103 protein-coding genes and 1 tRNA gene (2 of these 104 only partly in view) are annotated in these 110,202 nt (G+C 73.3%); 47 read left to right on the top strand and 57 right to left on the bottom strand.

Going from position 1 to position 110,202, the window contains the following annotated elements:
• Positions 1 to 403: the 5' portion of an anthrone oxygenase family protein gene (locus tag ACRB68_RS19285; RefSeq protein ID WP_328594418.1), read on the bottom strand. It extends 98 nt beyond the left edge of the window; only the first 403 of its 501 coding nucleotides appear in the window; the start codon lies at positions 401 to 403; the stop codon falls past the left edge of the window.
• Positions 404 to 414: 11 nt separating this feature from the next.
• Positions 415 to 1,053 carry an SDR family oxidoreductase gene (locus tag ACRB68_RS19290; RefSeq protein ID WP_153534061.1) on the bottom strand — a complete coding sequence of 213 codons (639 nt, stop codon included), beginning with the start codon at positions 1,051 to 1,053 and terminating at the stop codon, positions 415 to 417.
• A gap of 124 nt (positions 1,054 to 1,177) precedes the next feature.
• On the opposite strand from ACRB68_RS19290, the gene ACRB68_RS19295 reads away from it, so the two are divergent.
• A complete protein-coding gene (locus tag ACRB68_RS19295; protein ID WP_153535142.1) occupies positions 1,178 to 2,053 on the top strand; it encodes a LysR family transcriptional regulator in 876 nt (291 codons plus the stop codon).
• 100 nt (positions 2,054 to 2,153) lie between these two features.
• Positions 2,154 to 2,561: a hypothetical protein gene (locus tag ACRB68_RS19300; RefSeq protein WP_153534063.1), complete on the top strand. Its 408-nt coding sequence runs from the start codon at positions 2,154 to 2,156 to the stop codon at positions 2,559 to 2,561.
• Here the strand turns inward: ACRB68_RS19300 and ACRB68_RS19305 are convergent.
• The 3 genes from ACRB68_RS19305 to ACRB68_RS19315 are packed head-to-tail and all read right to left on the bottom strand — an operon-like array spanning position 2,548 to position 5,253.
• Positions 2,548 to 3,690, bottom strand: coding sequence for an XRE family transcriptional regulator (locus tag ACRB68_RS19305; RefSeq protein WP_328594419.1), 1,143 nt, complete (start codon positions 3,688 to 3,690; stop codon positions 2,548 to 2,550). The two genes, ACRB68_RS19300 and ACRB68_RS19305, sit on opposite strands and share 14 nt — an antisense overlap.
• Entirely contained in the window at positions 3,690 to 4,367 is a 678-nt protein-coding gene (locus ACRB68_RS19310; protein WP_153534065.1) for a hypothetical protein, read from the bottom strand. The genes ACRB68_RS19305 and ACRB68_RS19310 overlap by 1 nt, the downstream gene beginning before the upstream one ends.
• Before the next feature lie 10 nt (positions 4,368 to 4,377).
• The gene (locus ACRB68_RS19315; RefSeq protein WP_194293368.1) at positions 4,378 to 5,253 is read right to left on the bottom strand and encodes an alpha/beta hydrolase family esterase; all 876 of its coding nucleotides are present in this window, start codon (positions 5,251 to 5,253) and stop codon (positions 4,378 to 4,380) included.
• A gap of 176 nt (positions 5,254 to 5,429) precedes the next feature.
• Here ACRB68_RS19315 and ACRB68_RS19320 point away from each other — a divergent pair, with 176 nt between their 5' ends.
• From ACRB68_RS19320 to ACRB68_RS19345, 6 genes are all read left to right on the top strand, one after another.
• On the top strand, positions 5,430 to 7,706 hold the full coding sequence (locus ACRB68_RS19320; protein ID WP_153534069.1) for an SCO7613 C-terminal domain-containing membrane protein: 2,277 nt from the start codon (positions 5,430 to 5,432) through the stop codon (positions 7,704 to 7,706).
• 85 nt (positions 7,707 to 7,791) lie between these two features.
• Positions 7,792 to 8,985 (top strand): DUF6745 domain-containing protein, encoded by a 1,194-nt coding sequence (locus tag ACRB68_RS19325; protein ID WP_153534071.1) that lies wholly within the window; start codon positions 7,792 to 7,794, stop codon positions 8,983 to 8,985.
• Positions 8,986 to 8,999: 14 nt separating this feature from the next.
• On the top strand, positions 9,000 to 9,452 hold the full coding sequence (locus tag ACRB68_RS19330) for a hypothetical protein (protein ID WP_194293369.1): 453 nt from the start codon (positions 9,000 to 9,002) through the stop codon (positions 9,450 to 9,452).
• Between the two features lie 53 nt (positions 9,453 to 9,505).
• A complete protein-coding gene (locus tag ACRB68_RS19335; protein WP_235959444.1) occupies positions 9,506 to 9,883 on the top strand; it encodes an ArsR/SmtB family transcription factor in 378 nt (125 codons plus the stop codon).
• A gap of 532 nt (positions 9,884 to 10,415) precedes the next feature.
• Positions 10,416 to 11,009 carry a dihydrofolate reductase family protein gene (locus ACRB68_RS19340; protein ID WP_153534075.1) on the top strand — a complete coding sequence of 198 codons (594 nt, stop codon included), beginning with the start codon at positions 10,416 to 10,418 and terminating at the stop codon, positions 11,007 to 11,009.
• A gap of 251 nt (positions 11,010 to 11,260) precedes the next feature.
• Complete coding sequence (locus ACRB68_RS19345) at positions 11,261 to 11,536, top strand: hypothetical protein (protein WP_153534077.1); 276 nt, start codon at positions 11,261 to 11,263, stop codon at positions 11,534 to 11,536.
• A 311-nt stretch (positions 11,537 to 11,847) separates the two neighbouring features.
• Here ACRB68_RS19345 and ACRB68_RS19350 read toward each other — a convergent pair whose 3' ends face one another.
• The gene (locus tag ACRB68_RS19350) at positions 11,848 to 12,513 is read right to left on the bottom strand and encodes a TetR/AcrR family transcriptional regulator C-terminal domain-containing protein (protein WP_207709735.1); all 666 of its coding nucleotides are present in this window, start codon (positions 12,511 to 12,513) and stop codon (positions 11,848 to 11,850) included.
• A 59-nt stretch (positions 12,514 to 12,572) separates the two neighbouring features.
• Here ACRB68_RS19350 and ACRB68_RS19355 point away from each other — a divergent pair, with 59 nt between their 5' ends.
• Positions 12,573 to 14,150 (top strand): CocE/NonD family hydrolase, encoded by a 1,578-nt coding sequence (locus tag ACRB68_RS19355; RefSeq protein ID WP_153534079.1) that lies wholly within the window; start codon positions 12,573 to 12,575, stop codon positions 14,148 to 14,150.
• Between the two features lie 723 nt (positions 14,151 to 14,873).
• On the opposite strand, the gene ACRB68_RS19360 is transcribed toward ACRB68_RS19355, so the two are convergent.
• Together ACRB68_RS19360 and ACRB68_RS41375 are read right to left on the bottom strand one after the other, a co-directional pair.
• Complete coding sequence (locus ACRB68_RS19360; RefSeq protein WP_153534081.1) at positions 14,874 to 16,304, bottom strand: DEAD/DEAH box helicase; 1,431 nt, start codon at positions 16,302 to 16,304, stop codon at positions 14,874 to 14,876.
• Between the two features lie 278 nt (positions 16,305 to 16,582).
• Positions 16,583 to 16,786 (bottom strand): cold-shock protein, encoded by a 204-nt coding sequence (locus ACRB68_RS41375; protein ID WP_328594532.1) that lies wholly within the window; start codon positions 16,784 to 16,786, stop codon positions 16,583 to 16,585.
• A 283-nt stretch (positions 16,787 to 17,069) separates the two neighbouring features.
• Between ACRB68_RS41375 and ACRB68_RS19370 the strand changes: the two genes are divergently transcribed.
• Entirely contained in the window at positions 17,070 to 17,294 is a 225-nt protein-coding gene (locus ACRB68_RS19370; protein ID WP_153534083.1) for a hypothetical protein, read from the top strand.
• Between the two features lie 131 nt (positions 17,295 to 17,425).
• Here ACRB68_RS19370 and ACRB68_RS19375 read toward each other — a convergent pair whose 3' ends face one another.
• From ACRB68_RS19375 to ACRB68_RS19385, 3 genes are all read right to left on the bottom strand, one after another.
• A complete protein-coding gene (locus ACRB68_RS19375) occupies positions 17,426 to 19,765 on the bottom strand; it encodes an ABC transporter permease (protein WP_153534085.1) in 2,340 nt (779 codons plus the stop codon).
• Entirely contained in the window at positions 19,762 to 20,496 is a 735-nt protein-coding gene (locus ACRB68_RS19380) for an ABC transporter ATP-binding protein (RefSeq protein ID WP_153534087.1), read from the bottom strand. Before ACRB68_RS19380 ends, ACRB68_RS19375 begins: the two co-directional genes overlap by 4 nt.
• A 67-nt stretch (positions 20,497 to 20,563) precedes the next feature.
• Entirely contained in the window at positions 20,564 to 21,457 is an 894-nt protein-coding gene (locus tag ACRB68_RS19385) for a LysR family transcriptional regulator (protein ID WP_153534089.1), read from the bottom strand.
• Positions 21,458 to 21,577: 120 nt separating this feature from the next.
• Between ACRB68_RS19385 and ACRB68_RS19390 the strand changes: the two genes are divergently transcribed.
• Positions 21,578 to 22,087, top strand: a complete 510-nt coding sequence (locus ACRB68_RS19390; RefSeq protein WP_153534091.1) for a nuclear transport factor 2 family protein — start codon at positions 21,578 to 21,580, stop codon at positions 22,085 to 22,087.
• Between the two features lie 34 nt (positions 22,088 to 22,121).
• Positions 22,122 to 22,727: a response regulator transcription factor gene (locus tag ACRB68_RS19395; protein WP_328594421.1), complete on the top strand. Its 606-nt coding sequence runs from the start codon at positions 22,122 to 22,124 to the stop codon at positions 22,725 to 22,727.
• On the opposite strand, the gene ACRB68_RS19400 is transcribed toward ACRB68_RS19395, so the two are convergent.
• Complete coding sequence (locus tag ACRB68_RS19400) at positions 22,647 to 24,737, bottom strand: sensor histidine kinase (RefSeq protein ID WP_153534095.1); 2,091 nt, start codon at positions 24,735 to 24,737, stop codon at positions 22,647 to 22,649. The genes ACRB68_RS19395 and ACRB68_RS19400 overlap by 81 nt on opposite strands.
• A gap of 61 nt (positions 24,738 to 24,798) precedes the next feature.
• Between ACRB68_RS19400 and ACRB68_RS19405 the strand changes: the two genes are divergently transcribed.
• The gene (locus ACRB68_RS19405) at positions 24,799 to 25,644 is read left to right on the top strand and encodes a 3-methyladenine DNA glycosylase (RefSeq protein WP_328594422.1); all 846 of its coding nucleotides are present in this window, start codon (positions 24,799 to 24,801) and stop codon (positions 25,642 to 25,644) included.
• A 7-nt stretch (positions 25,645 to 25,651) separates the two neighbouring features.
• Here ACRB68_RS19405 and ACRB68_RS19410 read toward each other — a convergent pair whose 3' ends face one another.
• Entirely contained in the window at positions 25,652 to 26,050 is a 399-nt protein-coding gene (locus ACRB68_RS19410) for a winged helix-turn-helix transcriptional regulator (protein WP_153534097.1), read from the bottom strand.
• A gap of 113 nt (positions 26,051 to 26,163) precedes the next feature.
• Here ACRB68_RS19410 and ACRB68_RS19415 point away from each other — a divergent pair, with 113 nt between their 5' ends.
• Complete coding sequence (locus ACRB68_RS19415) at positions 26,164 to 27,108, top strand: NADP-dependent oxidoreductase (protein WP_153535152.1); 945 nt, start codon at positions 26,164 to 26,166, stop codon at positions 27,106 to 27,108.
• Here the strand turns inward: ACRB68_RS19415 and ACRB68_RS19420 are convergent.
• A complete protein-coding gene (locus tag ACRB68_RS19420) occupies positions 27,092 to 27,946 on the bottom strand; it encodes a poly(ethylene terephthalate) hydrolase family protein (protein ID WP_153534099.1) in 855 nt (284 codons plus the stop codon). The genes ACRB68_RS19415 and ACRB68_RS19420 overlap by 17 nt on opposite strands.
• 271 nt (positions 27,947 to 28,217) lie before the next feature.
• Here ACRB68_RS19420 and ACRB68_RS19425 point away from each other — a divergent pair, with 271 nt between their 5' ends.
• Positions 28,218 to 29,438: a lipase family protein gene (locus tag ACRB68_RS19425; protein WP_153534100.1), complete on the top strand. Its 1,221-nt coding sequence runs from the start codon at positions 28,218 to 28,220 to the stop codon at positions 29,436 to 29,438.
• A 13-nt stretch (positions 29,439 to 29,451) separates the two neighbouring features.
• Here the strand turns inward: ACRB68_RS19425 and ACRB68_RS19430 are convergent, their stop codons facing one another.
• The 5 genes from ACRB68_RS19430 to ACRB68_RS19450 all read right to left on the bottom strand — a co-directional run bounded on the left by ACRB68_RS19430 (position 29,452) and on the right by ACRB68_RS19450 (position 33,792).
• On the bottom strand, positions 29,452 to 30,093 hold the full coding sequence (locus ACRB68_RS19430) for a class I SAM-dependent DNA methyltransferase (protein WP_153534102.1): 642 nt from the start codon (positions 30,091 to 30,093) through the stop codon (positions 29,452 to 29,454).
• On the bottom strand, positions 30,090 to 32,024 hold the full coding sequence (locus tag ACRB68_RS19435; protein ID WP_207709737.1) for an FtsX-like permease family protein: 1,935 nt from the start codon (positions 32,022 to 32,024) through the stop codon (positions 30,090 to 30,092). The genes ACRB68_RS19430 and ACRB68_RS19435 overlap by 4 nt, the downstream gene beginning before the upstream one ends.
• 3 nt (positions 32,025 to 32,027) lie before the next feature.
• On the bottom strand, positions 32,028 to 32,756 hold the full coding sequence (locus ACRB68_RS19440; RefSeq protein WP_153534104.1) for an ABC transporter ATP-binding protein: 729 nt from the start codon (positions 32,754 to 32,756) through the stop codon (positions 32,028 to 32,030).
• 90 nt (positions 32,757 to 32,846) lie between these two features.
• Positions 32,847 to 33,284: an iron chaperone gene (locus ACRB68_RS19445; protein WP_153534106.1), complete on the bottom strand. Its 438-nt coding sequence runs from the start codon at positions 33,282 to 33,284 to the stop codon at positions 32,847 to 32,849.
• A gap of 52 nt (positions 33,285 to 33,336) precedes the next feature.
• Positions 33,337 to 33,792 carry a carboxymuconolactone decarboxylase family protein gene (locus tag ACRB68_RS19450; RefSeq protein WP_153534108.1) on the bottom strand — a complete coding sequence of 152 codons (456 nt, stop codon included), beginning with the start codon at positions 33,790 to 33,792 and terminating at the stop codon, positions 33,337 to 33,339.
• Between the two features lie 175 nt (positions 33,793 to 33,967).
• On the opposite strand from ACRB68_RS19450, the gene ACRB68_RS19455 reads away from it, so the two are divergent.
• A complete protein-coding gene (locus ACRB68_RS19455; protein ID WP_328594424.1) occupies positions 33,968 to 36,424 on the top strand; it encodes a tetratricopeptide repeat protein in 2,457 nt (818 codons plus the stop codon).
• Positions 36,425 to 36,620: 196 nt separating this feature from the next.
• On the opposite strand, the gene ACRB68_RS41380 is transcribed toward ACRB68_RS19455, so the two are convergent.
• Positions 36,621 to 37,460 carry a LysR family transcriptional regulator gene (locus ACRB68_RS41380; protein WP_328594425.1) on the bottom strand — a complete coding sequence of 280 codons (840 nt, stop codon included), beginning with the start codon at positions 37,458 to 37,460 and terminating at the stop codon, positions 36,621 to 36,623.
• A gap of 406 nt (positions 37,461 to 37,866) precedes the next feature.
• On the opposite strand from ACRB68_RS41380, the gene ACRB68_RS19465 reads away from it, so the two are divergent.
• Together ACRB68_RS19465 and ACRB68_RS19470 are read left to right on the top strand one after the other, a co-directional pair.
• On the top strand, positions 37,867 to 38,604 hold the full coding sequence (locus ACRB68_RS19465) for an alpha/beta fold hydrolase (protein ID WP_207709739.1): 738 nt from the start codon (positions 37,867 to 37,869) through the stop codon (positions 38,602 to 38,604).
• 154 nt (positions 38,605 to 38,758) lie between these two features.
• Positions 38,759 to 39,373 carry a dihydrofolate reductase family protein gene (locus ACRB68_RS19470; protein WP_153534112.1) on the top strand — a complete coding sequence of 205 codons (615 nt, stop codon included), beginning with the start codon at positions 38,759 to 38,761 and terminating at the stop codon, positions 39,371 to 39,373.
• Positions 39,374 to 39,434: 61 nt separating this feature from the next.
• Here the strand turns inward: ACRB68_RS19470 and ACRB68_RS19475 are convergent, their stop codons facing one another.
• On the bottom strand, positions 39,435 to 39,695 hold the full coding sequence (locus tag ACRB68_RS19475; protein WP_153534114.1) for a GntR family transcriptional regulator: 261 nt from the start codon (positions 39,693 to 39,695) through the stop codon (positions 39,435 to 39,437).
• Positions 39,696 to 39,881: 186 nt separating this feature from the next.
• Here ACRB68_RS19475 and ACRB68_RS19480 point away from each other — a divergent pair, with 186 nt between their 5' ends.
• The 3 genes from ACRB68_RS19480 (at position 39,882) to ACRB68_RS19485 (ending at position 41,502) form a co-directional block, all read left to right on the top strand.
• Positions 39,882 to 40,172, top strand: a complete 291-nt coding sequence (locus tag ACRB68_RS19480) for a hypothetical protein (RefSeq protein ID WP_153534115.1) — start codon at positions 39,882 to 39,884, stop codon at positions 40,170 to 40,172.
• The gene (locus ACRB68_RS42085) at positions 40,169 to 40,300 is read left to right on the top strand and encodes a hypothetical protein (RefSeq protein WP_268890384.1); all 132 of its coding nucleotides are present in this window, start codon (positions 40,169 to 40,171) and stop codon (positions 40,298 to 40,300) included. The genes ACRB68_RS19480 and ACRB68_RS42085 overlap by 4 nt, the downstream gene beginning before the upstream one ends.
• A 101-nt stretch (positions 40,301 to 40,401) precedes the next feature.
• On the top strand, positions 40,402 to 41,502 hold the full coding sequence (locus ACRB68_RS19485) for a hypothetical protein (protein WP_153534117.1): 1,101 nt from the start codon (positions 40,402 to 40,404) through the stop codon (positions 41,500 to 41,502).
• On the opposite strand, the gene ACRB68_RS19490 is transcribed toward ACRB68_RS19485, so the two are convergent.
• From ACRB68_RS19490 to ACRB68_RS19505, 4 genes are all read right to left on the bottom strand, one after another.
• Positions 41,472 to 42,644 (bottom strand): Cmx/CmrA family chloramphenicol efflux MFS transporter, encoded by a 1,173-nt coding sequence (locus tag ACRB68_RS19490; protein WP_153534119.1) that lies wholly within the window; start codon positions 42,642 to 42,644, stop codon positions 41,472 to 41,474. The two genes, ACRB68_RS19485 and ACRB68_RS19490, sit on opposite strands and share 31 nt — an antisense overlap.
• A 146-nt stretch (positions 42,645 to 42,790) precedes the next feature.
• Complete coding sequence (locus ACRB68_RS19495; RefSeq protein ID WP_153534121.1) at positions 42,791 to 43,276, bottom strand: hemerythrin domain-containing protein; 486 nt, start codon at positions 43,274 to 43,276, stop codon at positions 42,791 to 42,793.
• Positions 43,277 to 43,424: 148 nt separating this feature from the next.
• A complete protein-coding gene (locus tag ACRB68_RS19500) occupies positions 43,425 to 45,017 on the bottom strand; it encodes a tannase/feruloyl esterase family alpha/beta hydrolase (protein ID WP_153534122.1) in 1,593 nt (530 codons plus the stop codon).
• Between the two features lie 133 nt (positions 45,018 to 45,150).
• Positions 45,151 to 48,552: an indolepyruvate ferredoxin oxidoreductase family protein gene (locus ACRB68_RS19505; protein WP_153534124.1), complete on the bottom strand. Its 3,402-nt coding sequence runs from the start codon at positions 48,550 to 48,552 to the stop codon at positions 45,151 to 45,153.
• A 137-nt stretch (positions 48,553 to 48,689) separates the two neighbouring features.
• On the opposite strand from ACRB68_RS19505, the gene ACRB68_RS19510 reads away from it, so the two are divergent.
• Entirely contained in the window at positions 48,690 to 49,172 is a 483-nt protein-coding gene (locus ACRB68_RS19510; protein ID WP_153534126.1) for an Lrp/AsnC family transcriptional regulator, read from the top strand.
• On the opposite strand, the gene ACRB68_RS19515 is transcribed toward ACRB68_RS19510, so the two are convergent.
• A complete protein-coding gene (locus ACRB68_RS19515) occupies positions 49,169 to 49,726 on the bottom strand; it encodes a TetR/AcrR family transcriptional regulator (RefSeq protein WP_153534128.1) in 558 nt (185 codons plus the stop codon). The two genes, ACRB68_RS19510 and ACRB68_RS19515, sit on opposite strands and share 4 nt — an antisense overlap.
• Positions 49,727 to 49,812: 86 nt before the next feature.
• On the opposite strand from ACRB68_RS19515, the gene ACRB68_RS19520 reads away from it, so the two are divergent.
• From ACRB68_RS19520 to ACRB68_RS19535, 4 genes are read left to right on the top strand one after another with little or no spacing between them, the layout of a single operon-like run.
• Positions 49,813 to 50,205 carry a nuclear transport factor 2 family protein gene (locus ACRB68_RS19520; protein WP_153534130.1) on the top strand — a complete coding sequence of 131 codons (393 nt, stop codon included), beginning with the start codon at positions 49,813 to 49,815 and terminating at the stop codon, positions 50,203 to 50,205.
• 2 nt (positions 50,206 to 50,207) lie between these two features.
• Complete coding sequence (locus ACRB68_RS19525) at positions 50,208 to 51,203, top strand: zinc-dependent alcohol dehydrogenase family protein (protein ID WP_153534132.1); 996 nt, start codon at positions 50,208 to 50,210, stop codon at positions 51,201 to 51,203.
• A 51-nt stretch (positions 51,204 to 51,254) separates the two neighbouring features.
• On the top strand, positions 51,255 to 51,473 hold the full coding sequence (locus ACRB68_RS19530; RefSeq protein ID WP_153534134.1) for a hypothetical protein: 219 nt from the start codon (positions 51,255 to 51,257) through the stop codon (positions 51,471 to 51,473).
• Between the two features lie 19 nt (positions 51,474 to 51,492).
• Positions 51,493 to 52,050 (top strand): SUKH-4 family immunity protein, encoded by a 558-nt coding sequence (locus ACRB68_RS19535; protein WP_153534136.1) that lies wholly within the window; start codon positions 51,493 to 51,495, stop codon positions 52,048 to 52,050.
• A 9-nt stretch (positions 52,051 to 52,059) separates the two neighbouring features.
• Here the strand turns inward: ACRB68_RS19535 and ACRB68_RS19540 are convergent, their stop codons facing one another.
• Together ACRB68_RS19540 and ACRB68_RS19545 are read right to left on the bottom strand one after the other, a co-directional pair.
• Positions 52,060 to 52,698, bottom strand: a complete 639-nt coding sequence (locus ACRB68_RS19540) for a hypothetical protein (protein WP_153534138.1) — start codon at positions 52,696 to 52,698, stop codon at positions 52,060 to 52,062.
• Complete coding sequence (locus tag ACRB68_RS19545) at positions 52,688 to 53,245, bottom strand: hypothetical protein (RefSeq protein ID WP_153534140.1); 558 nt, start codon at positions 53,243 to 53,245, stop codon at positions 52,688 to 52,690. Before ACRB68_RS19545 ends, ACRB68_RS19540 begins: the two co-directional genes overlap by 11 nt.
• Before the next feature lie 633 nt (positions 53,246 to 53,878).
• On the opposite strand from ACRB68_RS19545, the gene ACRB68_RS19550 reads away from it, so the two are divergent.
• A complete protein-coding gene (locus ACRB68_RS19550; protein ID WP_153534142.1) occupies positions 53,879 to 54,418 on the top strand; it encodes a hypothetical protein in 540 nt (179 codons plus the stop codon).
• 695 nt (positions 54,419 to 55,113) lie between these two features.
• On the opposite strand, the gene ACRB68_RS19555 is transcribed toward ACRB68_RS19550, so the two are convergent.
• From ACRB68_RS19555 to ACRB68_RS19565, 3 genes are all read right to left on the bottom strand, one after another.
• Positions 55,114 to 55,548, bottom strand: a complete 435-nt coding sequence (locus tag ACRB68_RS19555) for an SRPBCC family protein (protein WP_153534144.1) — start codon at positions 55,546 to 55,548, stop codon at positions 55,114 to 55,116.
• A 15-nt stretch (positions 55,549 to 55,563) separates the two neighbouring features.
• Complete coding sequence (locus tag ACRB68_RS19560; protein ID WP_153534146.1) at positions 55,564 to 55,980, bottom strand: MarR family winged helix-turn-helix transcriptional regulator; 417 nt, start codon at positions 55,978 to 55,980, stop codon at positions 55,564 to 55,566.
• 333 nt (positions 55,981 to 56,313) lie between these two features.
• The gene (locus ACRB68_RS19565; protein WP_153534148.1) at positions 56,314 to 57,144 is read right to left on the bottom strand and encodes an NAD(P)H-binding protein; all 831 of its coding nucleotides are present in this window, start codon (positions 57,142 to 57,144) and stop codon (positions 56,314 to 56,316) included.
• 101 nt (positions 57,145 to 57,245) lie between these two features.
• Between ACRB68_RS19565 and ACRB68_RS19570 the strand changes: the two genes are divergently transcribed.
• Positions 57,246 to 57,722 carry a MarR family winged helix-turn-helix transcriptional regulator gene (locus ACRB68_RS19570; protein ID WP_153534150.1) on the top strand — a complete coding sequence of 159 codons (477 nt, stop codon included), beginning with the start codon at positions 57,246 to 57,248 and terminating at the stop codon, positions 57,720 to 57,722.
• A 560-nt stretch (positions 57,723 to 58,282) separates the two neighbouring features.
• Positions 58,283 to 59,341: a hypothetical protein gene (locus tag ACRB68_RS19575; protein WP_153534152.1), complete on the top strand. Its 1,059-nt coding sequence runs from the start codon at positions 58,283 to 58,285 to the stop codon at positions 59,339 to 59,341.
• Positions 59,342 to 59,487: 146 nt separating this feature from the next.
• On the opposite strand, the gene ACRB68_RS19580 is transcribed toward ACRB68_RS19575, so the two are convergent.
• The 8 genes from ACRB68_RS19580 to ACRB68_RS19615 form a co-directional block, all read right to left on the bottom strand.
• Positions 59,488 to 59,895: a hypothetical protein gene (locus tag ACRB68_RS19580; RefSeq protein WP_153534153.1), complete on the bottom strand. Its 408-nt coding sequence runs from the start codon at positions 59,893 to 59,895 to the stop codon at positions 59,488 to 59,490.
• A gap of 351 nt (positions 59,896 to 60,246) precedes the next feature.
• Complete coding sequence (locus tag ACRB68_RS19585; protein WP_153534155.1) at positions 60,247 to 60,918, bottom strand: hypothetical protein; 672 nt, start codon at positions 60,916 to 60,918, stop codon at positions 60,247 to 60,249.
• A gap of 1 nt (position 60,919) precedes the next feature.
• On the bottom strand, positions 60,920 to 61,651 hold the full coding sequence (locus ACRB68_RS19590) for a vWA domain-containing protein (protein WP_153534157.1): 732 nt from the start codon (positions 61,649 to 61,651) through the stop codon (positions 60,920 to 60,922).
• A gap of 19 nt (positions 61,652 to 61,670) precedes the next feature.
• Positions 61,671 to 62,774 (bottom strand): protein kinase domain-containing protein, encoded by a 1,104-nt coding sequence (locus ACRB68_RS19595; protein ID WP_153534159.1) that lies wholly within the window; start codon positions 62,772 to 62,774, stop codon positions 61,671 to 61,673.
• Positions 62,771 to 63,811, bottom strand: coding sequence for a protein phosphatase 2C domain-containing protein (locus ACRB68_RS19600; RefSeq protein ID WP_153534161.1), 1,041 nt, complete (start codon positions 63,809 to 63,811; stop codon positions 62,771 to 62,773). The genes ACRB68_RS19595 and ACRB68_RS19600 overlap by 4 nt, the downstream gene beginning before the upstream one ends.
• Complete coding sequence (locus ACRB68_RS19605; protein WP_153534163.1) at positions 63,808 to 64,932, bottom strand: hypothetical protein; 1,125 nt, start codon at positions 64,930 to 64,932, stop codon at positions 63,808 to 63,810. The genes ACRB68_RS19600 and ACRB68_RS19605 overlap by 4 nt, the downstream gene beginning before the upstream one ends.
• Before the next feature lies 1 nt (position 64,933).
• Positions 64,934 to 67,297, bottom strand: coding sequence for a hypothetical protein (locus tag ACRB68_RS19610; protein WP_153534165.1), 2,364 nt, complete (start codon positions 67,295 to 67,297; stop codon positions 64,934 to 64,936).
• Between the two features lie 101 nt (positions 67,298 to 67,398).
• Complete coding sequence (locus tag ACRB68_RS19615) at positions 67,399 to 68,673, bottom strand: AfsR/SARP family transcriptional regulator (RefSeq protein WP_153534167.1); 1,275 nt, start codon at positions 68,671 to 68,673, stop codon at positions 67,399 to 67,401.
• A gap of 181 nt (positions 68,674 to 68,854) precedes the next feature.
• Between ACRB68_RS19615 and ACRB68_RS19620 the strand changes: the two genes are divergently transcribed.
• A complete protein-coding gene (locus tag ACRB68_RS19620) occupies positions 68,855 to 69,064 on the top strand; it encodes a DUF397 domain-containing protein (RefSeq protein ID WP_153534169.1) in 210 nt (69 codons plus the stop codon).
• A 74-nt stretch (positions 69,065 to 69,138) separates the two neighbouring features.
• On the opposite strand, the gene ACRB68_RS19625 is transcribed toward ACRB68_RS19620, so the two are convergent.
• Entirely contained in the window at positions 69,139 to 70,023 is an 885-nt protein-coding gene (locus tag ACRB68_RS19625) for a helix-turn-helix domain-containing protein (protein WP_153534171.1), read from the bottom strand.
• Between the two features lie 395 nt (positions 70,024 to 70,418).
• Here ACRB68_RS19625 and ACRB68_RS19630 point away from each other — a divergent pair, with 395 nt between their 5' ends.
• Positions 70,419 to 71,000 carry a hypothetical protein gene (locus ACRB68_RS19630; protein ID WP_153534173.1) on the top strand — a complete coding sequence of 194 codons (582 nt, stop codon included), beginning with the start codon at positions 70,419 to 70,421 and terminating at the stop codon, positions 70,998 to 71,000.
• A gap of 12 nt (positions 71,001 to 71,012) precedes the next feature.
• Entirely contained in the window at positions 71,013 to 72,152 is a 1,140-nt protein-coding gene (locus tag ACRB68_RS19635; protein WP_153534175.1) for a methyltransferase, read from the top strand.
• Here ACRB68_RS19635 and ACRB68_RS19640 read toward each other — a convergent pair.
• Both ACRB68_RS19640 and ACRB68_RS19645 read right to left on the bottom strand, forming a co-directional pair.
• The gene (locus tag ACRB68_RS19640) at positions 72,149 to 73,507 is read right to left on the bottom strand and encodes a sugar porter family MFS transporter (RefSeq protein ID WP_153535160.1); all 1,359 of its coding nucleotides are present in this window, start codon (positions 73,505 to 73,507) and stop codon (positions 72,149 to 72,151) included. The genes ACRB68_RS19635 and ACRB68_RS19640 overlap by 4 nt on opposite strands.
• A 159-nt stretch (positions 73,508 to 73,666) precedes the next feature.
• Complete coding sequence (locus ACRB68_RS19645; protein WP_153534177.1) at positions 73,667 to 74,539, bottom strand: 3-hydroxyacyl-CoA dehydrogenase family protein; 873 nt, start codon at positions 74,537 to 74,539, stop codon at positions 73,667 to 73,669.
• Between the two features lie 156 nt (positions 74,540 to 74,695).
• Here ACRB68_RS19645 and ACRB68_RS19650 point away from each other — a divergent pair, with 156 nt between their 5' ends.
• The gene (locus ACRB68_RS19650; protein WP_153534179.1) at positions 74,696 to 75,427 is read left to right on the top strand and encodes an acetoacetate decarboxylase; all 732 of its coding nucleotides are present in this window, start codon (positions 74,696 to 74,698) and stop codon (positions 75,425 to 75,427) included.
• Between the two features lie 45 nt (positions 75,428 to 75,472).
• Here ACRB68_RS19650 and ACRB68_RS19655 read toward each other — a convergent pair whose 3' ends face one another.
• From ACRB68_RS19655 to ACRB68_RS19670, 4 genes are all read right to left on the bottom strand, one after another.
• On the bottom strand, positions 75,473 to 77,137 hold the full coding sequence (locus ACRB68_RS19655) for a substrate-binding domain-containing protein (protein WP_194293370.1): 1,665 nt from the start codon (positions 77,135 to 77,137) through the stop codon (positions 75,473 to 75,475).
• Between the two features lie 266 nt (positions 77,138 to 77,403).
• A complete protein-coding gene (locus tag ACRB68_RS19660; protein ID WP_153534183.1) occupies positions 77,404 to 78,270 on the bottom strand; it encodes a poly(ethylene terephthalate) hydrolase family protein in 867 nt (288 codons plus the stop codon).
• Positions 78,271 to 78,398: 128 nt separating this feature from the next.
• Positions 78,399 to 79,562, bottom strand: a complete 1,164-nt coding sequence (locus tag ACRB68_RS19665) for a PucR family transcriptional regulator (protein WP_153534185.1) — start codon at positions 79,560 to 79,562, stop codon at positions 78,399 to 78,401.
• Between the two features lie 66 nt (positions 79,563 to 79,628).
• Complete coding sequence (locus tag ACRB68_RS19670; RefSeq protein ID WP_153534186.1) at positions 79,629 to 80,510, bottom strand: NAD(P)H-binding protein; 882 nt, start codon at positions 80,508 to 80,510, stop codon at positions 79,629 to 79,631.
• A 93-nt stretch (positions 80,511 to 80,603) separates the two neighbouring features.
• Here ACRB68_RS19670 and ACRB68_RS41390 point away from each other — a divergent pair, with 93 nt between their 5' ends.
• Positions 80,604 to 81,503, top strand: a complete 900-nt coding sequence (locus ACRB68_RS41390) for a LysR family transcriptional regulator (protein ID WP_153534188.1) — start codon at positions 80,604 to 80,606, stop codon at positions 81,501 to 81,503.
• 43 nt (positions 81,504 to 81,546) lie between these two features.
• Complete coding sequence (locus ACRB68_RS19680; RefSeq protein ID WP_153534190.1) at positions 81,547 to 82,473, top strand: ADP-ribosylation family protein; 927 nt, start codon at positions 81,547 to 81,549, stop codon at positions 82,471 to 82,473.
• A gap of 4 nt (positions 82,474 to 82,477) precedes the next feature.
• Here ACRB68_RS19680 and ACRB68_RS19685 read toward each other — a convergent pair whose 3' ends face one another.
• Complete coding sequence (locus ACRB68_RS19685) at positions 82,478 to 83,230, bottom strand: TetR/AcrR family transcriptional regulator (RefSeq protein WP_153534192.1); 753 nt, start codon at positions 83,228 to 83,230, stop codon at positions 82,478 to 82,480.
• A gap of 96 nt (positions 83,231 to 83,326) precedes the next feature.
• Between ACRB68_RS19685 and ACRB68_RS19690 the strand changes: the two genes are divergently transcribed.
• The 3 genes from ACRB68_RS19690 to ACRB68_RS19700 all read left to right on the top strand — a co-directional run bounded on the left by ACRB68_RS19690 (position 83,327) and on the right by ACRB68_RS19700 (position 86,106).
• The gene (locus ACRB68_RS19690; RefSeq protein ID WP_153534193.1) at positions 83,327 to 84,523 is read left to right on the top strand and encodes a DUF418 domain-containing protein; all 1,197 of its coding nucleotides are present in this window, start codon (positions 83,327 to 83,329) and stop codon (positions 84,521 to 84,523) included.
• Positions 84,524 to 84,712: 189 nt separating this feature from the next.
• Positions 84,713 to 85,549, top strand: coding sequence for a peptidoglycan-binding protein (locus tag ACRB68_RS19695; protein ID WP_153534195.1), 837 nt, complete (start codon positions 84,713 to 84,715; stop codon positions 85,547 to 85,549).
• Entirely contained in the window at positions 85,546 to 86,106 is a 561-nt protein-coding gene (locus ACRB68_RS19700) for a M23 family metallopeptidase (protein ID WP_153534197.1), read from the top strand. Before ACRB68_RS19695 ends, ACRB68_RS19700 begins: the two co-directional genes overlap by 4 nt.
• Positions 86,107 to 86,117: 11 nt before the next feature.
• Here ACRB68_RS19700 and ACRB68_RS19705 read toward each other — a convergent pair whose 3' ends face one another.
• The 6 genes from ACRB68_RS19705 to ACRB68_RS19730 all read right to left on the bottom strand — a co-directional run bounded on the left by ACRB68_RS19705 (position 86,118) and on the right by ACRB68_RS19730 (position 92,287).
• Positions 86,118 to 87,056, bottom strand: coding sequence for an NBR1-Ig-like domain-containing protein (locus tag ACRB68_RS19705; RefSeq protein WP_153534200.1), 939 nt, complete (start codon positions 87,054 to 87,056; stop codon positions 86,118 to 86,120).
• A 537-nt stretch (positions 87,057 to 87,593) separates the two neighbouring features.
• Positions 87,594 to 88,511 carry a DUF5996 family protein gene (locus ACRB68_RS19710; RefSeq protein WP_207709740.1) on the bottom strand — a complete coding sequence of 306 codons (918 nt, stop codon included), beginning with the start codon at positions 88,509 to 88,511 and terminating at the stop codon, positions 87,594 to 87,596.
• A 111-nt stretch (positions 88,512 to 88,622) separates the two neighbouring features.
• Positions 88,623 to 89,204, bottom strand: coding sequence for a GTP-binding protein (locus tag ACRB68_RS19715; protein ID WP_328594434.1), 582 nt, complete (start codon positions 89,202 to 89,204; stop codon positions 88,623 to 88,625).
• Positions 89,188 to 89,565, bottom strand: coding sequence for a DUF742 domain-containing protein (locus ACRB68_RS19720; RefSeq protein WP_153534204.1), 378 nt, complete (start codon positions 89,563 to 89,565; stop codon positions 89,188 to 89,190). The genes ACRB68_RS19715 and ACRB68_RS19720 overlap by 17 nt, the downstream gene beginning before the upstream one ends.
• Positions 89,562 to 89,993: a roadblock/LC7 domain-containing protein gene (locus ACRB68_RS19725; RefSeq protein WP_153534206.1), complete on the bottom strand. Its 432-nt coding sequence runs from the start codon at positions 89,991 to 89,993 to the stop codon at positions 89,562 to 89,564. The genes ACRB68_RS19720 and ACRB68_RS19725 overlap by 4 nt, the downstream gene beginning before the upstream one ends.
• Positions 89,990 to 92,287, bottom strand: coding sequence for a sensor histidine kinase (locus ACRB68_RS19730; RefSeq protein WP_153534208.1), 2,298 nt, complete (start codon positions 92,285 to 92,287; stop codon positions 89,990 to 89,992). The genes ACRB68_RS19725 and ACRB68_RS19730 overlap by 4 nt, the downstream gene beginning before the upstream one ends.
• 475 nt (positions 92,288 to 92,762) lie before the next feature.
• Here ACRB68_RS19730 and ACRB68_RS19735 point away from each other — a divergent pair, with 475 nt between their 5' ends.
• Positions 92,763 to 96,200: a phosphatidylinositol-specific phospholipase C domain-containing protein gene (locus ACRB68_RS19735; RefSeq protein WP_194293371.1), complete on the top strand. Its 3,438-nt coding sequence runs from the start codon at positions 92,763 to 92,765 to the stop codon at positions 96,198 to 96,200.
• 73 nt (positions 96,201 to 96,273) lie between these two features.
• Here the strand turns inward: ACRB68_RS19735 and ACRB68_RS19740 are convergent, their stop codons facing one another.
• On the bottom strand, positions 96,274 to 97,128 hold the full coding sequence (locus ACRB68_RS19740; RefSeq protein WP_153534211.1) for a hypothetical protein: 855 nt from the start codon (positions 97,126 to 97,128) through the stop codon (positions 96,274 to 96,276).
• Positions 97,129 to 97,279: 151 nt separating this feature from the next.
• Here ACRB68_RS19740 and ACRB68_RS19745 point away from each other — a divergent pair, with 151 nt between their 5' ends.
• The gene (locus ACRB68_RS19745) at positions 97,280 to 98,902 is read left to right on the top strand and encodes a CehA/McbA family metallohydrolase domain-containing protein (RefSeq protein ID WP_235959447.1); all 1,623 of its coding nucleotides are present in this window, start codon (positions 97,280 to 97,282) and stop codon (positions 98,900 to 98,902) included.
• Between the two features lie 11 nt (positions 98,903 to 98,913).
• Positions 98,914 to 99,426 (top strand): hypothetical protein, encoded by a 513-nt coding sequence (locus tag ACRB68_RS19750; protein WP_153534213.1) that lies wholly within the window; start codon positions 98,914 to 98,916, stop codon positions 99,424 to 99,426.
• Positions 99,427 to 99,480: 54 nt separating this feature from the next.
• Here ACRB68_RS19750 and ACRB68_RS19755 read toward each other — a convergent pair.
• Positions 99,481 to 99,569, bottom strand: a tRNA-Leu gene (locus ACRB68_RS19755).
• Positions 99,570 to 99,688: 119 nt separating this feature from the next.
• On the opposite strand from ACRB68_RS19755, the gene ACRB68_RS19760 reads away from it, so the two are divergent.
• From ACRB68_RS19760 to ACRB68_RS41395, 3 genes are all read left to right on the top strand, one after another.
• Positions 99,689 to 101,005, top strand: a complete 1,317-nt coding sequence (locus ACRB68_RS19760) for a M20/M25/M40 family metallo-hydrolase (protein ID WP_153534216.1) — start codon at positions 99,689 to 99,691, stop codon at positions 101,003 to 101,005.
• 112 nt (positions 101,006 to 101,117) lie between these two features.
• A complete protein-coding gene (locus tag ACRB68_RS19765; RefSeq protein WP_153534218.1) occupies positions 101,118 to 101,852 on the top strand; it encodes a hypothetical protein in 735 nt (244 codons plus the stop codon).
• Between the two features lie 126 nt (positions 101,853 to 101,978).
• The gene (locus tag ACRB68_RS41395) at positions 101,979 to 103,094 is read left to right on the top strand and encodes a chaplin family protein (RefSeq protein ID WP_194293372.1); all 1,116 of its coding nucleotides are present in this window, start codon (positions 101,979 to 101,981) and stop codon (positions 103,092 to 103,094) included.
• A 142-nt stretch (positions 103,095 to 103,236) separates the two neighbouring features.
• On the opposite strand, the gene ACRB68_RS19775 is transcribed toward ACRB68_RS41395, so the two are convergent.
• Positions 103,237 to 103,443: a DUF5703 family protein gene (locus ACRB68_RS19775; protein ID WP_153534222.1), complete on the bottom strand. Its 207-nt coding sequence runs from the start codon at positions 103,441 to 103,443 to the stop codon at positions 103,237 to 103,239.
• A 256-nt stretch (positions 103,444 to 103,699) separates the two neighbouring features.
• On the opposite strand from ACRB68_RS19775, the gene topA reads away from it, so the two are divergent.
• The 3 genes from topA to ACRB68_RS19790 are packed head-to-tail and all read left to right on the top strand — an operon-like array spanning position 103,700 to position 109,580.
• Positions 103,700 to 106,396 carry a type I DNA topoisomerase gene (gene topA, locus ACRB68_RS19780; RefSeq protein ID WP_328594437.1) on the top strand — a complete coding sequence of 899 codons (2,697 nt, stop codon included), beginning with the start codon at positions 103,700 to 103,702 and terminating at the stop codon, positions 106,394 to 106,396.
• Between the two features lie 28 nt (positions 106,397 to 106,424).
• A complete protein-coding gene (tmk, locus tag ACRB68_RS19785) occupies positions 106,425 to 108,401 on the top strand; it encodes a dTMP kinase (RefSeq protein WP_153534224.1) in 1,977 nt (658 codons plus the stop codon).
• Between the two features lie 33 nt (positions 108,402 to 108,434).
• On the top strand, positions 108,435 to 109,580 hold the full coding sequence (locus tag ACRB68_RS19790; protein WP_153534226.1) for a DNA polymerase III subunit delta': 1,146 nt from the start codon (positions 108,435 to 108,437) through the stop codon (positions 109,578 to 109,580).
• Here ACRB68_RS19790 and ACRB68_RS19795 read toward each other — a convergent pair.
• Positions 109,558 to 110,202 carry the 3' portion of an inorganic phosphate transporter gene (locus tag ACRB68_RS19795; protein ID WP_153534228.1) on the bottom strand. It continues 564 nt past the right edge of the window, so 645 of the gene's 1,209 nt are visible here — the last part of the coding sequence; the start codon falls outside the window, past its right edge — the gene reads right to left on this strand; its stop codon occupies positions 109,558 to 109,560. The genes ACRB68_RS19790 and ACRB68_RS19795 overlap by 23 nt on opposite strands.

The following is a 110,202-nucleotide window of genomic DNA, read 5'->3' on the forward strand; positions in this document are numbered from 1 at the left end:
GCGCCTCGAACCGCGCGCGCACGGCGGCCAGGTCCTTGATGTGCGCGGAGTCCCCGGCGGCGGCCAGCTTGTCGTTCATCGGCACGTTGACGCCGCTGGTGATGGCGAACATGACCAGGTAGAGCACGAATCCGGCGATGATCCAGGGCAGCGCGGGCCGCAGTTCGGCCTTCCAGTGCAGCACGGCCGCGCCGAGGGTGAGCAGCAGCCCGCCCATGAAGATCGACATGAAGAACGGGTTCAGGATCGCCACGTTGATGCGCTGCATCGCCTCCACGAACGTGCGGTCGCTCGCGCCGCGCAGGCCCGGCATCACCGAGTAGGCGAAGGCGGTGAACAGGCCGGCGACGAGGCCGACGGTGACGGTGGACAGGATCAGGACGACGGTGCTGAGGGTTTTCACAGGGTTCCTTGTCAGAAGGGGAGGATCACGCGGTTGCGGACGAGTTCGCCGTTCGGGACCGCGTTGCCCGGGGCGGCGAGCCACAGCACGTCGGCCGTGCCGGGGCAGGCGGCGTTGGCGGCCACGCCCCGGCCCGGCGGCAGGTCCCGCGCCATGATCTTGACGGCGGCGACCTGGCCGACCCGGCACGCCACCTCGATCCAGGCGGGCCAGCCCGCGGCGGCGGCGCGGCCGGCCTCCACGGCGGCCACGTAGTCGTCCAGGACGGCGGCGAGGCCGGGCAGCGTCAGCCGGGAGACGTCGAAGCGGGGCCGCAGCCGGGCCGGCAGGTGCCGCAGCCGGCCGGCCGGCCCGGCGACGACCACGAACCGGCCGCCGTCGTTCAGCAGCGGCCCGAACGCGGTGATCATCCGGTGCGTGCCGTGGTTGTTGGCCGCGACGAACCCGCGCACCTGGGCGGCGGGCGGCGCGGCCGGGTCGGCCTCGGCGCCGGCGACGACCACGGCGTCCACGCCGCCGCCGAGGCGGCCGGCGAGCGCCTCGACCGCGGCGCCGTCGCACGCGTCGACCGGGTGGACCTCCGCCATGGCCCCGCGCAGGTCGCGGGCGAGGGCGGCGCTCCCGCCCGCCACGATGGCGATCCCGTTCATCCCCGGCCTTTCGTCGTTCGGCGCTGACGTAACAAAGATCGTTCACCGGGCACTCCCGAACAACGGCCGGAACTGCAACACTCGTTAACCCAGGTATTACCGATCGGGGGCGCGGGCCGTGGAGATGCGCGACATCGAGATCTTCCTGACGCTCGCCGAGGAGCTGCACTTCGGCCGCACCGCCGACCGGCTGCTGGTCTCGCGCGCCCGCGTCAGCCAGGCGATCAAGCTGCAGGAGCGGCGGATCGGCGCGCCGCTGTTCGAGCGGACCAGCCGCCGGGTGCGGCTCACCCCGATCGGCGCCCGGCTGCGCGACGACCTGGCCGCCGGGCACCGGCTGATCGAGGAGGGCCTGGAGCGCGCCGCGTCCGCCGCGCGCGGCCGCACCGGCGCGCTCGCCCTCGGCATCATGGGCGTGGCCGCCAACGAGATCCACGACATCGTCGAGGCGTTCCGCGACGCGCACCCCGGCTGCGAGCTGAACCTGCGCGAGGCGCACGTCGCCGACCCGTTCGGGCCGCTGCGCGCGGGGGCGGTGGACCTGCAGCTGCTCTGGCTGCCCGTCGAGGAGCCCGACCTCACCGTCGGCCCCGTCGTCATCACCGAGCGGCTGGTGCTGGCGGTGTCGTCCCGGCACCCGCTCGCCGGCCGCGCGGCGGCGTCGATGGAGGACCTGGCCGACGGCCGGGTGTTCGGCACCGGCGACGACGTCCCGGCCTACTTCGAGGAGGCGGTGATCCCGCGCGTGACGCCGCAGGGCCGGCCGGTGCCGCGCGGGCCCGCCGCCGGGACCGTCCAGGAGATCCTGGCGCGGGTCGCCGCCGGCCAGGGCGTCCAGCCGGTGCCCGCGCACGCCGTCCGCTACCTGGCCCGGCCCGACATCGCCTACGTCCCGCTGCACGACTCGCCGCCGCTCCGCTGGGGCCTGGTGTGGCGGACGGGCGCCGCGACACCGCTCGCCCACGCGTTCGTCCAGATCGCCCGGGACATGCGGGAATGAGTGCCTGCCCGACGTGGCACGGAAGTCCCGGTCCCCCTCCGGAACAGAACGGGACTTTGCTCCGTGTCGCCCGGGACGGCCCGCTTCCTAGGTTGAAGGCATGAAATCGATCGTCTGGCTCATGATGGGTTCCACCGGAAGCGTCCCCGGGTCGCTGCACCTGGCCGACGGCCGGCTGGTCTTCGAGGCGTACGGGCGCGGCGCCCTCACCGGCGGGCAGCTGCGCGAGCTGGAGGCCCGCTCGGGCCGCCCCGGCCTCGGCGCCCACCTGGACGCCGACCGCCCCGGCGTCGTGTTCGACGTGCCGGTGAGCGCGGTCGGCGGCCTCACCTTCCCCTGGTACTACTTCGGCGGTGGCATGAAGCTGAAGGTCGGCGACGCCCCCTACCGGTTCTCCTTCCTGCAGCCGCAGAACACCCGGATGCCCGGCGACATCCGCGGCCTCGGCGACATCCCGGGCGGTCGCGCCGCCGGCAAGGGCTGGAAGAACGCGCTCAGGAACCTGTGACGCCCACGCCGGCGCGCGGCCGGGCCGGGACCAGCAGGTCCAGGTCGGCGCGGGTGACGCGGGCCAGGCCGGCCAGCCGGTCGCGGTCCACGCCCGCCGCCCCGGCCAGCTCGACGGCCCGCACCAGCATCGACGGACTCTCCAGCGGCAGCGCCGGACCCGGCTCCTGGCGCCGCCAGCCCTGCTTGGCCAGGCCGCCCATCGCGCTCCGGTACACCGCCTCCGGCATGATCCCCAGGGTGCGGGCGCGGTAGAGCAGCGCCGCCATGCTGACGCCCCAGGCCTCCTTCAGCTCCGCCAGCCGCGCCCAGTCGGCGGTCGCGGGCAGCTCGCCCGCGATGTCGCCGGCGGGCATCAGGAACTCGGCGGCGAACCGGTGCGCCTGGTCCTCCACGACCTTGCTGCCGGGCTCGGCGTCGGCGTGCATGACCAGGTGGCCGAGCTCGTGCGCGCCGTCGAACCGGTTGCGCCAGTAGTCGCCCTTGGCCGGGTTGAACAGCACCATCGGGCGCGGGTGCGCGCCGATGCTGAACGCGTCGACCCGCTCGGTCGACGGCGGCAGCACCAGCACGATCACGCCGTGCCGCTCCAGCGCTCGCACCAGGTGCGGGACCGGGCCCGGCGCGCAGCCGAGCGCCTCGCGCGCCAGCCGGGCCGCCTGCACCGGCCCCGGCCCGGCGATCTCGTCGGGGGAGACCGGGTGCTCGGGCAGCTCGGCCGCCGGGAACTCCACCAGGTCCTCCAGCGCGCGGGCGATGTCGGTGGCGATGCGCCCGTAGGCGAGGGCCTGGTCGCGTTCGATCTGGGTGGTCGAGCGCAGCGACCGGAAGTGCGCCGCGTCCAGCGCCACCGGCGCGCGGCCCGGCCCGAAGAACTCCACCGGGACGCCGAGCGCGAACGCCAGCCGCGACAGGACCCGCTCGGGCGGCGGCTGCACGCCCGCCTCGTAGCGGCCGATCGCCGCCGGGGTCGTGCCGACCGCCTGCGCGAGCTGGTTCTTGCGCAGGCCGCGCAGCCGCCGCGCCAGCGTCAGCCGCTCGCAGTCGAACAGCAGGCGCGCCTCGGCGACCCGCCTGCCGGTCCGGTCCTCGCCTGCATGTTCGCTCAGACTGCCTGTGCGCTCGTTCACTACGCCGTTTCGGTGCCGGTCCTCGCGTCGTGTGCTCCCCGTGCGCGCAGCCGCACGGGCACGTCCGCCTCGTCGTCGGTCCACAGGGGCAACGTGGACTCGACGAGCTTACGGCGTGGATCGGGTCCGAGCGCCTCGTCGGCGAGGCGCTCGATCCACCACCAGGCCGGGCCGCCGTCGGCGTTCAGCCTGGGCAGGCCGAGGAACAGCTCCAGTTCCAGCGGGTCCTCGCTGGCGCTGTGCGCGAGGACGAGCGTGGTCATGCCGGGCGTGTCGGCCGCCGAAGGCAGGCCGACGTCCAGCGTCAGCTGCGGGTCGGCGGCGTAGGACTGGCGCGCCACCGCCTGCTTGGTCGGGCTGTCGCGGTCCCAGCGGACGGCGTGCACCGCGCCGAACTCGTGCCGTTTCAGCAGTACCCGGTACCGGCCGTACCGCCAGCCCGGCGACCCGTTCAGGTCGTCGCGCGTGACGCGGCCGGCGAGCCGGTCGCCCGCCGCGAACACCCGGTCCAGCTGCGAGGCCAGCACGTCGTACGCGGCGAATCCGAACGAGCGGTCGGTGAACCCGTCGCCCCGGCTGAGGCCGCCGAACACCGCGAGCGTCGCTTTGGTGTGCGCCTCGCGGGCCGCGTGCAGGAACCCCGCCGCGCGCAACTCCTCCCACGCTTCATCAGGCATGCCCTGGACTTTAGGCGCCGGTACCGACAGTCGAGAAGAAGTCCCACAGCATCGGGCTGGCCTCGACGCCCTTGCCGTGCGGCCACTCGTGCCCGCCGTTGAAGATCGTGCACAGCCGCACCTCCAGCGCGCGGCCCTTCTCGCTCGCCCGGCACTGCGCGGCGGTGCTGTCCAGCACGATGGTGTTCAGCGGCGGCAGCCTGTCGGTCCTGCGCCAGAAGTCCAGCACCTCGACGACCGGCAGGAAGGGCGTCTTGTTGTTCCAGTCCTGGTCGCCGCCGCCGAGGAACGGCACGGTGAAGTCGGCCGTCCCGTGGAAGGCGATCACCGACACCGGCCGGGCCGGCTCGCAGGGGACGGCCAGCGACCCCGACACCACCCCGATCGCGGCGACCTTGCGGGACCGCTCGCAGGCGTACCGGTAGGCCATCCCGCCGCCGTTGGAGAAGCCGGTGACGTAGATCCGGCGCGGGTCGGCGAGGCCGTCGCGGACGAGCGAGCCGATCAGCTTGTCCAGGAACCCGACGTCGTCGATCCCGGCCATCCGGGCGAACACGCAGCAGCCGCCGGCGTTCCAGGTGCCGAGGAACCCGTTGGGGTAGGCGACCAGGAACCTCTTGCGGTCGGCGACGGCGTCCCAGCCGGTGACCTTCTCCATCGCCTGCATGTTGTCCAGGCCGCCGTGCAGCGCGATCACCAGCGGCCGCCGCGCGGCGGCCCGGCCGGGTGGCACGTGCAGCAGGTAGTCGCGCTTCCAGCCGCCGGGCATGGTGACCGAGCGCTCGTGGGTGCCGGGCCCGGGCGCGGGGACGGCGGCCGCTGCCGGCGCGGCGAAGGCCACGACCAGCAGGAAGCACGCCGCTATGGCGCGCGTCACATTCCTCATGGCCAGTGATCTTCGGGCCTGGAGGGGCGGCCGGGCTATGCGCCGGACGCTGGGTTTCCGGCGTGTCATGTGCGTTCGGCGACGGACATCACCAAGCGTCATGGATCGACGGCACTCAGGCGATTTGAGTACTTTCGCGGATGGGCCGGGCACCTCCGCGCGGACATGCTCGGACCATGCTGACCCCCTGTCCCGGCTGCCGGACGCCGCTGCCCGCCCTGGCACGGCCGTCGTGCCCGCTGTGCGGACTGGCCGTCGACGGACCCGCCGCGTACGAGCTGTGGACGGTCGACCAGCAACTCGACCGGCTCGCCCGCCGCCGCCGCGACCTGCTGGCGTATCTGTATGGGGCGCGGGAGAACACGGGGCAGGCTGCCGCCGCTCCTGTGTGGAGCGTCCCCGAGCTGACCTGGTTCGGCGTCCGCAACGTGCTGCTCGGCGTCGGCGCGTCCCTGCTCGGCATCGCCGCGATCGTGTTCACGCTGCTCAGCTGGGGTTCGCTCGGCCTCCTCGGCCGGGCGCTGGTGCTGCTGGCCTGCACCGCCGTCGCGCTCGGCGCGGCGTGGCCGCTGGTGCGGCGCGGCCTGTCCGCGACGGCCGAGGCGGTCGCGCTCGTCGGCCTGCTGCTGATCATCCTGCAGTGCGTCGCGGTCCGCACCCTGCTGGAGGTGGACGGCGCCTGGTTCGCCACCGGGGCGTCGCTGCTGGTCACGGCCTTGTGGGCGGGATACGGGCGGGTCGCGCCGCTGCGGCTGCCGGCCCCGGTGACGCTGCTGCTCGCGCAGACCCCGCCGCTGTTCGCGATGATCGCGCTGGACGTGCCGCCGGCCGGGACGGCGCTGACGCTCGTCGCGATGTCCTTGGCGAACCTGCTCGTCCGGCGGGCCTCGACCGGCGCCGTCCGGGGCCTGGCGACCGCCGCCGGGCTGCTCGCCGGCCTCGTCGGGACGGGCGGCGCGCTCGGCATGGCCTACCTGGCGTCGCCGTTCGCGCCGCGTTTCGCCGGGGTGCTGCTGGCGGCGGCCGCCGTCGCGCTCGCCTGGGCCTACCTGCTGGACCGGGCGACCGCCGTCCTCGCGGGCTTCGCACTGACGGCGGCGTTGGCCGAACTGCTGCCGCTGCCGAACTCTTGGCTGGTCGCCGGGTTCGCCGGATCTGCGCTCGTGACCGCCGCCGCCGCACGGCTACTGCCGGGACGGCCCCGGACCACGGCGACGATCGGCGCGGGCCTCGCCCTCGCCCTCGCCGTTCTGTGGGTCGTGCCGGATGTGCTGAGGGTCGTGTTCCAGGCGGCCCTGATCGCCGTGTCCCCCTGGACTGGATCGGCCGTTTCGCACACGCCGGTCATCGTCTTCGCCGTCCTCGCCATCGCCTCGGCGCCGCTGCTGGCCGCGCGGCCGGGCGCGACCGCGCCGCCGATCGCGCTGCTGCTGGCCGTGCACGCACCGGGACTGCCGTATGCGGTGCGCCTCGGCCTCGTCCTCACGGTCGCGGGCGTCCTCGCGGCCTTCGCCGGAAAGCACCGGGCCGCCGCCGTCGGCGCCGTCGTAGCCGGAGCCTGGGCTGCGGCGTACGCGCTGGCCACCGAGCCCGCGACGCTCGCGGCACTCGGCGCACTGACCCTGATCGCCGCCGCCTGTGCGGTCCGAACCCCCGCCCTGCGGGACGCCGCGACGGCGTTCGCCGTGCTCGCCTTCGCCGGGTTCGTCACCGCCTGCGGATACGCCACCGGGCTGCCCCGGCACTGGTCGGCATTCGGCGTCCTGGCGGCGGCCGCCCTCGCCGCCGCGCTCTCCCGCCGGACCCGCCGGTGGACCGAGGCCGCCGCGCTCCTGCTGATGGCCGGCGGCATCGCGATGACGCTCGGGCATCCGGCCTACCTCAGCACCGCCTTCGCGGCCGCCGGCGTGATCGCCTTCGGTGTCGCGCTCCGCCCGGGCCACCGCGAGGCCGGCCGGCTCGGCTCGCTGCTGCTCGCCGCGGCGTGGTGGACGCGCCTCGCCGCCACCGGGATCACCGACCCCGAGGCGTACACCGCACCGATCACGGCGGCGCTGCTGGTCATCGGGGCCGTCCGCCGCCGCCGCGACCCGCGGGTCTCCTCCTGGAAGGCCCACGGGCCCGGCCTCACCGCCACGCTCGTGCCGAGCCTGATCGCGGCCTGGGCCGCTCCGGACGGCGACCGCCCGCTGCTGCTCGCCGCCGCCGCGTTCGCGCTCACCCTGCTCGGCGGCCGGACCCGCCTTCAGGCCCCGCTGCTGATCGGCGCCGCCGTGCTCGTCCTGGACGCCGCGCGGCAGCTCGCGCCGCTCGTCGCGGACGTCGTCCGGGAGCTGCCCGGCTGGTTCCCGTTCGCGGTGATCGGCCTGCTCGCGCTGGCCGCCGGCGCCACCTACGAGCAGCGGCTGCGCGACCTGCGCCGGCTCCGCACCGCCGTCACCCGGATGGGCTGACCCGGAAACGCCCTTGCGCCCGGCGCCGTGGACCTGCCACCCTCCCTCACATGATCGAAAGAAAGGCGGATTCCGCCGCCCTCGCATGACCCGGTCCCGCGACGGGCGCGAGGCACAGACCCGCGCCCTGCGACAGGCCCTCCAGATCCGGGACGAATGGCTCGCCGTCGGGCTGAGCACCCGCCCCGCCGACCGGCCGGCCGCCGAGGCCGCCATCACCGGGCTGTACCGGCTCGCCGGGCACGACCCGCCCGGGTTCGTCTGGGTCGACTCACCCTTCGCCGCGCGGGCCGTCCTGCCCGACACCCCGCCGCTGCGCTCACGCGACCTGCGGTCCTCGGCCGACGATCCGGTGTACCTCAAACTGGCGCCGCTGGCTTTCCAGCTGCGCGAGGGCCTCACCCCGGCCCTGCCGGGACCGCAGTGGTGGCGGTGGGACCGGGCCGAGCGGGACCTGATCACCGACGACCCGGTCGAGGCCGTGCGCGCCGGCGTCCCGCTGGACATCGTGCTCCGCTCCGCCGTCGACGACGTCCTGCGCGACCTGATGGAGGAGTCCTTCCGGGCGCCCCTCCGCGCCGAGCTGGGCGAGACGCCCGGCTTCGCCTGGTACGGCCAGCACGACGCGTCCTGGCTCGCCTACCTCGACGTCCGCCACCGCCTCGGCCTGAACGAGCACACCCCCGAGGAAGACCACCGGTTCGGCCTGTGGACGGCGATCGCCCGATCCTGCGGCTGGTGGTGGCCGCAGGACGACGTCTGCGTCATCTCCGAACGGCCCACCGCCGTCCACACCGAGGAGACGCCAACCCGCTCCGGCGGGCTGCGCCTGCACTCCCCGGACGGCCCGGCGGTCCGGTTCGCCGACGGCTGGAGCGTGCACGCCTGGCACGGCACCCGCGTCCCCGGATGGGTCGTCACCGAGCCGGACGTCGAGCGCATCGCGGCCGAGAACAACATCGAGGTCCGCCGCTGCGCGATCGAGCGCATCGGCTGGGACGTCTACATCGACCGAGCCGGCCTCGACCTCGTCGCGACCGCGCCCGACCCGGGCAACCCCGGCTGCGAGCTGCGCCTGTACGACCTGCGGCGCAGCCCCGGCATCTGGGGTCCCCGCGACCGGGTGCTGCTCGCCGTCAACGGCTCCGTCGAACGCGACGGCACCCGCCGCCGCTACGGCCTCGGCGTGCCGGGCTATTTCAACGACCCGATCGAGGCGGCCGGCTGGTCCTACGGGCTGACCGGCGCCCAGTACTCCCAGCTGCTCCGCCGCACATGAAAGGAGAGACCGCCATGACCATGACCCTCGCCGACCTGACCGCCCGCACCGGCCTGAACGTGCTCGACCACCTGGAGCGCGCCGCCGCCCTGCCGATCGTCGACGGCCTGCAGGCCCAGGGCGACCTGATCGTCGTCCCGCTCGCGTTCGTCGAGCAGGCCGTCACCCCCCCGGCCCTCGGGGGCTGGCGGCCCGTCCCGGCCGCCGGGGTGGAGCTGCTGCGCGGCGCCGCCGGCGGTAACCCGCACACCCTGGTCGCCGACGCCGGCGTCTGCCACTGGACGACCGGGGTCCGCGACGCCGAGGGGCTCGCCCTCGGCGCGCTCCAGGCCACCGCGCCCGTCTACCTCCTTCATCCCGAGCACGGCGGCACCGGCGTGGCCGCCGGGACCTACGTGATCCGCCGCCAGCGCGAGAGCCGCCCCGGCGACCGCCGGCGCGGCGGCGGCAGTCTGATCGCCGACTAGAAAGCTCAACCACTCGGTTGACAAACTCGCCGCACCCTGCGATCCTCAACCACATGGTTGAGGATCGCAGAGACGCGGACATCGGCTTCCATGCCGACGTGGTGTTCCGGCCGGACGCGGCCGCCCGGATGGACGCGGTGTTCCACGCGCTGGCCAGCGACCCGCGGCGGCGGATGCTGCACCGGCTCGCCGCCGGTGCGCTCACCGTGAGCGAGCTGGCCGAACCGCTGGACATGTCGCTGGCGGCGGCGTCCAAGCACGTCAAGGTGCTGGAGCGGGCGGGCCTGCTGCACCGCACCGTCGACGGCCGGCGGCACGTATGCCGCCTGGAGGCGGGCCCCCTCGCCGCCGCAGACGAGTGGCTGCGCCTCTACGAACCGTTATGGGAGGCGCGCCTCGAAGAACCCACCCCGATCGGGGAGAGAACATGACCAAGCCCGCCGCCCAACCCTCGCGATGCCGAAGCCCCGCCACGACCAGCATCACCTGACCAGTGGGCCGTGCACGCAGAATGCCGACCGGCCGAAACGCTGGCCCTGAAGCACGACCAAGCCCGCCGCCCGGCCACTGAGGTGCCGCCGCTCCGCCCGAGCAAGTCATCCCGCCGCGACCAGCGTCACCTGACCAGCGGAGCCGTGCACACCAACCCGATCGAAGCGCCGGAGCAAGACCGAAGCTGAAGCAGTTCGCCTTGACCTGACCGCCGACGCTGGCCAACGCCAGGCCGCCGGGCTGCCCGTTGGCCAAGGCGAACTGAAACGCACGGCACCGGCCGAACTCCGACACGCTGCCGGACCCACACCTCACCGAAGCGCCAGGGCCGCACCATGCCCGTCGAGGCGCCCAAGGACCGCAGAACACTGAGGGCCGCGCACCGCGCTCCTCTCGCTCACGCATGGCCGGCTGGAAAGACGTCCTGCCGAAATTGTCCGAACTCGTTCCTTACGGGGAAGGAATCCGCAGATGAGCAAGGTGATCGTGTACGAGTGGATGAGCCTCGACGGCGTCGCGCAGGGGCCCACCGCCCCTGACGAGGACACCAGCGGGGACTTCGAGCACGGCGGCTGGCACGTCCGCTACTTCGACGACATGGCCCGCGGTGACGCCGTCCGCGCCATCACCGGCGCGAGCGGCTTCCTGTTCGGGCGCCGCACCTTCGAGCAGTTCGCCAGGTACTGGCCGGACGCCTCGCCGGAGGAGCAGGTGATCGCCGAGCCGCTGAACACCAAGCCGAAGCACGTCGCCTCGGCCACTCTCCAAGACCCGCTCCCCTGGCAGAACAGCGAACTGCTCAAGGGCGGCGTCGCCCAGGCGGTGCAGGCCCTCAAGGACCAGGAGGACGGCTACCTCCTCGTGATCGGCAGCGCCGGGCTGGTGCACACCCTGCTCTCCCACGACCTGGTCGACGAGATCCGCCTGATGATCGACCCGGTCATCCTGGGAAGCGGCAAGCGCCTCTTCGGCGACGCCGCCGCACCCCGCCTGCTCGAACTCGTCAGCACCAAACAGACGACCACGGGCGCAATCCTGGCCACCTACGCCCGCACCGAAAAGTAACCCCACACCCACCGGCCAACCCGCACGCCAAAGGAGCAGTCCGCAAGCCCCGCCACGCGCCCTACCGGCCACCAGCCCCAACCCGACGCCCCACACCCGCACCCGCACCCGCACCAGGAGCAACTACCAAGCCACCTCACACGGCCCACCCCGCACAGGGAGCAGCCACTGAGCAGAGGGGCAAGCCGCGCCGAACGTCCAGACGGCGGGCGCAGCCGTGGCGCGCGCAGCTCGGTGAAACGATCGGTCCCATGGGCGGCGACGCATCGCGGTACTCCGATGGCCAGAACACCGGCTGGCACCTGATCTGGTTCGGCCCCTACGAACGGGTCGCAGGAACCTTCCCGGTGACCCGCGAACAACTCCTGCAGATCCGCCATCTGTTCGACTGTGGCGACGATGAGTGGTTCGCCTTCTCCTACCGCGTCGAGCCTCACCACTGGCCCACGCTGCATCGCGTGCTGTCCTGTCCACAGCCGGCGCCGCAGTACGACTACTTCATCGAGGGCTATGCGGCAGACCGGTAAAGCCGACCTTCGGAAGATGCAGCCGGGTTCACCGTCCTGCGAGCTCCGGTTAAAACCGCACACCCTCCGCAGGCATGGAGTCGCTCGATTCGCGTGCGCGCGACTAGGCAAGCCGTCCTCATGCAAACGCATCCCATGTCTGCGCGAGGAGTGCCTTGGGGGAGGCGGTTCGGAGGCAAGCCGCTGATCGTTCGAATGGCGGGGTGATCTTGGTGGCTTGAGCCGTGCAGGGATCGACCGTCGGGCCGTCCTTGGCGGGCGGTGATCCGGGGCCTCGTGGGGAGGCAAGCCGGGCAGGGGAGCGGAGCGGGTCAGGGGACCAGGCCGTCGATCATTCGGGCGAGGAGGCGGTCGAAGGTGTCTCCGGGGGGAGCGGCGTCCGGGGAGGCCAGTGCGGCGGCGAGGTGCGGCAGGGAGCCGTCCTCGACGGCCCGATGCAGGTAGCGGGCCTGCGCCTGTGCGTCGCCCGCCACGTCCCGCTGCGCGATCTCGTACGCGGTGTGGCTCGCCACGAAGCCGGTGAGCAGCGAGAACACCTCCAGCCCGGCCGCGCCGGCCAGGCCGGCCGGTTCCAGGACGGCCAGGGCGTGCTCCAGCGTGCGCAGCGTGTTCGGGCCGAGCGTGCGGCGGGCGGGCAGCACGCCGGGCAGCCACGGGTGGGCCAGCATGATCTCCCGCTGGGTGTGCGCGAGCGCGCGCAGGTCGGCGTGCCAGTCGCCGGTGGGCTCGGGCAGCGGCCGGGCCCCGCCGGCGTGGTCGATCATCAGCTCCAGCAGCGTCTCCTTGTCGGGCACGTAGGTGTACAGCGACATGGTGCCCGCGCCGATGCGGGCGGCGACCCGGCGCATGGTGACGGCGGCGGCGCCCTCGGCGTCGGCGAGCGCGACGGCCGCCGCGACGATCTCGGCGCGGGTGTGCGCGGGCGGGCGGCCGACCCGGGCCCGGGTCGGGGTCAGCCAGAGCTGCTCGGGGTCCACGACGCCATCCTGCTATTCTCGTACAAGGTACGGGAAGTGTTCCCGTAAGGGAGGAAGCGATGGCCCCCCGATCCATGAAGCCGCCCCGGAGCGTCCGGCTGGCGCGCCGCACCCTGCGCGGTCTCCCCGCCGCCCGGTACGGCGCAGGCCATGAAGCGGGTCTGCGCGTGCCCGCCGCAGACGGAAGCCCCCTGCTGACCGACCACTACTTCCCTTTGGCCGAAGGGGATTTCCCCACGCTCTTGATGCGCTCGTCCTACGGCCGCGGTTTCCCGTGGGCGGCCCTGTACGGGATGGCCTTCGCCGAGCAGGGATTCCACGTCGTCCTGCAGAGCTGCCGGGGGACGGGTGGCTCCGGCGGAGACTTCCACCTGTGGCGCAACGAACCCGAGGACGGCCGTGCGGCGGTCGCGTGGCTGCGTGAGCAGCCGTGGTTCAACGGCGTCCTCGGCACGATCGGGCCGAGCTACCTGGCCTACACCCAGTGGGCCCTCGCGAGCGACCCGCCGCCCGAGCTACGCGCCATCGTGGCGCAGGTCCCCTTCCACGACCCGCACGCCGTCTTCTACAGCGGCGGTGTGCTCAATCTGGAGAACGCCCTGGCCGCGAGCGCCGCCATGGCCTTCCAGGGGCGCGGGACGCTGCCCTACCTGAAGGCGGTGCTCAGACTGGCGTGCCGCCTCAAGAAGGCGGCACGCACCCGCCCTCTCACCGACGGCCTGCGGGTCGCGTTCGCCGAGCCGGTGCCCTTCCTGGAGGAGGCCCTGGCCCATCCCGACTCGGCCGACCCGTTCTGGCAGGGCGCCGCCCTCGGCCCGGCGGACGTCCCGGCCTGCCTGATCACCGGCTGGTACGACCTCTGCCTGGAGCAGACGCTCCGGCAGTACGCGCGGCTGCCCCGCGCGTCCCTGCTCGTCGGGCCGTGGACGCACACCTCGGCCCTGGACAAGGGCGCGGCGGACGTCTTCGCCGAGAGCCTCGCCTGGCTGCGCGCCCACCTGTGCGGCGACGACTCGGGCCTGCGCAAGGAGCCCGTCCGGGTCTTCGTCGACGGCGAGCCCCGCGACCTGCCGTCCTGGCCGCCGCCCGGCACGCCCCGCGAATGGCGCCTCGGCACCGACCTCGTCGGCCCGGACGCGCTGCCGCTGTCCTTCCGCCACGACCCGGCCGATCCGACGCCCTCGATCGGCGGCCCGCTGCTGTCGCCGAAGGCGGGCCGCCGCGACGATACCGCCCTCGCCGCCCGCGCCGACACCCTGACCTTCGACAGCGGGCCGCTCACCGAGCCGCTGGAGATCATCGGCCCGGTCGCCGCCCGGCTGAGCGTCACCACGGCCACCGGCCACGGCGACGTCTTCGCGCGTCTGTGCGACGTGGACACCAAGGGCCGATCCCGCAACATCTGCGACGGCGTGCTGCGCCTGACCCCGGACGCCCCGGAGACCGTGACCGTCGCGATGGGGGCGACGGCCCACCGCTTCCCCGCCGGCCACCGTGTCAGGCTGCTGATCGCGGGCGGCGCCCATCCCCGCTTCGCCTGCAACCCCGGCACCGGAGAACCCGCACATACAGCGGTGCGAACGGTGCCGGTGGATTTCACGGTCTACGACCCGTCCGCGCTGGTCATGCCTGGTTGAGGTGTGTCGCCTGGCGGCGCCGCTGTCGGTCGGATTGTGAAGCGGTGCTGTGCTTGCGATGCCTGCGAGCCGGGTCTTAGGGCGAGCGGCGGACGGTGTCGGTGGCTTCGCAGCCCGTGCCTCGTCCGTGCTGGTTCTGCCTGAGGAGGGGGTGTGCTGGCGATGACGCCGCTGGCTGCGATGCGATGCCGTGCAGACTGGAGGCGGGGCTTGGCGAACCGCGGTGCGGATGGTGCCGGTGGGCTTCGCGGTTCACGCTCTGTCCGCGCTGGTCCTGTCTGGCTGAGGGGTCCGGTCGGCGGTCTCGGCTGCTGCTTGGGCGGGTTATCCGGCTGGTGGGGGGCGTTGGAAGCGAGCTTCTTAGGCCGGGACTTCAGGACACAGCCTGCCGGAGGGAAGTGCGGCCGTGTGCCACCGGCATCTGAGTGAGCGCGAGTGCGTTACCGACCCGGGCGGGGTGACGTTGGGGGCGAGCTCCGTCCAGATGATCGCGAAGCGGTGCGCACTCGTCCGAGCTTGGTCAAGGGGGAGCCGCCAGGCGTGAGGTAAACGCGGCGCAATCGCCCGGGGCTGGTCGGGGGGCGAGTTGTCAGGCGAGGTCTCTGGGGCAGGTTGCAGGCCGGTGCAGGTGCTCGGCGGGTTCCTTGGGGCGGTGATCAATGCGGCGAGGGGCCCCGCCGGTCGGCGGGGCCCCTCGGGGTGCTGGGGATCAGTGCTGTCCGGTCAGCCGCGGGCCGGGGTGCGGCCTCGGCCGCCTCGGGAGCGGCCGCCTCGGCGGCCGCGGTTGGCGGAGGAGGGCGCGCCGGCGGGCTTCTGCTGCTGCTGGGCCGGCGGGGGCGTCAGCACGACCGGGACGCCCGACGGCTCGCAGGCGCCGGTGATCGCGGTCAGTTCGGCGTCGCCGGGCGCGACGCGGGTGACGGTCGGGCTGATCCCGGCCGCGCGCATCAGCTGCTCGGTCTCGCGGCGCTGCTCGGGCAGCACGATCGTGACGACCGTGCCGGACTCGCCGGCGCGGGCGGTGCGGCCGCCGCGGTGCAGGTAGTCCTTGTGGTCGGTCGGCGGGTCCACGTTGACGACCAGGTCCAGGCCGTCGATGTGGATGCCGCGCGCCGCGACGTTGGTGGCGATCAGCACGTTCAGCTGGCCGGTGCGGAAGCCCTCCAGCGTGCGGTTGCGCTGCGGCTGGGACTTGCCGCCGTGCAGCGCGGCGGCGCGGACGCCGCGCGCCAGCAGCTTGCGGGCGAGCCGGTCGGCGGCGTGCTTCATGCCGACGAACATGATGACGCGGCCCTCGCGCGCGCCGATGTGCGCGACGACCTCCTGCTTGTCGGTCTCGGAGACGTGCAGGACGTGGTGGTCCATCGTGGTGACCGCGCCCGCCGACGGGTCCACCGAGTGGGTGACCGGGTCGTTCAGGAACTGGCGGACGAGCCGGTCCACGTTGCGGTCCAGCGTCGCGGAGAACAGCATCCGCTGCCCGCCGGGCTCGACCTGGTTCAGCAGCCGGGTGACCTGCGGCAGGAAGCCCATGTCGGCCATCTGGTCGGCCTCGTCCAGCACGGTGATCGCGACGCGGTCCAGCGCGCAGTCGCCGCGCTCGATCAGGTCGGCGAGCCGGCCGGGGGTGGCGACCAGGACCTCGGCGCCGCGGCGCAGCGCGGCGGCCTGGCGGGTGATCGACATGCCGCCGACGACGGTGGCCAGGCGCAGCCGCAGCGCGTCGGCGTAGGGGGTGAGCGCGTCGGTGACCTGCTGGGCGAGCTCGCGGGTCGGCACCAGCACGAGCGCGAGCGGGCGGTGCGGCTCGGCGCGCTTGCCGGCGGTGCGGGCGAGCAGCGCGAGGCCGAAGGCGAGGGTCTTGCCCGAGCCGGTGCGGCCGCGGCCGAGCGCGTCGCGGCCGTTCAGCGTGTTGGGCAGCGTCGCCGCCTGGATCGGGAAGGGCTCGGTGACGCCCTGGTCCGCGAGCGTCTTCAGCAGCGCCTCGGGCATGTCCAGGTCCTCGAAGGAGAAGACCGGGGGCAGTGCGGGCGTCGTGCTCTCGGGCATCGCGAACTCGCCGCCCTGCTGCTGCGGGCGGGAAGAAGAGGAGGAGGACGGCCTGGCGGGACGACGGCCGGGACGGGAGGGGCGCCTGCGGGGGTTGGTGGTCATGGTGAAGAAGACCTTCCTCGGAGATGGCGCGTGTCGAGGAGTGCTCCGCAACCCGGTCCGTCGGAAAAGAACGCCGGGCGAAGAAGTCGCAAGAACGAGCCGGGTGATATGGCACGGATCACACGCGGAACCGGTGGGAACGGGGTGTGATCGGGCCGAGCGGGCGCCGGAACGGCGGCCACGCGCGTGCGGCCCCGGCCGGAGGCCGGGGACCGCACGGGTGCGGGCGGTCGGCTCCCCGAAGGGGCCGGGACCGCCCGCGCACTGCAAGCCGAAGCTTAGGAGGCGACGATGTTCTCCGCCTGCGGGCCCTTCTGGCCCTGGGTCACGTCGAAGGAGACCTTCTGGCCTTCCTGGAGTTCCCGGTAGCCCGAGCCGCCGATGTTCGAGTAGTGAGCGAAGACGTCGGGGCCGCCGCCGTCCTGCTCGATGAAACCGAAGCCCTTTTCAGCGTTGAACCACTTCACGGTGCCGGTAGCGATGATCTGTTCTCCTTGTGAGGCACTGTGGGGCTCGCCTCTCGCGGGCCCCGTAGCTGCAGTTCCCACCCGATGGGGGCCGGAAACAAAAAGTGCGCCTGAGGTCAAGAACCAGCAGGCGCACACAGAGTCCATGGGAACCGCAACTGAACGTCACGGTAGCACATCGTCGTGGGAGGGCAAGCCCCCCGCCGCGGCAAGTGCGACGGCGCGATCACGCACGGTATCGGTATCGAAGTGCACAACTTCGGTCCAGACGCGCCCCGGACAGCGCATACTGGTATTGATGAAAACTTCCCGTGCAGTCACCAAGCGTCACCTGCCCACCAGCCCCTTCAAGGCTCCGGAGGCGCCCGCGCCGCTGGAGGTCTTCGCTGTCGACGACCGCGTGAGCCACGACAAGTACGGCCTCGGCCGGGTCATCGGCGTCGACGACTCCGCCGTGCTGGTCGACTTCGGCCCGCAGAAGGTCCGCGTCCCGGCCCCGTTCTCCAAGCTCTGCAAGCTCTGATCCCCGCTCCGCTCATCGAGGAGGGGGAAGCGCCCCCATGCTGCGGCGAGACTCTGTCCGGAGCCGCCTGACCCATCCGTCCACCGCGAAGAAACCCCAGGCCATCTGACCTGGGGTTTCTGTGGTTGCGGCTACTCGCGGGCGCCGAGCACGGCCGCCGGGGCGGCGCGCAGCGCGGCGCGGGCCGGCAGCGCGGTCGCGGCGAGGGCGAGGGCGCCCGCCGCCGCGACGATCCCGGCGAACACGCCGGGCGGGAACGCCGGGCTCGAGCCCGTCATGCCGGCACCGAACCCGGTGAGTGTGACGAACGCGATACCACCGCCGAGGGCCGCTGCCAGCAGTACCACCGCGAGCGTCTCGAACCGCAGTGTGCGCAGGACTTGGCGGCGGCTCGAGCCGGCCAGCCGCAGCAGGGCCAGCTCGCGGGAGCGGCCCGCGACGGCCAGCGCCAGCGTGTTGACCATCGTGATGCCGGCGAACGCCACGATCAGGCCGAGTGAGAGATAGTTCACGGCGCTGCCGCTGTTCTCCCGGGACGCGGCCCGCACGGCCGTTCCGGTCAGTTTCACGCCCGGCGCGGCGACCAGCGCGGTCCCCATTGGGACGTCCACATGCGCTGCGACCAGCGGATACGGCAGCGTCAGGTCGCCGAAGCCGAGGCCGCGTTCGTAGACGGCGACGACGCGCAGCCGCACCGGCGTCCCGTCGGCCATCGCGATCGCGAGCGTGTCGCCGACCTTCTTGCCCAGGTGCGTGCGGACGGCGGCGGTCCCTTCGCGCAGGTCCGCCAGCGTCCCCGACACGACCTTCAGGTCCATCGTCTCGCCGAGCCCCTCGGTCGTGACGCCCTGCGCGCTGTAGGGCGAGCCGATCGCGCGCACGCGGGTGCGCAGCACCTGGGTGACGGCCCGCACGCCCGGCCGCCGCCGCAGTTCGGCGGCCTGCGCGGCGGTCATCGGCCCGAGCACGTGGCTCGCGCGGGTCCCGGCCCGCGCCTGTTCGGCGGCGGCGTTCTTGACGGTCGTCTCGGCGAACATCAGCGTGCCCGACAGCGCGATCATCAGGGTGAGCGGGCCGAGCACCGCCGCGGTCCGCCGCGTGTCGGCCCGCAGGTTCGCCGCGACCAGCCCGCCGGCGGGGATCAGGCCGAGGGTGCAGCGGGCGAGCAGCGGCCCGAGCAGGGTGATCGCGGTCGTCCAGGCCAGCGCGGTGAGCGGCGTCAGCGGCCCGGACGCCGCGTCGCTGTGCACCGAGGTCAGCACGAGCGTCAGCACGACGCCCGCCGCGACGGCGGCGAGCCCGGCCAGGACGCGGAGCCAGGGCGTCCGGCCCGGGGTGAGCGCGGCCTCGCCGAGCGCCTCCACCGGCCGCAGCCGGGCGACCCGCCGCGCCGAGACCCGCGCGGCGATCCACGCCGCCGGGACGGTCGCCGCGACCGCGGCGAGCGGCGCGAACGGGCCGAGCACGAGCGGCAGCTCGGCCGGGACCGCGCCGAGCCCGACGAACCGGCCGTGCAGCCACGCGCCGAGCGGCAGCCCGGCGAGCGCGCCGGGCACCGCCGCGAGCACGCCGACCAGCAGCGCCTCGCCGCCGATCAGCCGGCGCACCTGCCGGGGCGTGGCGGCGACGGCGCGCAGCAGCGCCAGCTCGCGTTCGCGCTGCTGGACGGTGATGCCGAACGTGCCGGTGACGGCCAGCAGCGCGACCAGCAGCGACGTGCCGCCGAGCGCGGCGCCCATGCTGATCAGCCTGGTGCGGGCGGCGTCGACGCCGAGGAACTCCACCTGGCCGCGGCCGTCGCCGGTCCGCACGACGGCCGCGCCGCCGACGGCGTCCCGGACGGCCTTGGCGGCGCCCGCCGGCCACACGCCGATCGCGGTCACCTGGCCGGGCCGGGCGGCGAGCCGCGCCGCCTCGCCGGTGCTGAAGAACACGCCCGCGTTCTGCCGGGACACGCCGACGACGGTGTAGGCGCCGGGCCCGGCGGGGGTGAGGACCCGCAGCCGCGCGCCGACCCGTCCCCGCGCCACCACGATCTCCCCGGCGGCCCGCGGGGCACGCCCCGCGCGCAGCGCGACGGGGGTGAGCGCGGCCGACTCCCAGCCGTGCCCGGTCGCCTTCCCGTCCGGCCCCAGCACGGGGACCGACACCTCGGGCACCGCCCGCTCGACGCCCGGCACCGACCGGATCCGCTCGGCCAGCGCCGCGGGGATCCAGGCCCGCGCGGTGTTCGGCTTGCTCTTGCGCTTGAACTCGCCGTCGCCCTTGTCCTTCAGGAAGTGCGACTCGGGGTCGCCGGCGACGATCACCGGCGCGCCCGCGTACCGGCCGGGGCGGGCGTGCCCGGCCAGGCCGGTGGTCATCAGCGTGCCGCAGGCGCAGATCATCGCGGCGGCGCAGAACAGGGCGGCGAACGCGCCGGCGAAGGACGCCTTGCGGTGCCGCAGCGCATGCAGGGCGAAGGAGATCATCGGACGTAGGCCCCCAGCCGGGTCATGCGCTCGGCGACCGCGCCGGCGGTCGGGGCGCTCATCGCGTCGACGATCCGGCCGTCGGCCAGGTACAGGACGGTGTCGGCGTAGGACGCGGCCACCGGGTCGTGGGTGACCATCACGACGGTCTGGCCGAGGGCGTCCACCGCCTCGCGCAGCAGCGCCAGCACGTCCTTGGCGGTCATGGTGTCGAGCGCGCCGGTCGGCTCGTCGCCGAACACCACCTCGGGCCGGGTGACCAGCGCCCGCGCGATCGCGACCCGCTGCTGCTGGCCGCCCGACAGCTGCCCGGGGCGGTGCCCGGCCCGCCCGCCGAGCCCGACCCGCTCCAGCACCTCGCCGAGCCAGGCCGGGTCGGCCTTGGCCCGCGCCATCCGCAGCGGCAGCGTGACGTTCTGCGCGACGGTCAGCGACGGCACCAGGTTGAACGCCTGGAACACGAACCCGACCCGCCGCCGGCGCAGCTCGGTCAGCCTGGTCTCGCTCAGCGTCGCCAGCTCGGTCCCGCCGAGCCGCACCGAGCCGGCCGTCGGGGTGTCGAGCCCGGCGGCGCAGTGCAGGAAGGTCGACTTGCCCGATCCGGACGGCCCCATCACCGCCGTGAAGCCGCCCTTGGGCAGCCCGACCGAGACCTCCCGCAACGCCGCGACCGCGCCTCTGCCCTTGCCGTAGACCTTGCTGACCTGCTCCAGCACCACTGCTTCTGCCATGCCTCCAACCCTGCCGAGGCGGGAGGCGGCGTCCCAGAGATCTCGTCATCGATCACCCATGACATCGTCATGGGTCCCGGCCGAGCAGCTCTGCCGCCGCCGCCGCGAACGCCAGCACCAGGGCGGTGGCCCGGTCCTCCCGCCAGAACAGCGACCACTCCACCGGCGGCGCGTCGCTGAAGGGGACGTAGGCGACGCCGGGCCGCGGGTAGTACCGCCGGGCCTGCGCACCGACCGGCAGGACGCCTTCCCCAGCACTGACGAACGCGAGGAACTCGTTGAGCGTCGAAGCCCGCGGGCCGGACGGAACGGGCCGTCCGGCGGGTGTCTCCGTAGGGCTGTGCCGTGCCGCGTAGGACGCAGGCAGCTCCCCGTCGTGGCGCAGCACCGGCACCCGCGCCAGATCCTCCAGCGAGACCGACGCGCGGCGGGCGAAGGGGTGCCCCGCCGGTACCGCGAGCATCGCCGCCTCGCGCACCAGGACGGGCCCGGCGGCGACGCCCGGCACGTCCAGCGGGCCCGCCGCCATGAGCAGGTCGAGCTCGCCGTCGCGCAGCAGCGGCCAGTCCCGGATCCGCACCTCCTCCAGCAGCACCCGGCTGCCGGGGTGCCGGTCGCGGAACGGCCCGGCGGCGTCGAGCATCAGCTGGCCGGCGGCCGCGCCGGTGAAGCCGACGCGCAGCGTCCCGGCCATGCCGCGGCCGTACCGCGTCGCGCGCTCCACCGCCGCGCCGATCCGGGTCCAGGCGGGCCGCAGCTCGGCGTAAAGCTCCGCGCCGGTCGCGGTGAGGGCGACGCGGCGGCTGGTGCGCTCGAACAGCGGGACGCCGATCCGCCGCTCCAGCCTGCGGATCGTCTGGCTGATCCGGGCGGTGGACACGTGCAGGCGTTCGGCGGTGCGGCCGAAGTGCAGTTCCTCGGCGAGCGTCAGGAACGCCTCCAGCTCGTGCCGCTCCAGCATCCGGCCTCCGATCGTTAAACCAGACTTCACGATCGTTGCAGCATGACACATTGATCATCAGCGGTCCGGAGAGCAGGGTGAAGGAGTCGGAACCACACGCCACCTGTATCGGAGCACCCCATGTACGTCACCGCCGACCGCGCCCTGTCCGCTCCGGCCGACGACGCGGACGCGACCCTTCGTGAACTCCGGGACCGGGTGGAGATCGTCGACGCGCTGCACCGGTTCGCCCTCGGCCAGGACCTGAAGGACCGGGACCTGTTCGCCTCGGCCTTCGCCGCCGACGCCGAGCTGGACTTCGCCCCGGCGGCCGCGAAGTGGGGCGCCGCGCCGCCGCTGATGACCGGCCGGGACGCCATCGTCGACACGATCCTCGCCCTGTTCGCCGGCCGGGTCGACACCACCCACCAGGTCACCAACGCCCGCGTGGCGATCGACGGCGACACCGCCCGCCTCACCGCGCTGGTGGAGGCCCAGCACCTGCTCACCGCCGACCACCGGGTGCACGCGCTGCTGAAGAACCCCTACGACGTGGAGCTGGCCCGCGACGGCGGCCGCTGGGTCATCACCCGGATGCGGATCGACAACACCTGGCTCACCGGCGACCCCGCGGCGATCTTCGCGCCCTGAGACCATGGACCCCGGCGACCCCCGGGGAGGACATGTGATCAGGCTGCTGATCGCCGAGGACCAGCACGTGGTGCGCGGCGCGCTGGTGGCGCTGCTCGGTCTGGAACCGGACCTGGAGGTCGTCGCCGAGGTCGGGACCGGCACCGACGTCGTCCCGGCGGCGCGGGCGCACCGCCCCGACGTCGCGGTGCTCGACGTCGACATGCCCGGCATGGACGGCCTCGACGCCGCCGCCGCGCTGCGCGAGGCGCTCCCGGCCTGCCGCGCCCTGATGCTCACCGGCAACGGCCGCCCGGGTCACCTGCGGCGCGCGCTGGACGCCAAGGTGAGCGGGTTCGTCCTGAAAACGGCGCCGCCGGACGAGCTGGCCGAGGCGATCCGCACCGTCGCGGCCGGCGGGCGCGTGCTGGACCCGAACCTGGCCGTCGCCGCGTGGGACCTGGCGGGCGACCCGCTGACGCCGCGCGAGAAGGACGTGCTGCGGATGACCGCGGACGGCGCCGAGCCCGCCGAGATCTCCGGCGCGCTGCACCTGTCGGCCGGGACGGTCCGCAACCACCTAACGGCGATCGTCGCCAAGCTGAACGCCCGCGGCCGCACCGACGCCGTCCGCATCGCCCGCGAGGCCGGCTGGATCTAGGCGCGCGGTCAGCCGGAACCGGTCGCCGTCGCGCCCCGCTTCCAGCCGGCCGCCGGCCGCGGCGAGCCGGGTCCGCAGGTTCCCGATGCCCGAGCCGGGCGGGGCGACCCGCGCGGGCGCGCCGTCGTTGGCGACGCTCAGCCCGTCCGCCCGGACGGTGATCTCGCAGTGCCGGGCGGCGCTGTGCCGCAGCACGTTGGTGACGGCCTCGCGCAGCACCGCGCCGAGGACGGTCGCGGCGGCGGCGGGCGGGTCGCCGTCGCGCGCCACCCGCACCTCGATCCCGGCCGCCTCCAGCACCGACCGCGCCGAGGCCAGCTCGGCGTCCAGGTCCAGCCGGGGCGCGGTGCAGGTGAGGGCGTCCATGTCGGCGCGGGCCCGGACCGCCATCGCGACCATGTCGGCGAACTCGCGCGCGGCCCGCGCCGGGTCGGACCGCTCCAGCCGCCGCGCCAGCTCGCCCTTCAGCAGGACCGCGGCGAAGGTGTGGCCGAGCAGGTCGTGCAGGTCGCGGGCCGCGCGCAGCCGCTCCTGGACGACGGCGGCGCGGGCCAGCCCGGCCGACGCGGCGCGCAGCTCGTCGGCCAGCTGCGCGGGCCGGACCAGCCCGTACACCACCAGCCCCGTCACCAGCGCGCTGATCACCGAGTTGGCGACGAGCGGCGCGCCCGCGCCGGCCGCCCACGCGATCACGCCCATGCTGACCAGTACCGCGCCGACCAGCGGCCACGCGGCGGCGGCGGGCAGCAGCACCAGCAGCGCGCCCGCCAGGTATCCCGGCGTGCCGCCCCAGGCCTCCTTGAACCAGATCAGCGGCAGGTAGCAGAGCAGCGCCAGGGGCAGCAGCGTCCACCGGCCGCGCGGCCAGAGGATCAGCGCGCAGCAGGCCGCCAGCAGCGGCACGGCGGCCAGCGCCTGCGCGGCCGACATCAGCAGCAGGCCCTTGACGCTCAGGCCGGTGAGCACGGTGGCGAGCAGCGCCAGTGACAGCCGGTGCTCGCGCCCGCCCGCGGGGCACGGCGGTTCGGTGGCGGTGACCTGGGCCGTCACCGCGAACCGGCCGTCGGGCTCCAGCCCGGCGGTGAGCCGCCCGCCGACCTCGGCGACCCGCGCGGCCAGGTCGTCCAGCGCCGCGGCGGCGCGCTCGGCGGTCCGCTCGCCGTCGCCGGCGACCCGCAGCACGAGCATGCCGCCGCGCTCGGCGGTCTCGATCTCGCAGCGCCGTGCGGTGCCCTGCCGCACCACGTCGGTGACGGCCTCGCGCAGCACCGCCGCCAGCAGCGTGCCCGCCTGCCCGAGCGGCTCGTTGTGCCCGGTCCGCACCGCCGCCTCGATCCCGGCGGACGCCAGCAGGCCCCGCGCGGCGGCGATCTCGGGCGCGAGTGACAGGCCGCGCAGGTCGGCGGCGGCGGACCGGACGGCGCCGAGCGACTCGCGCGCCGTCGCCAGCACCTCGCCGAGCCCGCCGGGCCGCGCCCGCGCGATGCGGTCCAGGGCGCGGCCGATGCCGTCGTCCAGCGTGGCGGCCATCGCGAGCCGCTCCTCCTCCACCGCCGACACCGCGAGCGCGAGCCGGGCGGCGTGCACCTCCTCGATCCGGCCGACGAACCCGGCCAGGCCGTAGGTGACCAGGCAGGTCAGCGCCACCGTGATCGAGATGCCGAGGGTGCCGTCCGCGGTGCCGTCCCGCACGGCCTCGATGACGACGGCCGAGACGGCGGCCGCCGCCGCCACGCGCCACGCGCCGTCCAGCAGCAGCGCCGCCATCAGCAGCCCGAGCATGCTCGCCGTCACCTCGAACGGCAGCACGGCGGTGTAGGTCAGGGCGGCCTGGACGGCGGTGGCGGCCGGCGTGCGGAGCCGCTCCAGGCGCGGCACCAGGTAGCGGAGCTGGAGCGCGAACACCGGCAGCACCGCGACCGCCGACCAGGGCCGGGAGAGCAGGTAGACGCCCACCATGCTCGCCAGGACGGCGATCGCGAGCGTCCGCGCGACACGGGGCTCGGACATGTCCCCCCAACATCAGTTATCGCCCGAATCGTAACCGCGCGAACCCGCATAGCATGCACCGGTGGAGGTTCTGAGTCCCCAGCAGTGGCGCGCGCGGGCCGCCGCGCACCGCGCGCGGATCGAGGCGTGGACGGCGCCGCACCTGGCCCGCCGCGAGGCGGGCACGGCCCACCCGGTCGAGGACTTCCTGTTCACCTACTACAGCCACCGCCCGGCCCGCCTCGCGCAGTGGCACCCGGGCGCGCACGTGGTGCTGCGGGGCGCCCGCGACCACGGGCGCGACTACCTGGACACCCCGGACGGCGCCACGGTCGACGTCGCCTCCCTCATGGAGCGCCGCCGCGCCTCCGTCGCATGGATCTCCAGGCTGCTCACCGCGACGGCCGCCCGCCCCGCCTTCCACGGCTGCTTCGGGCTGCACGAGTGGGCGATGGTCTACCGCGCGCCCGAGGTCCGGCACGCGTCCTGGCCGATGCGCCTCGCCCCGCCGGCGATCGCGGCGGTCGTCGAGGAGCGCGGCGTCCGCTGCAGCCACTTCGACGCGTTCCGCTTCTTCACCGACGAGGCGCGCCCGCTGAACGCCCTGCAGCCGTCCCGCGACACCCAGCACGACCTGGAGCAGCCGGGCTGCCTGCACGCCAACATGGACCTGTACAAGTGGGCGTACAAGCTGTCGCCGCTGGTCGCCTCCGAGCTGGTCGCCGACTGCTTCGGCCTGGCCCGCGACATCCGCCTGATGGACATGCGGGCCAGCCCCTACGACCTGTCGGCGCTCGGGCACGAACCCGTCCGCGTCGAGACGCCCGAGGGCCGCGCCGAGTACGCCGCCGCCCAGCGCGCCTTCACCGAACGCGCGCGGCCCCTGCGCGCCCGCCTCATCGAGGCGTGCGAGCGCCTGCTGGCCTGAACGCCGGTCAGGTCACCGGCCGCGGCGCGGCGGCGGCCCGCGCGTCGAACTCCGCCCGCGTGGCGAGGATCTCCGGGACGTGCGCGGCCGACCACTCGGCGATGGCGGTGGTCAGCTTCCCGGCCTCGGCGCCCAGCCCGGTCAGCGCGTACTCCACCCGGGGCGGGACGGTGGGGTACACCGTGCGGCTGACCAGGCCGTCGCGCTCCAGCGCGCGCAGCGTCCGCGTCAGCATCTTCTGGGTGATGCCGTCGAGCGCCCGGCGCAGCTCGTTGAACCGCATCGGCCCCTCCTGGCGCCGCAGCGCCGCCAGGACGTACAGGGTCCACTTGTCGGCGAGCACCTCGACGACCGTGCGGGAGGGGCAGTCGCGGCGGTAGGTGAGCGGCCACTGGGTGGTATCCATGGGGTACCTAGATATCAAACAGGTGCCTTCTTCACAACGGATACCGGTCTCCACCAGCATGTGTACCGGTACCAGTGATCGAGAACGAAGGGACCGGGCGGATGAACCCTCGCATGCTCGCCGTGAGCCAGCGCTCCTACGGCGGACCGGAGGTGCTGGAGGTCGTGGAGACCGGGCGCCCGGAGCCGGGGCCGGGCGAAGTGCTGGTGCGGGTCCGCGCGGCGGGCGTCAACCCGGCCGACCGGCGCATCCGCTCGGGGGAGATACGCCGGTTCGGGGAGCCGCCGTTCACGCTCGGCCTCGACCTGTCCGGCGTGGTCGAGCGGGTCGGCGCGGGGGTGCGGCGGTTCCGGCCGGGCGACGCGGTCTTCGGCAACGCCTTCCCGCCCCGCGGCGCCTACGCCGAGTACGCGGTGACCGCCGAGGACCGGCTCGCCGCCCTGCCGCCGCACCTGGACCACGTGCACGCCGCCGCGCTGCCGACGGCGGGGCTCACCGCCTGGCAGCCGCTCACCCGCGTCGCGCCCGTCGCGGCGGGGCAGCGGGTGCTGGTGCACGCGGCGGCCGGCGCGGTCGGCCACCTGGCCGTGCAGATCGCCAAGGCGCGCGGCGCGTACGTGATCGGCACCGCCCGCGCGGCCGGGCACGGCCTCCTGCGCGACCTCGGCGCGGACGAGGCCGTCGACTACACCGACACCGATTTTGCCGAGGCCGTCAAGGACGTCGACGTCGTGCTGGACCCGATCGCCGGCGACTACGGGCCGCGCTCGCTGCGGACCCTCGCGCCGGGCGGCGTCCTCATCGACGTCCGCGGCAGCGGGCCGGACCGGACCGCTGTCCGGCGCGAGGCCGAGGCGCGCGGCCTGCGGTTCGCCGAGTTCGGCTTCACCCCCTCGGGGGCCGACCTGGCCGAACTCGCCGCCCTCGCGGGCGACGGCCGCCTGCGGGTCGCGGTGGGGGAGGTGCTCCCCCTCGCGCGGGCGGCCGAGGCCCACGAGCTGAGCGCGTCCGGCCGGGCCGAAGGCAAGATCGTGCTGAGCGTCAGCGACCGGCGCTGAGCGCGGAGGACGGCCCCGGGACCTGCTCGGCCTTGGCGTTGCGCGTGACGACCGGCCACGCCGGGCTGGAGCAGATGCCGCAGTGGTCGCCGAAGAACAGGCCCCGGGCCCGCTCGTCGCCCATCAGCTGGAGCCGGAACCACGCCGTGGTGATGCCCCGGTAGTCGCCGCCGTCGCCGAGCGGCGTGAAGTGCGTGGCCCCGGCGCGTTCGGCGTAGATGGCCGGAACCTGGCCGGAGCTCTCGTAGAGGCTCCGGACCGAGGCGGGGGAGACGATGACGTCGTACTGCCCGGCCAGGTAGAGGGTGGGGCCGTGCAGGCGGGACGGGTCGGCCCGGCCGCCCGGCTGGATCGGGACCGAGGTGATGATCCGCGGGTCCTGCGCGGCGTTGACCGTCCCGGCGCCGCCCTGCGAGTGCCCCGACGCCCCGATGCGCTTCAGGTCGACCTTGCCGTGGAAGGGACTGCCGCTCTGCTTGTCGGCCTTGGCCAGCAGGTCGATCCCGGCGCGCATCTCCTGGCCGCTGCCGGAGAAGGCGGTGTTGGCCGCCGCGACGATGAAGCCGTGGCTGGCCCAGTGCCGCAGCAGCCCGTCGTAGATGACGGGGATCGCGAACGTCCCGTTGCCCCACACGATGACGGGGTGCCGGCGCGGGCTCTTGGCGATGTCGCTCGGGTAGTACAGCGTCGTGTCGCCCTGCACCTGGAACGAGACCTTGTAAGGGCCGGGGCCGTCGAACGACGGGGCGGCGGCGTGCGCGGGAGCCACCAGGAGCGCGAGCGCGGCGAGGACGGCCGCCGCCAGGGGCAGCAGCCGTCCGCCGAGGATGAGACGCATCCGACCTCCTCGGGTGCGGCAAGCCCTCATGCGGTGGCTCGCCTCATGGATGCGCCATTCTGAGCGGGCGCCGCCGGAATCCGCCATGGGTGATTTCGACAGCGTTCCCGCGCGCGCTTGTGAGTTCGGCTGAGCAGGGCTCGTGGGGGGCGCCGGATCAGTGCCGCGGTGAGTATTCGCCATGTCTATTAGCTTCCGCGTCTAACAAGACGGGGCGATGTGACCTGCTTCACGCTGGAGGCCCCGTCCCGCCCCCCGAAGAGGACCCCCCTTGAGACACGGAACCTTCCGCCGCGCGGCTCTGGCCATCGGAGCCGGCGCCCTGCTCTCCCTGGGCGCCGCACCCGCGGTCCCGGCGAGTGCCGACACGCCCCCCGCCCCCGCCGACGACCCCTTCTACCAGCCCCCCGCGCCGCTGCCCGGCGGCAAGGCCGGCGACATCATCCGCTCCCGCCCCGCCAAGTACCCGATGTCCTCGGCGGTCACCTCCACCCAGGTGCTGTACCGGTCGCAGAACGCCACCGGGAACGACATCGCGGTCTCGGGCACCGTGCTGGTGCCGACCAAGGCGTGGACCGGCAAGGGCCCCCGCCCGCTGGTCTCCTACGCCGTCGGCACCCGCGGCCTCGGCGACTCCTGCGCGCCGTCCTACTCCCTCAGCAAGGGCCTGGACTACGAGCAGATCCCCATCAACGACCTGCTCAACAAGGGCTGGGCGGTCGCCGTCACCGACATGGAGGGCCTCGGCACCCCCGGCGGCCACACCTACATCGTCGGCCAGTCCTCGGGCCGCGCCGTCCTGGACATGGCCCGCGCCGCCCAGCGGCTGCCCGGCTCCGGCCTGGACGCCGCCACCCCCGTCGGCGTCCTCGGCTACTCCCAGGGCGGCAGCTCCGCCGCCTGGGCCGCCGAGCTGGCCGCCTCCTACGCGCCCGACCTCGCCCTCAAGGGCGTGTCGGCCGGTGGCGTCCCCGCCGACCCGCTGGCGATGCGCAAGTTCCTGGAGGGCGGCCCCTTCACCGGCCTGATGTTCATGGCCGCGCTCGGCTTCGACAGCGCCTACCCCGAGCTGAAGCTGGACTCCTACCTCAACGACACCGGCAAGAAGCTGAAGGCCAAGTACCAGAACGTCTGCATCGCCAGCTTCGACCTCGGCCCCGTGCTCGCCGACACCGCGTTCCGGCGCATCAGCGACTTCACCACCCGCAGCCCCCTGGACGACCCCGCCTGGCTGGCCCGGTTCGCCGCCAACAAGCTGGGCTCGGTGCGCCCCGGCGTGCCGGTCTTCCAGAGCCACGCCTTCGCCGACGAGCTCGTCGGCTACGACCAGGGCAACGCCCTGCACAACGACTGGTGCAAGCTCGGCACCAACCTGACCTGGAAGACCTACGGCGCCGCCGAGCACCTGCTCGGCTTCCTGCGCGCCTGGCCCGACGCCACCAACTTCCTCAACGACCGCTTCCAGGACAAGCCGGCCACGAGCAACTGCTGACCCTAAGGACGGGTCAGGACGGCTTGCGGAGGAGCAGGGCCGCCTGCGAGGTCGGCTCCTGCTCCTCCGGCTCGCGCAGCATCCGGGCGACCTCGGTGAAGCCGGCCTCGGTCAGCAGGTGGGCGGCGGCGTCGGGCGTCCAGCGGTGGAACTCCAGCGACACCTCGTGGCCGAACGCCTCGCTGTAGCGCTTCGGCTCCTCGCCCACCTGGAACGCCACCAGCAGGTGGCCGCCGGGGGCGAGGAGCCGGTGGAACTCGGCGAAGATCGCGGGGACGCGCTCGGGCGGCGTGTGGATGATCGAGTACCAGGCGCTGATGCCGGCCAGGGAGCCGTCCGGCTCGTCCAGGGCCGCCATCGACCCCTGCCGGTAGGCGACGTGCGGGTGCTCCGCCCGCGCGATCTCGAGCATCCCCGCCGACAGGTCGACGCCGAAGACCTGGACGCCGAGCGAGTGCAGGTACGCGGTCACGCGCCCCGGCCCGCAGCCGACGTCGGCGACCGGGCCGGCGTCCCGGACCAGCTCGGCGAACGCCGCGAGGATCGCCCGGTCGAGCGGCCGGTCCTCCAGGACGGTGCGGTACACCTCGGCGTAGTCGGCGGCGATGGCGTCGTAGGACGCCCGGGTCGTCTGCACATAGGCGGGTTCGGTCATGCGGGCACGCTACCGGCGTACCGGACCGGTGGCTCGCGGGTCGCCGCCAGTGTCCCGGCGGCGCTCGTCGCCGCCGTCACCGCGAACGCCCCGCCGGCCAGCGCCGCGGCCAGCCCCCACGGGAGGGCGAGGACGCCCGGCGTGGCCAGGAACGGGGCGAGCGCGCCCGCCGCGACCGCGCCGCCGAGCAGCAGCCCGATCGCGGTGACCGCGCCCGCCTCGATCAGCGCCGCGGCGACGACCTGGCCCCGGCCGAGCCCGGTCAGCCGGGCCACGGCGAACTCGCCCTTGCGCTCGGCGCCCGCGATGAGCATCGCGTTGACGACGGCGAGCGCCGCGTACAGCCCCGACAGCCCCATCAGCACGGTCATGATCCCGTCGTTGCCGCGCTGCTGCGCCGCGACGCGGCCGTCCGCCCAGGCCGCGACCGTGCGCACCTCGCCGAGGCCCGCGGCGCGGATGCGGCCCGCGACCTCGGCGGCGGGCACGCCCGGCGCGACCTGGACCACGGTCTCGGCGGGGGCGCGGGCCGCGACGTCGGCGGGGATCAGGTCGCGCGGCACCAGGAACCGGTCCGCGCCGTTCTCCAGCGTCTCCGGCAGGGACGCCACGACCCGCAGCCTCAGCCGCCGGTCGCCGATCCGCGCGGTGACCGGCGCGCGGGTGCGGACGCCCTCGTTCGCCATCCCCGGCGCGAGCGCGATCGTCGCGCCGCGCAGCCGGTCCAGCGAGCCCGACCGCTCGGGGAGGGCGTGCGTGCGCCGGTACGCGGCGGCGTCGACCGCGACGATCCCGGCGTGGTAGACGGCGTGCCGGACCGGGTCGTCGCGCGACTCGCGCTGCGCGACCCGCACCGACATCTCCACCTGCAGCTGCGGCGAGGCGGCCGCGACGCCCGGCACGCCCGCGATCCGGTCGGCCTGCGCGCCGGTGGACGACACCACCAGGTCGCCCCGGGTGATCCGCCGCAGGTCCAGCCCGGTGGCCTTGGCGACCGAGTCCAGCGTCCCGGTCAGCCCGACGGTGAGCGCGACCAGGACGATCAGCGGCGCGGCGGTGGCGGCGCTGCGGCGGACGCCGTCGCGCAGGTTGGCCTGCGCGAGGTCGCCGAGGGTGCTCGCGCGCAGCAGCGCGCCGAGCAGCCGGCCCGCGAGCGGCACCAGCAGCGGGCTGAGCCGGCTGAGCGCGACCGCGCCGAGCAGCGAGACCGCCATCCCGATCATGACCGCGCCGAGCAGGTCGGCGCCGCGGCCCGCCGCCACCAGCGCGACCGCGCCGGCCAGCAGGGTCCCGCCGGTGATCCAGCGGCCGGCCGTCATCACCCGCGCGGCCTCCCCGACGTCGCGCAGCGCCTCCAGCGGCCGCACCCGCATCGCCCGCACCGACGCGCCGAGCACGCCGAACACCGCGATTCCGACGCCCACACAGAGCGAGATCGGGAGCAGGCTGAACGACCACGCCGGGCTGAACGACTCCGGCAGCATCCCCAAACCGATGAGCAGCTCGGACTGCACCCACGTGGCGGGCAGTCCGACGACGACTCCGGCGGCGGACCCGAGCAGCCCCAGCAGCACCCCTTCGCACAGCAGCAGCAGAAGCAGATGTCCGCGTCCCGCGCCGAGGGTGCGCAACAGCGCCAGGTCCGCGCGGCGCTGCGCGACAGTGAACGCGAACGTGGACGCGACGATGAACACCGCGAGGAAGCAGGCGAGCAGCACCGTCATCCCGAGCAGCGTCGCCGCGCCGGCGTAGCCTTCGCGGATCTGCTCGGCGCGCAGCCCCGACACGCCCGGCGGCACCCGCGGCTCGCCCGTCGCCATCAGTGTCTGCAGCGCCGACTGGACGAGCGCCACCCCGAACGTCACCGTCAGGATCGCGCCGATGAACAGCTGCCAGCGGTCCCGGACCGTGGCCAGCGACAGCGTCAGCACCGCTCAGCCTTCCAGCCGGACGAGCCGGTCCGCGACCTGGTGCGCGGTCGGCCGGACCAGCCGGTCCACGATCCGCCCGTCGCGCAGGAACACCACGGCGTCCGCGCGGGCCGCCGCGCCCGGGTCGTGGGTGACCATCACGACGCTCTGCCCGCCGTCCACCATGGCGCGCATCAGGTCCAGGACGGTGCGCGCCGACGCCGAGTCCAGGGCGCCGGTCGGCTCGTCGGCGAACAGCACCGCCGGGCGGACGACCATCGCGCGGGCCAGCGCGACCCGCTGCCGCTGCCCGCCCGACAGCTCCTTCGGCCGGTGCCGCAGCCGGTCCGCGAGCCCGACGTCGGCGAGCGCCGCGCGGACCCGCGCGCGGGAGACGCCCGCCCCGGCCAGCCGGGCGGCCAGCGCCACGTTCTGCTCGGCCGTCAGCGACCCGATCAGGTTGAAGTTCTGGAACACGAACCCGACGGTGCGGCGGCGCATCGCGGTCAGCACCCCTTCGGGGACCCCGGTGACGTCGCGTCCCGCGAGCCGCACCCGGCCCGAGTCGGGCTGCTCCAGCCCGGCGGCGCAGTGCAGCAACGTCGACTTGCCCGACCCCGAGGGGCCCATCACCGCCGTCCACGACCCGGACGGGAACGCCAGGCTCACCTCGTCCAGCACCCGGACGCGCGCGGCGCCGCGCCCGTACTCCTTGGTCACCGCCTGGAACTCCGACACGGGCTCGTTCTGCATGTCCCTGATCCCACCGGACACGCCCGCCCGCCGGAATGGCCCTGCCACCAATCCGGGGGTAGGGCAGGCCCTACCCCCGCCGGCGGGTCCTCAGCCGGCCGCCTGCTTCACGAGCTCGCCGATCCGCGCCTCGGTGTCGGAGGTCAGCTTCGTCAGCGCGAAGGCGGTCGGCCACATGGCGCCGTCGTCGAGGGCCGCCACGTCGTTGAAGCCGAGGGTGGCGTAGCGCGCCTTGAACTTCTGCGCGCTCTGGAAGAAACAGAGCACCTTGCCGTCCTTGGCGTAGGCGGGCATCCCGTACCAGAGCTTCGGCGTGAGGTGCGGCGCGGCGGCCTTGACGATCTCGTGCACCCGCTCGGCGAGGACGCGGTCCGCCTCCTCCATCTCGGCGATCTTGGCGCGGACGTCGGCCTCGCCGTCGGCCTTGGCCTTGCCGCGGCGCGCGGCCTTCTTCAGCTCCGCGGCGTGCTCCTTCATCGCGGCGCGCTCGTCCTCGGTGAAGCCGTCGAACTTCTGCGTTGCGGTCATGGCGGGACTCTCCTTTTCGCAGGTAATGAACTTGGATGGTAGGGCGGGGCGGCTATCCCCAGGCGCCGGCGATCTGCCGGGTGGTGGCGTTCAGCCGGTTGAACATGTTGGTGACGCCGATCATCAGCACGATCGCGGCCAGCTGCTTCTCGTCGAAGTAGGTCGCGGCGGTGTCCCACACCTCGTCGCCCACCGCGTCGGGGCGGTCGGCCAGCCGCGTCGCGGCCTCGGCCAGCGCCAGCGCCGCCCGCTCCTCCTCGGAGAAGTAGGGCGCCTCGCGCCAGGCGGCGACCAGGGCCAGCCGCTCCTCGCTCACGCCGGCCTTGCGCGCCGTCTTGACGCCGCCGTCCACGCAGGCGCTGCAGCCGTTGATCTGGCTGACCCGCAGGTGCACCAGCTCCAGGGTCTCCCCGGCGACGCCGCCGCTGTGCACCGCCTTGAAGATCTCCTGGATGGGCTGCATCGCGCCGGACAGGACGACGGCGGGGTTCTGCATCCGGGACTGCATGGGTTTCTCCTTGTTCTGGGCGGTTCCCCCGTTCCCCGGGGGCATGACCCAATTCCAGCCGGATGGGCCTACGATGACCACGACGGTGGGACACCCTGGGACACCCGAAACGGCCCTGACCTGCGGCGGCGCGGCCCGGGAGACCTCCGCCGGCGCGGGACAGGGAGGCGGGGACGTGCAGCACAGGACCGACCCACAGCAGGAGCTGGCCGCCCGGCTGCGCCTGCTCCAGGAGCTGTCCGGGCTCGGCGTCCGGGCCCTCGCCCGCGACACCGGCCTCAGCTCGTCGTCGCTGTCGCGCTACCTCGGCGGCCAGACGGTGCCGCCCTGGTCGGCGGTGCTCGCGCTCTGCCGCCTGGTCAAGCGCGACCCCCGCCCGCTGCGCCCCCTGTGGGAGCGGGCGTCCAACCCGCTGCCGGCGCCGCCGAAGACCAGCCGCCAGGTCCAGCCGCCCGCGCCGCCCGCCGGGGCGCCGCGCCCGCCCCGCAACGACCTGCCGCGCGACGTCCCCGACTTCACCGGGCGCGAGGCCGAGCTCGCCGCCGTCCTCGCCGCGGTGGAGGAGAGCCGGGTCGTCGCCGTCGACGGCATGGCGGGCGTCGGCAAGTCCTGCCTGGCGGTGCACGCCGCGCACCGGCTCGCCGCCGGCTACCCCGACGCCCAGCTTTATGTGGACCTGCACGGGTTCACCGCCGGGCGGGAGCCGCTCGGCCCCGACCCCGCCCTGCGGGCCCTGCTCGCCGCGCTCGACGTGCCGTCGGAGAAGATCCCGCAGGAGGGCGGCATCGAGCCGCTGGCCGCCTGCTGGCGGTCCGAGCTGGCGCACCGGCGGGCCGTGGTGGTCCTGGACAACGCCGCCGACGCCGAGCAGGTTCGCCCGCTGCTGCCCGGCGCCGGGCCGTCCGTCGCGCTGATCACCAGCCGCAACCGGCTGCTCGGCCTGGACGAGGTGCCGCCGGTGTCGCTGGACGTGCTGTCGCCGGCCGAGAGCGCCGAGCTGCTGGCCCGCGCCAGCGGCGCCGACAACCGGCTGGCCCGCGACCCCGAGTCCTCCGCCGAGGTGCTGCGGCTCTGCGGCCACCTGCCGCTGGCGCTGCGGCTGGCCGCGGCGCGGCTGCGGCACCGGCCGGGCTGGACCGTCGGCATCCTGGTCGAGCGGCTGGCCGAGGGCGCCACCGAGTTCGACACGGCGGTCGCCATGTCGGTGCGGCAGCTGGACCGGGCGCAGCGCCGCTTCTTCCGGCTGCTCGGCCTGGTGCCCGGCTCGTCCTTCGACGAGTACGTGGCGGCGGCGCTGGCCGACGTCCCGCTGCGCACCGCCCGCGCCGCGCTGGAGGACCTGCTCGACGCGCACCTGGTCCAGGAGGCGGCGGCGGGCCGGTACCGGCTGCACGACCTGGTGCGCCAGCACGCCCGCCGGGCCGCCGAGGAGCAGGACCCGCCGGCCGAGCGGGAGCAGGCGCTGCGCCGGGTGCTCGACTACTACGTGCACGCGGCGGCCGCCGCCGACGCCGCGGTGTCGTACCTGCCGGCCGCCTGCCGGCCCGGCGCGGGCCGCCGCCCGGCCGAGCTGCCGTCGTTCCCCGGCAAGCACGCGGCGCTCTACTGGTTCGTCACCGAGTACACCAACCTGATGACCGTCTTCGAGACCGCGGTCGCCGCCGGCGCCGACGCGCACGTGTGCGAACTGCCGCGCTTCATGCGGGCCTTCTTCGCGCGCCGCTGCGGGACGACGCACCTGAACGTCCTCTTCGAGCGCTCGCTGGACGCCGCGCAGCGCCTCGGCGACCCGCTGCAGCTCGCCGAGGCGCACAGCGACCTCGGCTTCGCCCGCTACAACGCGGGCCGGATGGCCGAGGCGGACGCCGCCTACGAGGCGGCGGCGCCCCTGGTCTCGCAGGCGGGTAACACCAGGTCGGAGGCCGAGCTGACCATGCGCCGCGGCTACCTGCGCTGGGACGAGGGCCACGTCGAGGAGCCGCTCGACCTGTTCCGGCTGGCGGGCCGGCTGTACACCGACGCCGGCTGCCCGACGGGCACGGCCCACGCGACCGCGTACGAGGCCTGGGCGCTGCTGCAGCTGGGCCGCCGCGAGGAGGCGGCGCGCCTGGCCCGCGCGGCCCTGGCCGCCCCCCACACCGACCCCGCGTGGCCGCCCACCCTGACGGCCCGCATCACCCTCGGCGTGGCCATCGCCCCCGAGTCCCCGGACGAGGCGATGGACCACCTGGGCCAGGCGCTCACCCTCGCCCGCGAGGACGGCCACAAGCACAACGAGGCGTGGTGCCTCAACTGCCTGGGCGTCGCCCTGCGCCAGGCGGGCCGCCACGAGGAGGCCCTGGCCAGCCACCGCCAGGCGTTCGCCCTGCTGGACGAGCTGTTCGAGGAGCACTGGAAGATCCACTTCCTCGACGGCTACGCCGAGACCTGCCGCCTGGCGGGCCTGCCCGAAGAGGCCCTCCACCTGCACCGCCAGGCCTTGGAGCTGGCCCCGAAACTGGGCTACCGCCACGCCGAGGCCCTGGCCCACGAGGGCATCGCGGCGGTCCTGGAGGAGACGGACCCCGCCGAAGCGGCCGAACACCGCACGGCGGCCCAGGCCATCCTCCAAGACCTCCGCCCCGAATCCTGACGCCGGCGGCGGCTGGCCGTGGCGGACATGTCACAGTTGCCGGGTTCTGGCCCGATACCCCGCGCCGGGTGTGGCAGGTGCCGGCGTTGCGCGCCGGGATCGTGCCGGCGTGCGCCGAGGACGTCCTCACCTCACTCGCCCGCCACCTCGAACGAGCACCGCCCGCCAAACAACCGGCGAACTCAATGCGCAGACACTAGAGGCGTGTCGCGGTGCGGACGAGGTCGGCGACGGCTTGGGATCTGCTGTGCGGCGGCCAGGCGATGACGGTCGTGACAGCCGGTGCGTCCGGCACCGGCACCGTCGCGTGACCCTCGCGCAGGTGGGCTCGGAGGGACTCGGGCACGACCGCGCAGGCCCGTCCGAGCGCGATCAGCTGGAACAGCTGGGTGTGGTCGCGCACCTGCGGGCCAGGCCCGTCCGGATAGCCACCGTCCTGGCGGGGCCAGCGCGGCAGGGGCAGATCCGTCAGGGCGCTGACCTCGGCCATCGACATATGGGGCCGGTCGGTCATGGGGTGCCCCGCGGGCAGGACCACGACCTGCGGTTCGGTGTGCAGGTCCTCGGTGTCCAGTCCGGCCGTCGTGTCGAAGGGCCGCTGGAGCAGAGCGACGTCGGCGCGCCCGTCGCGTAGCAGCCTTTCCTGCTCGCCGGGCCCGCACAGCATCACCTCGACCGCGACAGCGCCCGGTTCGGCGGCGTAGGCGGCCAGCAGCTTCGACACCAGTTCGCCGGCCGCTCCGGCTTTCGTGGCCAGCACCACACCGGGCCGCTCGGCAGCCGCGCGGCGGGTGCGGCGCTCGGCGGCTTCGACCGCGTCGAGTGCGGCCCGGGCCTCCCGCAGAAGCACCGACCCGGCGTCGGTCAAGGCGACTTGGCGAGCGGTGCGGTGCAGCAGAACCACTCCGAGCCGCCGTTCGAGCTGCTGGATCGCCCGCGACAGCGGTGGCTGCGCCATGGCGAGCCGCTGCGCCGCCCGCCCGAAGTGCAACTCCTCCGCGACGGCGACGAAATAGCGCAGCTCCCGCGTCTCCACCGCGTCATCGTATCCAGCGCTGACCACGACCGATACCCGTGCGGTATCGCCGCCCACCCAGTCGGACTTGGACGCCCCACCCGAGTCCGCACCAGGATCGATGACGTGAGCGAACAGAAGATCGCACCGGTGACCGGTGCGAACAAAGGGGTCGGATAGGAGATCGCGGCGGGCGCGGGACCAACAGCGCCGCGATCGCGATTCGCCTCGCGCCCCTGCCCTGCGACGGACCGACCGGCGGATTCTCCGACAACGCCGGACCAGTGTCCCGGTAGCGACCACACCCGCGCGAACCGCACGACCTGGGGGAGCACGCCCGGCGCGAGCGGAAGACCCGACGGCTGCGGCGTCTCCTCGACCATCCCGTTCACACCAGTGGCGAAATAACAGCCAAAGGAGCCCAATCATGTCCGAAACCGTCCAGCTGACCGAGCCGGGCGCGCCCGTGGTCGTCCTGGTGCACGGAGCCTATGCCGACGCCTCCGGGTTCACGGGGGTGATCCGTGAACTGACGGCCGCCGGGCACCGCGTCGTCGCGGCACCGAACCCCTTGCGGGGCCTGGCCGGTGATGCGGCCGTGGTCCGCGCTGTCGCCGGTGGGATCCACGGCCCCGTCCTGCTGGTGGGGCACTCTTACGGCGGTGCCGTGATCACGCAGGCCTCCGCCGGCCTCGACAACGTGGCGGGTCTGGTCTACATCGCCGCGTTCGGCCTCGACGAGGGCGAAAGCTGCGCCGACCTCATCGCCCCCTTCCCGCCCTCGATGCTGGCCGAAACCATACGGCTGACCTCCTACGAGGCGCACGGTGCCGCAGGCGGCCCGGACATGTACATCGACCCGGACGGCTTCCACGAGTCGTTCTGTGCCGACCTTCCCGCCGAGATGGCCCTGGCCATGAGCCTCGCCCAACGGCCGATCGCGGCAGCGGCATTCGCCGAGCAGGCCACGGGGGCCGGGTGGAAGTCCATCCCGTCCTGGTACCAGATCGCCCGGCACGACAACGCCCTCTCCCCTCAGGCACAGCGCTTCATGGCCGAGCGGATGGGCGCGAGCACCGAGGAGGTCGACGGTTCCCATGCGGCCTTCATCGCCCAGCCGCGCCGCACGGCGGACCTCATCAAGGCGGCGCTCAGCAAGCTCTGAACCGGCCTCGCAGGGCAGAAGGAGCCCGGCGCAGGACTCGCCCTACGCGCCGGGCTTCCCCCTTATGTGGACAGCATCCACAATGGTGTGCCATGATCGAGCCGCACCACAAAGTGGACGCCATCCACATAAGGCTTGAGAAGGAGAAACACTCATGAGCAAGCTTGTCGTCTCGACGTTCCTGACCCTCGACGGCGTCATGCAGGGCCCCGGCGGCCCCGGCGAAGACGATTCCAACGGCTTCCGCCACGGCGGCTGGCTCGTCCCGCACGTGGACGAGGAGTTCGGGCAGATCATGGCCGACCAGCTCACCGCCGCGACCGGGATGCTGCTGGGCCGCCGCTCCTACGACATCCTGTCCGCGCACTGGCCGAACGTGCCCGACGAGGAGGGCGGCGCGCTGATCAACGGCATGGCCAAGTACGTCGCCACCCGCTCGCCGCTGACCCCCGCGTGGAACAACACCGAGGTCCTGGTGGGCGATGCCGCCCAGACCGTCGCCGACCTGAAGAAGTGCACCGACGGCGAACTGCTGGTCCAGGGCAGCAGTGACCTCATCGCCACCCTCCAGCGCGCCGACCTGATCGACGAGTACCGGCTGCTGACCTTCCCCGTGGTCCTGGGCGAGGGCAAGCGCCTGTTCGCCGCCGGCGCGGCCCCGGCGAACCTGAGGCTGACCGCCGTCTCCAGCACGCCCGCCGGTGTGGTGTACAGCGTCTACCGGCGGACCGGCGACCTCGCCTACGGCACCGTCTCCCCGAACGCCTGATGCCCGCCCGGCGCCTCCGCGCGATCATGGCCGGCCGGGCGGAGGCGGGCCGGCGCGCTGCTCAGGCGTCGGCGGCAGGTTCTTCCGGCTTGGCGATCACGAACGTGCCGCGTCCGTGGGTGGCGCGCGTCAGGCCGCGCTCGCGGAGCAGGCGCACGGCCGCCTCCGCCGTGCTCTGGGAGACGCCGAACTCGTCCGCGATGGCCCGCACGGCGGGAATGCGGCGGCCCACCTGATACGTCCCCGCCGCGATGCGCCGGGTGATGGCGGCGGCCACCTGCTCGAACAGCGGCTCCGGCCCGTCCAGGTCGATCTCTCCCATAACAGGACACGCTATGCCACCTGGGGATATGCCAAGACACCCCAAGACTCACCAGCACTGAAAACGACTTCACAAGACACAGCAAGACACTTGTCGTACGGTGGGGAATGAAGGCGGCCCCGGACGAGCGATAGCAGCGCTGGTCCGGGGCCTGAGGAGTCACGCCCCCAAGAAAGGCGGAACCCCATGACCCCCGAGCGTAAGGCCCCGCTGGAAGCGCTGGGCATGGTTCTGCGCGCGCACAAGCTGCAGGCGCGGATGAACCCGGACGGGCTGCACGTCCTCAATCCGCACGTCGACGGATGCTGCGGGCCGCACCCGTCCGACGTGGTCAGCGTCCGGCCCCGCGAGGACGACGGCGGCCGGCTGTGGTTCTACACCTCGTGGGGTCATCCCTTCGCCGAGGCGGACCGCATCACCGACGCGGTGCTCACGCTGAAGGAACTCCTCAACGGCAAGCCGGGCGTGGCGCTGTGAGCGTCGGCGAGGTGTTCGTCGTGTGGGGGATGGTCGCGTGCTGCATCGCCCTGTCGGCCGGAGCCGCTGCCCTGCTCGCCGCCGCCCGGCGCAAGGCCCGCTACCAGGGGAGACGGCGCGTGCGGTGATGGAGGGGTCATGGTCCCCTGTCCACTACCGGACATGCCCTCCCGAGTATTTAGCCAGTGAACACTGGCGTCTTTATGGCTCGGTTCGGATGATGTCGGACATGAGATCGTTTTCTGCTCGGCTGGCCGCCACCGCCGTCGCGTTCGTCGCCCTGGCCCCTGTGTCCGCCGCACACGCCGAACCCACCCCCGCCACGCTGAATGACGTCCCGCTGCCGTTCCTCTGGCCCAGCGCGGGGGTGTACAGCGTCGCCGCCGTCTCCGACACCGAGGCGTGGGTCGCCGGGGTCCAGGGCAACGTCGGTGCCAACGGGGGCAACGGGGGCAACCCGGTGGTGCGCCGCCGCGTCGGGTCGCAGTGGAAGGAGTACCCGCTCAACGGCTGGACCGGCAACGGCCGCATCTCGCAGGTCGTCGCGTATAACGGCGAGGTCTGGGTGCAAGGCGTCCAGGGTGTCAAGAGCACCTCGGGGGAGCGACTGTATTTGGCGCGGTTCGACGGGACGGCCTTCCAGCCCGTCGCCCCGCCGGAGGGGGTCGCCGACGGCTGGGCCTCCGACACGCGCCTGTGGATGGGCCCGGCCGGCGTGTGGATCCAGGTCTCCGAAAAGGTGGGCGACGATGGGATCGGGCCCAAGCTGTATCGGCGCGTCGGCACCTCCTGGCAGGCCGACGCCCTGGCCGGCCAGTTGACGAACGGGCTGCCCGACCTCCAGGCGCTCAGTGCCACCGCCGCGTGGACCGGCGGCTGCCGTTTCAACCCCGGCACCGGTCGCAACGAGTCGGCGGTCCTCCGCTGGAACGGCTCCGCCTGGACGGCGATGCCCGCGCTCCCCGTCGCCGACTGCGTCGTCAGCGTCGCGCCTGCCGCGGGCGGCGTGGTCTGGGCGCTCACCCCCTTCGACCTGTTCAAGTGGGACGGCACGGCGTGGACCAAGGCCCCCGAGGGTCCCGACGGCCCGTACAAGAACGGTTACGGCGAGAAGGTGCGGCTGGACAAGGACGGCAACCCGGTCGTGATCGCCAGCGACCTGTACCGGTCCGCCACCAAACCGCCGATCCGTCTCGTGGGCGGCGCCTGGCAGAAGTTCACCACCCCGACCGCCACGTGGGCGATCGACCTGTCCGTCGCGCCGGGCGGGCGGATCTGGGTGACGGGGAGCTCAGTGGTCTATTCGCCCATGCTGCTCGCCACCCCCTGACGCGCGAGCACGCCGCGGAAGGGGAGCGCGACCAGCAGCGCGGCCAGGACGAGGAGGCCGCTCACCCAGAGCGGCCCGGTCGCCGTGCCGAGGGCGGCCGCGGCGATGGGCGGCCCGGCGGCGGCGCCGGCGTTGAGGGCCGCGGTCGCGTACGAGCCCGCCATGGTGGGGGCGCCCGCCGCCTCGTAGAGGACGCGCGTGATCAGCGTGCCGCCGAGCGCGAACGACAGCGCGCCCTGCGCGAACACCAGGGCGAGCAGGGCGGGCGGCTCGCCGGCGAGGAGGGCCAGGGCGGGCCAGCCGGCGAGCAGCAGCGGCCCGCCGGCCGCGACGACCAGGCCGGGCCGCCGGTCGGACAGGCGCCCGGCGAGGGTGACGCCCGCGAAGGACCCGGCGCCGAAGAGCACCAGGACGACCGGGATCCACCGCTCGCCCAGCCCGGCGGCGCCGGTCACGACCAGGGCGAGGAAGGTGAAGCTCGCGAAGGTCGCCGCGTTCACCAGCGCGCCGAGCAGCATGACCAGCAGCAGCCGCGGGCTCCTGAGCTGCGCGAGCTCCGCCCGCAGGGCCGGTCCGCCGGTCGTGTCCGCCTGGGCGGGCCGCGCCGGGAGCCCCTTGAGGACGCCGAGGGCCGCGGGCAGGCAGAGGAGGGCGACGGCCCAGAACACGGCCCGCCAGCCGAGCAGCGCGCCGAGCACCGCTCCGCCCGGGACGCCGGCGACCGTGGCGATCGTCGTGCCCGACAGCAGCACGGCGAGCGCGCGCCCCTTGCGGTCGGGGGAGACGAGCGCGGCGGCGGTCGTCAGCGCCACGGCGAGGAAGCCCGCGTTCGCGAGCGCGGCGACGGCCCGGGTGGCGAGCAGCACCGGGAAGCTCGCGGTGACGGCGCCGACGACGTGCGCCGCCGCGAACACGAGGACGAACCCGAGCAGGCTCGCCCGTCCCGGCCGGTTGCGGGCGAGCCCGGCCATGAGCGGCGCGCCGACGACCATGCCGATCGCGAAGGCCGAGGTGAGCAGGCCCGCCGACCCGGCCGACACGCGCAGATCGGCGGCGATGTCGGGCACGAGGCCGGCGAGCATGAACTCCGAGGTGCCCATGGCGAAGACCGCCAGGGCGAGCAGGTACAGCGGAAGAGGCATCGAGATGCTCCGGGGCGAGGAGAGGCGGGAAGGCGTCTCGTCACCGCGGCCAGCACCCGGGTACTGGTTCAGGGGGCTGACGGCGCGTGACCGAAAGCCCCCTCCTTGTCCGCTTCGGGGCTCGACATGATCTCTACGCTACCCGGTCACAGCGGCCCGAGGGCGGTGCCGGGCGCCAGGTCGAGGTCCAGTGCCGCCAGCGGGCCGAGCAGCTGCCGCTCCTCGTACTGGAAGTGCGACTCCATGATCGCGGAGAGGCCGTCCAGGTGGGACGACAGCCGCTCCGGCGGAGCACCCGAGTTGAGCGCCTGCTCGAATTGCCGCAGCAGCGACGCGATCAGCTCGTGGTCCTGCTGGAGCTTGGCGATCGTGGGGCGCAGCTCGGGATGGCGCTCGGCCAGCTCGGGGAACAGCGCGTCGTCCTCGCTGACATGGTGGCCGCTGAGCGCGGCGCAGAATCCATGGCAGTACAGCAGGAGATCGTTGCCCGCCGACGCGGCGTCCCCGGCGTCGATCGCCTCTCGCGCGAGCCGCAGCGCCCGGCGCAGCCGCTGGTGCACGGCCGCGAGTTCTCGGTTCCAGGCGACGATCCTGTTCTCGTCGCCCGCTTTCTCAGACGGGGAAAGGGTCATATGACCGGCCTTCCGGTCCGGCGCCTCCATGCCTGACGCGGTCCGCCACCGGCACGCGACGCTGCCCAGAGCATAAACGATCATGCCCGGAAGCGGCGCGGGACCCGGTCACGGGCCCGTCCGGCGTTCCCGGACGAGCCCGTGGCGGTCAGCGCGTGTAGAGGTACTCGCCCGCCCACCGGATGATGTCGCGGGTCGGCCGCCCCGCCGCCGGGACGAAGTTCGCCGCGTCGTTCACACTGCCCGTCCCGTCGTAGCGGGCCCGCAGCGGGTAGGCGAACACCGGGCGGGTGCGGGCCGCGCCGTGCTCGTCGGTGCCCGACGCGACGACCTTGTCCGGGGCGGTGCCGCGCTCGACCCAGTCCATCAGGCCGGGCAGCGGGTCGAACGTCTGGAGCCGGTAGCCGCCGAGCCCGCAGTGGTACATCGTCGGCGCGAGGAACGCGCGCGCCCACGTGCGGGTCGCGGCGAGACCGCCGTTGCGGCGGGCGAGCCGCGCGTAGTAGTCGAGCGTGCCGACCGCCGGGATCGACTGGTCGGCCCAGCCGTGCCAGAGCACCAGCTTGCCGCCGCGCCGCCGGAACCGGTCCAGGTCCAGGCTCATCGCGTTGCCCTTGGCGCCCTCGGCGGTGAGCCGCCGCAGTTCGGCGGCGGTGAACCGGAATTGCGCGACCGACGAGTGCGGCGTGCCGATCGGGTAGCCGGCGTACTTGAGGTAGTTGTCGGCCAGCGGCGCGATCGTGCCGTACGGCCCGGCGACCGACGAGCCCTCCCAGCCGAGCTCGGAGCCGCGCGAGGCCCAGCCCGGGTAGAGCCGGCGGCCGTGCGGGTCGCGCGGCCCGTCGTACAGCCTGCGGGCGACGGCGACCTGCGCGGGGGTGAGGCAGTCGGGCCGGTCGGTGTCCGGGGGGCACTGCAGCCGCACCGGGTCGTAGGTGCACGTGCGCGGGTCGTCGATCTGCCCGTCGGTGAGCCCGTCGAGGCGGTCGCAGGACTTCAGGACGGCCGCGTGCAGCGCGGGCAGCTTGGCCGGGGTGAGCACGGGCCTGCCGTCCGGCCCGTCGTTGACCCTGGCGAGCCAGGTGAAGTACACGCCGAACAGCGCGCTCATGTCCTGCGCGGGCGCCCCGGCGACGATGCCGTCGAAGTCGTCGGGGTAGCGCTGTGCGAGCAGCAGCGCCTCGCGGCCGCCGGTCGAGCAGCCGTCGAAGTAGGAGCGCTTCGGCGGCGCGCCGTAGAACTCGGCGATGACGCGCTTGGACGCGACCGACACCGCGTGCGGGGCCCGGTAGAAGTAGTCGTCGCGGGCCTGCTGGTCGTGTGCGGCCCAGGTGCCGTCCATGATGTTCACCGGGAACGGCCCGGCGCCGGTGTGCCCGTCGTCGGTGACGGCGACGGCGGCGTCCCCGTCCAGCCCGCCGGGCCCGCAGCGCGGGAACCGGTCCGGCGGGAGCTGCACCCCGCACAGGCCGTGGCAGCCGAACTGGACGTAGCGGCCCGCGTAGGTACCGAGCGGAAGCCGCAGCCGGAACCCGATCTTCGACCCGGCCGTCCCGCGCACCTCGCAGTAGGCGGGCTGGCCCCCGGTCGCCGCCACCTCGGCGGCCTCGGTGACCCGGGCGTCGCCGTACTCCCGCACCAGTTCCCGGCAGGACGGCGCGGCGGCCTCCGCCGTCACCGCGCTCAGCCCGGTCATGACCATCATCAGCGCCAGCGCCGATGACAGGATCCTCCATCGCATCGCGTGCCTCCCTCGTCGCGTCTCATCCACGCGTCGAACGGAGGGCCGCGAGATCGACACGGCCGCCGGACTTCTTTCGTGTGCCCGGAAACGCCGCGGCCCCCGGAGGTCCGGGGGCCGCGGCGGTCCGAGGTCAGGCGACGGGCTGCGCCGTCCGGGCCGTCCGCCAGGACGCCATCAGCGCGCGCAGCCGCTCGTGGTAGCGGGCGACGTTCGCGGTCTTGACGTCCTCGTAGCCGCGGACCATGTCCGGCAGCGCGGCGATCTCCACCGCCAGGTCGTGCCGGCCCCGGTCCAGGTCCGCGACCAGCTCGTCCACCACGGCCAGGTACTCGGTGACCAGGCGCCGCTCCACCCGCCGCTGCTCGGCGCCGCCGAACGGGTCCAGCGGGGTGCCGCGCAGCCGCCGCATCGCGCGCAGCACGTGGAAGGCGGGCCGCGCCGACCGGCCGAGCGCGATCTTCTTGTCCATGCCGAGCGCGCGCAGCACCGGCGGGTGCAGCATGTACTTCACCGTCGCGCCCTCGCCGAACTGCTCCTCGACCTTCTCCCGCAGCGCCGGGTCCAGGTGCAGCCGCGCGACCTCGTACTCGTCCTTGTAGGCCATCAGCTTGAACAGGTTGCGGGCGACCGCGAGCGCGAGCGGCTGCCCGGTGACCCCGGCGGCCTTCTCGGCGCGCTCGACGCGCCGCACCGTGTCCAGGTAGCGCTTGGCGAGCGCCACGTCCTGGTAGGCGGTCAGCTCGGGGACGCGGACCGCGAGCACGTCGGCGAGCGTGGCCTCGGCCGGCTTCGGCTTCTCCGCCGCCTTCCCCCACGACGGCTCCAGCACCAGCCGCCGCCCGGCGCGGAACGCCTGCACGTTCCGCTCGACCTGCACGCCGTTGACCGCGAGGGCCTCCTCGACGGCCTTGGCCGACAGCGGCAGCAGCCCCGCCTGGTAGGCGGCGCCGACCACGACGAAGTTGGCCGGGGTGGCGTCGCCGAACCACTGCTCGGCGAGCGCGAGGGCGTCCAGCGCGACCAGCGCGTCGCCGCGGGCGCGCCCGGCGATCCGGCGGACCAGGCTCGCGGCCGGCGGCAGCTTCGCCGCCGTGTCGGTGATCATCTGGCCGGTCGGCACCTCGCCGGTGGACACCACCGCGCCGGTGCGGGCCGCGTCGCAGCGCGCCAGGTTGACGTCGGAGGCGCCGGCCAGGGCGTCGAACACCAGGTAGGCGTCCGCGCCGCCGGTGCCGATCATCGCGGGCCGGTCCGCGGCGTCCGGCGCGATCCGCAGGTGCGACACGACCGCGCCCGCCTTCTGGCTGAGGCCGGTCTGGTCCAGCGCGCGGGCGTGCCGGCCGTCGATCATCGCGGCCATCGCCAGCACCTGGCTGACGGTCACCACGCCGGTGCCGCCGATGCCGACCAGCAGCACGTCGGCGGCGTCGGGGACACGCGCCGGCTCGGGCAGCTCGCCGATCGGCTCCAGCGTCGCGCGCGCCTTCTTCTTGCCCGGGACGACGGTGAGGAACGACGGGCAGTCGCCGTCCAGGCACGAGTAGTCCTTGTTGCAGGACGTCTGGTTGATCTGGGTCTTGCGGCCGAACTCGGTCTCCACCGGCTCCACGCTGAGGCAGTTGGACTTCACGCCGCAGTCGCCGCAGCCCTCGCACACCGACTCGTTGATCAGCACCCGGGTGACCGGGTCGGGCGCCTGCCCGCGCTTGCGCTTGCGGCGCGTCTCGGCCGCGCACGCCTGGTCGTACAGCAGCACGGTGACGCCCTTGATCTCGCGCAGCTCGCGCTGCACGTCCTCCAGGTCGTCGCGGTGCCGGACGGCCACGCCGGGCGCCCACGCGGCGCCGCGCGGGTACTTGCCCGGGTCGTCCGCCACCACCACGATCTTGGCGACGCCCTCGGCGTGCAGCATCCGGGTGATCGAGACCGGGTCGGTGCCGCCGTCGGCGTCCTGCCCGCCGGTCATCGCGACCGCGTCGTTGTACAGCAGCTTGTAGGTGATGTCGGTGCCCGCCGCGACGGCCTGCCGGATGGCGAGGCTGCCGGAGTGGAAGAACGTGCCGTCGCCGAGGTTCTGGAACATGTGCGGGGTGCCGCTGAACGGCTGCGCGCCGACCCACGCCGCGCCCTCGCCGCCCATCTGCAGGGTGCCGATGCTGCGGTCCATGAACGCGCTCATGATGTGGCAGCCGATGCCGCTCGCGGCGATCGACCCGTCCGGGACGGTGGTGGAGCGGTTGTGCGGGCAGCCGGAGCAGAAGTAGGGCGTCCGCGACGCCGACAGCAGGTTGATCTGCGGCTTGCGCGGGCGCAGCACCGGGTGCCGCAGGTCCACCCGCTCCTCGCCGAGCCGCTCGGCCAGCGGCTTGGCCAGCGCGCGGGTGAGGCGGTCGGCGTCCAGGCCGCCGTCCAGCGGGATGAGCGGCTTGCCGAGCACGGCGGGCCGGTCGGCCAGGTCGTACAGGACGTGCCGGATCTGCGTCTCGACGAACGCGCGCTTCTCCTCCACCACGATGATCTCGCGCAGGCCGGCCGCGAACTCGGTGACCTTCGCGGCGTCCAGCGGGTGGATCATGCCGAGGCGCAGCAGCCGCACCCCGGCGCGGGCGAGGCCCGCCTCGTCCAGGCCGAGCCGGTCCAGCGCCTCGCGCAGCTCCAGGTAGGTGCGGCCGGCCGCGACCAGGCCGATCCGCGCGTCGCCGGCCGCGCCCTCGATCCGGTCGATGCCGTTGGCCGCCGCGAACGCCGCCGCGGCCGCGAGGCGGCCCTCCAGCACCTCGCTCTCCAGCGCGGTGGTGGTCTTGATGTCGATGCCGGGCTTGCGGGTCACCTTCCAGCGGCGGCCGCGCCAGGCGAACTCCGGCAGGACGGGCGCGTCCACCGGCGCCGCGTCCACCACCTCGAAGCCGTCGGCCACATCCGTGACGATCTTGAAGCCGGTCCAGGCGCCGCTGAACCGCGACATCTCCAGGCCGAGCCGGCCGAGCCGCAGCACGTCGCCGACCGACGCGGGCACCAGCACCGGCATGAACGCGTCGGCGAGCGCGCCCTCGGTCGCCGACGGCAGCGTGGAGGACTTGCACGACGGGTCGTCGCCCGCCACCACCAGCACCCCGCCGCGCTCGCTCGTGCCGAGCCAGTTGGCGTGCTTGAAGGCGTCCAGGGAACGGTCCACGCCGGGCGCCTTGCCGTACCAGAGGCCGAACACGCCCTCGAAGCGCGGGTCCGGCAGGTGCTGGGCGAGCTGCGACCCGCACACCGCCGTCGCCGCCAGCTCCTCGTTCACCCCCGGCACGAACCGGATGTCGTGCGCCTCCAGCAGCTTCCCGGACCGCTGCAGCTGCTGGTCCAGGCCGCCGAGCGGCGAGCCCCGGTACCCGGAGACGAAACCGGCGGTGGACCAGCCGCGCAGGACGTCCGCCCGCTTCTGGTCGAGCAGCAGCCTGACCAGGGCCTGCACGCCCCCGAGGGCGATCCGGCCGGACTCCAGTTCCAGGCGGTCGCGAAGGCGGGCGGACGGTGATGCGGTCATGGGACACCTCGCGCGGGGCGGGACACTGTGATCCAGGTCATTGACCCTCGCGGGCTGCGCACCCTGCAAGATGATGTACTGGAAATTGAGCGGATTGCTCAGGGATCGCCCTGTTCGGTGCCCGGAGGTTGAGCGTTATGGTGCGCGTCGACATGCTCGACATCAAGATCCTGCGGCGGCTCGTCGAGCAGCCCCGCATCGGCGTCACCGAGCTCGCCGCCCGGCTCGGCATCGCCCGCAACACCGCGCACGCCCGCGTCGAGCGGCTGGAGCGCGACGGGGTGATCGGCCACCGCGGCCGCGAGGTCGACATCGGCGCGCTCGGCTTCGAGCTGACCGCGTTCGTCACCCTGGAGGTCGCGCAGGGGCGGCTGCGCGAGGCCGCGGCGTCGCTGGCGGCGATCCCGCGCGTGCTGGAGGTCCTCGGCATCACCGGGCAGGGCGACCTGCTGGTCCGCGCCGCCGCGCCGAACGGCGGGCAGCTGCACGAGGTGATCGACGCGATCCTGGCGTGCCCGGGGGTGCGGCGCAGCACCACCTCGATCGTGCTGACCCACCAGGTGCCGTTCCGCGTCGGCCCGCTGCTGGAGGACGAGGAGCGCCGCCGCGGCGCGCACTAGGGCGCGGCGGCGAGGACCAGCTCGGCCAGTTCGCGGGCGGACGCGCCGGAGCCGGTGGCGCCGGCCGCCAGCGCCCCGTCGATGAGCAGGGAGAGCTGGGCTGCGGCGTGGACGGGCCGCGGATGCCCGAGTTCGCGCAGTTCGTGTTCCAGCAGCCCCCGCACGCGCTCGCGGTAGGCGCGGGTGACCTCGTGCCCGGGATGGTCGGGATCGGGAAGGGCGAGGTCGGCGGCCAGATAACGGCAGCCCCGGAAGTCCGGCCTGGTGGTGACCTCGGCGATCCCGTCGAAGACGGCGAGCAGGCGGGCGCGCGGGTCGTCGCCCGCTTTCCGCATGGTCTGCCGGTAGAGCTCCACGTCCTCGGCGGTACTGCGCCGCAGCACCTCCACGATCAGCCCGTCCTTGCCGCCGAAGTGCTCGTACAGCGAGCGCCGGGCCACGCCGGCGGCCTTCAGCAGCGCGTCGACGCCGACGTTCATGCCCTGCGCGTACGTCAGCTCCTGGGCGGCGTCCAGCAGGCGTTCGCGGGGGCCGGGCGCGGTGCGGGTGCTCATGGTGCCAGCCTGCCACCCGTTGACGAGTAGATCAACCGTTCTATATGGTCTGAGTAGACCGACCGATCTATCTAAAGGATCCGAGCATGGCGCTCCGCACCACCACCGAGGTCATCGACCGCTTCAACCACGCCTTCACCGCCCGCGACACCACCGCCCTCGCCGGCCTGATCGCCGAGGACTGCGTGATGGAGTCGGTCCAGCCGGCCCCCACCGGCGAGCGCGTCGAAGGCGGCGCGGCCTGCCTGGCCTGGTGGAGCACGCTCATCGAGGACCGCACCAGCCGGTTCGAGCCGCAGGAGGTCGTCGTCGCCGGCGACCGGGCGACGATCCGCTGGCACTTCCACTTCGGCACCGGCCCCTCCGACTGGGTGGAGGGCGTGAACCTCATGCACGTCCGCAACGGCCTCATCGTCGAGGCCCTCGGCTACAGCAAGACGGCCGGCGAGGTCCCCCTGGCCACCGAGACGGGAGCCTGAACATGCGCAGCTACCACGTCGACAGCGGCGCCGGCATCGACGGCCTGACGATCGAAGAACACCCCGACCCGGTCCCCGGGGACGGGCAGGTCGTGGTGGCCGTGCGGGCCACCTCGCTCAGCTTCCGCGAGCTGATGGTGCTGCGCGGCAGCTACGTGCTGCCGGTGAAACCCGGCGTCGTGCCCGTGTCCGACGGGGCGGGCGAGGTCGTCGCGGTCGGCCCGAACACGCGCGGCGTCCAGGTCGGCGACCGGGTGACGGCCACCCTGTTCCCCAGCTGGCAGGACGGCCCGTTCGGGCCCGAGCACCTGGCGCAGCTCGGCGGCTCACTGGACGGCATGCTCACGGAACTGGCGCTGCTCGACGCGTCCGCGCTCGTGCCCATCCCCGATCACCTGTCCTACGAGGAGGCCGCGACGCTGCCCTGCGCCGCCGTCACCGCCTGGAACGCCCTCACCGGCCTGCGGCCCGGGCAGACCCTCGTCACCCAGGGATCGGGCGGGGTGTCGCTGTTCGCCCTGACGTTCGCCAAGGCGCTCGGCGCCCGCGTGATCGCGACGACGAGCAGCCCGGCGAAGGCGGCGCGGCTGCGCGAACTCGGCGCCGACGAGGTCGTCGACTACCGCGCCGACCCCGACTGGCCCGCCCGCGTCCGGGAGCTGACCGGCGGCCTCGGCGCCGACCACGTCGTCGACGTCGCCGGCCTGCTGGAGCAGTCGCTGAAGGCGGTGCGGATGGCCGGCCACGTCGCGTGCGTGGGCTTCGTCTCCGAGACCGCCCCGCCGATCGACCCCCGGGTGCTGTTCGCCTCCGGCGCCACCCTGCGCGCCGTCGCGGTCGGCAGCCGCGCGCAGTTCGCCGAGATGAACCGCGTCATCGAGGTGAACCGGCTCCGCCCGGTCATCGACCAGGTGTTCGCCTTCGACGACGCCCCCGCCGCCTACCGGCACTACGCCTCGGGCGCGGCGTTCGGCAAGGTCGTCATCACACATGTGTGAAACCCGGTCAGCGGACATAACCAGGGAGCACGCCTGACGAAAGGGAACCTCATGAGCATCGGCGGAGAGTCGGACGCGGTCGCCAAGCGCGCGGGCACCTCGAAGGAGGAGGAAGACAGCGGCAGGCCGCACATCGTGCCCCGCGACACCCCGGTCGACGAGTACACCGACCTGCCGGAAGGGCTGCGCGAAGAGAACGCCGAGGAACCGGAGGCCGAAAAGGACGACCCGGAGAGCGGGCCCACCGAGAAGGCCGGTCCCGCCTCCTGAACGCGATAGAAGACAACGCATGCGAGAGCGACTGACCCGGCGGCAACTCATCGACGTCTTCGGCGAGGACAACGTGGTCCGCGGCACCCCGGCGGGCATCACGCACCCCTTCACCCGGCGATTCCTGGCCGAGGTCGGGGTGCCGGTGACCGGCCGGGCGGAGTTCGTCCAGTTCGCCGAGGGCTTTCCGGACGAGCTCACCCCGCTGACGGAACCGGTCCCGCCCGCACTGGCCGATGCCTGGTACATCGGCGACGCCTTCGGCGCGGTGTTCGTCACCATCGCGCTCGACGGCGAGACCGGCACCGTCCACGCCGTTCCCGAAGGCCACGAAGAGCCCTACCTGATGAACACCGACATCGAGAGCCTGGTGTTCTTCCTGACCACTCTGGAGCGTCGCCACGAGCAGTTCAGCGCGGAACTCGTCGAGGACGGCGAGGCCTTCGCCGAGGCGGCCCGGACGATCGAGCGAGAGTGGCGGGCACACGACCCGGCACCCTTCGCGGTCCCCGAAGGGGAGGTCATGCGGGTCTGGCCCAACCTGCTCGACGACATCGAGTGCGGCACGATCGGCTGAACGACCTGATCAGGAGAAGTAGTAGATCAGACGGACCGAGTCGAGATCGCCGTCCGCCAGCCGCGTCATCTCCAAGAGCATGGTCAGGAACTCCGGGGACACCGCGTCCCACAAGGGAAGATCGAATTCCACATGCTCAAACGGCCCGTCTCCGATGAAGCCCTCTTTGTGGAGGTAGTCGTATCCAGTGATCGGCACGATGCCGGTGCTGTCGAACTGCCGCTGCAAATGGGCGGCCCGCCCGCCGTCGGGGAAACGGTCCTGGTCGCGGTCTTCCACCCAGGTGGACCAGCGCACCGCCTGCGCCCAGTCGTAGGCCAGCAGATCACGCAGGTACACGTGATTGCAGACGTCGTCCAGGCAGGAACAGGACGGCCAGACGGGGGCCGAGCAGAAGTCCTCCCAGGCCGGCGGGTCGGAGTGCGTGCAGAGATAGCGCCACACATCGTGGCGCAGCGAGAGGCTGGCATCGGGCGGCATGCAGTAAGCGATTCCGTCGAAACCCGGAGGGGCTTCAGGATCGACTTCCGCGAGTGGGTTGAGGAAGCGGAACATGGTCCAGGCCCGGCAGTAAGGAGAGAGACCCTTGATCTCCTGCCAGCCCTCCGGCGTGCGCTTTTCGACGATCAGAGTGAGGTCAAGACCCATGATCGTCCACCCAGAAGACGCAACGGACCGACTCCAGTTCGTCGCCGGCGAGCCGGGCCATCCGCAACATGACGTGAACGAGGTCCCGGTGCACCGACTCGGCCCACGGATGCCCGAGCAGCGTCCGCACCGTCAGATGGGAGGCGCGCACAGAACCATGGCGCGGCACGGCCTGCCACACCTCCTGACTCAGATCGGCGGGCAACCCGCGAGGCGGCGCCACAGCGGCCAACACCTCGAACACTTCCGGATCGGGATCGGCCAGCCACGGGACATGACGCACCCGCTCCTCCGGGAGGGCGTAATTCTCTCCGTCGGAGCAGAAGTGAGGACCTGACCACGGCAGATGATACTTTCCGCTCCCCCTCGGCGGCTCCCAGTGGATATGGCGGGGGGTGCCGTTGCACCAATCGCATTCGATGAGACGACCGTCGCAGTTCAGGCAGTAGAGGATCGGGTAGCGCGGCACGACGACATCGTCAGCACACATCCAGGCGTCATCGACGCGCAGCTCGACGAAGAACTCAAGGTTCCGCCCGGAGCCCATCGGATCCCCACTCCTGCTCTGCACCGGTGCCTGCCGACCGCCCCAGGATCGCGCAGACCCCGGGCCGACGCATTTCTTTTAGACGCGACATGAAGCCAGTGCCTCATCCGCCCAGCTCAGCAGTTCCCTCCATCCTGGCAAGGAGTGCGGACGCCCCACTCGGGGGGCGGACCGCAGCACGACGATCGCTTCGTCAATACGTCCAGCGGCGGTAGACCAAATGCACGACGACGGGCGATCTCCTGTTCGGCCCGTCCACAGCCCACCCGTTCGAGGAGCAGGCCGCCCGCCCGGTGCGGTGGCAGCATCCACGGTTGTGGCGGCAACGCCGGTCTCCGGTGGGACACTTCGAACGCCCGAACGGCTCGACCGCATCGCGGCGTCCGACACCCCATGGCACTGTGTCTCGGCGGCCTCATTGTCTCGTCCCTGCCGTTTCAGCAGCCCCATGCGCCGAGAAGGCCGGTGACAGCGTTCACCGCCTTCCACCAGCCGGTATCGACGAAAGGCTTCGGCACCTCCAAGCCTGGCGGTCAGCGATCGTGACGGGAAGGACGGATCTCCGGATGCGGCCGGAATCGGCCCGATGGCACGGCTTCTCGCCGCCGTATGGCGGACCCGATGATGGGTCCTGTGCGCCTTGAGGATGATCTGCTCTGGGAGTCCAACAACCGGAGCGGCTGGGGTCTGCGATGGCTGCGCCATGTCACGGCGGCGGCCGTCCTCGCCGGGTTCGGCGGCCTGCTCTGGCTGGGCGGCGAGCGTTTCATCTGCGTCGCCGCGTTCTGTGGGGCGGCCGTCTACGCGATCTGGGTCACCGTCCACTGGCTGCGGGACCGACGGCGCTTCGTCCGGGTGACCGTCGCGAACGGCGGCCTCCGCATGCAGCACGTCAGCGGACGGACCACCGATCACGACCTCCGCATGGTGACCAGAGCGCACATCACCCACCGCGGCCACAGCTACGACGACGCCAACGACCGGCAGAAGCTCGCGGGCGCGGGAAGCGCGACACTGCGGCTCCAGATCGCGGGCCGACGGTTCACCAGCCGATGGGCCGGACTCGACTCCGCGGAGCTCGATCGGCTGCAGGAGACCTGGCGGGCCACCTGCCCAGAGGCCGCGATCGACAGCACATGCATACCGGGACAGTTCGCCGGCTACTCCTACTGACAGCGGCCGAGCTCCGGCACTTTCGCTCCACCAGACTGCCGACCGCCCGCTGACACTCATCACGAACGCAGGCAGGAACCGCCACACGACACGAAAATGCTCGCCACGCGGATCCCCGATCCCACGCCGCGAACATCAGAATCGCGGCCAAGCCGGCGACGTACATGAGCCCGCCGTGCTGGTAGTGCGCATGCGGGGTGGCGCCCGTCCCGGCTCGCCGTGCCACGGTGCCGGAGCGTCTCGGACGCCCGGCCCAGGCAGCGTCAAGCCGGCGACGTACATGAGCCCGCCGTGCTGGTAGCGCGCATGTGAGGTCGCGCCCGCCCCGGCTCGCGGTGCCGCAGTGTGTCTAACGTGCCCGGCTTAGGCCGCAATCAAGCCGGTGAGTACGCGAGCCCGCTGTGGCGTAGTGCGCATGCGGGGTGGCGCCCGCCCTGATTCGCGGTGCACGGTGCGTCTCAGACGCTCGGCCCGAGAGCAGCCAAGCCGGTGACGTACATGAGCCCGCCGTGGCGTAGCGCGCATGCAGGGCCGTCCTGTCCCGTAGTGCGTCTCACGTGCCCGGCCCAGGCGGCGTCAAGCCGGCGACGTACATGAGCCCGCCGTGCTGGTAGCGCGCATGCGGGGTGGCGCCCACCCCGGCTCGCCGTGCCACGGTGCCGGAGCGTCTCGGACGCCCGGCCCAGGCAGTCGTCTCAGACGATCGTGCGGAGCTTGGTGAGCTGCTCGTCGTAGATGCGGGCGAGGCCGCGCGGCGCGAAGGTGCGCTCGAAGAAACCGCCGACGCCGCTCGCGCCGTTCCAGGTGGTCCGCACCGTGACCTGGGAGCCGCTGCCGGCCGGTGCGACGGTCCAGGTGGTGACCATGCTGGAGTTGGCGTCGCTCTCCACCAGCGTGTCCGGACCCGGCGCGGTGACCGTCAGCAGGCAGTCGCGGACGCGCTTGGAGGTCGCGGCGAGCTTCCAGTGCACGACGGTCCCCGCACCCTGGCCGCCCTCGCGCACCTCGTACTCGCTGAAGTGCTCGGTGAGCATCCGCGGCCGGGTGCCGGTGTAGTCGGCGAGCGCCGCGATGACCTTTTCCGGCGACGCCTCGACCGTGGCTTGCGTGGTTGCGGTGACCTGACCCATGCCGCCCATCCTTCCCTATGCCCTGGCGGGGCCGCCCTCCAGGTTGGCCGTCATGCGCTCCAGGACGCCGACCGCGGTGCGGTACTCCTCCATGGAGATGCCCTTCATGGACAGGTCGCGGAAGGCGTCGACCCACTCGCCGGCCTCGGCGAGCAGGGCACGGCCCTCGTCGGTGAGGGCCAGCAGCCCTTCATCGGGACGGGCCAGCCGGCCGCCGGCGATCAGGGAGGCGATGGCGGCGGCCAGCGTGGTGGCGTCCGCGTTGGCCCGCAGCAGGCCGAGGACGTCGGCGTCGGTGACCGGGGACGCGTCGCGGACGGCGTTGAGGACCTGCCAGGCGATCCGGGTGAGTCCGAACTCGCCCAGCATGTCGTCCATGTGGCGGGTGATGGCCTTGTCGGTGCGGTTGAGCCAGTAACCGATGGGTTTCATCGGAGTCATCTCCAGATCGATGGGGCGCGCTGCGCCGATAGAGGGTGGTGATGGCGTGAGAAGCAGGCAGGAGAAGGACGCCGGCCTCCCGGGGCCGGGGATGCCGGAAACTCGCGGCCAAGCTCTCCACCCCGATCGGAGGGCGCGCTTGGCACAGCACGGTCAGCGCCCTCTCATGCCATCGGATATGTGCGGGTGGAGGAATGCGGCGGCGGCCGAGACCTAAGGAAGCCGCTGGACGCAGTCTTTCGACCAGGGGGTGAAGGGGACGGCCGGAGTCATGGTCGGTGTGGTCTTTCGGCCGCAGGGCCGGGTGTGGCTTTGCGGCAGTGGTCAGCGGGTGAAGGCGGCGGCGTTCTCGCGGACCCACCGCTCGAAGGTGCGGGCGGGCGTGCCGAGCAGGGACTCGGTGGTGTCGGCGATGGGCTCGGGACCGGCGGACGCGGCGGCCCAGAAGTCGAGCAGGGAGCCGGCCATGGCGGCGGGCATGAATCGGCCCATCTGGCGTTCGGCCTCGGCTCGGGTGATCTGCTCGACCGTGATGTCGCGGCCGAGGACGTCGCCGAGGACGGCGAGCTGCTCGCGGAAGGTGAGCGACCGCGGGCCGGTCAGGGTGAGGGGACGGTCGACGGACAGATCGCCGGTGAGGACCGCGGCGGCGATGTCGGCGATGTCGTCGGTGTGGACCACCGCCAGGTGCGCGTCGGGGTAGGCGAGCTGGACCGGCAGGCCGTTGGAGACGAAGTGGGCCCAGCCGAGAGCGTTGCTGGCGAAGGAGCCCGCGCGCAGGAACGTGTGGGCGATGCCGGAGCGGGCGAGGGCGCGCTCGACCTGGAGGCTGTGGCTCGCCAGCGGGTCGGTCTCGGCGCCCGGCGCCAGCACCGACGCGGAGGAGAGCAGCACGATGTGCTCGACGCCGGCGGCGTCGGCGGCCTTGAGGAAGTCCTCGATGCCGCTGGGCTCGGGGTAGAGGAAGACCCGGCGGACGCCGTCCAGGGCGGCCGCGAAGGTCGCGGGGTCGGCGAGGTCGAGCGCGGTGGCGTCGGGGCCGGTCAGGGCGGCGGGGTCCTTGCTGCCGGTGCGGACGGCGTGCCCGGCGGCGTGCAGGCGGTCGGTGACGGCGCGGGCCACTTTGCCGCGGGCGCCGGTGATGAGGAAGGTCATGGTGCAGCTCCGTTCATGTCGCGATGCATATGCATGCTTGCATGCACACGTTTTCCTGTCAACACATGCTTGTGAGTGCTCATGGGTTGTACGATGGCGGCATGGCGAAGTACGACGAAGCGAGCGCCGAGCACCTGCTGAACACTGTCGGCCCGGCCTTCAGCAAGCTGCGCAGGTCCGCCCTGCTGGAGCTCGAGAACCCGCTCTCGACGAAGGACCTGAGCCGCACCCTCGTCCTCAACGTCGTCCACGAGGCCGAGCAGGACGGCGGCCGCGAGATGACCGTCGGCGGCATCGCCGAGCACTTCGGCAACGACCCCTCGGTCGCCAGCCGCATGGTGTCGGACTGCATCAAGGCCGGCTACCTGCGCCGGGCCGCCTCCCAGCAGGACGGCCGCCGCACGGTCCTGCACCTCACCCCCGAGGGCACCGAGCTGATGGCCCGCTTCCGCCGCCACCAGCGCGAGGCGTACGAGCACGTCACCGCGGACTGGCCGGAGCAGGAACGCCTGGACCTCGCCCGCCTCATGCTCAAATACGTCGAATCCCAGGAGAACCTGCGCTCCCGAAACCCCTAGGGCAGATCTGGCAGGCCTACGCGGCGCCCGGGCCACGCCTCACAAGGCGGAAGAGGAAGCCAACCCAGGTTGACCGACACCAACGCGGCGCGGTGCACGCTCGGGCGCCGCGCAACAGGGCGCAGTTCCCCTGAGGCGCCGCCTCGGGAGCGAGGCTGTGGCATGAACCTGACCATCGTGTTTCGGTGTGGCGCGGTGCATGCTTGAGCGCCGCGTAACAGAGCGCAGTTCCCCTGAGGCGCCGCCCCGGGAGCGAGGCTGTGGCATGAACCCGACCATCGCGTTCGGTGCTGACGGTCATGGTGGCCATGATCCTTTGCCGGGAGCCGGGAGCCGGGAGCCGGGAGCCGGGAGCCGGGAGCCGGGAGCCGGGAGCCGGGAGCCGGGAGCCGGGAGCCGGGAGCCGGGAGCCGGGAGCCGGCGGCGGCATTGTGCCTCGGTTGGATCGGGGCCGGCCCGTCCGGCGACAATGCGTGGATCCCTTGAGAGCGAGGTCGTGGCATGAACCTGAAGACCGTGTCCCGGGGCTGACGGCCATGGCGCACATGATTCGTTACTGCGTGCCGGGTGCCGACGGCGATGTCGCGGCCAGGCTGGAGCGGGCGCTGGCGAGCGTGGGGCGGCCCGCCTGCGAGGACGGGCCCGTCACCCTGCGGTGGCAGCTCCGTCGCAGGCCGTCCCTGCTCATCGTGGAGGAGCGCGTAGAGGCCCTGGACGCGATGTGGGACCCGGCCGCGGCCCGCGCCCTTTCCGGCGAATGGGATGGCTTCGTCCTCGCCATGGACTCCTGGAGCTACCTCGACCGGCAGGCCGCCGCTCTCTTCTTCTCCGGCCGCACGCTCGACCTGGTCGAGCAGTCGCCCCTCGGCATGACCCGCATCCCCGACCCCGGGGGCTGGATCGGCTACCTGGACGGCTGGGAAAGGCATATGGAGCAGGCCCAGGCCCTTCTCGGCGATTCCCACTACTGGCTGACCGGCGAGGTCGCCGAGGAGGGCGAGTGGCGGATCGGCCCGCCCGCGCCCTTCGAATCGGAGGTGGCCACTCCCGTCTCCCGCCTGGTCATCCTCGGATACGTCGCCATCCCCGACGCGCCGGGCCGCAGAGGCCAAGCGGAGGACGAGCCGGACATCGCCCTCTCCCACGATGGGCCGCTGGGTGGAAGCCACGCCGTCTCCGGCACTGGTGCCCACAGTGGCCGGGCGAAGGATGCGCCGGTCACCGGCCTCTCCCACGCTGGTCCGCTGGGCGGAGTCCACGCCGTCTCCGGTACCGGTGTCCGCAGCGGTCAGGCGGAGGACGCGCCGGTCACCGGCCTCTCCCACGCTGGTCCGCTGGGCGGCATCCTCGCCGTTCCCGGTGTGCAGGTCCGCAGCGGCCAGGTGGGAGGCGCGCCGTTCACCGTCGTCTCCTGCCCCGGCCCGCTGGGCGGCCTGCCCGTCGCCGAGATCTCGGCGGCCCTCCCTCACCCCGTCTTCGGCTTCGACGTGCCCGGCGGCGGGGCCCCGTCCGCCTGGGTGCACGCCGAGCACGGCCGCGTGCTCGCCGCCGGGACCGGCGGCCTGCTCCCCGCCCTGCGCCGGATCGCCGACGCCCCCGCCCTCCTCTTCGGCGCCTGACGGCTGCCCGAGGCCGTGGTCCCTGGTGTCCAGGGCGGCCGCGAAAGTCGTGGCTTTGCCCCTTTCCTCGTTGAAGCGGCTCCGGCGGAAGCGGGCCGCGGGTCCCCGCCTCGTCGGCCTGAAGACCCGGACCACGGACGCCGGGCTCACGGCTTGAAGGGACGCCCCCGGTAGTCGCCGATCACCTGGCCGCTGCGGGAGACGATGATGCGCCGGCCGCGCACCTCGTAGGTGTAGGAGCCGTTGACCGCCAGATAGCCCTTGGCGGTCTTGCGGGCCGGCAGGTCCATGGCCGAGCCCGGATTCCCGGTCACCTCGCCGTGATAGTAGAACCGGGATGTGCCGGTCCTGCAGATGATGACGTCGTGCTGAGAGGTCCGGTAGGCGGCGACCAGGTTCACCGGGCCGTCCCCCGAGATGCTCCGGGCGACCTTGGCGGGGCAGGTGCCGGCGGGTGCGGGGTTGGTGCGGAGGTGCTCGCCGAAGAACCGCTGCACCGTTTCCCAGTTGCCCGCACCCAGGTAGAGGGTGGCGAGGACGCAGGCGGCGACCACTGCCGCCTTCAGCCGGCCGGAGCGCCGCGCGGGCCGCGGGACGACCGGCGGCGCAGGTGGGGACGGCCGGCGCGGTGGGGGAGAGGGAGGAGCGGCCGGACCCGGCCGGTAGCCCGTGCTTCGCGGCGGTAGGAAGATCTCGTCGGGGATCGGAGCGGTGCGCCGCAGCGGGACCTCCTCACGCGGCGGGGGCAGGATCGCCGTGCGGGACGGGGCGTGGCGCGCGGTCTCCGCCGGAACCGCCGGCTCGGCCGGCTGCGGTCTCTGGCAGCAGATGCATTCGGCGTCGGTCGCGGCGTTGAACGTTTTACACGAGGTGCATTCCCAGCTCGAGGTCACCGCGCGTCTCCTTCACAGGTGCCGAGTTTGCGCCGGCGCCGGCGCCGGGGCGCTCGCCCATCGGACGAGGTCGTCGAGCACCTCGGCGGAGGCGGGGAGGGGCGGGAAGCTCAGCCACTCGCCGGTCTGCGGCGCCGTCCACGGGACGGTCCGGCCGGTCACGGGGGCATCGGCCCGCACGGCCGGCGGCGCCGCAGGCGGGCGCCGGGCGTCGGCGGGGGCGGGGGCGGACGGGCCCGTGACCGGCGGCGCCGGCGCGGGCGGCACGGCGGCCGGCGGGGCCGGCGCGGGGTCCTGCCGGGCGGCGTTCCCGAGGCGGGCCGCCGCCCTTGCGCGCAGGTCCGCCAGCAGTTCCTCGGCCTCTGGCAGATAGGGGCCGTCGACCTGGACACGGACCACCGCCAGTACCGGCGGCTCCTCGCCAGGACGCATGGGCGGAAAGGCGAAGTGCAGGGTGAGCTGGGTCTGCTCCGTGCCCGGCAGGCTGCGCGCCTCGGCCTTCGCGCACCAGTCCAGCGGCAGCCGGAGCGAGCACCCCCGGGAGTCGAGGAAGTCGACGCTCGGCCCGTCGACGATCAGCCGGGCGTCCCGGCAGTACAGCACGCGCCGGGCAGGTGCGCCCGCGCCCTGCGCACCCGGGGGCGGAGGCGGGGCGGCGGGCAGCCCGTTCCTGGGGGTCCGCATCTCAGATGCTGTTCCCGATCGTGTTGATGATCTCGCCCATCTCGAACTCCTCCAGGCCCTGGCCCGCGGTGGAGGGGAACAGGATCGTCATGTTCCACTCCTCGGAGATCTCCTTCCACGGCGTGGCGTCGGGGGCGAACAGCACCAGCCGCTTGGCCGAGTTCTCCATGAGCGCCTGCTGGCTGCGCGCGTACCCCCACTCCTCCAGCAGGGCGTCCCCGTCGAGCGGCAGCCCCGCCGGGTAGGTGTGGGCGGCACGCGCGTCGGGCGTTCCCAGCGGGTGCGCGGGCGCGTCGGTGAACATGACGATCACGTGCCGGCGCCGGTCGAGGCCGCGCTCCCAGGGGGCGCGGATCGCCAGCGCCAGCGCCTCCAGCCCCGACTCGGGGACGTCGCCCCCGCCGACCGGGGAGAGCCCGCGCACGAACGCCTCGAACTTGTCGGCCTCGCCGGGCATGACGAAGAAGTCGCTCTCCTGCAGCGCGTCGTCGGCGTGGTCGGCGAAGTCCCGGAAGGCGATGACCTTCAGCCGCAGCCGGCTGATGGCCTTGTGCTTCTGGGCCATGTCCGCCTCCAGCCGGGCGGGGAAGTTCAGCGCGCTGCGCTTGACCTCCTCCAGGACCGGCCCCATGCTCGCCGTCGCGTCGATGCACATCACGATGTCGACCGCGTAGCGAAGGCTGCCGCGGTACTGGTCGGGGGACTGGCCGCGGTACTGGTCGGTTCCGCTCATGGGATCCTCGTCTCGGTGATCAGGGGCGGTCGTCGCCCAGGTTGATGTGGAGCCGCGACCCACGGGCCGGCGGCGATGAGGGCTTCGGGGTCGGCGGCACGGGCGGCGTCGGCGTGCCGAAGGAGGTCATCCGCAGCCGCGACGGACGTGCGGAGGCGGCCGGTGTCCCGCCGGAGGCGCGCTCCCCGGCGGCCCGTCCCGGTGCGCCCGGCACCGCCCCCGGGCCGAGCTCGCAGAGCTGCGTGTCCTTCACCGTGCTCAGGAACTCGTCGATGTCGGGCCGGGCCCGCGGATCGGTGGATGCCAGGGCGCCCAGCAGTTCCCGCATCGGTGCCGCCAGACGCGGGTCGAACTCCAGCGGGGCCCCCTCGGCCACCGCTTCGGCCGGCGAGCCGAAAGCCGGGTCGTGGGAGGGCAGGCGCTGGGTGAGGTAGTGGTGCGTCATCAGTCCCATGGAGAACATGTCGCTCCGCACCGTCAGGTCACGGCGCCGGACGCGGGGGTCCTCCTTCATGTAGCGCAGCCACTCGGGAGAGCCGAAGAGCTGGTCCCCGCCGACCACGCCGGGCGGCGGGGGCTCGCCCGAGACGTAGGCGTCGTCGAAGTCGATGAGCTTGGCCGGATGGAACGCCGCGCTCGCCGGCTTGCGCTCGATCAGCACGTTGGTGGGTTTGAGGTCCCCGTGCACGACGCCGATGGCGTGCAGCAGCCGCAGGCTGAGCCCGAGCGTCCGCAGCAGGACGAGCTTGTGCTGCGCGTCGAACGTCTCCGGGCCCTGCTCGGCGACCTCGACCTTCTCGGTCACCTTGTAGTAGGTGGAGCCGACGACGAAGAAGTCGAGCGGGATCACCAGGTTGCCGCTGCCGGGCTCGCCGTGGCGCTGCCTCAGCAGCCCGCCCACCTGGAGGTGCCGCCGCTCGAACTCCGCGCACTCCTGCATCCGGAGCTCCTGGCTGCGGGTGCTGGCCGTCGAGTCCGGCCTGGGCCGCTTGGGCTCCAGGAAACGCTTGATGAAGTACGGCTTGCCCGCACGCTCGGCGAACGCCCACACGCACTTGCCGGCGTCGTCGTTGCAGGGCCGGCTGGTCACCAGGTAGCCGTTGACCGTCGTCCCGAGTTTCATCGTTCCTCCTGGACCGGGGGCATGAAGCGCTCGTAGCCGTCGCGGTAGTCGTCCCAGGTCTTCTGGCGCCACCGCCGGCCGGCCTTGTCGTCCGCTCCGGGGGGTCCCGCGTCCATGCGGGGGCGTGTGTGCCAGTACTCCCGCTCCACCTCCCGGGTGCGGGCCGCGAACATCTCCTTCAGCTCCGCGAAGCCGGCGCAGGCGAGCACGACCACGCCCAGCGAGGCGTCGTCGGTCGTGTAGCCCATGACGTCGTGCCGGAGCCGTTCCATCCAGTCGTCCATCGACGCCGCGTCCCGGAGCGTGGCCAGCAGCAGGTGCTCGAAGTGCGCGGGGGTCTGCACGTAGCCGAAGAAGCCGTCGGTCGCGCACACCAGGACGCAGGGCAGATCGAGGAGCCGGCGGTGTTCCTGGACGAAGAACGGCGCGCTCGCCGAGATCACATTGGTGAGCGGCGGGTCCTGGATCAGCTGGACCAGGCCGTCCTCCTCCTCGGTGTGGTCGCGGGTGAGCGCTTGCAGGCCGCCGCCGGGGGACAGCTGGTAGACGCGGCTGTCCCCGGCCCACAGCACCTGGCAGTCCACCTGGCCCGCCTGGACGCTGTAGCGCACGGCCGCAAGCGTCGTCGGCAGCTCCTTGTGCATCCGGCCGATGATCCGGGACGGGGTGGCCGGGCGCAGCGCCGCCAGCAGTTCCGTCAGCCGCGCCTCCAGCGCGGCGGTCTCGAAACCGGCGCCTGCGTGGAAGGACGTGCCGAACCAGGTCTCCAGCGCGACGCGCGCGACGCGTGCCGCCAGCCATGCCCCGGTGCGCGGCGTGCCGTCCTTGCTCTCGTAGGCCGACGCCGATCCCGAGCCGCCGGATCCGTCGAAGACACCGGTGACGCCCTGGCCGGACGGCAGGTGGTGGACGAACAGCGGTTCGGCGTCCTCGCCTCGGTTGGTCTCGGCCCAGATGCCGCCCGCCATCGTGTCACCGGCCTGCCGCGTCCATGTCCGCGAGGCCGGGGGCGGTGGCGCGGCCGGGGCGCCGTTCATCGCTCCGGGTCCCCGGTGCGGAAGCCGCGCACGCGGCTCGTCCGCGGCCGGTCTGCGCCGTTCCCGCCGTCCGTGTCCGGGGGCGGCGCCGCGGCGTAGGGGGCGCCGCCGGGCGGCTCGTCCTCCGGGGGCTCCAGCGGTGTGGCGGCGGCGCCGTGCGAGGCCGCCGTCTCCTCCGAGGGCGTGTCGGCGCGGGCTTCGACGGGCGTGGCGCGCACCGGCGGCGGCAACGGCGGCGGCGCGGCGGCCGGCCCGATCTCCGGCGCCAGCGAACCGCGCAGCCGCGGCCGTGTCCCGCCGAAGGGCGCCGACGAGCCTTCGGTGTACCGGTCCAGCAGCCTCTGCTGCGCCTCGGCGATCTGATGCGGCTCCAAAGGCTCGGCGGAGTTCCTCAGCAAGGAGTCCCATGCCGTCACCAGCTCGTTCCGCTCGTTCTGCTCGATCGCCTGGATGCGGTCCAGCGCGGCGGACGCGCCCTCCGTTTCCGCGATGTCGGCGATGAGCCCTTCGACGCCGTCGCGGCGCAGCCGTTCGAGCCGGTGGTCGGACCTCATGTCGTCCAGGCGCTGTTCACGGGCCCGGTCGCGGAACTCGCGCCCGCTCGCGGCGGCCTCGTCGGCGTCGATCAGCAGTTCGATGACGATCTCGCGGAGCCGGATGGCCGAGTCCCCGGAGAAGTACCGCATCTCCTGGTTCAGTGCCTGCTGGGCCTCGTGGAACGCCAGGGCGTCGTAGTGCCTGCTGACGTCCTGGAGCATCCGCTTCAGCGGCCCGTACAGGGCGCCGCTGACGTCGCGGATGCCGCGCTCCACGACCTTCGCCGGATCGGCGATCTGGCAGAGCAGGTCGGCCCGCGCGTTGAAGGCGATGGTGTGGTCCCTGCTCAGCAGGGTGAAGTCCAGGGTCAGCCGGTGCTCGGCGATGTCCACCAGGTACATCCGCCGGTAGTCGGTGAGCCGGGCTCCCGGGATCGGCTCACCGTGCCTGAAGGCCCGCAGCGCTCCGGTGCCCGGTTCCAGCACCATCGCCTCCTGCGGGCGCGGCGCGCGCAGCGGCTTGAAGACCCTGACGCGGGAGATCTCGCGCTCATCCAGGATGGGGTCGTAGGTCAGCTGTTCCATTTCAGCTCTCCTTCCAAGGGAGGACGAGGCGTGCCGTTCCCGACGGAGGCGGCGGCGGGGGCGGGGGTGTGCTGCGCGCGAGGGCGGCGTGGATCTGCTTCGCCGCCTCGTTGGGACGCTCCCGGTCCCTGGCCCACTGCTGGAGGTGGTAGGTCAGCCGCTGATGATGCTGACCGGGCAGCGCGGCGATCGACAGGATCAGGTCGCGCATTCCGGAACGGACGTCCATGTCGTCGCCGGCGTAGGTCTCCAGGCAGCGGCGCAGCCGTGCCAGTGCCTGCGTCTGCACGGGCTTGCGGGCGAGGGAACGGGCCCAGAGCTCCACGAGCGGGGTGCGGTGCGCCGCGGTGCCGGTGAGCAGCAGGGGTTTGGCGTCCTTGTCCGAGGCCGGGGCGAGCCGCAGCCGCGAGCGTGCCCCGCCCTCCCCGCGTGCGACCCGGCCGATCTCCGGCGCGGGCTCGGTCGCGGCGAACACGAACGCCGAGAGCGTCTTGGTGACCAGCGGGGAGGTGTCCTGGGGGGCGCTCCACTCCAGCAGCGCCGTCAGCACCTGCGCGGTGCGGCCGAGCTCGACCAGGTGCAGGACGCTCAGCGCGACGGTGGGCAGGGTCGCCCAGTCCTCGCGGTCCAGCGCCGTGCGCAGCACCCGCAGCGCGCGGTCCGGGTCCCGGCGGCCCATGATCCCGCCCGCCGCGGTGCCGGCCGCGAGGGCCAGCCGCCGCGGCGCCGGGCCGGTGCCGCTCTCGGCGGCCCACTCCTCCAGCAGCTCCCAGATCTCGTCGGCCAGCCCGGGCCGGCCGCCCAGCAGGTCCAGGACCGTGGCGGCGGCCTGCCGCAGCACCGGGGAGCCGTCCAGCGCCCAGGGCCGGACGAACCGGTGCAGGGCGTGCACGGGATCGGTGCCGGCCAGCACGCCGGCCGCGACGGCGGCGCGGGCGCGGACCTCGACGTCGGGGTGGGTGACCAGCCGCCGCAGCCAGGAGACGAACGCGGGGCGGTCGCTGTCGAGATAGGTCCAGGCGTACTCCAGGACCGCCTGCTGGACGAGCGGCCTGCGGAACCGGACCCGGGGCGCCTGCTGCGGCCCGCCGCCCCGCGGCACGGCGACCTCGATCCAGGCCTGCTCGGCGCCCAGCCGGTCGCGGAACCGCAGCCGCGACAGCGGCGGGGCCTGCTCCTCCGGCACGAGCCTGGCGTACAGGTCGAGCGCCGCGTCCGACACCGTCAGATACCCCGCGCCTTCCAGCACCGCCGCCGCGAGCGCGAAGGCGACGTGCTCGGGTTCCCGGTACCGGCTCAGCCGCCGGTGCACCTCGCCGGTCGGGTCGCGCAGCTCGCGGACGACACCGTCCAGGTCCCGCCCGTCCTTGACCGCGTCGGCCAGCCGGGCGGCGATGCGCGGCTCGGTGCACTCGCGCAGAAGTTCCTCGCCGCCGCAGGCGGCGAGCCGGCCGTGCAGCTCGGTGAGCTGGTCGCGGGTGTGGGACGTGCCGAGCACCCGCCGCTCGACGATCCGCATCGGATGCACCCGGCCGATCCCGGTGAGCACGTGCGAGGAATGATCGGCGATCTCCAGCAGCGCGCCCCGGGCCGGCCCGGTCAGCACGATCATGTAGCTCCGGGCGGCGCGCAGCGCCGCGGCGGTCTCGTGGATCCAGCGCTCGTCGATGCGGTCGGGGCTCAGCCCGCCCTCCTCGGCGCGGGCCTCGATCACGCCGTCCAGGTCCACCACGAACGCGCGGTCCTCCTCCTTGGGCCGCCAGCCGGGTGCGCTGAGGTCGGTGGTGTCCGACAGCAGCCGGCACTCGACCGGGCCGGCGCCGTCCGGCAGCCGGGCCAGCAGGTTGTAGACCAGCGCCTCGCGGCCCGTTCCCGGTGGCAGTGTCAGCACGAGCAGGTGCCGCTCGGTCAGGACGTTCCGGGCGGTAGGGAAGTGCGGCGGCTCCACGAAGGCGGCGAGGTGGGCGCCATGCCGCGACAGGTCGATCCTGGAGTCGGCGCGGCCCCGCGGCCGGGGGCCGGCGCCGGCGTTGAGGTCGCCGGCGAACTCGACGCTGTCCTGGAAGAGCGCCAGCGTGCCGATGGACGGCCCGGCGTCGGCGCCCGCGTAGCGTCCGACGATCTGCTTGATGATGTCCATGTACTGCGCGTGCTGCGCCGGGCGGCCGGTGTCGTCGCCGTCGCCGAGGGCGCGCAGCGCGTCCTCCTCGGTGGAGGGGAATCCCTCGTCGGGGGGCTCGGGGGCGTCGCCCGGGCCGCTCCGCTCGGGCGCCTGCGGCTCGGCGGGCTGTTTCGGGTCGTTCTCGGGCGGCTGCGTGCCGCCCGCCGGCTCCTTGCCGGGCCCGGGTTCGTCGGACTGGCTCATGGTCTCCGCTTTCGTCGGCTGGACGCTGACGGGGCGCCGGGGCACCGGGGCGGGCCTGGCGGCGCGGGCGAGCGAAGGGCGCGGGGTGCGCGCCGCCCCGCTCAGCAGTTGAAGTCGCGCATGCGCACCTTGTCGTTGAAGGTCACGACCTTGCCGATGCGCTTGGCGTTGATCGTGGTCTGGGGGGTGCCGGAACCGGCGTCCAGCTGCTCGACGCACCGGCTCAGCCTCTTCAGGAGCGCCGCGTCGGCGAGCATGCGCGTGACCAGCGCGTCGCGGAGCATCCTGACGGCGTCGGCCCGGTCGGGCTCGCGCTTCAGGTCGCCGAGGATCTTGGCGCCCGCGGGATCGGCGCCGAGGGCCTCGTGCACCTTCGCCACCAGCTTGCCGGCGGGGGGCGGCGGGACGACCAGCGTGCCCGACAGCGCGTGCCGGGCGTGCTCCACGACCACGGTGGCGGCGGTCTCACCGATCTCCTGGACGGTACGGGCTGGGCCGGGGGACGACGGTGACTCGCTCATGCTGGCTCCGGTGGGGGGAGGGGGAGGCGGGGAGAGCGCCGGATCGTCGTTGCAGATCCGCTGGAGCAGTTCCCTGAGGTCCGCGCCGGGGGCGGCGCCGACGTGCTTCTCGGTGCGGTCGCAGTGCCGCTCGTACGCATCGACGGCCGCGCCCTTCTGGCCGGTACGGTGCAGCGCGAGCAGCAACAGGCGGGCGAACCCGTCATGGGGCGGTTCGGCGGCCTCGGTCAGCCGGTGCAGTTCGGGCACGAGCGCGCCGGGCGGGCCGATCCTCAGCTCGATCTCCAGGCATGCCAGCAGTGCCCGCTGGTACTCGGCGACGAGCTCCTGCCGTGTCCGGTCGACCCAGGGGCAGCTCTTCAGCCCGCTCAGCGGTGCGGCGGTCCAGGGGCCGTCCGGGAGGGGCCCCCACTGCGCCAGCGCGCCGCGGTAGAGCCGTACGGCCCTGGCGTCGTCCCGCCCTTCCAGCGTTCTGGCGCGCTCGGCCAGGTCCGTGAACCGCCAGAGGTCCACCTGCCGCCGGCCGGCCTCGCTCCGGTACCCGCCGGCGCCACGGGGCAGCAGCCGTTCGGCTCCCGGTTTCGCCCGCTTCAGTGCGCCGCGCAGCTTCTGGACGTGGTCCTGCAGCAGCCGCACCGGGGCGGCGATCCGGTCGAGCTCCGCGCCCTCCCAGGCCATGCCGATGAGCGCGTCGTCGGAGACCGGCATCCTGTGGGACAGCAGGATCGCCAGGATCAGCCGCCGTTTCTGGTCGCCCAGGGGGATGGTCCGGCCGCCGAACTCGGCCCGCACCTCCTGCAGCAGGCAGAAGGCGATCTCGCCGGGGTCGGGCCTTTCCGCAGGTTCGTCTTGCATTTCACGCCCTTCCCGGTCGCGTGCGCTTCTGAGGCCCGGCGGGGCGGGTCCGGCCGGAAGAGCACCTGGAAACCCACCTGGAAACCCACCTGGAAAGCCGCGGAGAACCGACCGGGTGTTCGTCGCATGCTCTTTTCACGCGGCAAACGGAACCGCGTACGACAAGGGAAAGGGCAGTGAAATGAACCCCATCGAGAGCCGGCTGAAGAGCGGCGAGTGGCGTAAGAGCACCCGTAGCGAGGGAGTGGGCAACTGCGTCCAGGTCACCGTCGCCTACTGGGTGGGGGTCCGTGACTCCAAGGACCCCGAGGGGCCGGTCCTGTGGTTCACCGGCGACGAGTGGAAGGCGTTCCTGGCGGGCGCCCGGGCCGGCGAGTTCGACCTGCGCTGACGGGCGGGGGCCGGCGGCCCGGGCGGTTCGCGCCGCCCGGGCCGCCGGGCCCGCGCGTTCCCGGTGTGCTGCGGTCACGGTGCGGACCTCCGTATTTCGTCGGCGATTTCGGCGAGGAAGGTTCGGGCCTCTTCGTCGAAGACCGCCATTTGCCTCAGCAATGACCAGCGATCCTCGTAAAGGCGAATGTCTTCGGGGTCGTGCACCACCGTGTTCGCATGAATCGTTTCCAGCGTGACGAAGGCGTCCTGCTCGCGTTCCTCGTCCTCGGCGAAGATGACGAAGCCGTGCGAGAAGTAGGTGAGTGCCGGAACGCGCAGCGGGATGAGCCCGATGGAGACGTTCTCCAGCGTCGAGAGCGAGGCGATGCGGTCGAGCTGGGCGAGCTGGGCGGGGACGGACCCCGGGCGCCAGCGCAGCGCGGACTCGGTGATCAGGAACTGGAAACGGCGCTCGGGATCGTACAGCGCGAGCTGCCGGTCCAGCCGGCCCGCCACGGCCGCTGCGAGGCCCTCCCCGTTGTAAACGATCTCGCGGCATATCTCGAACACGCGCCTGGCGTACTCGGCCGTCTGCAGCAGGCCGGGCACGAGTGAGGGCTGGAAGCAGCGGGACTCGCGCGTCCGCGCCTCCTGCTCCTTGATCTCGTCCTGCAGGTGAGGGCGCCCGGCGAGCGCGGCGGGCCAGGGGCTGGACTCGGTACGGACGGTCTCGGCCGTGACGAGGAGCCAGGCGCGGGCCTCGGGGGACGCGCCCACCGCCTTCGCCCACTCCCGTACCTGCGGCAGTGTCGGCAGCGACTTGCCCGACTCGATCCGCGACACCTGCGACTGGCTGATGTCGATCAGCCGCGCGAGGTCCCGGCCGGACAGGCCGGCCAGTTCGCGCAGGCCGCGCAGTTCGGCGGCCAGCCGGAACCGGCTCGCCGGGGCATCGTCGTCCCGTTTCGCAGCCGTCATCGTGTTCGTTCACCATCCCTGCCACCGAACGGTGGCGCTCTGACTCGACAAGAATCTATATGATTCGACGCGAACCGTCTCGTTTTTGTTCCCATTGGTGGAAATTCGTACCAAGTGCTGGTCACGGCCGCCCTGCCGGCCGTCGTCGCCGATTGGAGTGATCCGGTATGACCCCAGATGATTCACGGCCGGGCGCGAGAGGGGGAGGCGAGGTGCCGAAGGAGGAGGGGCGCGGCGCGGGCGGCCCGCTGACAGCGTGGCAGAACCGGGCGTCCCATATAGGGCGAACGCCGACAGTCGCGACTTGTTGCCAGGAGTGCGCGCGTCCCCGCCGCCCTGTCCCCGCGCCGGTGACCTTCCCGGCCGGCTCATCCCGGCACTGCACGATCCTCGTCGTGGACATCAAGGACTTCACGGGCCGCGACGACCGGGCGCAGATCGCGCTCCGCCACTCCCTGTTCCGGCTGATGTCGCGCTCCTTCGACGACGCGGAACTGCCATGGCGCCTCTGCCTGCACGAGGACCGGGGCGACGGCGTCCTGGTGGTCGTCCCCGTCCCCGTCCCGGTCGCGGTCCTCGCCCCCGCGCTCGTCCGCCGGCTCGGCAGCGGGCTGGCCGCGCACAACCGCGGGGCCGCCGGCCCCGTCAGGTTCCGCCTGCGCGCCGCGTTGCACACCGGGGTCGTGCACCGCGACCCCTACGGCATGGTCGGGGGCCCGCTGAACCACACCTTCCGCCTGGTCGACGCGCCCGCCGTGCGTGACGTGCTGACCGCGCCGGGCGCCGAGTTGTCCTTCGTGGTGTCCGACACCGCGTACCGGAGCATGCTGCGTGCCGACGGCACCTGCCCGCTGCCGCTTCGTCCCGTCACGGCCGAGACGAAGCGGACGCGGGCCCCGGCCTGGATCTGGACCGGCGGGTCCGGCCCCGCCTCGCACGCCGCGGACCCGGCAGGAGGCGGGGCGGACGGGCACTAACCTGGGCGGACGATGGAGCGACTGGTGACGGCATGGGGCGAGTACGGGCTCGCGCGGTTCCCCGAGGACGAGCGGAACGGCCTGCGGGCCTGGGACGCCGCCGACGAGTACCTGCTGCGGCACCTGGCCGACGAGGCGGTGGACCTGGCGGGCCCGCTCGTCGTCGTCGGTGACCGGTGGGGCGCCCTGGCCACCGCGCTGGCGCGCCACCGGCCGGTCCAGATCAGCGACTCCTTCCTCGGGCAGGCCGCGACCAGGGCCAACCTGGCGCGCAACGGGGGCGGCGAGGTGCGGCTGCTGACCACGCGGGACGCGCCGCCCGAGCGGATCGGCGTGCTGCTCGTCCGCGTCCCCAAGAGCCTGGCGCTGCTGGAGGACCAGCTGCGGCGGCTGGCGCCCGGGGTGCACGAGGGCACCGTCGTGGTCGGCACCGGCATGGTCAAGGAGATCCACACCTCGACGCTGCGCCTGTTCGAGGAGATCCTCGGCCCGACCAGGACGTCGCTGGCGGTGAAGAAGGCCCGGCTGATCTTCTGTACGCCGGACCCGGCGATCCCGCGCGCGCCCAGCCCGTGGCCGCTCACCTACCGGCTGCCGGACGGCGCCGGCGCCGTCTCGGGCCGGCCCGTCGTCAACCACGCGGGCGTCTTCTGCGCCGACCGCCTCGACATCGGCACCCGCTTCCTGCTGCAGCACCTGCCCGAGCAGGGCGATTTCCGGCGCATCGTCGACCTCGGCTGCGGCAACGGCGTCGTCGGCACGGCGGCGGCGCTCGCCCATCCGGACGCCGAGCTGCTGTTCCTCGACGAGTCCTTCCAGGCGGTGGCGTCGGCCGAGGCCACCTACCGCGCCAACGCCGGCGGCCGCGCCGTCTTCCGGGCCGGTGACGGCATGGCGGGCGTCCCGGCCGGGTCGGTGGACCTGGTGCTCAACAACCCGCCGTTCCACTCCCACCAGGCGACGACCGACGCGACGGCGTGGCGCATGTTCACCGGCGCGCGCGACGCGCTGGCCCCCGGCGGCGAGCTGTGGGTCGTCGGCAACCGGCACCTGGGCCACCACGTGCGGCTGCGCCGGATCTTCGGCGGCTGCACGACCGTCGCGGCCAATCCCAAGTTCGTCGTGCTGCGCGCGGTGCGCAGGGCACGCTAGGTCTTGGCGTGGCCGAAGCGCTGAGCCAGGTCGGCGGTGACCTGGTCGATGTCGCGCCCCTTGGTCTCGGGGACGAAGCGCTTCACGAACAGCAGGCCGAGCAGTGAGATGACGCCGAAGATCCAGAAGGTCTGGCCCTGGCCGATGGCGTTGGCGATCGGCAGGAACACCAGGCTGACGGTGAAGTTGGACAGCCAGTTCACCGCCGTCGCCGCCGCGGACCCGGCCGCGCGGGCCTCGGGCGGGTAGACCTCGGCGATCAGGTCCCAGAAGACCGGGCCGAGGCCGGCCGCGAAGCCGCCGATGTAGAGCACCATGAAGACCAGCGTCAGCAGCGACGGCCAGCCCGCGACGAACGCCAGGCCGAGCAGCGCCATCGTGATCGTCATCGCCAGCAGCGAGTGCAGCAGCAGCGGGCGGCGTCCGGTGCGGTCGACCAGGGTGATCGCCACGATGGTCATCACCAGGTTGATGACGCCGATGGCGATCGAGTAGAAGATCGAGTTGGACGCGGTGAGACCGGTCTCCTGGATGATCGTCGGCGCGTAGTAGATGATCGTGTTGATGCCGCCGAACTGCTGCACCACCGCCAGCACCACCGCGACGATCAGCGCGGGGCGCACGTGCGGGGACAGCAGGACGTGCCAGCCCTTGCCCTCGGTCTTGGCCTCCGGGCTGTCGGCGTGCCGCTGCATCTGCTCCTTGAACCGCCGGACCGCGATGTCGGCGATCTCGGTGCCGGTGACCGAGGCGACCAGCCGGTGCGCCTCCTTGTCCCGGCCGCGCGCCAGCAGCCACTGGTAGGACTCCGGCAGCACCCACAGCGACGCCACGATCATGACGAACGCGGGGATCCCGCCGGCCGCGATCATCGCGCGCCAGTTCCCCGAGCCCGAGAAGATCAGGTTGACCATGTAGGCGACCAGGATGCCCACCGTGATCATCAGCTGGTTGAGCGTCAGCACCCGGCCGCGGATGTTCTTGGGCGAGATCTCCGACAGGTAGAGCGGCACCGTCGCCGAGGCGCCGCCGACGGCCAGGCCGAGGACGATCCGGCCCGCCATGAGCGCCACGTAGCCGTTGGCGAGCACCGCGATCGCCGTGCCGGCCAGGAACACCGCCCCTTCCAGGCCGATCGTCTTCTGGCGCCCGATCCGGTCGGCGATCCGGCCCGCGGTCAGCGAGCCCACCATCGCGCCGAGGACGAGCACGCTGACGACGCTGCCCTGCTCGAAGGAGTTCAGCGAGAAGTCGCTCTTGATGTACAGCAGCGCACCGGAGATCACGCCGGTGTCGAAGCCGAACAGGAACCCGCCGACGGCGATGAGCACCGACCAGAACCAGATCTTGTGCATCCCCTCCTTCGGGATGTCGTCCTCGATCGGCCCCGTGTGCTGCTTCGGAGAGGTGGAGAATCCTTGCACGTCATGCCTCCAGGCCGGCCACGACCACGACGCGGCCCGCGGCGCGTCCCCGAGGCGCCTGCCGGCGGGCGCCGTGGTCCTGATGTCGGCTCAGCCGGTCTTGTAGTCGTCGTAGAACCCGGCGCCGGTCTTCACCCCGAGGCGCCCGCGGTCGATGTACTCGCGCAGCACCTTGCGCGGCCCTTCGGGCAGGTGGGGGTTCTCGGCGGCGTAGTGCTCCTCGATGTCGAGCGCGACGTCCAGCCCCACCTGGTCGATCATCCGGAACGGCCCGTACCGGGTGCCGAAGTTGAGCACGTACATCTCGTCGATGTCCTGCGGGGTGGACACGCCCTCGGCGACCACCTCCAGCGACTCGCGCTTGATGGCCGCCCAGATGCGGTTGAAGATGAACCCGGTGCTCTCCTTGCGCGCCTCGAACGGGCGCAGGCCGTAACGGGGGAAGGTCTCCAGCACGAAGTCGATCACGGCGCGGTCGGTCTTCCCGCACGACATCACGTCGAGCGTGATCGAGGCGGGCGGCATGTAGAAGTGGGTGTTGAGCACCCGCTCGGGCCGCTTGACGTGGTCGATGAACATGCGGCTGGCGTAGGACGAGGAGTTGCTCGCCAGGATGGCGTCCGCGGGCGCGGCCGCGTCCAGCTGCCCGAAGACCTTCTTCTTCAGGTCCAGCACCTCGGGGACGGCCTCCACGACCAGCCACGTGTCCTGGACGGCCGCGTCCTGGTCGTCGCCGGCGACGACCTCGCCCGGCGGGCCGGCCAGCCGGAGCGTCTTGATGGTGGAGCCCAGCTCCTGCTCCACGTACTCGACGGCCGCCGCGCGCTGCTCGGCCGACGGGTCGAAGACGCGCACGGTGCCGCCTCTGGTGGCGAACATCAGCGCGATCCGGCGGCCCAGCGTCCCCGCGCCTATGACGGCGACCGGGCGGCTCGCGAAGTCGGTCGGGACTGGGAAACCCATGACGGTGGCTCCTTGAGGACAGAAGCGGCCGGTGCGCCGACCGCGTTTACGCCGGCGCCGCCCTGATCATCTATTCGATGCAAGTCGTGATCGGCTTGATACGGAGCGTGTCCAGTGACGCGGCGTACAAACCCGACGTTGTGCCAAGGAGCGACCATGAAGCCCGAACAGATCCTGCGCAGCCCGCTGACGCCGCTCTCGGCACCGCCCTACCCGCTGCGGCCGACCCGCTTCATCGACCGCGAGTACCTCAACATCGTCTACCGGACCGACCCGGACGCGCTGCGGGCGGTCGTCCCCGAGCCGCTGGAGGTCGCCGAGCCGCTGGTGCGCTTCGAGGTCATGCACATGGGCGACGTGGACGGTTTCGGCCCCTACACCGAGAGCGGCCAGGTGATCGCGGTCCGGTTCGACGGCGAGGACGGCGAGTACCTGCACGAGATGCACCTGAACAACGCCGGCGCGATCGCCGCCGGCCGGGAGCTGTCGGCCTACCCCAAGGCCGTCGGCACGCCGCGGCTGTTCGTCGAGGAGGGGGTGCTGGTCGGCACGCTGGACTACGCGAGCCAGCGGGTCGCCACCGCCACGATGGCCTACAAGCACGACGCGCTGGACCACGGCGAGGCGCGCGACCAGATCACCGTGCCCACCTTCGCGATCAAGGCGGTCCTCGGCTACTCCGGCCTGCGCGTGTGCGACCTGGTGCGCACCGAGATCAGCGACATCACCGTCAAGCAGGCCTGGCGGGGCCCGGCGCGGCTGGAGCTGTTCGCGCACGTGATGGCGCCGCTGGCGGACCTGCCCGTGCTGGAGATCGTCTCGGCGTCGCACATCCTGACCGACCTCACCCTGGCGCCCGCCAAGCCGGTGCACGACTACCTGAAGTGAGCGGGGCCCGGCCCGGGGGCGCTCCCGGGCCGGGCCCCGCTCACTTCAGTGCTCGGTGATGCGGCGGGACAGCAGCTTCAGGAAGATCTTCCGGATGTCCCCCGGCGACTCCGCCACCTGGACGGCGCCGCGGGTGACGCGGGCGATCTGCTCCAGCTCGGTGCGGCTGACGTCGTCGCCGTAGCCGATCATGTTGACGACGATCAGCTTGTCCGGCTCCTGCATGGCGCGCAGCCGCCGCAGCGTCTCGGCCAGCGTGAGGTCGCTGCCGGGCTGGTCGTTGCGGCCGTCGGTCAGCACCGTGATCGAATGGCCGAACTCGGGCTTGTAGGTCCGGCTCATGTACTTGTAGGCGGCGAGGACGGTCTCGTACAGCCCGGTGCCGCCGCCGGGTTCGGCCTTCAGCCGGGGCAGCGCCGCGAGCAGCGTGTCGCGGCGGGTGCGCGAGCCGACGCGCTCGCCGAGCGGTCCGACGGAGGCCAGTTCCCGGTAGGGCTTGGCGCCGTCCAGGTCGGTGGCGAACAGCCAGGTGCCGACCTCGGTGTCGTCGGACATCATGCTGAGCCCGCTCGGGAAGGTCCGCGCGACGGCCTGGATGCGGGTGAGGCCGGGGGAGACCTGCTCGGCCATGGAGCCCGACACGTCGGTCAGGATCAGCAGGCGCATGCCGAGCGACAGCTTCAGCCACGCCTGGACGAGGGCGCCGACCGCGGCGTCCCCGGGCGCGGGCAGGCTGCGCGGCGCCTCGGGGCGGACGCCGACGGCCTCGGTGAACGAGGCCGGCGCCTGGCCGTCGGGGGTGCGGAACCCCAGGTCCTGGACGTCCCGGCGGGCGTCGCCGTCGCGCAGCGCGGCCGCGAGGAGCCCGGCGGCGCGGGCCCGGTCGCGGTCGCGGGCGGTGACGACGTAGGGGTAGTCCAGCGACAGGGTGCCCTCCTGCGGGTAGACGGCCACGGCCTGGCCCCGCCGCCCGTCGCGGTTGTGCTTCCACAGGGCCTGCTCGGAGACCAGCGCGACGGGCCGCCGCCCGGTGCCCGCGGTGAACCGGGCGAACTGGTCCTCGGGGGTGCGCAGGGTGGTCTCGCGGATGGTGCGGGCGAGGGCGGTGAGGACCAGCGGCTTGTCGGGGCGGCCGCCCAGCAGCGCGTCGGTGATCATGAAGGAGGCCATGCCGGTGGCGCTGGCGGCGGGGTCGGGGACCAGCAGCCGGGCCGCGCCGGGCCCCGTCGGGGTGTTCCCGAGCGCCTTGAGCAGGGCGGCCCAGGAGGGCGCCAGGGCGCCCCGGCCCTGGGGGATCCCGATCACGACGGGGCTGGCGGCGATCGAGGGCCGGACCTCGGCGAGCGCGTTCCGGCCCTGCTTGCCCGAGGCCCGCACGGCCGACACCCACAGCGACGAGTCCGGGATCCACACGTCGGGGACCCGGGCGGTGTCGGACGGCACGCCGTGCCCCGAGAGCATGGTCGAGGTCGCCGCGACGTCGGCCGCCGCGACCTCGGCCTGGACGCAGGCGTCCCCGACCTTGTCGTGCTCGTCGTTGAACCGGCGGGCGGCCTTGGCCACGGCGGGGACGATCTCCGGCGCGGCCGCGACGCGGAGCCGCATGACCTTCCCGCTCTCGCAGGCGGCGTCCTCGGCGAAGGCGTACACGGCGGTGCCGGCCAGCATGGCCAGCGCGACCGCGCCGGCCAGCGGGCCGAAGCGGCGCATGAACCCGCCGGACCGGCGTCGGGGGGCCGAGGCGCCCGGAGCTTGCGACGCGCCTCGGTGTTGGGGGTGCCCCCCACGGAGGCGGGGGGCCGAGGCGCCCGGAGCCTGCGACGCGCCTCGGTGTTGGGGGTGCCCCCCACGGAGGCGCTGGCCGGAGGGCGGAGGAGGATAGCCGCCGGCCGCCGGACCACCGGCCCCGTGTCCGGGCCGGTGGTCGTCGTAGGCGGCGGTCTCGGTGCGATGACGTCCGCTCATGGCAGTCGCCGCTAGCCGGCGAACTCGGTGAACTTCGCGTTGCGCAGCCAGACGGAGAACAGGCCGTCGGCGGTACAGAAGCCGCAGGCCGGGCCGCTGAACATGGCGCGGGCGGCCGGGTCGTCGCGGAGCACGAACTGGAGCCAGGCGGTCGTCGGGGCGCGGAACGTGCCGCCGTCGCCGGGCGGGGTGAAGTGCGTCGCGCCCTTGATCTCGGCGAGGACGGCCGGCCGCGCGGAGGAGCGGTCGTAGAAGTCGCGGACCCAGGCCGGGTTGACGATGCTGTCCTTCTCCCCGGCCATGTACATGGTGGGCTGGGTGACCTTCTCCGGCGAGGCGAGGGGGCCCGGCTCGATCGGCAGCACGGCGTCGACCCGGGTGTCGGCCGCGGCGTTGAGCGCGCCCGCGCCGCCCTGCGAGTGCCCGGCGGACACCACGTGCGCCAGGTCCACCTTGCCGTAGTAGGGGCTGGTCGCGGTGGCGTCGCGCTTGGCCAGCAGGTCCAGGCCCTTGCGCATCGCGGTGCCGTCGTTGGACATCGTGGTGTTCGCGGCGGCCACGATGATCCCGTAGCTGGCCCAGTGCTTCAGCAGGCCGTCGTAGGCCGCCGGCGTCGCGCCGGTCCCGTTGCCCCAGATGACCACCGGGAGGCGGGCGCCGGTCGCGCCGAGGTTCTGCGGGCGGTAGATGGTGTGGTTGAGCGGGGTGCTGTCGACGGTCACCGCGTACGGGCCGTCCGCGGCCCAGTCGACGGTGTCGGCGGCGGCGACGGTCCGCGCCGTCGCCGGCGCCGGTCCGGGGGAGAAGGAGACCGCCAGGGCGGCCGTGGCGAGCAGGGGGGTGGTGACCAGCGCGGCGATCCAGGCACGACGGGACATCGGGGGTCCTTCCGGGGGGTGGGAAGTTGCGCGGTGGATCGGGATTCTTCTTCCCACCGGCCCCGAAGTCATGGTGCGGACAATGAGGAAACGAGCGATGCGTTTGTGAGATTGCCCAAACTCCGGCGTCACAGTCCGTTCAGGAGGTCGTGGGCGTTCAGTGCCGCCGCGAGCAGCTGGGCCTGCCGCGGGTCGGCCGGGTCGAGCCCGGTGCGCTGCGCGATGCCGCGCAGCCGGTAGTCCAGCGTGTTGCGGTGGACGTGCAGGTCGTCGGCCGCGAGCCGGCGGTTGTGGCCGTGGCGGACGAACGCGCGCAGCGTCTCGACCAGATCCGGCCGGTCGGCGACGGGCTCCAGCCGGGCGGCGAGCCGGTCCAGGCCGTGGCCGGGACGGGCCAGCTGGTACTCCAGCAGGACGTCGTCCAGAGTGTAGACGCCGGGCGGCCGGCCGAGCCGGGAGACCAGCGCGGCGACCTCGCGGGCCTCCTCGGCCGCGGCCGGGACCAGGTCCCGGCCGGCCGCGTCGGCGACGGCCGCGACGATCGGGCGGTGCGCCGCGCGGCCGACATCGGCCATCAGCCGGGCCAGCGTGTCCGCGGCGCCGCTCCCCGGAAGCAGCGCGTCGACCCCGCGCGGGCTCACCGTGGCCAGCGTGCCGCCGAGGACCTCCTGGACGTCGCGCAGCGCCCGCACCGTCCGCGGCATGCTGTGCTCCAGCCCGCCGAAGCGCAGCACCACGGCCTGGTAGGAGTCGGCCAGCTCGACCCCGGCGCGGACGGCGTAGGCCTCGGCGGGCTCCCCGGCCAGCAGCGCGCCGTGCAGCATCCGCAGCGCCTCCCGCTGCTCGTCGTGCCGCTTCTGCTGGGCCTGGACGTGGGCGACCGTCACCGCCGGGACGACCTCGCGCAGGAACCCGAACAGGTGCCGGGTGATGTGCATGACCTGCGCCGCCTCGTCCTCGCGCGCCTCTTCGGCGACCGCGCGCCAGCACATCTCGATGCCCAGGTGGTGGCCGAGCAGCGCGGCCTCCAGCGGCACCCCCTGCTCGGCCCGGCGGGCCGACAGCTTGATCACCCGCTGCCGTTCCTCCGGGCTCATCGCAGTCCGGCCCTCCCGCAGCTTGTGCGCGCTGAAGCCGATCGCCAGCTCCGCCGAGGGCAGCATGGTCGCGTTCAGGGTCTCGCGGGTCATCGCGGCGTAGTAGGGGATGGCGCGATAGCACTCCTCTGTCACCATGCGCGCGAGCTCGGGCACGTTGCCGCTGTACCAGTCGACGAGTCGAAGCTCCTGCAAGTCGCCTCCCTGCGTAGGGATGCATGGTGGCCGAGGCCGGGTGCCCAGGTCCAGCACGAATGCGCTTCAGTGGACGGCGGGTCGCAGCGTTTCCTCGCACCACTGGCGGAAGGTGGTGGGGGAGGTGTTGCGCGGGGTGCGCGTCACGCCGTGATCCAGGCCGGCGTCCTTGGCCTGGAACATCTCCACCATGCCCTGGGCCACGGCCTCGGACATCCCCGCGCGCAGGAGCCCCGCCCGGAACTTCTCGACCGGGACCTGCCGGTAGCGGACGGGCCGCCGCAGCACCTCGGTCATGATCTGGGCCATGTCGTCCAGGGACAGGTCCTCGGGGCCGAGCAGCGGGACCTCCTCGACCCCGGTCCAGGTGCCGTCCAGCAGCAGGTCCGCGGCGGCCGCGGCGATGTCGCGGACGGCGCACGCGGGCGCCTTGCGGTCGCCGGGGCTGCACGAGACGAACACGCCCTCGTTCTTGATCGGTTCGGCCTGGCGCAGCATGTTGTCCATGAACGTGGGCAGCGCCAGCGCCCGGTAGGCCACGCCGGTGCCCGCGATCAGGTCGTCCATGGCCAGCGACGCGGTCACGTGCCCGGCGTTCGCGGCCATCGGGGTGCCGCGGCCGAGGGCCGACACGCCGACCACCCGCTGGACGCCCTGCTCGGTGAAGGCCGCGCACGCCGGCCGGGTGAAGTCGACGAAGGCCGCGTGCAGGTCGGCGGCGCGGTGGTTCGGCGGCAGCAGCCAGAAGACGGTGTCGGCGCCGGCGAACGCCTTGGCGACCACGTCGGGGTCGCCGTGCGAGCCGGGCACGACCTCGGCGCGTTCGCGCACTTCGCCGGGCAGCCGGGCCGGGTCCCGGGCGATCAGCCGGACGGGGGCGCCGGCGGCCAGCAGGCGGTCGGTGACCAGGCGGCCGATCTGGCCGGTGGGCGCGGTGATGACGATCATCGGTGCTCCTCAAGGAAGGGTTCGCCGCACAGTCAATGCCGTGCCCCGCCGAACCTGAAGGACCGATCCGGACGCGATTGATACCGTGCAGGTATGAATGACCTGGAGGTCCGGCAGCTCCGGTATTTCGTGGCCGTCGCCGAGGAGCTGCACTTCGGGCTCGCCGCCGAGCGGCTCGGCATGGCGCAGCCGCCGCTGTCGCGCGCGATCCGGGACCTGGAGCGGCAGCTCGGCGTCCGGCTGCTGGAGCGCACCACGCGCCGGGTCGCCCTCACCCCCGCCGGGGAGGTCCTGCTCCGCGACGCCCGCACCGCCCTGGACGCGGTCGCGGCCGCCGCCCGCCGCGCCCGGCGGGCCGGCCGGCCCGAACCCGGGCTGCGCCTGGCGCTGAAGGCCGACTACGACGGCGGCCTGCTGCCGCGGATCCTCGCCGCCTACCGGGACGAACCGGCCGCGCTGCCGGTGCGGCTGCTGCTGGGCGGCCGCGACGAGCAGCTCCCGGCGCTGCGCGACGGCCGCGCGGACGTCGCGCTGCTGCCCGCCCCCTTCGACGGGCGCGGGCTGGACGTCGAACCGCTGCTCACCGAGCCCCGCCTGGTGGCGCTGGCGGCGGCCGACCCGCTGGCCGCCCGCCCGTCCCTGCGCCTGGCCGACCTGGCCGGCCGGGTCCTGCCCGACGGCGCCCCCGCCGACCAGGAGGACCGCCCGCCCGCGGCGCCCCGCCCGGACGTGGCGGGCGTCGCGCCCCGGCGCCTGGACCTGGCGCAGATCTTCAACCTGGTCGAACTGGGCGGCCTCGTCTGGTTCCCGCCCGCCTCGCTGGTGCGGCGCCACCCCCGCCCCGGCGTCGTCTACCGGACCGTCGCCGACCTGGCGCCGCTCACGCTCACCCTGGCCTGGCCGCGGGAATCGCGCTCCCCGGCCCTGGCGGCATTCGTCCGCACCGCCACCGCGATAGCGGAAGCCGCCCACCCGGCGTTGGAACCAGGCTAATCTCGGCCCTCAACGCCATTCACCCCGAAATGGGAGGCAGCCAATGGAAGAACGATTCCGGCGTGATTGGGGACTCGAAGCACCGGAGTCGCTTTTCCGGTTCCAGGCCTTCCACCGGTCCCTGGACGCGGTGGAACGGCAGGCCCTGCACGACGACCTGTGGCTCAGTCCGACCGGCATCATGGACCTGTTCGCCGACCCCGGCGCGCAGCCCCGCGACGGCATCGACATCCGGGTGCACTGGCGCTTCTACCGCGACCCGCCCGAGTTCGTCACCTTCATGCACGGCGGCAGCGACGGCCTGCATTACGGCCTGTGGTTCGACGACGACCGCACCTGCTCCGGGGTCGCCTCCTATTACACCAATGACGGCGACGGCATCGACACGACCGCGGCGACCCCGCTGGAAGCGGTGCGCGGATATCTCGAACGCGTCTGGTTCGACCTCGACGACCCCGACGACGGGGAGGGATCGCCTGAGAAACGGTCCCGGCTCGGCCGGCTCCGCGAAAAGCTGACCGCCTTCGAGACCGGGGACCGCGCCGAGATCGGCATGGACTACAACGTCGAATACCAGCCGGCCGTCGTCCCGCCCGTCGACCGGGACCGGATCACGACGCTGGACGGCGCGGGAGCGCTCGTCGCGGGCGAAACGGCACTCGGCCGCCCCGCCCACAACGAGGCCGACGAATACAAGTTCGCGACGTACATGTACGCCCATTTCGACGACGCCGAGGCCCTGGCGGACAGCGTGGCCGAGGCCCGGAGCCGGTGCGCGGCGGGCGACCCGGCCGAGGCCCTGGTCCTCGGCCGCGACCTGCACTGGGCCTCGTTCGGCGACCCGGCCCGCGAGGCCTACGCCAACGAACTCCTCGTCCTGGCCTACACCGCCCTGGACCGGCCCGCCCTCGCGGCCATCGCCGGCGCCCACCACCGCCACCGCTCCCTGGAGTCCGTCGCCGTCCTCTGAGGGGTCAGGAGCGTTCGACCTGGCAGGCGATGCCGTCCAGGACCAGGTCCAGGCCGAGGGAGAAGTCCGCGTCGGCGATCGCGCTGTCGGGGGTGTCCGACGGCGGCGCCTCGAACAGGGGCGAGGAGAACAGGCGGGCCGTCTCGGGGAAGCGCGCCGGGTCGACCAGCCGCATCAGCGCGCGGCCGTAGTCGCGTTCGGCGTCGGCCTGCCCCTGCCCGTCGGCCCGGCCCCGGGCGAGCTCGTCCTCCTGGCGCACCGACTGGGTCACATAGCCGCTGATCAGTGACAGGGCGCCGAGCTTGTGCGCCCAGCCGAGCCGGGTGGGGGCCATGGCGGCCAGCGCGGCCTCCATCCAGGCGATCTGGTTCGGCCCGGAGGGCGGGCCGGAGATCGGCAGGTGCGTCATCCACGGCCGGCGCCGGAACACCGCGCGCAGCGCGCGGGCCCAGGCGCGCAGCCCCTCGCGCCAGTCGGCGGCGTCCAGGCCCGGCGGGGCGCCGAGCGCGTGGTCGGCCATCAGCGTGAGCAGCTCGTCCTTGGACCCGATGTGCCGGTAGAGCGACATCCCGGTGACGCCGAGGCGCTTGCCGATCTTGGGCAGGGTCACGCCGTCCAGGCCCTCGCCGTCGGCGGCCGCCACGGCGGTGGCGACGACCAGGTCGACGTCCAGGGTCGCGGGGCGGCCGAGGCGCGAGGCCTCCGGGATCCGCCACAGCCGGCGCAGCGGCGCCGGAACGCGGTCTTCGCTGGTCATGGCCCCCTCACCCGTCGGCTCCCATCATGGCAGACCCCTATTAGTTTGCCTGTGATACTTTATCAATGAAACTAAGTGCCTCCGGAAGGGACGGCCATGACCACCGACACTCCGACACGCGCGCCGGGCGGACCGGTCCGGCGCGCCGACCGCGCCCTCGCCCCGGACCTGGCCCGGGGCGCGATGCTGCTGATCATCGCGGTGGCCAACGTCGCCGGCGTGGTGTTCGCCGGCGAACCCGGCCTGGCCCCGAGGCCCGAGGGGGCCGACCGCGGCCTCACCTTCCTGCTCTTCGAGCTCGCCCACGCCCGCGGCTACCCGGTCTTCGCGGTGATGTTCGGCTACGGCGTCGTCCAGCTCGCCCGCCGCCAGGACGCCGCCGGCGTGCCGCCCGGCCGGGTCCGCTCGATCCTGATGCGCCGCAACCTCTGGCTGGTGGCCTTCGGGTTCGCCCACGCCGCCCTGCTGTACTACGGCGACTTCCTCGGCGCCTACGGGATCGTCGGCATCGCGATGACCCTGCTGCTGCTGCGCCGGGGCGACAGGTTCCACCGGATCGTGCTGGCGCTCTGGGCGCTGGCGGCGGTCGAGAGCGTCGTGCTCGGCGCCGTCGTGCTGAAGGGGATCCTGGCGAACGACGGCACGGCCTCACTGCCGGTGAAGCACATCGACTCCCTCGCCGCTTCCGGCTACCTCGAGTCCATGCTGGACCGCGTGCGCGAATGGCCGGGGCACACGCTGGCCGTCCTGCCGTTCATCATGATCGCCTGGCTGGGCATGTGGGCCGCCCGCCGCCGCGTCCTGGAGGAGCCGGCCCGGCACCGGGCCCTGCTCCGCCGGACCGCCGTGACCGGGCTCGCCGTCGCCGTCGCCGGCGGCCTGCCGGCCGCCCTGATCGCCGCCGGATGGCTGCACACCGACGCCTCGACGGCCGACCTGGCGCTGCTGCTCCACGGCGCCAGCGGCATGTTCGCCGGCCCCGGCTACGTGGCCGTCTTCGGCCTGGTCACCATGCGGATCACCCGGCCCGGCCCGGTCACCGGAGCCCTCGCGGCGCTCGGCCGCCGCTCCCTGTCGGGCTACCTGTTCCAGTCGGTGGCCTGGCTCGTCCTGCTGGCGCCCTTCACCCTGGCCCTCGCCGGCCGTTTCGGCAGCCCCACGGTCGCCGGGCTGGTGATCGCGGTGATCGTCTGGCTGGCCACCGTCGTGCTCGCCGCCCTGCTCGACAGGCGCGACAAGCCCGGCCCCGCCGAGAAGGTCCTGCGCCGCCTGACCTACGGACCCCGCCCGTAGCGGCCACGACCGCGAACCCCGGATCACCACCGCGCGAGAGGACCCCCTGCCGGAACCGGGCCAAAAGGACCGGCCCGGAGCGTAAGGCTGTAAGAAACGGCACGTCGGACAGGCTGACAACACCGATTCCCTTGTGGGCTCGGGAGCGATCCGTGACGTTGGGATCGCTCCCGAATCTCAGGAGAACCGATGAAGCCGTCCACATGCGCCGCCGCCCTCATGGCGGCCGCCCTGTCCCTGACCGAAGCGCCCGGAGCATCGGCAGCCGTTCCCAGCGTGAACATGGAGGCCGTCGTCAAGGCGGCCCAGATCGACCCGCGGCGGCCCGGCCACACGCCGACGCCGGGCGCCAAGGCCGGCGTGCTCCTCGTCGAGCGGGCGCTGCGCGACCGGCACCTGCTCGACGGCAGGTGGGTCGACGGGTACTTCGGCACCACCACGGTCACCGCCTACGCCAAGTACCAGAGGTCGCTCGGCTACACCGGCCTCATGGCCAACGGCCTGCCGGGCAGGACATCGCTCGCCGAGCTCGGAGCGGGCCGCTTCAAGGTCGCCCACGCCATCGGCCCCGGCGCCCGCGTGCCCGCCGGCGGCGTCGTCATCGACACCCGCACCCGCAGCATGCTGGCCGAGGCGAAACGGCTGTTCGGCCGCGACCTCGTGCTGGACCAGGGCTCCTACAACCCCGGCGGCGACCCCACGTCCGCCGGCACCCACGACGGCGGCGGCGTCGTCGACGTCTCGGTCAAGGGCATGAACGCCGCCACCCGCGTCGCGGCCGCCCGCGCGCTGCGCCGCGCCGGCTTCGCGGCCTGGGTGCGCAGCCCCCGCCAGGGCGCCTGGCCCTGGCACATCCACGCCGTCGCCATCAGCGACACCGACCTGTCCACCCAGGCCCAGCACCAGGTCGGCGACTACTACCTCGGCCAGAACGGCCTCGCCGACCGGGGCCCCGACGACGGACCGAAAGTGACCATCCGCACCTGGGAAGAGTCCCAGGCGCTGCTGCGAGGGAGAACGGCATGAAAACGCTCGGCAAGATCCTCACGACGGCCACCGCGACCGCGCTCGGCGGGACGGTGCTCGCCACCGCCCCGCCCGCCTCGGCGGCGGTCCGCACCAACATGTCGTCGGCGCTGTACGTGGGCGGCGGCGGCCGGATCACCTGCGGCTTCGACGGCTACTCCAGCACGCCCGGCCGGCACGAGGGCATCGACATCGCCCGCCGCATCGGCGCGGACGTCCGCGCCCTGACGGCCGGCAGGCTCATCTACGTCGCCCGCGGCTACACCGGCCGGGCCGGGCTCTCCACGATCGCCGTCTACAACGCCGCGCTGAACAAGACGGTGATCTACCTGCACACCGCGCCGCGCTCGTCCCTGCGCGTGGGCCAGACGATCCGCCGCGGCCAGGTCATCGCCGACGAGTCGTGGCACGGGGTGTCGTCCAGCAGGTCCGCGCACACCCACGTCGAGATGCGCCTCGGCCGGCAGACGCACGCGGCCAAGAGCGTCGGCGACCCGCACCTGGACAACCCGAACCCGACCCGGTTCTGGAACTCCCAGGGCTACAACGTCCGATAACGCCGCGGGGGCTACGGCCGGTCGACGATCACCTGGAAGTTGACCGGCCGGCTCCCGGGGAAGGCGATCCTCCCCGAGGCGTCCACCATCTTGAACCGCGCGTAACACAGGCCCGGCTTCTCCGGCGTAGTGACGTCGGCCCGCACATCGACCGTCCCGCCCGGCCGCGTGTCACCGATCGGCACCTGCACCTCGGTCCGGCACTGGTCGGCCTGCTGCGGAAGATCGAGGCGAAGCAGCGAATACCCCTTCCATCGCACGTTCCCGGTGTTCCTGAGCCGCCACACCTTGGCAACGGTCCGTCCCGGCCCCACGTGCGAGCAGTCGGGCAACGTGACATCGGCGACGAACCGGGCCGCATCCCCCGCATGAGCCGGCCGGGCCGCCACCGCCTGCGGCGCCCGCACCGGGCAGACGGGCGGGGGCGCAGCCCCCGAAGCGCTCCGGTCGGGCGGGGAACCCCGGTCGACAAAGATCGCCACCCCCACCCCGGCCGCCACGAGCACGGCACCGCCCAAAAGCGCCGGCCACAACCACCCGCGCCCTTCCGGCGCAGGCACATCCTCGTCGACCGGCTGCGGCCCGATGGCGATGATGCGCACAGCCTGCAGCTCCGCACCGGAGGCCGCGGCTTCAGCGGGCGGATGGGCCACCGGAACGCCCGCCAGAGGCGCCTGCTCCCCGGCCGACCTGACGGCGAGGTTCGCCGTGTCCCAGCGCTCGCGGTATTCGGCCGGATCGGCGCCGCACGCCTTGACGAACTCGGCGGTGGTGCCCCAGCTCGGAAGCCGGTTCCCCTTCGTGGCCTCGTGCAACGTCGTATGGGAGATAGCCCCGGATCGCCCGGACATTTCCCGAAAAGAAGGGTTCCCAACGGACATACGCAGTTCCCGCAAGGTCGCCGCGAACTCCGCGACCGCCTCCGCCCGTGCACGCATGCCGTCGTCCACCGGCCGAAGCTAACAGCGCCCCCGCCCCTCCCTCAAGGCTCTACCCGACACCGACAGGTACGACGGGGCGGTAAGCCCGCATTGAACACTTTCCGCCGCCCCTCCAAGGTCACCGCCCCGGCCGGCGCGGGCTTCATGCAGCGCGCCCAACAACACCGCTGCACATCTGGGAGTGCCCAGACGCTTGTGCGCCGCCGCCGACCCCACGCCTAGCGGCGCATCCCCAGCGAGCGAGCGGGCCGACGCCCGACTGAAGTCCTGCCTCCTTCTGGGGAAGCAGCGCTGTCGCCCACACCGGTTCGAACACCTGGCCAAAGCCAACCTGGTGCCTCACTCTTGCGGACTTCGGGCCGCCTCCCGCTAAAGAGCCGCCGCGGGTGGAGGGCCGGACGCCATAAGGGGCCACAAGTAAAGGCCGAACCTAAACGGAACCCGGGGAAAACAGACCAAAGAAGAGTCCGAATTTCTCTTCGGCGTTCTCGTAGGCCGTGGCGAAGATTTCGACGTCGCACGGCCTTCGGCTGCTGTGATCGGCCGTTACGGGTGGTGTGCCGGGGTCGTGCTCATGTGCCAGCCGTCGCAGCGTGGTCCGAGGAGGTCGGTGGACCAGCCGGCGAGGTCGACGGCCGCGTCGTAGACGGCGTCGCCGAACGCCACGATGGCCCGGTGCGGGTCGGGTGCCTCGCGCAGGACGCGCCAGGGCAGCTGGACCAGGCCGGCGGCGGAGTTCCAGGTCGCGCCGTCGACGCCCCAGGAGCGGCCGTCCATGCCGTCGGGCTGCGGCCAGATGTAGGCGTACATGCCCGGGTCGGTCTCGGCGTCGCCGAGGGAGAAGCCGACCGAGACGTACTCGGTCAGCTCGCCGTTCTGCTGGAACGCCGGGAGGTCCCGGCGCGGGGTGGTGCGATGCGGGCGGTACCGCGTCGCGGACAGGTCGAAGCCGCCCCACATGACGCCGACGCGCGGGCGATGGCCCTGGAAGGGGGCCTGCCACGCCTCCAGGCCCGCGGCGGCCAGGTCGAAGGCGCGCCAGACGAGACGGGCGGCGCCCGCGTCCCAGGGGCGGTGCTCGCGGTCGTCCTCGAACTTCGGCGCGGACCCCGGGATCTCGCAGATCCGGGTCGAGCGCGGCGCCGGGATGCCGAGCTCCGCCGCCGCTTCGCGGAACGCGACGAAGCGGTCGGCCACCGAGTGGTCCGCCAGCGGCAGCGTGGCCGAGCCGCTGTCGGCCTCGATGAGCATGTCGCCGTCGAGCAGCCGGTAGTGCACGGCGAAGGCGACGTCGCCCTGCCGGTAGGTGGGTGTCCGCAGGCCTCGCGGGGTGACGTCGAGGACGACGTTGCCCCAGCCGGTCTCAAAGGGCATGTCGAGGGAGTATTTACCGCCGATCTGCACCAGCGGATTCAGGTATTCGACCAGCGGCCCCACCCTCTCCCAGGAGAGCTCCGGCCACACGTCACTTCTCCCGCCCATACGCGCCTTCCCCCTCCGGAAGCTGCCCTCCCTCACCCCTGTATCCGCCCGCGAGCCCTCCGAATGCCTCAAGCAGCCCAAATCTCCCTGCGGTCAGCCGTCCGCGCCCACGATCACGCTGTCCAGCAGCGCCAGCAGGACCTGCTTGACCGACGCGCGGTCGCGCGCGTCGCAGGGCACCAGCGGGATCCGGTCCGGGACGCCGAGCGCTTCGCGCACCTCCTCGGTGTCGTAGCGGCGGCCACCGGGGAACTGGTTGATCCCGATCGCGATCGGGATGCCGGTCTCCTCGAAGAAGTCCAGTGCGGGGAACGCCTGGTCGATACGGCGCGTGTCCAGCAGGATCACCGACCCGATCGCGCCCTCCACCAGGTCGTCCCACAGGAAGGCGAACCGCTCCTGGCCCGGCGTGCCGAACATGTAGAGCACGACGCCCTCGTCCAGGGTGATGCGGCCGAAGTCGAAGGCGACCGTCGTGGTGGTCTTGGTGGCGACCCCGCCGGTGTCGTCGATGCCCGCCGCCGCCTCGGTCATGGCCGCCTCGGTGGTGAGCGGCCGGATCTCGGAGACGGCGCCGACGAAGGTGGTCTTGCCGACCCCGAAGCCGCCGGAGACGATGATCTTGGCGGAGAGGACGGGGCCGTCGGCCACCGGCGGGTCAGAGCGCACGGACACCGTCGCGGATCCTCTCCAGCAGGGCCAGGGACGGATGGCCGGGGGAGTGCGGCACGGTGACGTGCCGGTGCACGGTGACCAGGCCCTCGGCGATGAGGTCGGCGACCAGCACGCGGGCCACCCCGACCGGGACGCGCAGCAGGTGGGCCGCCTCGGCGACGGCCAGCGGGCGCTGGCACGCCTCCACGATGCGCCGCCGCTCGAAGCCGAGCGGCGCCGAAAGGGCCGCGGGCAGCGCGGTGATCATGGTCTCGACCCGCAGCCGGCCGTCGACGGGGCGGGTCCGGCCGCCGGTGACGATGAACGGGCGCACGAACCCGTCGGCGTCGGGATCGGGGTTCCAGCGTTCGGGCCCGCTCATCGCGACGCCCGATCCCGCCGGAGGACCCCGTTCTTCAGCTCGGTCACCGTCCGCGGGGTCAGCAGCGCGCCGAAGCGGTCGCACAGCGCGGCCATCTCATGGCCGACCAGCCCGAGGTCGCAGCCTCCCGCGGCCACCACGCCGAGGCAGCTGCCGTCCGAGATGGCCGACACCAGCAGGAACCCCCGGCGCATCTCGATCATCACGAGCTTCAGCCCCGCGAAGTCGTAGTGCCGCGAGGCGCTGCGCGCCAGGCTCGTCACGCCCGACACGATCGCGCCGAGGTGCTCGGCGCCCGCCCGGTCCAGCCCCTCCGACATGGCCATCAGCAGCCCGTCCGACGACACCGCCACCGCGTGGACGACGCCGTCGGTCTCCCGGACGAAGCTGCCCAGCAGCCAGTTGAAGCTCTGTGCCTCCGACATCATCGCTCTCCTGTTCTCTCGTCACGCGGACGCGCGGGCGGGCCGGCCTCCGTGGCCCGGTGAACGCCCGAGCGGAAGGCGTCGAGCATCGACCGCACCTGGTCCGGTGTGCGTTCCGGTTCCGCATGGGGCGGGTGCTCCGGCGGCGGCGCGGGCCGTTGCGGCCTGCGGAGCGCGCCTTCGCGCGGCCGGCGTTTCGCCAGCCCGTTGCGGGTCGTCGCGACGTCGTCCGGCGGGTCCGCGGCGGGGGCGGGCGCCGCGGCCGCGGCGGCGCGCTCCGGCGTGCCGCCGGAGGGCGGGGGCGCCGCCATCGCGGCGACGGGTTCGGGCGCCGGCCGCCCGGCCGGCGCCAGCACGCTCCCGGGGAGCGCGATCCGGGCCGTGACGCCGTTCAGCGGGGAGTCGTGCAGCCACACCTTGATGCCCAGGCGTTCGGCGAGGCGGCCCACGACGTAGTGCCCGAGATCGCGCGCCGGCGCGACCAGGAAGCTCTGCTCGCCGCGCAGGCGGGCGTTGGCCGTGGCCATCGCCTCGGCGTCCATGCCGAGGCCCTGGTCCACGATCGCGATGTGGTAGGACGAGCCGTCGCTGCGCGCGTGCACCTCCACCTCCCGGTCGGGGGGCGAGAACGTCAGCGCGTTCTCGACGAGCTCGGCGAGCAGGTGCGCGATCTCGGCCGCCACCGTCCCCTTGACCGCGGCCTCGTCGGCGCGGCGCAGCAGGACCCGGCGGTAGTCCTCGACCTCGGCGAACGCCGCGCGCAGGACGTCGCCCACGGGGACCGTTCCCGTCGCGCGGCGGGGGCTGTGCTCGCCCACCAGGACCAGCAGGCTCTCGGCGTTGCGGCGCATGCGCGTGGCCAGGTGGTCGAGCTCGAAGAGGTTCGCGAGCGCGCCCGGGTCCTCCTCCTCGCGTTCCAGCGCGCTGATGAAGCCGAGCTGGCGGCGGACCAGGTTCTGGTTGCGGCGCCCGAGGTTGGCCAGCGACTCGGCGGTGTTGTGCCGCATGACGGCCTGCTCGGCCGCGAGCCGCACCGCCGTCCGCTGCAGGTCGTCCAGCGCCTCGGCGACGTCGGCGAACTCGTCGGCCCGCCGGGTCAGCCGGGAACGCGGCAGGTCGGGCACCACCGAGCCGGGGTCCTCGGCGGCCTGGATGCGCGCCACGGCCGCGGGCAGCCGGCGCTCGGCCGTCTCGTGCCCCTCGGCCGCCAGCAGCCGCAGCGGCCGGACGATCGAGCCGAAGGCGTACAGCCACAGCAGGACGGCCGTCACCAGCGTGGCCGCGGCCGCACCGGCGTAGAGCGCCAGGGTCCGGCGCGCGCCGGCCTCGATCCGCAGCGCGCGGGCCCGCACGTCCTCGCCGATCGCGTGCTGGACGGTGCGCAGGTCGTCGACCAGCGTGGTCATCGCCGCCCACCACCTGGCCGGGGCGAGCCGGAGGCGCTGCCCCGCCGCCCCGTCGAGGGCGCGCTGCTCGTAGGCCGCGGCGGCGATCGCCTGGGGCGTCCGCTCGGCGCCCTCCAGGGCCGCGGCCCGCCGGGGCGCGGCCACCCGGCGGAACCGGGCCAGCGCGTCGAGCTTGGCGGCGCGGACCTGGGCGAACCGGAGGTAGTCGTCCTGGGTGAACCGGCCCGCGGCGAAGACGCCGTTGAGGTGGCCGCGCTCCAGGGCGGTGGCCTCCTTGGCCTCGCCCAGCACGCCGAGGGCCTCCAGCCCCAGCCGGAGCGTGCGGTCCTCGCGGCCGGCGGAGGCGTCCGCGGACACGGTGTTCAGCGCCGTGACGGCGGCGGTGTAGTAGTCGAGCGCGGCGGCGCGCCGCGTCCGGCCCGCGTCGATCGAGCCGCGGACGGCGCCCAGCGTGCCGAGCCGGCCGAGCGCCTCCCGGACGGCCCGCGGCACCGCGCCGCCGGTGTCGCCGAGGCGCCGGTCCAGTGCCGCGCGGGCCCGGTCGGAGGCGCGGCGCTGGGCGTCCACCTGCGGGCGGTACTGCCCGGCGCCGCCGAGCAGGCCGCTGGTCACCCCGCGTTCGCGCTGCAGCGAGTGGACCAGGTCCTGCACGGCCAGGATCAGCTCGATGTCCGACACGGCCGTGCCGGCGTCCGCGGCCACCCGGAACCGCCCGGCGACGCCGAGGCCCGCCAGCGCGATGAGCAGCGCCGTGGGCAGGGCCAGGATGATCCCCAGCCGGGCGCGGATGGTGCGCGCCGGGGCCAGCAGCCGGCGATCGCGCTCGGCCGGCGCGCCGTGGCCGTGCTCCGATCCCCGTTTTCTGGCGGGTGCGCGATGGCGGGGGCTCATACCCCGTCCTCAGCAGACTCGGCCTTCATCCACCCGATCCCCCTCATGGCCTGGGAGCGGCCGGGAACGTCCGCAGCGGCCCCGGCGGCTCGCAGCGACGCTAGGACCAGGGGATTTCAGGGCTGTTGCACGGTTGTGTTGAACGCATGGCGGGGCCATCACACGCCGGATACGGGCTCTGTGGCTTCCGTCATGGGGGTATCGCCCGCCCGGTGAATTCGAATGCGGCCCGAGTTCGACCGTCCGTTTGTTCACTCGAATTAACACCCCTGATCGACAGACTTGACTGTCCCTTGACTCTCGTCGGCGATAATCCTGCACGGGAGCCCCATATCTGGCGGTTTCTGACATCGATAGCGGTCCGCTCTGGGATCGCCGCCTAGGAGGACTTTTGTCTGTCCGATTGCGCCATTCCCGCCCGCCCTTATGGGCGGCCCGGCCGGTTCGCCGGCTGCTGGTCGCCGTCACCCTCGCCGTGACCAGCACGATCGCCGTGGTGGCCACCGCAGGCCCGGCCCTCGCCAACGAGTACTACAACAGCATTGAGGACGCGGCCCCCGCCAATGTCGACTGGATGAGCCGGGTCCCCGGCGACAAGAGCCTGGCCGACCTCTCCGTTCCCGGCACGCACGAAAGCGTCGCGTTATGCGGGTACCGCCGGGTCGACGGTGGCTGTGACCCGCTCAGCACCAGCATCTCCAAGACGCAGCAGGACTTCGGCTTCGGCGCCCCCACCCTGGGCAGGCAGCTCGACGCCGGGATCCGGGCCCTCGACATCCGGCTCCGGGTGAGCAAGGACGACGCCCTGAGCCTCACCGTCCACCACGGCACGTATTACCAGCAGGTCAACTTCAACGACCTCCTCGTCAAGCTCCGCGAGTTCCTCACCGCGCACCCGCGCGAGACGGTCTTCCTCAGCCTCAAGTTCGAGTGCGAGGGCGGCACCGCCTCCTGCTCGGACGCGGACGGCTATGCCGACAACACCTGGCGCCTGAAGGTCCTGCGGGGCTACCTGGAGGGCAAGCAGTGGACCGGCCAGGGGGACGAGACGCGGCCGGCCACCGATTTCGGCGGCCTCTTCTGGGGGCCGTCCGTCACCGGCGTCAGCCAGGCGGCCACTCCCACGCTCGGTGACGTGCGCGGCAAGCTGGTGCTCCTGGAGCTTCGCGGCCCCCACGGCGGCTACTTCGACGGTTACGGCCTGAAGCAGGTCCAGGCGGGCCAGAACCACGAGAACAACGAGTACGTCCAGGACGACTACAACGTCCCGCAAATCGACGACATCAACGACAAGTGGGAGAAGGTCCGCACTCACCTGCGCAAGACCAACGGGGTCTGGGACGCCAACCGCGGTGAGCAGGGACAGGCCTACAAGCCCGAGGCGATCTACCTCAACTACACCAGCGGCACCGGCTCGGGCGCCCACCCCTTCACCGTGGCCGGCGGCTCACCGACCGCGAACGGCGTCAACGAGTTCCTGATCCAATGCCTGCACAACACCAACGGCCGGTGCCCGGAGTTCTATCCGGGACGGTCCGGCAACTTCGGCGGCCGGACGTCGATGGACCGCGCCGGCATCGTCATGATGGACTTCCCCGGCGGGCGGTTGATCGGCGACATCATCGCGCTCAACAGGTTCGGGCCCGACCCGGTGACCGCCAACGGCGGCGTCGGCGACCCGATGGAGGAGCACCCCGGCGGTGACGACGGTGGCGCCCGGCCGGCCGCGTCCGGCGACTGCCGCCCGGACGGGATGACCCCCACCCCCGGCGTCGCGACCCCGTACTGCAGGATCTACCAGGGCGACGGCCGTGAGTGGCTCGGCCAGGGCCGGCCGCGGCGGGTGGTCGCCTACTTCAACGGCGGCCGCACCGGCGCCGACGGCACCCCGCACTACCTGGTCAAGAACATCCCGTGGTCCAAGGTCACGCACCTCAACTACGCCTTCGCCACCGTGGCGGACGACCAGATCTCGGTCGGCCCGGCGAACGCCGACAACCCGGCCATCGGCATGCAGTGGCCCGGTCAGCCCGGCGCCGAGATGGACCCGTCGCTGCCCTACAAGGGCCACTTCAACCTGCTCACCAAGTACAAGAAGCTGCACCCGCGGGTGAAGACCCTGATCTCGGTGGGCGGCTGGGCCGGTTCCGGCGGCTTCTACGCGATGACCACCAACGCCGACGGCACCGTGAACCAGGGCGGGATCACCACCTTCTCGAACTCGGTGGTCGCCTTCCTGCGCACCTACGGCTTCGACGGGGTCGACATCGACTTCGAGTACCCGACGGTCCTCGACGGCACCGGCAACCCCGCGGACTGGAGCACGGCCGAGCCGCGGCGCCAGGGCCTGCCCGCCGGATACACCGCGCTGATGAAGACGCTGCGCGAGACCCTGGACCGGGCCTCGGCGGCCGACGGCAGGTACTACATGATCACCTCGGCGTCGTCGGCCTCCGGCTACCTGGTCCGCGGCATGGCCAACCAGCAGGGCCTGCGCTACCAGGACTTCACCAACCTGATGGCCTACGACTACCACGGCACCTGGAACGACGTGGTGGGCCCGAACGCCGCGCTCTTCGACGACCACAAGGACCCCGAGCTGGCCGATCTCTACAACACCCCGGAGTACGGCGGCATCGGCTACTTCAACACCGACTGGGCGCTGAAGTACCTGCGCGGTGCGTTGCAGGCCGGGCGGGTCAACATCGGCGTGCCGTACTACACGCGCGGCTGGAAGAACGTCACCGGCGGCACGAACGGCATGTGGGGCACATCGTCGAAGAGCGGCTGCGAGCCGGGGACCGGCGTCCGCCGGCCGTGCGGTGACGGCGCGGTCGGCATCGACAACATCTGGCACGACAACGCGTCCGGCGGCGGGGAGCTCGGCTCGGGCACCAGCCCGCTGTGGCACGCCAAGAACCTGGAACACAACATCCTCCCGAAGTACGCGCCCAACGTCGGCCTCACCCCGGACACGGACGAGGCCGACCGCCTCAGCGGCACCTACACCCGTTACTGGGACGACACGACGAAGACGGCGTGGCTGTGGAACAACGGCAAGAAGGTGTTCCTGTCCACCGAGGACGAGCAGAGCGTCGACGCCGTCGCCGAGCTGGTCCGCTCGACCGGCGCGGGCGGCGTGATGATGTGGGAGCTCGGCGGCGACTACGCGTGCCCGCAGAACGTGGACGCCGCGCACCCGTGCGGCATGGGCTACACGCTCACCACCCGGCTCAACGACGCGCTGGGCAACGCCGGCGCGTACGACCCCCGGCGCAGCTCCGGCAGCAGTGCCGCGGTGCCCGGGCAGACCGCCGCCCTCACCGTCGACCTGGTGAACTACCCGACCCGGGCCGCGAACCTGTGGCCGCTCACCCCGACACTGCGGATCACCAACAACACCGGGCGCACCATCGGCGGCGGCAAGGACACGAAGCTGTCCTTCGACATCCCGGCGTCCACCTCGTCCTTGATCAAGGACGGTTACTGGCAGACCGGCGCCCAGGGCGGCCAGTGGCAGATCACCACCGGGACGACGTTCCACCGGATCAGCACCACGCTGGACTACTGCCAGATCATCCCGGCCGGCCAGAAGCTCGACCTGCCGATCATCTACTACCTGCCGGTCACCGGGCCGGTGAACACCACGTTCTCGGTCGGCGGCACGTCCTTCGCGCCGGTCACCGACGGCCTGCGCGGCGTCCCCGCCGGGACGGTCCCGGCCGGCGGCTGCGGCGCTCCGGCATGGGACGGCGCCAAGGTCTACAACCCGGCCGCACAGCCGATCGAGGAGACCACCGTGACCTACAACGGCAAGGTCTGGAAGGCCAAGTGGTGGACCCAGAACAACGCCCCCGGCACGGGTCCCGACGCGGACCACGAGCCGTGGAAGCTGGTGGGGCCGGCCGGCTGACGGCGCGTTAGCGCGCAACCGCCGGGGGAGGCCCGGCCCGCTCCGATCATCAGAGCGGGCCGGGCCTCGTGGGTCAGCGGCGGAAAGCGTAGACGGTGGTGTCGGCGTCGCACGGGGCGGGCGGGACGACCTCGACGCGCAGCAGGCCGGTGGCGCGGTCGTAGTCGACGCCTTCGGTCTCGAACTCGCCGGTGCACTTGCTGATCAGCGGGACCTGGCCGAGCGAGGTCACGCGGGCGGTGGTGTCACCGGCGCGCAGCGGCCGGTGCAGCTTGATCTGGAGCAGCTGCTTGGTGGTCGGGAACAGGTCGGTGCCGGTGTCGTCGGTCGCGCAGACCAGCGTGGTGGGGTTGACGAAGTCGCAGCCCTGGACGTCGCGGACCGGGCGGTCCAGCTTGATCTGGCCGGCGAGCCGGAGCGTTCCACCGGTGCGGGCGGTCGCGGGGTTGAGGATCGGCGTGGGCAGCACCAGCAGGCGGTCCATCGTGCCCCACTCGCCGCTGACCAGCCACTGGCCGTCGGGGGAGACGGCGGCGTAGGAGTTGTTCATCAGCTCGCCGGGGGCCAGCGGGTGGACGTACCGGTACTGCTTCCCGCCGGGCGTCGTGACGTAGAACATCTTCGCGGCGGGGTCGGCGGCGGTCCACTGGTAGGCGTCGAAGATGTGGCCCCGGGCGGAGTCGGGGTCGCCGACGTGGCCCCAGCCCGCGGCCCGCAGCGAGTCGGGCACCGTGCCGTTCCCGGCGAAGTGCAGCCCCTTGCCGGCCACGGTGGTCAGGCCCTGGTTGGCGAGGGACGACGGCTGCTCGGTGCTGCCGGCCGGCTTCCAGGGGCCGAGCCGGGAGTCGTCGGCCGCGGCCGTCCCGGCGAAGGTGAGGACGAGCGCGGCGGCGGCCGTCAGGCAGCGCGCGATACGTGATCTGAACATGGCGCGCAGCCTGGCGCCCGCGCGTTGCCGCCCGATGAACCCTGTCCCGATAACGGGTGTTTTTCGATGAATGATCACCTCTTGTACCCCGGGCCGTCGTTTCGCTCGCCTACGTTCTGGCCGACACAGATTTGTTATCGAGGAGCCGTCCGTGGGACACGATCACCACCACCATCAGGCCAGTGGGCCCTATGCCGACCAGGCCGTCCCGGACGGCGAGCTGCCGCCGGGCGAGCTGGCGCGCCGCCGCTTCCTCCAGCGGCTCGGCCTGGTGGGCGCGGCGGCGGCCGGCAGCGGCCTGCTGGCGGGCCCCGCGGCGGCGGCCGGCCCGCGCCCCGCGCGCCCCGTGCCGCCCGCCCCCGCCCCCGGGCGGCTGCGGTGGCTCGCCGGGGACCACCACGTCCACACGCAGTCCAGCTACGACGCGATGCACACGGTCGCCCAGCAGGTCACCAGCGGCCGGCGGCACGGCCTGGACTGGATGGTGATCACCGACCACGGGCACGTGGCGCACGAGAAGTTCGCGGTGAAGCAGACCTACGCCGACGTCCTCAAGGCCCGTGCCGCCAACCCGTCGATGCTGCTCTGGCAGGGACTGGAATGGAACGTGCCATCGGGTGAGCACGCCACGGTCTTCTTCGACGCCGCCAAGGACGAGATCACCGCGCTGCACGCCTTCGAGAGGCTCTTCGACGGCAACGTCAACGGGACCAACCACACCTCCGACGCCAACGAGGCGACCGCGCTGGCCGCGCTGCGCTGGCTGTCGGGCCAGATCGACCGGGGCGCCATCGACTCGGCCCTGATGATCGCCAACCACCCCAGCCGCAACGGTCGGTACACCCCCCACGAGTTCCGCAACTACCGCGACACCGCCCCGCACATCGCGGTCGGCATGGAGGGCTCGCCCGGCGCCCAGAACGACGGCGGGCACCGCGGCGGGTACGGCAACGCCCCGGGCAACGACTCCTGGAGCGGCTGGCCGTCGGAGTCCTACCGCACGTTCGGCGGCTTCGACTGGATGACGGCCAGGCTCGGCGGCCTGTGGGACGCCATGCTCGCCGAGGGCCGGGGCTGGTGGATCACCAGCAACTCCGACATCCACCAGGCCAACGGCAGCACGCTCGTCCGGCCCGACACCCCGGGCGACTGGTACGACACCCACGGCCGCTACCCCGACCCGGTGGACGGCGGCACGCCGCAGGAGCACGCCGACTTCTGGCCGGGCGAGTTCAGCCGCACGGTCGTGGGCGCCGCGTCGCACACCTTCCGCGGGGTCATGGACGGGATCCGCGCGGGCCGCGTCTGGGTGGGGATGGGCGGCCTGGTGTCCGCGCTGGACGTGCGCGTCCACGCGCAGGGCGGCGGGCAGCCCGCCACGCTGGGCGGGCGGGTGCGCGTCCGGCGGGGCGGCGACGTCACGGTCCGGATCTCGGTGCGCCTGGCCACCGAGCCCAACACCACGGGCCGGATCCCCCGGCTGGCGCGGCTCGACCTGATCCGCGGCGCCGTCACCGGCCCGGCCGCCGACCGCGACTCCTTCACCAACCCGGACGTGTCGGTCGTCCAGTCCTTCACCCCGTCCGGCCGCGCGACGGAGCTGCACTTCGAGCACCGGTTCCGCAACGTCCGCGACCCGTTCTACGTGCGGCTGCGCGGCACCGACGGCAACCGGTCGAACGGGCTGGAGCCGATGATGGACGTGCAGGGCGCCGCCGCCCCGTGGGACGACCTGTGGTGCTACGCCAACCCGGTCTTCGTGGACGTCGCGTGACCGTCCTCGGCGTGAACACGGGCCGGCGCGACCGGGCGGCGCTGGAGAGCCTGGTGCTGGAGGTCGTGCCGGACCCGTTGCTGTTCTGCACGCACCCGGTGCGGGACGGGCACGCACACCACGCGGCGTCCGTAGAACTCGTACCGGAAGCCGCCGAGCGGGCCGCCCAGGCATTCCTGGCCCGAGGAGCGACGGTGGCGCTGGCCGACGAACTGCGCGGACCAGCCGAGCACGCCCGCGGAGCCGCCCTCGCCCTCGCGGCGCACCGGCGCACGGGCCGGGCCGTGCGGTTCCCCGGGCAGCACCTGCTGCGCGGCACGCTGACGGTCGAGCAGGCCCTGGCGACGGGCGCGGTGGACCGGATCGAGTCGCTCGGCGGACCGCTGCCGCCCGGCACCCTGCTCGTCACGCACGATTTCGTCCGGCCCGTGTTCCGCGAGGGGGAACTGGTCCTGGAGGTGACCCCGGCGGCGAAGGGGGTGATCCCGTTCGAGCTGGAACACCAGGACATCTGCGGCCACTGACCCTGATGAATGAACGAAGCCCCAGGTCAAAGACCTGGGGCTTCGTTCATTCCATGGTGTCCGAGGGGGGACTTGAACCCCCATGCCCCGTAAAGGGCACTAGCACCTCAAGCTAGCGCGTCTGCCTATTCCGCCACCCGGACGAGGTGTGCACGCCGCAGCGCTGTGCGGCGGGCTTCACCATACCAAAGGTCCTGAGTCGCGGCGAAGTCGATCGACGGGGCACCATGGTCGGGTACGTGTGATCCCAGGCGCGAAGGTGATGACTGTGGCCCACCAGCCGACCGCGGCGGACGAGGTCGTCCGGATCTGCCAGGAGCTGATCCGGATCGACACCAGCAACCCCGGGGACAACTCCGGGCCCGGGGAGCGGGTGGCGGCCGAGTACGTCGCCGCGCAGCTCGCCGAGGTGGGGCTGGAACCGCAGCTGTTCGAGTCGCATCCGAAGCGGACGAGTCTCGTGGTGCGGATCGAGGGGGAGGACCCGGGCCGGGACGCGCTGCTGCTGCACGGGCACCTCGACGTGGTGCCGGCGCGGCAGGAGGACTGGACCCGGGATCCGTTCGGGGGCGAGATCGCCGACGGGTGCGTCTGGGGCCGCGGGGCCGTGGACATGAAGGACATGGACGCGATGATGCTCGCCGTCGTCCGGCAGCGGATGCGGGAGGGGCGGCGCCCGCCGCGGGACGTGGTGCTGGCGTTCCTGGCCGACGAGGAGGCCGGCGGCGAGTGGGGCGCCCAGTGGCTCGTGCGGGAGCACCCCGAGCTGTTCGAGGGGTGCACCGAGGCCGTCGGGGAGGTCGGCGGGTTCAGCCTGACCGTGCCCGGCGACCGGCGGATGTACCTGATCGAGACGGCGGAGAAGGGCATCGCGTGGATGAACCTGACCGCGCGGGGGACCGCCGGGCACGGGTCGATGGTGCATCCCGACAACGCGGTGACGGCGCTGGCGGGCGCGGTGGCCAGGCTGGGGGAGCACGACTTCCCGATCCGGATGACCAAGACGGTGCGAGCCTTCCTGGAGCGGGCCTGCCTGGCGTACGGGGTGGAGTTCGACCCGGACGACCCCGAGAAGTGCCTGGTGGAGATGGGGCCGCTGGCGCGGATGATCGGGGCGACGCTCCGCAACACGCTGAACCCGACCCGGCTGGATGCCGGATATAAGACGAATGTCATTCCGCAGAGCGCGACCGCTCAGGTGGACGGCCGGTATCTGCCCGGTTATGAGGCGGAATTCTTCGCCACCGTGGACGAACTTCTCGGACCGGACGTCCAGCGCGATTTCATCTACAACGACGTCGCCCTGGAGACCGACTACGAGGGGGCGCTGGTCGCGGCCATGGAGGCCGCCCTGCTCGCCGAGGACCCGGGCGCGCTGCCGGTGCCGTACTGCCTGAGCGGCGGGACGGACGCCAAGCACTTCGCCAAGCTCGGCATGCGCTGCTTCGGGTTCGCGCCGCTGCGACTGCCGCCGGAATTGGACTTTTCTGGAATGTTCCACGGAATCGACGAGCGGGTGCCGGTGGACGGGCTGCGCTTCGGGGCAAAGGTCCTCGACGACTTCCTCGGCCGCTCCTGAAAGTTCTTCCTCGAATTGACCTACCGGCTGCGTTCCGTGGTGCTACGGTCACCATTCGTAGGGGCCGGGTTGACCCACCCTTGACGTATCCGGCGGCTCTCGAGGAGAACCTGTGGCCAGCGACTCGGTGGTGGGCGCGATCCGCGCCCTGCTGCGGAGCCGTGCCGTCCACCGCCTCCTGGTGCTCGCCGGGATCGTGACGGCCGGGTGGCTGCTCGGCGGCGCCGCGCACGCGGCGCACGCCGACGGCCCGCCGGTGCCGGACGCCTCGCGCGTCACGGCCGGCGTGCCCATGGTCGGCGGCACCCTGCGTGCCGTCGGTGACGGCGCTTCGCGCGCCGTTCACGACGGCGCCGTGCGTGCCGTTCAGGACGGCGCTTCGCGCGCCGTCCGGGCCGTCAGGCCCGCGGTCTCCCCACCGGTCCGGGACGGGGCCGGGCGTCCGGGCGCCGGGCGGAACGCCCGTCGCCCGGAGCCGAGGCCGGGTGCCTCTTGGACTTCGCGGCGTCCCGCCGAGCGGGCGCTCGGCGGCCCGGCGGTGCGCGCCGCGCATCACCGGCCCGCCGCCACGGGGGCGTCCAAGGCCACCCGGACGAGGCCGGTCCCCGCCGCTGCGAGGGCTTCCGCGCAGCCGGCGCAGACCCCGCCCGTCCCCGTCCCGGCGCCCGCGCAGGCGGGCTCGCTGTCGCCGGTCACCGGACCGGTCCCGCTCGGCGGGATCACCGGCCCGCCGGCCCGCGGCCCCTGGGCGCCCACGCGCCCGGCGGGTGTGCTCCTGCGCGCTTCCGGCGCGGTTCCCCCGGCCGTCCGCACCGCGGCGGACGAGCCGTCCTTCGCGCCCGACTAGGCGCCGGTCCCCGACCCTGCGTCGCCGTGCCCGAGCGGCTCGGACCGGCGTGCGGGGTCTCCGCCCTTCCCACACGCGTGCCGACGACGCACGCCCACTTCAGCAACCCTTCGAATGGAGCAACCCATGCGTACCTGGGTTTCCGGCACCGCTCGTGCCGCCCTTCTCACCGCCGGTTTCGTCGCGCTCGGCGCGTCCGCCACCCCCGCCTTCGCCGACGGGCAGCACACCTCCGGCGCGAACGGCGTCCTCTCCGGCAACCAGATCAACGCCCCGATCAGCATCCCGGTCAACGCCTGCGGCAACGCCGTCGCGATCCTCGGGATGGCGAAGGCCGGCTGCGAGGGCGGCGCGACCGTCCACGGCGGCGGCGGGGGCGGGCAGAAGAACTCCGGCAAGAACGGCGACCTGTCCGGCAACCAGGTGAACGCCCCGGTCGGCGTGCCGGTGAACGTGTGCGGGAACGCGGTCGCGATCCTCGGATTGGCGAAGGCCGGCTGCGAGGGCGGCGCCGACGTCCACAATGGCGGCCACGGTGGCCAGACCAACAACGGCAAGAACGGCGTCGGCTCCGGCAACCAGGTCAACGCCCCGATCTCCGTGCCCGTCAACGTGTGCGGCAACGCGGTCGCGATCCTCGGATTGGCGAAGGCCGGTTGTGTCGGCGGCGCGTCCGTCCACAACGGCGGCGGTGGCGGAGGGCAGAAGAACTCCGGCACGAACGGCGTCGTGTCCGGCAACCAGGTGAACCTGCCGGTCGGCGTGCCGGTCAACGTCTGCGGCAACGCGGCCGCGGTGCTGGGCAAGGCCGCCGCCGGGTGCGTCGGCGGCGCCGACGTGCACAACGGCGGCCACGGCCCCGGCGGGCATCCCGCGCCCAAGCCGCACCACCCGAAGCCCAAGCCCCACCACGGCAAGCCGGGCCACCACCACGGCAAGCCCGGGCACCACTGCGACGAGCACCGCGCCGCGTCCCGCCGGGCCGCCACCCCGGTCCCGGTCCGCGGCGGCGATGACGACGGCGTGCCCGTGCTGAGCGGGGTGAAGGTGCCGGCCCTGTCCAAGCCGCCCGTCACCGGCAACGTCAAGGCGCCGGAGATCGGCGGTCTGCCCGCGATGAGGCCCGTCGCCGCCGCGACGCCCATGCAGGAGGAGAAGGGCGTCCTGTGGATCGCTGCCGCAGCGGCGCTGTCGGCGATGACCGGCGCGTTCGGCCTGTCCCGCCGGTTCCGCCGCCGCTGAGCCCGCGTCCGGCCCGGTGAACCCCGCCGGGCCGGACGCGCGGACGCTCCGTCCGTCCCGGTGGCGCGGAACCGGGGCGGGCGGAGCCGTCACGCAAGAGGAAGACCATGGTCACCCGACGTCATGGCGTTCGTACATAGTGCTACGCTCCGGGCGGGACCGGCCGGAATGTGCGGACCTGACGAATGATCTTGCGCCGCAACTGGATTCGGCGGCTACCGTCGGGGTAAAGGCGCAAGCGATCGAGCTCCCAGCCGCCGTGCTCGGCGTGCTCGGTCATGATCTGCCGGGCGGCATCGCGGGTGGTGCCGCGCGGCAGGCGCAGGACGAGGTAGGTGTACTCCACCATCGCGCCCCATTATGGCGCGCGGGTGAACGCGGCGGGAGTCGCCCGGGCGCCTAGGGTGGCGGTCGTGGGTCCGCAGCGCCGCCGGGGACGTGTCATCCTGTCGGAGGCCGTGGCCGTGCGGCGCGCGCCGCCCGTTCCGCCAGGACCGGACGGCGGGGCCCGTGACGCGGCGGCGGGGATCCGGGCATGAACACGTCGTGCGGAAGCGTTGTAGTCAGTCCGTGCACGAAGACCAGACAGCGAGGTTGGAGCGACTGTGCCAGCCAAGAACGGCACCGCGAAGAGTGGCCAGGCCGGGGGCAGCGGCACCCGGCTGGTGATCGTCGAGTCGCCTGCGAAGGCCAAGACGATCGCCGGGTACCTGGGGCGTGGCTACATCGTGGAGTCCAGTATCGGCCACATCCGGGACCTGCCCGGGAGCGCCTCGGAGGTGCCGGCCAAGTACAAGGGCGAGCCGTGGGCCAAGCTCGGCGTGAACGTCGAGCACGACTTCGAGCCCCTCTATGTGGTCAACACCGACAAGCGGCAGCAGGTCGCCAAGCTGAAGAAGCTGCTCGCCGAGGCCGACGAGCTCTTCCTGGCGACGGACGAGGACCGCGAGGGCGAGGCGATCGCCTGGCACCTGCAGGAGGTGCTGAAGCCCAAGGTCCCGGTGCACCGGATGACCTTCAACGAGATCACCAAGGACGCCATCCAGGCCGCCGCCGCCAACCCGCGCGAGCTGAACCTGCGGCTGGTGGACGCGCAGGAGACCCGCCGCATCCTCGACCGCCTCTACGGCTACGAGGTCAGCCCGGTGCTGTGGAAGAAGGTCATGCCGAAGCTGTCGGCGGGCCGGGTGCAGTCGGTGGCGACCCGCCTGGTGGTGGAGCGCGAGCGCGAGCGCGTCGCGTTCGTCCCGGCGCACTACTGGGACATCGCGGCCGAGTTCGACACCGGTAAGGCCGACGAGCCGAAGGCGTTCAAGGCCGGCCTGGTCTCGGTCGACGGCAAGCGCGTCGCGCAGGGCCGCGACTTCGCCTCCGACGGCACGCTGAAGACCCGCGACGCCCTGCACCTGGACGAGGAGGCCGCGCGCGCGCTGGCCGGGCGCCTCACCGGGCGGACCTACGCGGTCAAGTCCGTCGAGCGCAAGCCCTACACGCGCAAGCCGTACCCGCCGTTCCGCACCACCACGCTGCAGCAGGAGGCCAGCCGCAAGCTGGGGTTCTCCGCCAAGTACACGATGTCGGTCGCGCAGAAGCTGTACGAGAACGGCTTCATCACCTACATGCGAACCGACTCGATCACGCTGTCGGAGACCGCGATCAACGCGGCCCGGCGGCAGGCCGCGACGCTGTTCGGCGGCGAGTACGTCCCGGACCGGCCGCGCGTCTACACCTCCAAGGTCAAGAACGCGCAGGAGGCGCACGAGGCGATCCGTCCCGCGGGTGACAGTTTCCGCACCCCGGGTGAGACGGGTCTCACCGGCGACCAGTTCCGGCTGTACGAGCTGATCTGGAAGCGGACGATCGCGTCGCAGATGAAGGACGCCGCCGGCCAGTCGGTGTCGATCCGCGTCACCGGCGTGTCCACCCAGAACGAGACCGCCGAGTTCGGCGCGTCCGGCAAGACGATCACCTTCCACGGCTTCCTGAAGGCCTACGTGGAGGGCGCCGACGACCCGGCGACCGACCGCGACGACCAGGAGCGGCGGCTGCCGAACCTGGAGGAGGGCGACCCCCTCGCGGCGAACTCGATCTCGGCCGAGGGCCACTCGACCCGCCCGCCCGCCCGCTACACCGAGGCCAGCCTGGTCAAGGAGCTGGAGGAGCGGGAGATCGGCCGGCCGTCGACCTACGCGTCGATCATCGGCACCATCCTGGACCGCGGCTATGTGTTCAAGAAGGGCACCGCGCTGGTGCCGTCCTTCCTGGCCTTCGCGGTGACCAACCTGCTGGAGCAGCACTTCGGCAACCTGGTCGACTACGACTTCACCGCGCACATGGAGGACGGTCTCGACGAGATCGCCCGCGGCGAGGCCGAGCGGGTCCGCTGGCTCGGCCGGTTCTACTTCGGCGAGGACGGCGAGGACGGCCTGAAGGAGCTCGTCGGCGACATCGGCGAGATCGACGCCAAGGGCATCAGCTCGTTCCCGATCAAGGGCACCGACATCATGGTCCGGGTCGGCCGCTACGGCCCCTACCTGGACCGCGACGGCGAGCGCGTCAACATCCCCGAGGACCTGGCGCCCGACGAGCTGGACGCGGCCAAGGCCGAGGAGCTGTTCGCGCAGCCGAGCGGCGACCGCGAGCTCGGCACCGACCCGGTGTCGGGCAACGTGATCGTGGCCAAGTCCGGCCGGTTCGGCCCGTACGTGACCGAGGTGCTGCCCGAGCCGCCGGCCCCGGCCGAGGGCGAGAAGAAGCGCACCAAGAAGGCGGCGGCGGTCAAGCCGCGCACCAGCTCGCTGTTCAAGACGATGACGCTGGACACCGTCACCCTCGACGACGCGCTGAAGCTGCTGTCGCTGCCGCGCACGCTCGGCGAGATCGACGGCGAGCCGGTGACCGCGCAGAACGGCCGGTTCGGCCCGTACATCAAGCGCGGCACCGACAGCCGGTCGCTCGGCTCGGAGGACGAGCTGTTCACCGTCACGCTGGAGCAGGCCAAGGAGCTGCTGGCGCAGCCGAAGCAGCGCGGGCGGGGGCGGGCCGCGGCCGCGCCGCCGCTGCGCGAGCTGGGCAACGACCCGGCGAGCGGCAAGCCGGTGGTGGTGAAGGAGGGCCGGTTCGGGCCCTACGTCACCGACGGCGAGACCAACGCCAGCCTGCGCAAGGGCGACGAGGTCGAGCAGATCACCATCCAGCGGGCCGCGGAGCTGCTCGCCGAGCGCCGCGAGAAGGTCGCGGCGGGCGGCGGGAAGAAGAAGCCGGCGCCGCGCAAGCGGACCTCCGCGAAGTCCAGTTCATAAGGACATCTACGCCGATACCCTGACCGACATGACCAGAACGGGCGTCACCCGGCAGGACCCCGCCGAGCTGCCGGGCGCTACGTCGAACCAGGCGTTCCGGCGGCTGCGCGCCGCGCTGTCGCTGTCGGGCCTCGGCCACTGGCTGAGCGTCCCGGCGCTGACGGCCTTCGCCGGCGTGCTCACCCGCGACCAGGGCACGGCCGGCCGGCTGCAGGCGATCGGCCTGGTCCTGGTGCTGATGCTGGCGCCGGCGGTGCTGCTCGCGCCGCTGGCGGGGCTGGCGGCGTCCCGGCTGGACCGCCGGATCACGATGATCGTGGCGGACGTGCTGCGGTTCGCCCTGGTGGCGTCGGTGCCGATCGTGCACGCGCTGCCGTGGACGATGGCGGCGGCGTTCCTGGTCGGCTGCATCAGCCTGCTGTGGACGCCGCTCGTCGGCGGCGCGCTGCCGGAGGAGCAGCAGGCGCCCGTGCTGCGCGCCGCGTACGGCACCGCGCCGGTCGCGGCGCTGCTGTTCACGGTGCTCGCGCTGATCTCGGACGCGCTCGTCGGCGTGGCCCACCGCGCCGACCTCGCCCTCTACGTCACCGCCGTGGTGTTCCTCGGCGCGGCGGCCGCCGTCGCCGCGCTGCGCGAGCTGCCGGCGCCGGAGGCGTCCGCGCCGCCGGCGCCGCTGAAGCTGCTGGTCCGCGAGCGTGGCGCGGCGGGCCTCGCGGTCGCCGGGACGGCCCTGGCCGCCGGCGGCGTCGTCGCGCTCGCCAAGGTGCACGCCCGCGAGCTCGGCGGCGGCGACGCCGGGTACGGCGCGATCCTGGCCGCCCTCACCCTCGGCGCCGCGTTCGGCCTGTTCCTCGGCCCGCGCGTCCTGGCCCCGCTGTCCCGCCGCCGGCTGCTCGGCCTGGCCTCGGTCGCGGTCGCGCTGGTGCTGCTGGCCGACGGCCTGGTGCAGAACCTGGTCGTGGTCGTCGTGGCGACGGCCGTGCTCGGCGTCGCCGCCGGCATCGGCTGGGCCGCCGCGCACACCGTCGCCGGGTTCGGCTACCCGCGCGCGGTCGCGCTCGTCGCCGCCCTGGTCGCGGTCGCGGGGCTGCCGCCGCTCGCCGGCGTCCTCGGCGACCATCGGCTGCACGCCGGCGACGGCGTCTACGACCTGACCGGCGTGCACGCCGCGCTGCTCATCACCGCCGCGGTGGCGCTGCTGCTCGGCCTGGTCGCCTGCCGGCGGCTGGACGACCGGCGCGGCATCCCGCTGCTGCCCGACGTGCAGGCCGCGCTGCGCGGCGAGACCTACGTCCCGCCCGCCGCCCCGCAGGCCCCGGCGCCGAAGACCGAGCGCGGCGTGTTCGTGGCGTTCGAGGGCGGCGAGGGCGCGGGCAAGACCACCCAGGCGCGGCTCGCCGCGATCTGGCTGCGCGACCACGGCTACGACGTCGTCACCACGCACGAGCCGGGCGCCACCAAGAACGGCATGCGGCTGCGCGCGCTGCTGCTCGACAAGGAGACCACGGGCCTGTCCTCGCGCGCCGAGACGCTGCTGTACGCCGCCGACCGCGCCGACCACGTCGCCAACGTGATCCGCCCGGCGATGGAGCGCGGCGCGATCGTCGTCAGCGACCGCTACGTCGACTCCTCGCTGGCCTACCAGGGGTACGGGCGGCGCCAGCCGGTCGAGGAGATCGCCGAGCTGAACACCTGGGCGACCGGCGGCCTGGTGCCCGACCTCACCGTGCTGCTGGAGGTGCCGCCGGAGACGGGCCTGAACCGGCTGTCGGCGCCCGCCGACCGGATCGAGTCCGAGCCGTCGGACTTCCACGAGCGGGTCCGCGAGGGGTTCCGCGCCCTCGCCGAGGCCGACCCGGACCGCTACCTGGTGCTGGACGCGAGCCGCCCGCAGCACGAGATCACCCGGGAGATCCAGGACCGCATCCGCGCGATCCTGCCCGACCCGGTCCCGGCGGCGGCCGAGGACATCACCAGCACCTTCCCGGCCATCACCGACGCGTAACCACGGGTGCCCGAACCCCGTAGCCTGGACCCCATGAGCGTGTGGGATGACCTGGTCGGGCAGCAGCAGGTCGTCGACCGGCTGCGGCCGGCCGCCGAGAGCGGTTCGCCCGCGCACGCCTGGCTGTTCACCGGCCCGCCCGGCTCGGGCCGCACGACGGCGGCGCGGGCGTTCGCGGCGGCGCTGCAGTGCAAGGAGGTCCCGCGCGGGTGCGGGCACTGCGCGTCCTGCCACCAGGTGCTGCAGGGCACGCACGCCGACGTGGAGGTCATCCGGCCCGCCGGGCTGTCCTTCGGCGTGCGCGAGACCCGCGAGCTGGTGCTGCGCGCGTCGTCGTCGCCGAGCGGCGGGCGCTGGCAGATCGTGCTGTTCGAGGACGCCGACCGGGCCACCGAGGCCGCCGCGAACGCGCTGCTGAAGGCGATCGAGGAGCCGCCGCCCCGGACGGTCTGGCTGCTGTGCACGCCCTCGCCCGAGGACCTGCTGGTGACCATCCGGTCGCGCTGCCGGCTGGTGACGCTGCGGACCCCGGCCGTCGCGGCCGTCACCGAGATGCTGGTGCTGCGCGAGGGCGCCGACCCGCGGACCGCTGAGATCGCCGCGCGCGCGGCGCAGGGCCACATCAGCCGGGCCCGCGAGCTGGCCGCCGACCCCGAGGCCGCGCGGCGGCGCGGCGAGGTGCTCGCGCTGCCGCGCCGGATGACCTCGGTCGGGCCCGCCGTCGTCGCCGCCGAGATCCTGGTGAAGGCCGCCGAGGCCGACGCCAAGGCGCACACCGAGGCGATGGACGGGACCGAGACGTCCGCGCTGCGCCAGGCCCTCGGCGAGAGCGCCAAGGGCCGGATGCCGCGCGGCACCGCCGGGGCGCTGAAGGAGCTGGAGGACCGGCAGAAGTCGCGCGCGACCCGCGTCAAGCGCGACTCGCTGGACCGGGCGCTGCTGGACCTGGCCTCCTACTACCGCGACGTGCTGGCGCTCCAGCTGGGCGCGGGCACCGCGCTGGTCAACACCGACCTGGACGCCGAGCTGCGGACCGCCGCCGCCGAGGGCGCGCCCGAGGCGACGCTGCGCCGGCTGGACGCGATCATGCAGTGCCGGGAGCGGCTCGGCGCGAACGTCAACCCGCTGATGGCCGTCGAGGCGATGACCGTCGCGATCACAACGGCAGCCCGGCGCTGATCCGCCGGTCCGGCGCGTCCTCCGGCCGCTTCGGGGCGTGGTGCCCGATGACCGAGCCGCTGCCGGGCCGCATCGGGAAGTGCAGCTCCTCGCCGGTCGCCGGGGCGACGTCCCCGGCCTTCGGCGAGGTGCGCAGCGACACCGCGACGAACCCGGCGACCAGCAGCAGGTAGCCGCCCAGCACCGCCCACGACGCGGCGCCGAGCCGGGTGCCCCCGTAGGCGAGGGCCGCCACGGCCGCCGAGCACGGGATGGTCAGCACCCACGCGATCGACATGCGGCCGAAGACCCGCCAGTTCACCGGGGCGCCGGAGTTGGCCGCCCCGGCGCCGGTGATCGCGCCGGCCACGGTGTGCGTGGTGGACACCGGCGCGCCGATCGCGGTGGAGGCGAACAGCGCGGTCGCCGCGGCCGTCTCGGCGGTGAACCCGCTGACCGGCCGCAGCTCGGTGATCCGGGTGCCCATCGTGCGGATGATCCGCCAGCCGCCCGAGTAGGTGCCGAGCGCGATCGCGCCGGCCGCGCCCGCCATCACCCAGACCGGCACGTGCCAGGTGTGCAGCCGGCCGCTCGCGACCAGCAGCGCGACGATCACGCCCATGGTCTTCTGCGCGTCGTTGCC

It is taken from the genome of Actinomadura macrotermitis (assembly GCF_009604375.1).
GTDB classification, from domain to species: Bacteria; Actinomycetota; Actinomycetes; order Streptosporangiales; family Streptosporangiaceae; genus Spirillospora; species Spirillospora macrotermitis.

What these genes read in the sequence shown, in the direction of transcription:
- ACRB68_RS19290 (WP_153534061.1), bottom strand. Translation starts at nt 1,053, where the DNA reads ATGAACGGGATCGCCATCGTGGCGGGCGGGAGCGCCGCCCTCGCCCGC.
- ACRB68_RS19295 (WP_153535142.1), top strand. Translation starts at nt 1,178, where the DNA reads ATGCGCGACATCGAGATCTTCCTGACGCTCGCCGAGGAGCTGCACTTC.
- ACRB68_RS19300 (WP_153534063.1), top strand. Translation starts at nt 2,154, where the DNA reads ATGAAATCGATCGTCTGGCTCATGATGGGTTCCACCGGAAGCGTCCCC.
- ACRB68_RS19310 (WP_153534065.1), bottom strand. Translation starts at nt 4,367, where the DNA reads ATGCCTGATGAAGCGTGGGAGGAGTTGCGCGCGGCGGGGTTCCTGCAC.
- ACRB68_RS19315 (WP_194293368.1), bottom strand. Translation starts at nt 5,253, where the DNA reads ATGAGGAATGTGACGCGCGCCATAGCGGCGTGCTTCCTGCTGGTCGTG.
- ACRB68_RS19320 (WP_153534069.1), top strand. Translation starts at nt 5,430, where the DNA reads ATGCTGACCCCCTGTCCCGGCTGCCGGACGCCGCTGCCCGCCCTGGCA.
- ACRB68_RS19325 (WP_153534071.1), top strand. Translation starts at nt 7,792, where the DNA reads ATGACCCGGTCCCGCGACGGGCGCGAGGCACAGACCCGCGCCCTGCGA.
- ACRB68_RS19330 (WP_194293369.1), top strand. Translation starts at nt 9,000, where the DNA reads ATGACCATGACCCTCGCCGACCTGACCGCCCGCACCGGCCTGAACGTG.
- ACRB68_RS19335 (WP_235959444.1), top strand. Translation starts at nt 9,506, where the DNA reads ATGGTTGAGGATCGCAGAGACGCGGACATCGGCTTCCATGCCGACGTG.
- ACRB68_RS19340 (WP_153534075.1), top strand. Translation starts at nt 10,416, where the DNA reads ATGAGCAAGGTGATCGTGTACGAGTGGATGAGCCTCGACGGCGTCGCG.
- ACRB68_RS19345 (WP_153534077.1), top strand. Translation starts at nt 11,261, where the DNA reads ATGGGCGGCGACGCATCGCGGTACTCCGATGGCCAGAACACCGGCTGG.
- ACRB68_RS19355 (WP_153534079.1), top strand. Translation starts at nt 12,573, where the DNA reads ATGGCCCCCCGATCCATGAAGCCGCCCCGGAGCGTCCGGCTGGCGCGC.
- ACRB68_RS19360 (WP_153534081.1), bottom strand. Translation starts at nt 16,304, where the DNA reads ATGACCACCAACCCCCGCAGGCGCCCCTCCCGTCCCGGCCGTCGTCCC.
- ACRB68_RS19370 (WP_153534083.1), top strand. Translation starts at nt 17,070, where the DNA reads ATGAAAACTTCCCGTGCAGTCACCAAGCGTCACCTGCCCACCAGCCCC.
- ACRB68_RS19375 (WP_153534085.1), bottom strand. Translation starts at nt 19,765, where the DNA reads ATGATCTCCTTCGCCCTGCATGCGCTGCGGCACCGCAAGGCGTCCTTC.
- ACRB68_RS19380 (WP_153534087.1), bottom strand. Translation starts at nt 20,496, where the DNA reads ATGGCAGAAGCAGTGGTGCTGGAGCAGGTCAGCAAGGTCTACGGCAAG.
- ACRB68_RS19385 (WP_153534089.1), bottom strand. Translation starts at nt 21,457, where the DNA reads ATGCTGGAGCGGCACGAGCTGGAGGCGTTCCTGACGCTCGCCGAGGAA.
- ACRB68_RS19390 (WP_153534091.1), top strand. Translation starts at nt 21,578, where the DNA reads ATGTACGTCACCGCCGACCGCGCCCTGTCCGCTCCGGCCGACGACGCG.
- ACRB68_RS19400 (WP_153534095.1), bottom strand. Translation starts at nt 24,737, where the DNA reads ATGTCCGAGCCCCGTGTCGCGCGGACGCTCGCGATCGCCGTCCTGGCG.
- ACRB68_RS19410 (WP_153534097.1), bottom strand. Translation starts at nt 26,050, where the DNA reads ATGGATACCACCCAGTGGCCGCTCACCTACCGCCGCGACTGCCCCTCC.
- ACRB68_RS19415 (WP_153535152.1), top strand. Translation starts at nt 26,164, where the DNA reads ATGCTCGCCGTGAGCCAGCGCTCCTACGGCGGACCGGAGGTGCTGGAG.
- ACRB68_RS19420 (WP_153534099.1), bottom strand. Translation starts at nt 27,946, where the DNA reads ATGCGTCTCATCCTCGGCGGACGGCTGCTGCCCCTGGCGGCGGCCGTC.
- ACRB68_RS19430 (WP_153534102.1), bottom strand. Translation starts at nt 30,093, where the DNA reads ATGACCGAACCCGCCTATGTGCAGACGACCCGGGCGTCCTACGACGCC.
- ACRB68_RS19440 (WP_153534104.1), bottom strand. Translation starts at nt 32,756, where the DNA reads ATGCAGAACGAGCCCGTGTCGGAGTTCCAGGCGGTGACCAAGGAGTAC.
- ACRB68_RS19445 (WP_153534106.1), bottom strand. Translation starts at nt 33,284, where the DNA reads ATGACCGCAACGCAGAAGTTCGACGGCTTCACCGAGGACGAGCGCGCC.
- ACRB68_RS19450 (WP_153534108.1), bottom strand. Translation starts at nt 33,792, where the DNA reads ATGCAGTCCCGGATGCAGAACCCCGCCGTCGTCCTGTCCGGCGCGATG.
- ACRB68_RS19465 (WP_207709739.1), top strand. Translation starts at nt 37,867, where the DNA reads ATGTCCGAAACCGTCCAGCTGACCGAGCCGGGCGCGCCCGTGGTCGTC.
- ACRB68_RS19470 (WP_153534112.1), top strand. Translation starts at nt 38,759, where the DNA reads ATGAGCAAGCTTGTCGTCTCGACGTTCCTGACCCTCGACGGCGTCATG.
- ACRB68_RS19475 (WP_153534114.1), bottom strand. Translation starts at nt 39,695, where the DNA reads ATGGGAGAGATCGACCTGGACGGGCCGGAGCCGCTGTTCGAGCAGGTG.
- ACRB68_RS19480 (WP_153534115.1), top strand. Translation starts at nt 39,882, where the DNA reads ATGACCCCCGAGCGTAAGGCCCCGCTGGAAGCGCTGGGCATGGTTCTG.
- ACRB68_RS19485 (WP_153534117.1), top strand. Translation starts at nt 40,402, where the DNA reads ATGAGATCGTTTTCTGCTCGGCTGGCCGCCACCGCCGTCGCGTTCGTC.
- ACRB68_RS19490 (WP_153534119.1), bottom strand. Translation starts at nt 42,644, where the DNA reads ATGCCTCTTCCGCTGTACCTGCTCGCCCTGGCGGTCTTCGCCATGGGC.
- ACRB68_RS19495 (WP_153534121.1), bottom strand. Translation starts at nt 43,276, where the DNA reads ATGACCCTTTCCCCGTCTGAGAAAGCGGGCGACGAGAACAGGATCGTC.
- ACRB68_RS19500 (WP_153534122.1), bottom strand. Translation starts at nt 45,017, where the DNA reads ATGCGATGGAGGATCCTGTCATCGGCGCTGGCGCTGATGATGGTCATG.
- ACRB68_RS19505 (WP_153534124.1), bottom strand. Translation starts at nt 48,552, where the DNA reads ATGACCGCATCACCGTCCGCCCGCCTTCGCGACCGCCTGGAACTGGAG.
- ACRB68_RS19510 (WP_153534126.1), top strand. Translation starts at nt 48,690, where the DNA reads ATGGTGCGCGTCGACATGCTCGACATCAAGATCCTGCGGCGGCTCGTC.
- ACRB68_RS19515 (WP_153534128.1), bottom strand. Translation starts at nt 49,726, where the DNA reads ATGAGCACCCGCACCGCGCCCGGCCCCCGCGAACGCCTGCTGGACGCC.
- ACRB68_RS19520 (WP_153534130.1), top strand. Translation starts at nt 49,813, where the DNA reads ATGGCGCTCCGCACCACCACCGAGGTCATCGACCGCTTCAACCACGCC.
- ACRB68_RS19525 (WP_153534132.1), top strand. Translation starts at nt 50,208, where the DNA reads ATGCGCAGCTACCACGTCGACAGCGGCGCCGGCATCGACGGCCTGACG.
- ACRB68_RS19530 (WP_153534134.1), top strand. Translation starts at nt 51,255, where the DNA reads ATGAGCATCGGCGGAGAGTCGGACGCGGTCGCCAAGCGCGCGGGCACC.
- ACRB68_RS19535 (WP_153534136.1), top strand. Translation starts at nt 51,493, where the DNA reads ATGCGAGAGCGACTGACCCGGCGGCAACTCATCGACGTCTTCGGCGAG.
- ACRB68_RS19540 (WP_153534138.1), bottom strand. Translation starts at nt 52,698, where the DNA reads ATGGGTCTTGACCTCACTCTGATCGTCGAAAAGCGCACGCCGGAGGGC.
- ACRB68_RS19545 (WP_153534140.1), bottom strand. Translation starts at nt 53,245, where the DNA reads ATGGGCTCCGGGCGGAACCTTGAGTTCTTCGTCGAGCTGCGCGTCGAT.
- ACRB68_RS19555 (WP_153534144.1), bottom strand. Translation starts at nt 55,548, where the DNA reads ATGGGTCAGGTCACCGCAACCACGCAAGCCACGGTCGAGGCGTCGCCG.
- ACRB68_RS19560 (WP_153534146.1), bottom strand. Translation starts at nt 55,980, where the DNA reads ATGAAACCCATCGGTTACTGGCTCAACCGCACCGACAAGGCCATCACC.
- ACRB68_RS19565 (WP_153534148.1), bottom strand. Translation starts at nt 57,144, where the DNA reads ATGACCTTCCTCATCACCGGCGCCCGCGGCAAAGTGGCCCGCGCCGTC.
- ACRB68_RS19570 (WP_153534150.1), top strand. Translation starts at nt 57,246, where the DNA reads ATGGCGAAGTACGACGAAGCGAGCGCCGAGCACCTGCTGAACACTGTC.
- ACRB68_RS19585 (WP_153534155.1), bottom strand. Translation starts at nt 60,918, where the DNA reads ATGCGGACCCCCAGGAACGGGCTGCCCGCCGCCCCGCCTCCGCCCCCG.
- ACRB68_RS19590 (WP_153534157.1), bottom strand. Translation starts at nt 61,651, where the DNA reads ATGAGCGGAACCGACCAGTACCGCGGCCAGTCCCCCGACCAGTACCGC.
- ACRB68_RS19595 (WP_153534159.1), bottom strand. Translation starts at nt 62,774, where the DNA reads ATGAAACTCGGGACGACGGTCAACGGCTACCTGGTGACCAGCCGGCCC.
- ACRB68_RS19600 (WP_153534161.1), bottom strand. Translation starts at nt 63,811, where the DNA reads ATGAACGGCGCCCCGGCCGCGCCACCGCCCCCGGCCTCGCGGACATGG.
- ACRB68_RS19605 (WP_153534163.1), bottom strand. Translation starts at nt 64,932, where the DNA reads ATGGAACAGCTGACCTACGACCCCATCCTGGATGAGCGCGAGATCTCC.
- ACRB68_RS19610 (WP_153534165.1), bottom strand. Translation starts at nt 67,297, where the DNA reads ATGAGCCAGTCCGACGAACCCGGGCCCGGCAAGGAGCCGGCGGGCGGC.
- ACRB68_RS19615 (WP_153534167.1), bottom strand. Translation starts at nt 68,673, where the DNA reads ATGCAAGACGAACCTGCGGAAAGGCCCGACCCCGGCGAGATCGCCTTC.
- ACRB68_RS19620 (WP_153534169.1), top strand. Translation starts at nt 68,855, where the DNA reads ATGAACCCCATCGAGAGCCGGCTGAAGAGCGGCGAGTGGCGTAAGAGC.
- ACRB68_RS19625 (WP_153534171.1), bottom strand. Translation starts at nt 70,023, where the DNA reads ATGACGGCTGCGAAACGGGACGACGATGCCCCGGCGAGCCGGTTCCGG.
- ACRB68_RS19635 (WP_153534175.1), top strand. Translation starts at nt 71,013, where the DNA reads ATGGAGCGACTGGTGACGGCATGGGGCGAGTACGGGCTCGCGCGGTTC.
- ACRB68_RS19640 (WP_153535160.1), bottom strand. Translation starts at nt 73,507, where the DNA reads ATGCACAAGATCTGGTTCTGGTCGGTGCTCATCGCCGTCGGCGGGTTC.
- ACRB68_RS19645 (WP_153534177.1), bottom strand. Translation starts at nt 74,539, where the DNA reads ATGGGTTTCCCAGTCCCGACCGACTTCGCGAGCCGCCCGGTCGCCGTC.
- ACRB68_RS19650 (WP_153534179.1), top strand. Translation starts at nt 74,696, where the DNA reads ATGAAGCCCGAACAGATCCTGCGCAGCCCGCTGACGCCGCTCTCGGCA.
- ACRB68_RS19655 (WP_194293370.1), bottom strand. Translation starts at nt 77,137, where the DNA reads ATGCGCCGCTTCGGCCCGCTGGCCGGCGCGGTCGCGCTGGCCATGCTG.
- ACRB68_RS19660 (WP_153534183.1), bottom strand. Translation starts at nt 78,270, where the DNA reads ATGTCCCGTCGTGCCTGGATCGCCGCGCTGGTCACCACCCCCCTGCTC.
- ACRB68_RS19670 (WP_153534186.1), bottom strand. Translation starts at nt 80,510, where the DNA reads ATGATCGTCATCACCGCGCCCACCGGCCAGATCGGCCGCCTGGTCACC.
- ACRB68_RS41390 (WP_153534188.1), top strand. Translation starts at nt 80,604, where the DNA reads ATGAATGACCTGGAGGTCCGGCAGCTCCGGTATTTCGTGGCCGTCGCC.
- ACRB68_RS19680 (WP_153534190.1), top strand. Translation starts at nt 81,547, where the DNA reads ATGGAAGAACGATTCCGGCGTGATTGGGGACTCGAAGCACCGGAGTCG.
- ACRB68_RS19685 (WP_153534192.1), bottom strand. Translation starts at nt 83,230, where the DNA reads ATGACCAGCGAAGACCGCGTTCCGGCGCCGCTGCGCCGGCTGTGGCGG.
- ACRB68_RS19690 (WP_153534193.1), top strand. Translation starts at nt 83,327, where the DNA reads ATGACCACCGACACTCCGACACGCGCGCCGGGCGGACCGGTCCGGCGC.
- ACRB68_RS19695 (WP_153534195.1), top strand. Translation starts at nt 84,713, where the DNA reads ATGAAGCCGTCCACATGCGCCGCCGCCCTCATGGCGGCCGCCCTGTCC.
- ACRB68_RS19700 (WP_153534197.1), top strand. Translation starts at nt 85,546, where the DNA reads ATGAAAACGCTCGGCAAGATCCTCACGACGGCCACCGCGACCGCGCTC.
- ACRB68_RS19720 (WP_153534204.1), bottom strand. Translation starts at nt 89,565, where the DNA reads ATGAGCGGGCCCGAACGCTGGAACCCCGATCCCGACGCCGACGGGTTC.
- ACRB68_RS19725 (WP_153534206.1), bottom strand. Translation starts at nt 89,993, where the DNA reads ATGATGTCGGAGGCACAGAGCTTCAACTGGCTGCTGGGCAGCTTCGTC.
- ACRB68_RS19730 (WP_153534208.1), bottom strand. Translation starts at nt 92,287, where the DNA reads ATGAGCCCCCGCCATCGCGCACCCGCCAGAAAACGGGGATCGGAGCAC.
- ACRB68_RS19740 (WP_153534211.1), bottom strand. Translation starts at nt 97,128, where the DNA reads ATGTTCAGATCACGTATCGCGCGCTGCCTGACGGCCGCCGCCGCGCTC.
- ACRB68_RS19760 (WP_153534216.1), top strand. Translation starts at nt 99,689, where the DNA reads ATGACTGTGGCCCACCAGCCGACCGCGGCGGACGAGGTCGTCCGGATC.
- ACRB68_RS41395 (WP_194293372.1), top strand. Translation starts at nt 101,979, where the DNA reads ATGCGTACCTGGGTTTCCGGCACCGCTCGTGCCGCCCTTCTCACCGCC.
- ACRB68_RS19775 (WP_153534222.1), bottom strand. Translation starts at nt 103,443, where the DNA reads ATGGTGGAGTACACCTACCTCGTCCTGCGCCTGCCGCGCGGCACCACC.
- tmk (WP_153534224.1), top strand. Translation starts at nt 106,425, where the DNA reads ATGACCAGAACGGGCGTCACCCGGCAGGACCCCGCCGAGCTGCCGGGC.
- ACRB68_RS19790 (WP_153534226.1), top strand. Translation starts at nt 108,435, where the DNA reads ATGAGCGTGTGGGATGACCTGGTCGGGCAGCAGCAGGTCGTCGACCGG.